We start from the raw sequence: 110603 nt of genomic DNA, 5'->3' as shown, positions 1-110603 counted from the left end.
CCATCTCCTCGTCGAGTGACTCGACGCGGTCGATTGTTTCGTCGGCTCGCGTCTCGATGTCGTTCATCACATCGATGGCCTCAGAAGCACGCTCGCTGCCGGTTTCGCCGATATCGGCGGCCTCGTCCGACGTGGCCGCAACCTCGTCGGCCTGCGCTGCGACCTCTTCGACCGTTGCGGAGAGGCCCGACATCTCGTCGACCGTCTCCTCGATGTTCTCGTACTGTGTCTCCGCGCCGTCGGCGATCTCCTGGACGGATTCGCTGACCTCTTCGCTGGCGCTCCGGACCTCGGTGGCGCTTGCGGTGATCTGGTCTGCGGAGCCGTCGACGTCGTCGGCAAACTCACGGATACGCATGACTGTCTGGCCGAGCTGGGCGAGCATATCGTTGAACGCGGTGGCGATGTTGGCCATCGCGTCGTTGTCAGTGTCGGTGTCGAGCCGCTGGGTGAGGTCGCCGTCGGCCGCCTTCCGCATCACGGCCGAGAACTCCTCGGCCTGCTGTTCGAGGGTTTCTGCTATCTCTTCTGCCTCTGCCTTGGACTCTTCGGCCTCCTGCTGGGCCTGTTCGAGGTCGCTGATGAACGATTCGAGGTTCCCGTGCATGCTCGATAGCGACGAACCGAGCTGGCCGGGCACGTCCTTGTCGAGCGCCGGGTCGTCGAACGCCTGTCTGGAGAGCGCGTCAGCCTGTGCGGCGACGGTATCGAGATACGTCTTCATCTCGTAGAATGCGTTCTGGACATCGCCGACCTCATCGAGGCGGTCTGACTGCTCGATGTCGGTGTCGAAGTTGCCCACTGCGAGGGCTTCCGCCTGTGTCGAGAGTCGCCTGAGCGACTGCATGATCCCGCGACCGACGAGGACGCCGATGAGTGCGAACCCGGCCAGTGACACACCGATGATGGCGACGAAGCTCCCCTGAATACTGTCGCGGAGGGCGAAGGCGGTCGATTTCGGGGCCTGCTTGATCACGATCCACGGCGTGTCATCGACAGACTCCGCGGCGATCAGGTACGACCCGCTTCTGGCCACGCCGCTATCTTCCGCTGTGAGTGCGGTCAGGTTGGCGGAGACGTTGTACTGGGTGCCGATGGTCGATGCGTCCTCGGCGAACTGGACCGTCCCGTCCTGTCGGACGATCCGTGTCTCACCGCCCTCGATTGAGTTACGGAACTGGGCCGTCCGTGCAGTCACGTTGTGGACCACGACGACCAGTTTGTCGCTTCGGGCGACTGGGCTTGCGAAGGCGATGTACTTCCCTCCCTCATAGGTGTACACTTTCGACATATCGACGGAGTTCGACCCGGTGACCGAGAGGCTCCCGCCCTCCCACTCGAAGTCGCCCGTCTGGAGCGACGTCTCCCGTCGGTCGCTCAGTGACGATTCCTTGATCTCCAGTGTCTCTTCGTTAACGTAGTGGATGGCGTACACTGACTCCGGCTGGTAGAACGCTTGCCGCTGTAACGCGCCACGGATCATCGTCGGGCTTCCCTCCTGAACGTCAGACAGCGTTGAGAGGGTTCGAGCGGCGTTGCGCTGGCTACGGACCCAGTCAGCTGTTGTCGTAGCCGTCTGGACGGCCCCGGTCTGGAGTTCGTTTTCACGCTGTTCTGTCAGCTCGTCTGCAACCGTCCGCTCCGCGGTGACGCTGACGCCCGCAACGAGCAGGGCGATACAGAGAATGATAAGCGCCAACTTCCGGAGATACGTTTGTCGGACGATATCTGGGAGACGTTGTTCAAGTTTCATAGCTACTCCGGCAGGTCTGTGTGAATAACTCAAGCGGCGGTACTAGAAACCACCTGCCCAGTTATCACACCTGATTCCGCGTGTGCGCGATCGATTTCATCGTCTGACGGAGTCCGGCACTGAGAGTCGTGGCCCCTGATAGGTCTTCTGTTCGCTGTACGACTGCGTAGCCGCCCGCTACTCTTTGCAGTACCCCAGTACCTGTAACCGATGGTGTAAGCGAAATATCATTCGGGGGCAATGTCACGGAGAGCGGGGGAGTGTTGTGTTGACCGCCAGACGCGACCGAAACACCCCACTGACAGCTTCTTCCTCATTGCCGTGGCGCTCTCGCCGCGTTATTTACCGTCCTTCTTGCCCCGTCTATGCCACAGAACGCCACACACGCCGACGCTACCGTCTGAGTCCGAAAGAGGAGTCTTAAGTACCTCCGAAAGGTACCAGTGCCTACTATGGCGAACGGCAAGTACGCCGCGCGCAAGCTCAAGAAGGACCGCCAGAAGCACCGGTGGTCCGACACTGACTACGCGCGTCGCGAACGCGGCCTGGGCAAGAAGTCCGACCCGCTCGAGGGTGCGCCCCAGGGACGAGGTATCGTACTGGAGAAAGTCGGCATCGAGGCCAAGCAGCCTAACTCCGCTATCCGGAAGTGTGTCCGCGTCCAGCTCATCAAGAACGGTAAGCAGGTCACCGCGTTCTGTCCCGGTGACGGCGCTATCTCTTTCATTGACGAGCACGACGAGGTCACAATCGCGGGTATCGGCGGGGCGAAGGGCCGCGCGATGGGCGACCTCTCCGGTGTCAACTACAAGGTCGAGAAAGTCAACGGCGTCTCTCTCATTGAACTCGTTCGCGGGAACGCGGAGAAACCGGTCCGATAACCATGAGTGCCGAAGATACACCCGAGGCTGACGCGGCTGAGGAAAGCGAGCCAGAGACGGCCCGTGCGAAGCTGTTCGGCGAGTGGGAGATCACGGAGATCGAGTACTCCGACCCCTCGACCGAGCGCTACATCACTGTCACGCCGATCGCCCACACGATGGGGCGCCACGCGGACAAGCAGTTCAAGAAAAGCGAGATCAGCATCGTCGAGCGGCTCATCAACCGCCTGATGCAGACCGACGAAAATACGGGCAAGAAACAGCTTGCAACATCCATCGTCACTGAGGCGTTCGAACTCGTTCACGAGCGCACCGACGAGAACCCGATTCAGGTGCTCGTCAGTGCGGTCGAGAACAGCGCTCCCCGAGAGGAGACTGTCCGCCTGAAATACGGTGGTATCTCGGTCCCGAAAGCCGTCGATGTCGCGCCACAGCGCCGCGTCGACCAGGCCCTGAAGTTCCTCGCCGAGGGCGTCTACGGTGGCTCGTTCAAGACCACCACGAGTGCCGCCGAGGCGCTCGCACAGCAGCTCATCGGTGCTGCTAACGACGACGTCCAGACCTACGCAGTCAACCAGAAAGAAGAGAAAGAACGCGTCGCGGCTGCCGCTCGCTAATTCGGCTGTCTCCGACATCTTTATTCTTCTATACTTGGCAGAGAAATCTATGCGACAGTCCAGCTGTGACGCCCGTTCCCGCCGCCAGTACCTCGCCGCACTCGGCGGTATCGGGGCGACCGTGCTGGCCGGCTGTCGCGGTGAGTCAGGGACACAGACGGAGTCGTCGGACCTGACACCGACGGCCACAACGACGGCAGGCCCGACACACGCGCTGGACCGCTACGACGTCTCCCTCAGCCATGAGCGCAGCCAGTCGCCCGACACCGACTGGGCGGCTCCGACCACGTCACCGACAGACACGCCGCTCGCCACCGAACCACTCATCGAGAATCTGGAAATCCCATGGGACCTCTCCTTTGCCGCGGACGGAACGCTGTTTCTCACCGAACGTGTTGGTCGTGTCCTCTCGTTTGTGGACGGGAACGTCCGAACAGTCACCGAACCCGCAGCGGTCATCGACGCGGAATCGAGCGACGACGGCTGGTGGGTAACGGGCGGCGAAGGCGGGACGCTCGGCGTCGCCGCACACCCGACGTATCCCGACCCGCCGGTGGTGTACGTTTACTACACGACGATGACCGACGACGAGCGAGTCAACCGGGTCGTCGCGATGGATGTCTCGGCCGAAGACCCGGCCGCCGCGGAGTCCGTCATCGTCGATGGCATTCCCGGAAGCAAGATACACAACGGCGGTCGGCTCACATTCGGCCCCGAAAAGTATCTCTGGATTACGACGGGGGACGCGGGCGACGGCGAACTGGCCGCGGACACCGACTCGCTCGGTGGGAAGGTCCTCCGCGTGACGCCCGCGGGCGACCCCGCACCCGGGAACCCTGATATCGGCGGGGACCCGCGGGTGTTCACCTACGGTCACCGGAACCCACAAGGGCTGGCCTGGCTCCCAGACGGCACCGTCATCGCCTCCGAACACGGTCCGACCGGACGGGACGAACTCAACCGCCTCGTGGCTGGGGGCTACTACGGCTGGCCCGACACCCGCAAGCACGAGGAGTACGCCGACGCCGGCTCCGAGGTCCGCCGGCCGCTCGCAAACACGGGCAACGCCGGCGGCTGGGCACCTTCCGGCTCGCTGTTCTACACCGGCGACGCCGTGCCGTCGCTGCGGAACCGACTGCTCACCGGCGGCCTGAAGGGACAGAAACTCCTCGCAACGACGTTGACACCAGACGGTGCGGACCCGCCGCCGGGCGACGACGCTGAGGTGTATGACGCCGACTGGACCGACGACGCCTACACCGCGACCACGCATTCTCTGCTGGCCGACGAACTCGGTCGGATTCGCCATATTGAGCAGGGGCCTGACGGCGGCCTCTACCTCGTCACGTCGAACCGCGACGGGCGGGCCGGCGACGGCTTCCCGCGGGAGCGCGACGACGTGCTCGCCCGCGTCACGCCGGCCGAGTGACTGGAACGCCGGCCGCGGTCGCGCGTTCCGTGAACCACTGGCTATATTTCGGTTGACGAGAGAGGGAGACCCATGGCAACAGAGCAATCCGTCGACCTCGTCGACGACGAGACTGTGGGCTTGTTCACGAAGGCGGTGCTGCTCGCGGCGCTAACCGCAGCGCTTGCACAGATATCGATCCCGCTTCCGGGGGCGCTGCCGCCGTTCTCGCTGCAGCCCTTCGGAATGTTCTTCGCCGGCCTCCTGCTGGGGCCGCTGTGGGGCGGCGTTGCCCTGCTGTTGTACGTCCTTGTTGGTATCGCCGGCGCACCGGTGTTCTCGAACGCGAACGCGGGGCTGGGCTATGTCATTGCCGGGCAGGGGACCGGCGGCTTCCTCGTCGGCTTCCTCGTCGGTGCGGTCGTCGCCGGCGCTATTGCACACCGGAGCATAGCACCGAAACCGGTCGCTGATCTCTCTGTCCCGGTGCAGGTCGTCGCCCTCACCGCGGCGGTCGCTGTCGTCTACGCTATCGGCGTCCCGTGGCTGGCGGTGGTCACCGGGCTGCCGTTCGCCCGCGCTGCGGCCGTGATGGCTCCGTACATCCCGCTTGACCTCCTGAAGCTCGGTATCGCGGTCGGCGTCGTGCAGGGCGGGTACCTCGCCGGTCGATGATCGAGGTCAGCGACCTGCGCTACCGGTACGGCGATGTCGATGTCCTCGACGGGCTCACGCTGTCGATACCCGACGGTCAGTACTGTCTGCTCGTCGGACCGAACGGGAGCGGCAAGACGACGCTCGTCCGACATTTCAACGCGCTGCTGACGCCCGACGCCGGAGCGGTCACTGTCGACGGGACCGACGTGACGGACGACCCCGTCGTCGCCCGGACGCGTATCGGGATGGTGTTCCAGCATCCCCGCGACCAGTTTGTCGCCGCGACCGTGGCGGCTGACGTGGCCTTCGGCCCGGAGAACCTCGGGCTCGACAGGGAAGAGATTGACCGCCGGGTCGACAGGGCGCTCGACGCTGTCGACCTCGGTGCTGCCGCCGAGAGCCGCATCGACGCTCTCTCGGGCGGCGAGCAGGCCCGCGTCGCTATCGCCGGGGCACTCGCCATGGAACCGGACTATCTTGTGCTCGACGAACCGCTCGTCGGGTTAGACTGGCCGGCCAGAGACTCAGTGCTGGACCACCTTGACGCGCTGGCCGCCGATGGGACGGGTATCATCGTTGTCACGCACGACCTCCGGGACCTATACGAGCGGGCCGACCGCCTCGTCGCGTTACACGAGGGGCGGGTCGTTCTCGATGTGCCGCCAGCCGAAGCGCTCGACAGCCTCCCGGACCTCGGCATCAGAGACCCGCGATGTTGAGCTACCGACCCGGCTCGACGTTTGCGCATCGGCTGGACCCGCGGTCGAAGCTGCTGGTCCAGTTCGGGCTCGCCATCGCCGCGGTCTCGCACCCCACCCTCCCGTGGCTCGTCGGGACGACCGCGTTCGCGCTGTGTACGCTCGCGGCGGCCCAGCTCTCGCCACTGGCCGTCCTGCGCTCGTATCGGGTCGTCCTTCTCGTGTTGGCGCTGGCCCCGTTCATCGCTGGCGTGGCGCTCGGCCCGCCGTGGTTTCGGGTCGACCCGGCGCTGCGCTCGGCGTTGCACGTCGGGCGTATTCTCCCGGTGTTGCTCGTCAGCGCCGCCTACCTCACGTCGACGCCGGTCCGGGACACCCGGGCGGCGGTCCAGCGACTGATTCCCGGCAAGCCCGGCCAGGTTCTCGGCATCGGGATGGCGCTCGTCGTCCGGTTGTTCCCGCTGGTGCTCGCTGACGTGCGGGAAGTCCGGGACGCCATACACGCTCGTGGCGGCGAGGCCCGCCCGTTACGGGACCGCGCTCGGCTGCTCGCTGTCCGGTCGCTGGAACGCACGCTCGACCGCTCGGACCGGCTTTCGGTCGCCCTCCGGGCCCGTTGTTTCGCGTGGAACCCGACGCTTCCGCCGCTTTCCTTCGACCGTCGTGACTACCCGGTGCTCGCCATCGGTATCGCGCTGGCGGTGTCGCCGCTCGCCCCGGTGTAGCGGTTTGATATACGTGCTTTCACTCCACGATATCGACACCGGTAATCTCGAACCGTGCGCCGCCCTCGCTCCCCTCGTCGATGGTCACCGTCCAGTCGTGGGCGTCGGCGATCTCCGCGACGATCCAGAGCCCGAAGCCAGTGCCGTCGTCCGATGTCGAGTAGCCCGTCTCGAACACGCGCGATCGGTTTTCCTCGTCGATACCATCGCCGTCGTCCTCGACGTAGAAGCCGTTCTCAAGCCCTCCGATGGTGACTGTCACGTCATCGCCGCCGTGTTCGACACTGTTGCTAAACAGGTTTTCGAGCAGTTGTTCCAGTCGGCTCCCGTCGGCACGAATGACAGCGTCGGCCTCGACAGTAAGTTCAGCGTCGCCGGTTTCGACGTTGTGCCAGCACTGCTCGGCCGTGTCCGCAAGCGCCACGACGCCGGCATCAACCGACTGCTCGTCGCGTGCGGCCGCGAGCAGGTCGTCAATGAGTGTCCGCATCCGCGCGAGCGCGTCGCTGGCGCTGTCGAGGTGTTCGCTGCTGTCCTCTTGCCGGGCCAGTTCGATTCGGCCCTCGGCGACGGAGAGTGGGTTCCTGAGGTCGTGGCTGACGATGCTAGTGAACTCTTCGAGGCGTTCGTTCGTCTCCTCCAGTTCCTGCTCGCGGCGCTTGCGCTCGGTGATGTCTCGGTCGATACCGATTGCCCGGACCGGCGTCCCGTCGCCGTCGGATTCGACGCGGCCCTTTGCTTCCATCCACCGAATCTCACCCTCACGGACGATTCGGAACTCGGCTTCGTACATGCCGGTCTCGGTTGCCGATTCGATGCGGGCCGCCACGTCCGCCTGGTCCTCTGGGTGGACCATCGGTAGAAACTCGTCCAGCGACTCGATGTCAGTACCATACAGCGTCTCCGACCCGGGGTAGTACGCCAGGTCGCCGGACTCGAACTCGCGGTCCCAGACGACCGCATTGGTGGTTTCTAGCGCGATCTCCATCCGCTCGCGCGCCTCCTCCAGTTCGCGCTCCCGCAGTTTTCGGTCGGTGATGTCCTGGACCGAGCCCCGGAGCTTGACAACGTCGCCGTTCTCGGTGACTGGCTCACACAGCGCGCGGACCCACCGGTAGTTGTCGTCGTCCCCTGTACGCACCTCCATATCGTACCCCTCGGCCGTTTCTATCGCCCGCTGGAACTCCGCCCTGATAGTGTCTCTGTCATCGGTGTGGTACAGGTCGATGATGGATTCGAGGGTCAGTTCGTCGTCCGGAGGCAGTTCGTGTATCCGGTAGAACTCGCGTGTCACTGTCATCGCCGGCGGATCGGTTGTCACGTCTACCTCCCAGCCGCCGACGCTTGCAATCCGTTGTGCCTGGTCGAGGAGCTCCTTCGTCCGCGTAAGCTCCTGCTCGCGTGCTTTTCGGTCGGTGATGTCCCGGCCGATGCCGGCCAGCATCGGATTTCCGTCGGGGTCCTCGACGCGGGTTGCTGTGAACTCGTAGGGAATCCGGTCTCCGGATTTAGTAATAAACGGGACCTCCACGCGGGTGGTGTCTCCCTCGAACACCGATTCGATCGCGGCTAGAACAACATCTCGATGCTCTTCCGGGAAGAAATCGGCTCCGTGGGCCCCGGCTACTTCCGCGGCCGAGTAGCCGGTCACGTTGAGCAGACTCTCGTTCCAGCGCCGGAAGTGGCCGTCGCTGTCGAGGACGTAGAACACGTCGTCGATAGCATCCAGCATGTCGTCGGTGTACTTCTTGTACCGTTCGAGGCGCTCCTCGCGCTGCTGCCGTTCGAGTTCGTAGCTCACCCACTGCGCCGCGAGATGAACGAACGTCTTCTCATCCTCGGTGAAGGGTGTCTCGCGGGGCGATCGGTCGACGAAACAGAGCGTCCCCGAATACGTGTCATAGACACGGACCTCGCCGCTGATGTACGTCTCGAACTCCCAGCGCTCGTATGCCGGGTCGGACACCCAGCCCTCCTCGGACGCTTCTGCGATTGCCATGATGCCCTCTGTGTCGGCCATCTTCCGGTAGTACGACTCCGACAGCGGCGTGACTGTTCCCGGTTTGAGCCGCTCGTCACTCCCGCTCGCATAGCGGATGGTGAACTCGTTGCGGTCAGTATCGTTCGAAGACAGGAACGCGCCGGCGGTCCCGAGGCGCTCCCGGCCCAGGTCCAGAACCGCCTGGATCTTCTCATCGAGGGTAGCGTCGGGGTCGGCGCTGATCTCGTAGAGCGTCCGGAGCGTCTGGTTGTGCTCCGCGAGCTGGTTCTTTGTGGCTTCGAGTTCACGCTCGCGGTTCCGCCGCTCGGTGATATCACGAGCGAAGCCGGCCACGCGAACTATCTCACCGGCGTCGTTGGTGATCGGCTCACCCTGTATCCAGACCCAGCGCTGGTACTCCTCCGCTTCGTTGACGCGGCATTCGACATCGGCCGACTCGCCGTTGGTGAGGCACCGCATCGCGTCTTTCATCCGCTCGCGGTCCTCAGGGTGGATCCCATTCAGGAAGTCGTACGGGTTGTCACGGAGCTTGGTCACTGACCGCCCCCAGATGTCCTCGTAGGCGGAGTTGATAACAAGGACCTCGCTCAAGTCGGCGGTAAACTCCCAGAGGATATCGTTGGTTGCTTCCGTGAGTTCTCGGACGCGGCGCTCTGACTCGGCGGCCTGTCGCTTCGCGCGGTACTCGGAGACCGCGTTTTCGATGCGGTTGGCCAGCAGTTCGTACACCTCGACGCCGAACGACTTCTGCAGATAGTCGGTAACGCCCATCGAGATCGCCTCGCTGGCTACCTCTTCGCTCCCTTTCCCGGTGAACAGAATGAACGGCAGATCTGGGTTCGTCTCCCGAATCGCATCGAGCAGTTCGATGCCGTTCATCCTCGGCATATCGTAGTCGGAGACGACAGCGTCGAACCCGTTTTCCGCGAGTCGGTCGAGTCCGTCCCGTGCGCTGGTCGCGGTTTCGACGGAGATCCGGTCATCCGCGGCCTCTAGGGAATCCGCTGCGACAGCCACGAAGTCGGGGTCGTCGTCGATGTGTAACACCCGAATCCGGTCGCCGACGACATCGGTTTCCCGGCCCGGGTGCCGGCCGCGGAGCGCCTCAGTCATAGTCAACTAGTTCACAGGTCCACGCAAAAACAGTTCTGGCAGTTAGCTCGCGTTCGCGTATGACCGAACCGGCAGCCAATGTCGATGAGACCTTACCGAACGTGTGGTACTGCCGACCGCCGTTGGATCGGTTGCCCGGGACAGGTGGTTTCAATCCGCCGCGCGGCCGCCGCCACCGGCGTATGCGCGAGTCACGTCGACGAGCGCCTTCCGGAACTCGGACTCGTCCGGTTCGGGCGAGAGTGCTGCGAAGTGGCGCTTGAACTCCGCAAGGTCGACTGATTCGGCGTCCTGTGCCGCGGCATGCGCGAGGTCGTACAGCCGGTGGTCTGTCTCGACCAGATTGTGGCGTTCACACAGCGCAAGAGCGAACGCTGCGTTGACGGCCGTGATATCCGGGTCTGCAGCCGGCGTCAGCCGCGCGGCCGGTTCACCCGGCTGTCGAACCCGGGTCGACGATGTCGAGCGGTCCCATGTCGGTGGGTCACCGGGTCGGTCTGCGACGGCAGCCGCGAGACTGGCTTCCAGAAACGGCACCAGCTTGTCTCCGGGCACCACCGGCATCCAGATATCGTCGGCGTAGACGTCTTTCATGTGGTTGGCGATCTGGTAACAGTGCGTGAGTTTTCGCTGTTCGACCGAACGCCCCGCCAGCGCGAGATAGATGGCTTCCCGTGTCGACTGGGTGTGTGACGGATGTCCGCGTTCGTGGTGGTGCATATGCGCGTACTCGTGTAACGCCAGTTCGCGGGCCATTGCGCTCGTGGCGGCTTGGCGGGAGATTGTTAGCCGGTGGGCGTCGTCGCTGTGGCTAACGCGGGTGCGCTCATCGGGGTCCTCTCGGACCCGGACAGTCACTGGTCGTTTCAGGTCGTGTTCCGTCGAGAAGAGGTCCTTCGCTCCGAGAAACGGTTCGGCCGGCCCACCCTGCACGTGCACGTCCATGTGTCACTATGCCACGGGGCGCAGCGCTATTAATGCACGGGTGGGGGCAGCGTTCGCACGCAGCGCTCAGTACTCAAGCCCCGCGAAACCGCGTTCCAGATCGGCCCTGAGGTCTTCGACATCTTCGATACCGACGGAAAGGCGGATGAGCGTATCAGAGATGCCCAGTTCGTCCCGTGCCGCCGGTGAGAGTGGTTCGTGGGTCATCGCCGCCGGAAGTTCCGCCAGGCTCTCGACGCCGCCGAGGCTGACTGCCAGCGTCACCGTCTCTAATGCTTCGAGAAAGCGCTTGGCGTCGGCCATATCTCCGGCCAGTTCGAACGAGAGTACGCCGCCAAAGCCCTGCATCTGCTCGCGAGCCAGTTCATGCTGTGGGTGACTCTCAAGTCCGGGATAGTGGACCGTTTCGACGCGCTCGTGGTCGTCAAGGTACTGCGCGAGGGCCATGGCATTGCTCTCGTGACGAGCCATTCGGACGCCCAGCGTCTTGATTCCTCGCGAGACGAGATAGCTGTCGAACGGGGCGAGCATGTTCCCGAGTGCAATCTGCTGGCGGAACTCCACTCGTTCGGCCACCTCGGGGTCGTCGGTAATCAGCGCGCCGCCGACGGCATCGCTGTGGCCGTTGAGGTACTTCGTTGTGCTGTGGACCACGAGGTCCGCACCGAGCGACAGCGGCTGCTGGAAGTACGGACTCGCGAAGGTGTTGTCGACGCCGACCGTCGCGTCGTAGTCGGCGGCGACGGCCGCAATCGCGTCGATGTCACACAGCTTGATACGCGGGTTCGTCGGGGTCTCGACCCAGACTAACTCCGTTTCCGGCGTCATCGCGGCCGCGACAGCGTCGGCATCAGTCGCGTCGACGAACTCCACGTCAACGCCAAGCTGGTCCCGGAACAGCGTTTCGAACATCCGTCGCGTGCCCGCGTACAGGTCGTCAAATGCAACGACGTGGTCGCCCGGTTCGACCAGTGAGAGCACCGCTGTTGCAACGGCCGCCGTCCCAGAGCTGAAGGCATAGGCCCGTTCCCCGCCTTCGAGCGCGGCCAACTCCTGTTCGAGGCCGTGTCGGGTCGGGTTTGACAGCCGCGAGTAGAGGAACTCTCCGTTACCGGGGTCGATGTCCTCTAGAGACAGGTCCGTGTCGAGGCCGGCCAGTTCGTAGGTCGAAGAGAGGTGTATCGGGAGCGTGACATCCCCCGCTGCTGACGCCGTCTCGGTACCGACTGCGATCGTGTCGAGGTGTGGACGCCGAGTCATACGCTCCCGTCCGCTGGCTGGCGCTAATACCTTTGCAATCATTACTCATCCGTATGCAAATAATTATAATCGCAGAGCATACGCTCCCGACTACCGGCCGAGCGGAATGCCAGACCATGCCACGCGAACGGCCGGATTTCGAGCGGTCACGGCCGTAGTGAAACACTATCCTTTTGACCCTGCTGTTGATAGAAAGCTGTATAATGGGCCGACGTAAGAAAATCGTCCAAGAATGTGAGACACTGATGGACGACCCGGAGCACATCCGGAACATCGCCATCGCTGCTCACGTCGATCACGGAAAGACGACGCTGACGGACAATCTGCTGGCCGGTGCCGGCATGATTTCCGACGACACCGCCGGCGAACAGCTGGCGATGGACACCGAGGAAGACGAACAGGAACGCGGGATCACCATCGACGCGGCCAACGTTTCGATGACCCACGAGTACGAGGACCAGAACCACCTCATCAACCTCATCGACACCCCCGGCCACGTCGACTTCGGTGGCGACGTGACCCGCGCGATGCGTGCCGTCGACGGCGCGCTGGTGGTCGTCGACGCCGTCGAGGGCGCGATGCCACAGACCGAGACGGTGCTCCGGCAGGCGCTCCGCGAGGGCGTCAAGCCGACGCTGTTCATCAACAAGGTCGACCGCCTCATCTCCGAGCTCCAGGAAGGCCCCGAAGAGATGCAGGAGCGCCTGCTCGCGGTCATCCAGGACGTCAACGACCTCATCCGCGGCATGACCGAGGAGATGGACGACATCGAGGACTGGACAGTCTCCGTCGAGGAAGGGACCGTCGGCTTCGGCTCCGCGCTGTACAAGTGGGGTGTCTCGATGCCGTCGATGCAGCGGACCGGCATGGACTTCGGCGAAATCATGGAACTTGAGCGCAACGACAAGCGCCAGGAACTCCACGAGCGTACGCCGCTGTCTGACGTGGTTCTGGACATGGTGTGTGAGCACTTCCCGAACCCCGTCGACGCCCAGCCCCGCCGTGTCCCGCGTATCTGGCGCGGCGACGCCGAGTCCGAACTCGCCGAGGACATGCGGCTGGTCAACGAGGACGGCGAAGTCGTCCTGATGGTCACTGACATCGGTGTCGACCCTCACGCTGGCGAGATTGCCGCCGGCCGTGTCTTCTCCGGCACGCTGGAGAAGGGCCAGGAGCTGTACGTCTCCGGGACCGCGGGCAAGAACCGCATCCAGAGCGTCGGCATCTACATGGGTGGCGAGCGCGAGGAGGTCGAACGCGTTCCCGCTGGTAACATCGCCGCTGTCACGGGGCTCAAGGACGCCATCGCCGGCTCCACGGTCTCCAGCGTCGAGATGACCCCCTTCGAGTCTATCGAGCACATCTCGGAGCCAGTTATCACAAAGTCCGTCGAGGCACAGAACATGGACGACCTGCCGAAGCTCATCGAGACGCTCCAGCAGGTCGCCAAGGAAGACCCGACCATCCAGGTCGAAATTAACGAGGACACCGGCGAGCACCTCATCTCCGGGCAGGGTGAACTCCACCTGGAAGTCATCGGCCAGCGTATCGAGCGCAACCAGGGCATCCCGATCAACACTGGTGAGCCGATTGTCGTCTACCGCGAGGCCCCGCAGGGCGAGAGCCGCGAGGTCGAGGGCATCTCGCCGAACCGCCACAACCGCTTCTACATCTCCGTCGAGCCGCTCGGCGACGATATCGTCGAGACGATCAAGATGGGCGAAGCGTCGATGGACATGCCCGAACTGGAGCGCCGTGAAGCGCTGCAGGAGGCCGGCATGGACAAGGACGACTCCCAGAACATCGAGCACATCCACGGGACCAACATCCTCCTCGACGAGACGAAGGGTATCCAGCACCTCAACGAGACGATGGAGCTCGTCATCGAGGGCCTCGAAGAAGCGCTCGACGACGGCCCGCTCGCGTCCGAGCCGGTCCAGGGCTCCTTGCTCCGTCTCCACGACGCCCGACTCCACGAGGACGCCATCCACCGCGGTCCGGCCCAGGTCATCCCGGCCGTCCGCGAGGCAGTCCACAACGCGCTCATCGACGCGCAGATCAAGCTGCTGGAGCCGATTCAGCAGGTCCGCATCGACGTGCCCAACGACCACATGGGTGCCGCAAGCGGCGAGATTCAGGGCCGACGTGGCCGCGTCGACGACATGTACCAGGAAGGCGACCTGATGGTCGTCGAGGGCGTCGCGCCCGTCGACGAGATGATCGGGTTCTCCTCCGACATCCGCTCGGCCACCGAGGGCCGTGCCTCCTGGAACACCGAGAACGCCGGCTTCCAGGTCCTTGCCGACAACCTCCAGCCTGACAAGATCAGCGAAATCCGAGAGCGCAAGGGCATGAAGCAGGAACTGAACCCGGCTATCGACTACTTCTAGACCACCTTTTTCCACGGGGGGTTCGGGCGCTACGCGCCCTCAACCCCCGCGCAAAAACGTGGGCGAAAAAGGCGCGAATCGCGAAGCGATTCGCAGGAAACCGCGCGCCGTTGGCGCGCGGTATGCCGTCCCGCGCTTTCACCGCCCTTCGTTCTGCTACTGAACTGCGTTCACTCTCCCGCCTGTGCCCGCAGGCGGTCGATTCGGTTCCCCAGCGGCGGCGACTTCGAGAACGGGTTGGCGAACCGTCGCCTCGATGGCTCCATGTCGTGGACGGCGGCGTACCGTTCGAGTGCGTCGGCGACAGCGTCCGGGCCGAGGCGGTCGGCCGCGTAGTCGTCGGCTGCCCGGACGCCGCGGCGCGTGGCCCACAGGCTGCCCAGGGCGAGGCCGAGGCTCACGCCGGCAAGCGGCCACAACGGGCCGATATCGGCCAGCGCCACGAACAGTGGGACCAGTGCGAGCAGCAGGCCGCCGACGACTCGGGCCAGCACTCGGGCCTGCTGTCGCCCGGCCTGGACCGCGAGCAGGGCCGCCGCCGTCTCGTCGTCGAGCGCGTCGAGGAACGTGCTCGTCACGAACAGGCGGCGGTATCCGGGGACGCCGCGGACGGTCGCGTTCGCCGTCCCCTCGCGGTCGGTGTCGAGTATCCGGATGTCACGGACGGTCAGTCCCGTGCGCTCCCCGAGCCGATTCAGCGTCGCTTCGGTCGATTCGTCCGGCGTCCGGACCGACCGAACGACCGGGATAATCCAGGGGGCCGCGGCCTGCAGGGCAACGACGAGCGCGGCGACGACGGCCAGCAGGACGACCGGCGACAGACCGGTTTCCAGCGGCGCGATGACGACCGTCACGAAAACCGACAGCCCGAAGACGTACCGCCCCATCCGGACGAGCGCCCGGCCGGTCGAGAGGTTGATGTCACGGACCCTGCGGACGCCCCGAACGGTCGGCGCATAGGCGGCGAGTCCGATACCGCCGGCGACGAGTAGTTCCGCGAACATCGCCAGCAGTGTTCCGACCGTTCCGCCCCCGCCGCCGACCACTGCGTAGCCGAATCCGAGTAGCCGAAAGAGGACGTACGACAGCAGGGCGAACGGGAGCAGGACCCCGAGGTACAACTGCCGGTACCTGGCGACAGGGTTCGAGAGCCGCTGTACGACTGCGCTACCGAGTGCGCCGAGGGCGAGGCCGGCGATGGCGAGGATGACGGCGAGGACCACCGCCGTACCTACCGCTATCGGAGGTGACTGGAGGGCGTACACGTACGACATGCTTCGCCATCGCGCAAAAAACGTAGCGTTCCCCTGTCAGCACCTGTCACGTCGAGGCCCCACGCTTAGGTCGCCCGGCACCGAACGGCAGGGTATGAGCGACCGGCTGCATCAAATTGTGGACCTCCTCGTCGCTGCTGTCATCGCCGGCACGTCAACGTTCATCTGGAGTTACGTCCTGCCGACGGGGCTGGCACTGACGCTCGCGGGGATGTTCGCGGCGATGTACTACTTCTCTCGCAATCCCTGGGGATCGACCCGCGGCGAGGCGTACAACGAGTGGATCGATGACCTGTATGACCGCTATCTCCCGTGAGACCAAACGAACGGTTTCTTATACGTGCCCCTGCTGAGTCATCCACAATGAGCCGAGACATCCAGGAGGTGAGCGGGCGATGAGCGACTCGACCGACGAGGTACGGTCCTACACAGTTCGGCTGGAACTGGTCGACGAACCGGGCGAACTGCTGCGGGCGCTCGAGCCCATCGCCAACAACGGCGGGAACCTCCTCTCTATCTTCCACGAGCGGGGGAACGTGACCCCGCGGGGCCACATCCCCGTGGAGGTCGACCTGGAGGCGACCCCCGAACGGTTCGACGGGATCGTCGACGCACTCCGGGACGCGGGCATCAACGTCATCCAGGCCGGGGCAGAGCAGTACAGCGAGGCGTTGACGATCATTCTCACCGGCCACCTCGTCAACACTGATCTCTCTGACACGCTCTCGCGGATTCACGAATCCACGGACGCGACCGTAACCGACCTCTCGCTGTCGGCACCGGAGGGCACGGACGATGCTTCCAGTGCTCGCATCCGACTGGCAACAGAGGAAGGGGCGGTCAACGAGACGATGTCCGCTATTCGTGCTGTCGCAAACGAGAAGGGACTCCACGTCATTGAGCCACTCGCTGCGGGAGGTGAGGCATGAGACTCGCCGTCATCGGGGCCGGTGCAGTCGGCTCTGCTGTCGTCGAACTGGCGGCCGACCACGGCCACTCCGTCACTGCCTTCGCTGATTCCAGCAGCGCCGTCATCGACAGCACCGGTATCGACACTGCTGAAGCGCTCGACCGGAAGCGGGCCGACGGCGTCGTTGGAACCGACGCACCTGAGGCCGCGCTCTCGGCCGAGTACGACGTGCTCGTCGAGGCGACGCCGACAACGCTTGGCGACGCTGAGCCGGGATTCGGCCACGTGCGGGCCGCACTCGAACGTGACCGCCACGCCGTGCTGGCGAACAAAGGCCCGGTCGCCGAACGATACGCGGACGTTCGCGCGCTGGAACGGGAAAGCGAGGGGTCCGTGCTGTTTGAGGCCACCGTCGGTGGCGCGATGCCGGTCCTCTCGACTATCAACGACTTCGACCCGAGCCATATCACCGCCGTCCGCGGGGTGCTCAACGGCACCGCGAACTTCATCCTCTCGCGGATGGCGACCGAAGGGCTGGATTACGAACACGTCCTCGCGGAAGCACAGGACCTGGGCGTCGCCGAAGCCGACCCGACCTTTGACGTGGACGGGACCGACGCAGCGCTGAAAGGTGTCATCATCGCGAACGTCCTCGCTGACGACGAGACGGAGTACACGCTCGATGACGCTGCGGTAGAAGGAATTCAGGACATCTCCGGCAGCGCCCTCGAACTCGCCCGGGCGGACGGCCGGACCGTCCGACTCGTCGCCGAGGTCGTCGAGGGGTCTGTCCGTGTCGGCCCGCGACTCGTTCCGGACAACGCGCCGCTTGCCGTCTCCGGGACCCGGAACATCGCCCAACTGGAGACCGAACACGCCGGCCAGCTCAACATCTCTGGTCGCGGTGCCGGCGGCCCAGAGACGGCGAGCGCGGTACTCGCAGATATCGGCCGACTATAACGGGACAGCAAGGTTTCTACCGCAGCCACACCGTTTCTGTATTCACTGTCTGTCACAGCCACCTGTCTGTTTGTCACTCGAAACAACACTATCCTGGCTGTGACTGTCGGTATCAGCGTCTTCCTGACCAAGCTATCGGGTGCCACACTACCATGCCATGTCGTGGCGAATCGCAAGAAAGCGACGGCCTGACGCTTACACGCTTTCGAAATCGTTTTATGAACCACCAGCTAATAAACCCGATACAGCGCCTCTGCGCGTGAGAGATAACAATGAGCGACGAACAACACCAGAACCTGGCCATCATCGGCCACGTCGACCACGGGAAGAGCACGCTCGTCGGCCGACTCCTGTACGAGACAGGGTCGGTACCGGAGCACGTCATCGAACAGCACAAGGAAGAAGCCGAGGAGAAAGGCAAGGGCGGCTTCGAGTTCGCCTACGTCATGGACAACCTCGCCGAAGAGCGTGAGCGTGGTGTCACCATCGACATCGCCCACCAGGAGTTCAGCACCGACGCCTACGACTTCACCATCGTGGATTGTCCCGGGCACCGCGACTTCGTGAAGAACATGATTACCGGCGCGTCCCAGGCCGACAACGCCGTCCTGGTCGTCGCCGCCGACGACGGCGTTCAGCCGCAGACTCAGGAGCACGTGTTCCTGGCCCGCACCCTGGGCATCGGTGAACTCATCGTCGCCGTCAACAAGATGGACCTCGTCGACTACGGCGAGTCCGAGTACAAGCAGGTCGTCGAAGAGGTCAAGGACCTCCTCACCCAGGTCCGCTTCGACTCCGAGAACGCCAAGTTCATTCCGGTCTCCGCGTTCGAAGGCGACAACATCGCCGACGAGTCCGAGCACACGGGCTGGTACGACGGCGAAATCCTGCTCGAAGCGCTCAACGAACTGCCGGCACCGGAGCCGCCGACGGACGCGCCGCTCCGACTGCCGATTCAGGACGTCTACACCATCTCCGGTATCGGTACGGTCCCGGTTGGCCGTGTCGAGACGGGTATCCTGAACACGGGCGACAACGTCAGCTTCCAGCCGTCCGACGTCTCCGGCGAAGTCAAGACCGTCGAGATGCACCACGAGGAAGTCCCGAAGGCCGAGCCCGGTGACAACGTCGGGTTCAACGTCCGCGGCGTCGGCAAGGACGACATCCGACGCGGTGACGTCTGTGGTCCGGCCGACGACCCGCCATCGGTCGCCGAGACCTTCCAGGCCCAGATCGTCGTGATGCAGCACCCGAGCGTCATCACGGAAGGGTACACCCCGGTCTTCCACGCCCACACGGCACAGGTCGCCTGTACTGTCGAATCCATCGACAAGAAGATCGACCCGTCCTCCGGTGAGGTTGCCGAGGAGAACCCCGACTTCATCCAGAACGGGGACGCTGCCGTCGTGACGGTCCGCCCACAGAAGCCGCTCAGCATCGAGCCGTCCTCCGAAATTCCGGAGCTCGGTTCGTTCGCTATCCGCGACATGGGGCAGACCATCGCCGCCGGCAAAGTCCTCAGCGTCAACGAGCGATAACGCATGTCCCAGCAGGCACGCGTTCGGCTCGCGGGCACAAGCCCCGAGGACCTTGACGACATCTGCGCCGACGTGCGGGAGATCGCGAACAAGACCGGCGTCGAACTCTCCGGTCCGGTCCCACTCCCCACCAAGACGCTTGAGGTTCCCACCCGCAAGTCCCCCGATGGTGAGGGGACTGCGACGTGGGAACACTGGGAGATGCGCGTCCACAAGCGGCTCATCGATATCGACGCCGACGAACGGGCACTGCGCCAGCTGATGCGCATCCAGGTTCCCAACGACGTCTCCATCGAGATCGTCCTCGAGGACTGAGCCTCGGGGAAACTGTCGCTTTGCGACAGCGTCGTTGTGTACGCCCGTCCGAACCGCTGGCCGGGACAGTGTGAATCGCTATCGAAGGCCGCTCTCACGCGCAGGGTTTTTATAACTCCGCGTTCGAGTGGCAGACTACGCGGGCTCGTAGATCAGTGGCAGATCGCTTCCTTCGCAAGGAAGAGGCCCCGGGTTCAAATCCCGGCGAGTCCATAGCGTTATTTCGTTCTGGCGAACTATCCCGAAAAGCGTCGGCACCGCCCTTCTATCTGAATCTTACTCGCAGATCCTTCTGCGTATAAACTCGAAATCGAATCGAACCACGAACGGTTACGAATCATCTGGGGTGCAGTCTTGCGATTTTGCGAAGGATTTGGCTGCTTCCCGAGTGGGGGTGGTTTCTCTTGAGTAACCGACTTGTCGAGAACGCAACTATTGAGAAGTCGAACTGCCAGCACTGCGGGGCACACGTTTCGCGTGACTTTCGGCGGACGTTCGGCGATGGCGATGATATCGCTCACCGCTGTCCGGCGTGTGACTGTATGCCTCGTATCTCTCGGGGAACTGCGGCTGGGAAAGAACTCGACTACCCCGATCCGGAAGACCAGCCACAGCGGAATCAGGGCGGTCGAGTGGAAGCCCGGACTGACGGAGGTGAGAGTCTGTGAGTCCACAGTCTTCGCTTTTCGATTACGAACCGGACCTGTCGCCACTGACTGACGCCGAGCGAGAGGTGTACGAGGCTGTGGGCATGGGCCAGTATGGGCCGCGCGAGTACGCCCGGAAGACTGGCCGTTCACCTGGTACTGTGGGCAACCTCCTTGGCCGTGCTCGCGAGAAACTGGAGGTGGTTCCGGCGTGACTGGGTTCGTTCGTGCTTCAGAATTATATGATGTAGAAGCGGGCGAACCCCTTCAGTTCGACTGGACAAACTTCCAACCTCTCGCAAAGAGTCAAGCCGAGGTCGAGCGGGCGGTGGCCGTCGTCGAGACTGACGGGGGGCGATGCGAACGATAGGGCTGGCCCCTCACGAACTCCACGCTAATCTCCTGTTCAATAGCGACGGCCTTGCGCCGTTTTTCGCGCTGGACAGTGAGGTGAAGGCTGGTGAGGGGTCAAAGAGTGGCGAGTTCCTGCAGGATGGCGAGCGGTGGGTCGTTCGACTCTCCTACCAGGACAGCAATATCGTTCACCCCGGCGAGCGGACGCCACAGGGAACGGACTGGCAGCTGCAGAATATGCGCGAGTACCGGTTGAAGATTGCCCGTCATCCGGACGAGGATTCGGTCGGACAGCAGGATTTCGTAGCCCATGTTGCCCCACGCTGGCCCGGGATGCAGGGCGAGCGTGACGACGGGAGCCGTATCGAAATTCCCGTACCGGACGGCTTCGGCGAAGGTGTGAACGTCCGTGTGAAAGGGTCGAATATCGAGTTCCACCGATATCCCGAGCTACTGCAGCGAGCGGCCATCGAGATCGGCGTTACCGGTCGATACTTCGAGGAGCCACATCCCTACAGCAACGTTCAGGACGCCGAGAAGTACGCCCGAGTTCATCGCGACGCCAGTGGGCCGGTCCACGCTCGGGATGGGCCGATTGCGTCGATGGGCCACCTGTTAGAATCCGACCGCCGCGGCTATCGGAAGATCGTCCAGAACGATGACGATGAACGCGGTCGGAACCTGCCAGGATACTACCACACGGCCACACTCGGTCCGAAGCGGATTCGAGAGGCGTTCCCCGACCACCACCTCCCCAAGGAGGTGAAGCACTACTACGCCCGTGAGGCGCTGTCTGTGCCCGACGACCATCCGCTATCCCACCCGAAAGTCGGCTCGTCTCTGCAGGCCTCGCTGCTGGATGATGACGAAACTGTCCGGTGGCGCGACTTGGAGACGCTGGAACGGGAGTTAGACCAGACTGTGCTGTCGGTACTGGCCGATGCGGGTATCGACATCGCACCGTCTGGTTCCGGCCCATTTGTCGAAGATTCGTACTTCGAGCCAGAAGTGAACCACTCCGGCCCCGAGCCGGTGGGCTTGGATCTGACACGGGTCGAGCAGAAGCAAGAGAGTGTCGTCGTGCGGCACCTCTCAGATGGGCTCTCGCCGGTGCAGTGGGAAGCCTTGGAGATGTTGGTGGCAGACGGCGGGCAGGTTGCTCCGTCGGATATAGCGGACGAGTACGGCCGCCATGTTGGGAGTGTCCGGCGAGCGCTCCGAGAGATGGAAGATCTGGTGATATCGGACTATGCCGACGTGTCGCTCCGGTCGGAGTACGTCGCGGAGATGGTTCACGCCGCCGTCGACGAGGCGCGTGAAGCCACTCGCCGTGCTGTCGATACCGCGGCGAAGGCCGCGGAAGCCGCCGAGCGTGGGCTGGAGAACACGATGAGCGCGTTCATCGCATGGGCTGCTCGCCACGGCGTCGATGTGAACGACGCCCGCGAGGCACAGATGACCCTGCGGTTCGGGGAGATCGAGAAGCACGGGAAAGCGATCCGCGAAGGCTTCCGGGTATGGAAAGATGCGGGAATGCCCGAAGAGCGCTACCGGCAGGCCCAGGTCCAGCTCGCAGACGGCTCGCGAGGGACGGCCTGGCGCTGGCTCGCCACCGAGTAGCGGCCCGCCTGCTGAGAGGCATCACTGTCCAGCACCCCGGAAACACCGCTCTTTTTGCCGATTTTCTCCCTGTCCGGCACGGTCGCTGGCGTGATTGAGGCTCGACTGAGCCAATGGCTCGGCCGTCGCCCGAACGGAATCAAACCCGGGGGGTTGTGATTCCGTTTAGAGGTGTGGCTAAGGCCACTTCACCAAAATACACCGCACAGCAATTTCTATGACTGCACTATGATATATTATCTGCTACTAAACTAATTGAAATAAGTAATAATGAAGTACCAGATAATAAGAGCGCAAATAGGTATATCTGAAATCTTTTGTTATTAATATTCCTGTTGTTTTCATATGCATTTTTTAAATCGGTGATCATCGCTGGCAAAGCTGTGCTTTCATTCTCTTGAATATATTCGTTATAATAGTGTCTACTTCCCGGCCTTTGGTATTCATATTGTCTGAGTGCTAAGAGACCCAAACCAGCTGATACTAATGCGAATGCAGCAGCCAATTTAAAGAACAAGGTACTCGTTGATTGTAGTCCAGATCCTAACAGGGCCACAATAGCTCCATCTAGTGCAAAAACTATTCCCAATTTGCTCTCCAGCGTACTTCTTCTATTGATTTCGTCATCAAATCGTCTCCTAGCTTCTTCCAGTATCTCTCTCCGAACTGAACTGTCCACATTTTGATCATCATACAGTTCAATATCTATATCAGCTAAGTCCAACTTTTGGGCTCGAGTCAATGCATACCTGTATAAAAGGAGGCTCAAAACTATAAGAGATACTACAACTGCTAAGGAGATTCCAATCGTAATTAAGCGGGGATTTTGACTGACCTGCGATTGGTTAACTTGTTCACTAAATAGTATATGTGGCTGGATTGATTGCTCTATCATCGCTATCACAAATGTCGAAATTACACCGACGACATGGCTGGTTTTTCGGTGTCGGATTGGAGTGTGAACACCAACATCTCGGCTTGGGTACATCCGGCCACAGTTTCGCTTCAACCCTTTTCCTCACCTCTGGGTTCGATAAATCCATGTCTTTTATTTCAACAGCGGGAGCAGGAGTTGTCCCTGTACCACCAACTATCATTTGTTGTCTACAACAGTGACAAAGAGGTCCACCGCTCATGATTACTAGTGTCAATCAGTGTTAAACAAAATACTTTTTATTAATAATTGACAGAATTCGCAATCTCTCCAACCTGTATTTTAGATTGTAGCGCATTACGATGGTTCCCTCCCCCGTGCCAATTTAATGGTGGAATTCTCGAAGAGTGACGCATTTCCCATTGCAGAACCTCGACACCTCTTCCTCGTATCCGGTAGATGCCGAAAACATACCATCCATCTGCTGAACGAAGTTCTTCATGATAGCTGTCATAGAGTTTGAATGTTCCGGGTTGTCCATTACTGTGCTGATGCATCGCTGATTTGATTTCAACAGGCGTCCCGTCTGGTCGCTTCGCGTCGTGCCAGCTGCATCGATCTAATTCCAGGTTGTATCGCTCGGCAGCTTTGCGCTCGACGAGCGTCCCGTAGTGATTGGCTTTGTGGCTTCGACTCATTCGCGCACCTCGCGTGCGTCATATATAGATACTCCTCCGGGCTGTTGGCGGCCGTTGCCCACGGCTCGCGCGTGCTCGCACCGCGAGCGCACGCCATGGGCCAACAACAGGGCTACGCCGGGGGGTTGGTTGTTGTTGGGTTGCTCGATTCCTGCCGCTGTCATGCGGTTAGCTCCGTCACCTCACCAACTACGTTCCGGTACTTGCCGTCGTCTTGGTACTCGTTCCAGCGCTGTCGGACCCATTCGGCGCTGTACGGCACGAAATCGGCAATTTCGTGGTTTGGTCTGTCCGGTTCCGATTCCTTGGCCGTGATGACCGTGTAGATCGCAAGCTTCCGAGAGAGGTCTTCCGGGTCCACCTCATCACCGTCGTCCTCGCCGCTCGACCAGGACCACGTAGTCGGTTCCTTGTCGTCGTACCGCCAGTCCGTTTCGGGGATGCCCGACACGGAGAAGATTGGGTTAACGCCCTTCCGGTTCCGTACGTCTTCGTAGAAGGTCGCTTCTTTCAGCCCTTCTTTGTGGACACAGACACCGAGTTCTCGAACGAGCGGGTGGACGTCCCGGCCGTCGTGGCCGATGATGATGAGCGACCCGCCGTACTTCCGGATCTTGTACGTGAGCGGCCCGAGCTTGGTCTTCGTTTCGTAGCCGTCCGACCCACTCCCACCCGCGTTGCTGCTGGCCTCGTCGAAGATGAACAGTTTCGGGACCTGCTCGTTGTGCATTGGATCGCCGTCCTGTTTCAGCCACTCGTTCAGCTCGCCGTAGTTCGCCAGCCAGCCGTCACGACGATCTCCGTCCGAGTCGGTCCACTCATCCGTTTCTTCGAGCGTCCGGATGTTCGATGCAACCAGAGCTTCCGAGGGTTGCTGTTCCTTCCAGAGTTGCCCGAGCAGACAGGCGAAGTTCGACTTCCCTGTACCGGGTTCTGCCCATTCGTAGAACATCGGTGCGGGACCAGTCATCTGTGCGCGGAGCTGGTCGATGGCTTTGATTCCTGAGATATCAGCCCGCTGGCCGGCATCTCCGGTGAAGTGCTTGAGTGACTGCATATCGCCGTTCGCCATGGCCTGCCGTGCTGTCTCGGTCCCTTCGATGCGAACGATATCCCGAACGTGAGAGAGGTCTTTAGCCTGTCCGGGCATCTTTTCCGGGCGGTCACACTCCTGCGGGTCGTAGTGGGTTTCGAGGATCGACAGGTAGCGGGATAGCTCCTGGTCGCGGACGATACCTGCGTGCTGATGCACGTCTGATTCTCGCTGTCCGTAGCCGTCCTGATACTCGCGGAACTGTGCAGGCGTGTAGAGGTCGTTACCGTCGTCAGTCATCGTTCAGTCGTGGGTCCTGCGGTTGCTCGTTGGCCTGTTCGTCCTGCCCATAGCCCACAGCGGCGTCCGCCGTGGGGTCGGGGGCGTCGGTGAGGTCGTGGATGGTGGGTGCGTCTTCGGGATCTTCGCCGTCTTCGATGAGGTCGCCGAAGGTCTCTTTCGCTGCTGTCTTCTGAATCATCTGGCCGCGCTCGTTGGCTTCGGCGTCGGCGGTGACGAGCTTCTTTTGCAGCTCGACGCTGCCGCGACTCCACCGGCCACGGATGGCGGCGAGTTCTTCGGCGCGGTCGATGAGCCAGCCGTGGATGTCCTGCATCTGCTTCTTGCTGGTCATCAGCTGCGTGTCCTGACAACCTTCGAGCCAGACGCCCTCGACACGGAGCTGGCCGATGTCTTCCAGGTACTCATACTCCCGGACTGCCCACGCGCTGCCACCGTTAACAGGATAGGGGTCGGGTCCGTCGATCTCTTTCTCGCGCCAGAGTTCGGGCGGGACGTAGTACTTCTCGGTGGTGTCCTCGACAGCGTTGACGTGATGGACTTCGACCCAGTTACGCCTGCGAAGCCAGCGGGCGATCTTCGCCCCGACGAGATAGCAGGGAATCGCCAGTACAAGCCAGCCGACGGCGACGGCGGGAATCCACGTCGGCAAGGTCGGCAGCTGCGGCTGGTAGTAGGCGAACAGGACGGCCGCACCGACGAGCATCCCACCGATGAGTAGCTTGTACTCGGCCAGCAGGTAGACGAGGCGGTCGCGGTTGTTCTGGAAGGTCGGTGCAGGTTTCATGCTACCTCCGGTCGGCCGTTTTCGCCGCGGATGACGTTGTAGCCGGCAACGATCATCCAGATGAACGCGACAGTTGCCCCGGCGAGCCACGCCTGCAACGATGAGAGTGCGCGGAGGATGTCGAGTCCGCCACCGGAGGGCTGTTGGACGATTTCGGCGTACAGGGGTGTGTTTGCCGTGGAAATCGCCACACCGACGTAGCCGTCCTTTTCGGTGACGGGAATTTCGACAGTGGCGGTGTCGTCCGAGCGCATGGCGACGGTGCGGACGGGAATCTTCCCGCCTTCCTGGAAGCGGCCGGCGTCGGAGATCGTCACGGTCTGGACCGCGCTCGACCGGAGGGTGATGCGAGCGATATCCTCGTCCGGCAGGAATTCCGAGCGGACGATCTCAGTCTGTCCGTCGATACGGGTGGTTTCGGTGGCGTTAGCTGTGGGCTGTGGGCCGGGCGTTTCGGCGGGGAGGGTGCCCGCGGACTGTGCGGCGGTCGGGGCGCTGACGCAGCCGAGGCTGACCACGAGCAGCGCGACGAAGAAAATGGAACGCATGGGTGGTTAGTCCTGAAGAACGGCGACAGCGAGCAGCGTGCCGATTACAGCCAGCGCTACGACGGGTGGAACGCTGCCGCCACCGAGCAAGCCACCGCCGGCAGACTGCTGCAGGGCTTTCTCGCGGGCTTCGATTTGTGCCCGGCGGTATGCCAGATCCTCGTACTGCTGTTTCAGTTCGGTGACGTTCGTAGTCTTGTAGGTGGTTTTCTGGATGGTGACATTCTCAGTTGTCTCACCGCTTGTGGTGGTGATTCTGTCGATGGTGAACGTCCCGTCTAACTCTACGATACGGTCACTGGTGACGACGTACTGCGTGCCGCCGATGTTTGCCGTGTCATAGGTCGTGCCGTTCTCGAACTGCCCGCTGGCAGGATTCTCCTGGCTGAACAGCACGCCTTCGTACTGCGTACCGGATTCGGTGGTGATGTTGAAGCTCCCAATCTGGTCGAAGTTTTCCGGGGAGTTCGTTCCGAGTAGAGTGAGCTGTGCGGCAGTCCAGCCCTGGAAATCCTCACCCGCGGACTGCTGGTTAGCCAGCACGTAGGGGTCTACGAGGTCGCTACTGTTGATTTCGCCGCTCTGATAGGCGCTGTAGGTGTTTTCTGCGAGCGTGTCCATGTCGTTCTGGACCTGCGTGTTCTGGTTTTGGATTTCAGACCATGCGCTGTGATACCGCTCGAAATCCATTAGCTTAGTCGGGCCGCCCTGGTTTCCGGGGTCTGAAACCATGAATCCGTCCAGATGGCCGCCATAGGTTTGCCGTACCGATTTCGGGGATTGCGCCGGAGTTGCCCACTCCGGATCACCGTCCATGTTATCCGCATCCTGGGCGCGGTATTCAACGGCTGTAACGGTGATTGAAGTTCCATTGACCGTGGAAACCGATTGTGTTCCGATTGAACTAACACCCACATAATCGTTCGAGTCAAGCCGCGAGACATTGTTATAGATGAAGTCGGACGGCATACTCGGTGGGTTACCTGAGGTCTGTGAGATACCAGATTCGCTCCGGGCAACACTGCGGAGGTACTGGAAGTGTTCAACCTGTATGGTCCATGTGTTAGCCAGATTCCTCTGCTTCACCGCGTAGTAGTCTGAGACTGCTGATTTGGCTTGAGTTTTGGCCGCCGCTTTGCTACTCCCGTTGTTCAGGGCGAGGATATACGCGTTCTTGCCGATAATTCGAGCCTGAGTCTTTGTATCGGACAAGTAGTTTTCCAGAGTGGTCAGCTGGTTGTCCGCTTGCGCTTGGTTGTTCTGCGCTGACTGGTAGATGTCTAATTTCGTCTGCTGAGCGTCTGTACCAGTCGTGTTGATGGTTGTCGAGTCCGGTAGCCCAGTCCGGTCCAGTTGCACAACCTGGGGCATGACGGACTCCCCGATTTGTTCGCTCAGATCATAGGTGAACCCGGGATCTCCACCTGTGTCTCCAAGGAATTTGCCAGAATCTCCCGGAGTCCACGCGGCGGTTGGTCCGCCCTTGCTGAATGACACTGGTCCATCAGCACCCTCAACCTTCACCGTGAAGGATTCATACGCACCTGCGTTCCGGAAGTGTGCACTGTTCTGCGAGCCGCTGACGGTCTTTTTGAGAATCGCCGTGTTGTTGCCAGCGGGCGATTCGTCGGTAATCACCGTGATGGTTGTTTCTGACGATACATCGAAGAGGTCAATCTTGACCTTGTGGGGGCCTGTCTCGAAGGTTTTCGTTACTGGCCCGGAGTCTGTTGCCGTCTCTGTCGACTGTGCCAGCGCAGGACCGGCGGCCCCGATGACGGCGGAACAGACGATGAGCGCGGCGAGCAGGACCGAACGAGCGCGGGTCATTGCTCGTGTCCCCCGTCGGTTTCGACCTGCTCGACGCTGGCGCGAACCTCCTGGTCGTCAGCGCCGGCGGCGGTCTCCTTCTCCCGTGCGTGGTGCGCGGCGATCACGCCGCCGGCGACGACGGTGGGACTCACGACGGGGAGCGGGGAACCGATTTCGGCCGCGGAGATTGTGGAGGCAGAGACGCCGATGACGCTCATAAGCCCATAGCTGAGTATGCGGTCCATCGGATTCACCCCAGGTAGCTGATGACGTAGTAGCCGGCGGCCTCGACGGCGACGACGACGAGACCGATAGCGGCCGAGCCGATCACGATGTCCTGCGCGCCGAGGATGTTCAGACCGGTGAATAGGACGATGACGAGAGTCCCGAGCGCGAGGTAGGTTTCGACAGTAGCCGAGCCCTTGGCGATATCCACGAGGTCGGTGTCGAGCTGGTAGTTCTTGTTGCGGCTCTCGTTGACGCGGTTGGTGGCGTATGCCATCGCCAGGGCGGCGAGCGATAACAGAAACGCGAGGTCGATGCTCGTTCCCTGGACAGAGAAGACAGCTGCCGAGAGGTCGTAGCCGAGCAGACTGATCGAAGCGATACCGTTGGTGACGAACGCGCTGGCGGTGAAAATCACACCGGCCAGAGCGTCTTCGATGTCTATCTTTCCGAACATGGGTTGCACCGGCCGTGAGTACGACCGTATTCCGGCCGTGCAGTCTGCTGGCTAGAAAGCACCGAATCGCGGTATTCCCGGGACTCAGTAAATTTTAGTATCGGGACTGCACCGCCGGTGGCATGGAGATGCGAAAACTCTCTCCGGCAGGCGGCTGTGTGACCGTCTCGATACCGATAGACGATCTTCGTGAGCGCGGTGTCGTCGACGAGGATGGCGAGCTGGTGGGTAACCACTGGGCGAAGGTCGAGAGTCTTGACCAGGACGACGAGGGCGACTACCGATTAGAGTTGGTCAGCCCATGATCCGAGCCCGACCCCACGGGGTTCGACTCAGATGTAACGCTAATCCTCGATGTATGCACCTGTGGGCTGTGGGCCGTGGGCTACGGTGCATAGAATCGGGCCGGTCGGGTTGGGGGGTCGCCCAGATCACGCCGACGGCCCGACCCCAGTTTATGAACAACCACCCTGTCGCTCACTCCAGAACGACGCGAATCAACCCCCGGTACATACACTCGTTTAAACAATGACTCGACGCACCAGTCTAAAGATCACTGACGAACGGCAGCGACTACTGGATAAGGGGAGTGCGATTGTCGCGAGCGATCAGCATGATGACCCGCCGATGTCGGACGTGTTAGATGCGGCACTGACGCACTTGGTCGAGAGTGAGGAGAATCTCAAGAATGCGCGTGAAGAGTTGGACCCCAAGACGATTCAGCAGTTCAACACTAGCGTTCTTGGGTTGCGGTATCGGACGCGTGTAGAGAGTAAGTGGCGATAGTGAATTTCAATTCTATTGAAACTGTAGATTCGATAGAAACAATTTGATGTATATAGTATGTAAACAAAATAATGGGATATACTTAGACATATATGGAATCAGAACAGATACGATCTGTGCTCAGTACGCTTACCAGACTCGTCATTATATGAGAGTTTCAATGAGGCCGAGTCAGATTATGTCTTGAACTCCCATACCGCTTGAGACGAATGTTTGCCCAGTATCTACTAGGTCTTCGGAGTACGTGTTACCGAGAATATCTTCATAAACTACCTCAACTACTAACCTAACCTCCACCTCATCTTGAGCTAAAACTTGACAAATTTCTACGATAGCAGCATTTAGCCCTTGTGAGTGCCTCCCTGGTGACCTTTGATTATCAAGGCCACATACCACATGAGAGACAAGTTCTTGATTTTTCTCACCGGGATATAGACTCGAATTATACGGCTCTCGAGAATCCGTGTACTTGACAGGCGCACTATCGAAAAACGTTTCAATTTCGTCATCAGATACCTTGAGTTCAGAACGAACTCGGAGGTTTGATGCTACGCCATTGCCAAAATTTGATCCAGAAAATGTTATTTTGTTCTGAGGATGTGCCTCCAAGTCCAATACCTCAATGAGTGGCTTCTCCCTCGCTTCATGTTCTGACTGCATCAGTTCCGTTTGGGACTGCATTATGTCAGTCTGATTTGATTGAATCTGAGTCTGTTCTGAGAGGAGACCGGATTGATCTGCTTGGATTTCAGTCTGTTTATCCATGATATCTCGCTGTTGAAGATACACCCATAGAATAGCCCCCGTTAGGAATATGGATACAATTGCATTGATCTCGGTGGCCCATTCTGCAATCCACGAGATCAAGATATCGGCTACAACCATTGGATTCGGAGAGAGCATCCCCGTACCTACCTCTTTTGAATCTACCTCATCTCGCACGGTTTGAGAGAGCCATCGATGACCGACTTACGCTCTCAATTCAACTCAACCTCGATAAATCATAAGCAACTGATGTTTTCAATATAGCCCGACACTCCTGTTTATATCCCATCAGAGAGGATTTTATTGATCACAGATCGTACCCTGGTTGTATGAGTCAACTCTTCGAGGAATTTTCTGAAATACTCCGACGGTTCTATCAGAGTATTCCGTTGATCAGGTTGGGTAAGGAATCTCGGAGCATCCAACACGAGACGAAGCAAGAGGTAGTATGAGAAGCAAACTGAATCAAATACTGATACGTTATGTTGACTGGTGACTCACATGGGAAATAGCGACAACTGATATCTTCAAAAAGCCTAACCCACTGCAATATCTGTTGGTAGTTAATGTCGTTCACCTCGGGAGTCGTGGGCGTTCTTCACGGTGATTTGCGAGATATCTCAGAAGGCCATATCACGAGAAAAGTTGGAGATCGAGCCTTTGATTCGTATATCAATATCGAAGGCGAAGTTCGAGATGTTGCCGATCAAACTGTCGCAATACGGGGAAAAATAGCTTCAGAGGGGGTTTCAGAGAAAAAAACTGTTGAGATCCGGGACGACAATCAAATCAATATCGTAGAAAATAGAGATCCAGGTTGGGACTGGACCGATTTTTGGCTTGTGCCTGGCAGATTCATAGTTGCAGAGAGTACATCAGATAATGGTTTTCCGTTTAGTGCTCTTACAGAGGCGACTGGTGTCCAAATAAATCGTGCCCGCTTCCGACTATCCGATATTGTAGAGAGGCATCCTGGTCAGTGGATGGGTGGTTTCCAAGACAGAGAAGATCGTGTTCGATCTGGGACGCTCTATGGAGATGAAATCGAGAGAGACATCGACATGGGCGAGGCATTTTTGAGTTCAGACAAAAATCAGATCGGACCGAACATCGAATTTGATGGTACTGAGGTAAAGGTTCGAATTACCGAAGACGGTCTTGTACAGGTCGTCGGACCGGGGAATTACGAGCGCGAAAAATATCTGGCTTTCATTGACCAGATGCTTTATGAGTTCATGTATTAGAGCGGCTGAACGTACTTTTGAATCCCTCTCGTAAGGTTTCGAGGGTCCCGGAATGTCATCTCAATTTCATCGCCTCGGACCTTTGCTCTCATTTGGATATCCTCATCTTCAATCTGATCTTCTTCGGTTGGAATATCACCCTTGATCGCACCAGTGAGGAAGGTAGACTCTGGCTGGGCATTATCAAACTGCTCCCTCTGAATTACGCGCAAGATGTCTTCTGAAAGCGTTCTAAACTCATCAAGCGGATCGTTAGACCGGTATCCAAAAGTCATATCTGTGTAAGTAGAAACGGAGACTTCGTACCGCTCACTTGATTCCAACCCCTGTTCAAATGTTGTCTGTGGCTCTATCCGAATCTCAAGGGAAGTCGGGAGTTTCTCTCCGTTGACTCTCAGAATATTTTGCCGATTGTCGATAGCATCAAATGATGCAGCGTCCGAGTAGTCTGCCAACTCCCGGAAGAGATCCATATCCAGATTTTTGTTTGGTTCTTGACCATAGCGGTCAATCCGAGAAAGTTCAACCTGGATCTTTGTGTCAGTAAGATAGTGACGCAGACGGCGAAGGTAGGAACGGTAGCCAAAAAGAGATTTTAGAGCCTTTGCTAACCGTCCAACGGCAAGTTTCGTTAAGAGGCTCTGTAGTGCCGAGGGAATCAATAGCATAGCCCAGTCTGTGCTCCTCTTATAAATTCCATCGTGTTCGATGTCCTGTGAACAGCTTTCTGTATGTACAGTTTGTAGTCTATGACTAAAATGCCAAGGAAAGGGCAAAGTGAATGTGAAAGTATAGTCCGGTAATTCTCTCGGAAGTGTCGCACCAGTTTATATCCCTGTCTGTTCTCACCCTCACCCAAGATGATCGCCGACCCTGCTGTCTTCGATGACGAGCACCTCCCGCGTCGTCTCCTCCATCGAGAAGCCGCCGTTGACCACCTATCCCGTGCATGGGAACCGGCACTTGGTGGCAATCAAGCCCACGACGTACTGATTCACGGCCCACCAGGCGTAGGGAAGACCGCGCTGACTAGACACTCCCTACGGAAGCTCACTGGACACGCCGACGTTCAGACGGCCCACGTTCGTTGTCTCGGGAAAACGACTGCTGGCGTTGTCCGCTCTGTCCTTCACGATCTCCCCGGTAGTGACCCGTCGGTGAACGTCCCTCGCGAGGACCTTTGTATCCAGCTCCAAGAGCGCGTCACCAGTCCGGTGATCGTTGTCCTCGACGAGGCTGACGGTCTCCCATCGACTGATGCACTGGACCGGCTGGTAGATGTCGAGAACCTATCTGTCGTCGTTATCTGCCACGACCCAGATGAGTGGTTATCCAGGCTCGATGGAAGACTCCGGCGGCGGCTGTCGTTCGCGGAGTTTGGTCTGGACCGCTACAGTGTCGACGAGCTGGCGGACATTCTTGAAGCACGGGCTAACCTCGGGCTACCGTCGGAATCGGTCACCCGCGAGCAGTTAGAGACAATAGCTGATGAGGTAGCTGGCGTTGCACGGAATGGGATACAGTCACTCCGACAGGCTGCACTTCGGGCGGAGGAGCTGCAACATGATCGAATCACCGACGAGGATGTGAGCAAGTCGTTCGAGCGGGCGCGACGGCATATCCGTGAGCTGAATCTGGAGTCACTGCCGTTCCATCATCAACTGCTCTACGAACTGATTCGCATGGGCGATGGGCTGGAGGCAGGGGAACTGCACGACCGGTACGATGCCGTCGCTGATCAGGCGTACCGTGGGCGTGAGCAGACTCCGATTTCTGAAAGGGCTCGACGGACAAAACTCTCGAAACTGGTGGAATACGACTTGGTTGAGGTTGAAGGGAATAATCGGCACCGGAGGTATTCTCCTCAGGATAGCGAAATCAACTCTACAATCTCCCTGCCAATGTTGGAGAGATTTGCTTAAATTTGGGAATACGTGGATACAGTCATGCTAAGCTCTGAACCTCACTCACTAACTTAATAATCTCTCCATCAAGTTCTGACTCCTCCATTTGTTTTGCGATCATTTTGCCATGCAGATCTTTTTGGTACGAAGTTATTCCATCTGGATCAGTGTAGTATTCCTCCCACAACTCAGCGAGGATATCAGCGTTCTTTTCTTCTTCAATTTGCTCAATACTTTCTCTAATATTTTCACTACTTTCTCCCAAAGTGCGAGCAATAGCGTCAGGAGCTTGAAGCAGGAGATACTCTATATCGGAATCTTCCCATGCATAGAAATGGTCCGGAGTAGTATGCCACCAAACCTTCTCATCGCTAATATCGTCATCCTCTCTATTAATCTTCTTTTTATATTCTAAAATACGGTCTCTTGGGTTGCTGGTATCGGAATCAATGAGGAAAAGATACGGAATATCAAATGAATATAACAACTTCACTAACGAACGGCCATGAGTCCCGATATTCCCCTCTCCTTCTAATTCTACGATGGTGACTCCTTCTGCAGTAATATCAAAATCAAGTGTTGATGCCCATTCAGATAGAATTAATTTATCAGATAGACCCTCAACAAAAACCACGGCATTTGATTGGAGCAACCCGCTCTTTTCATATCCAAGATCGGTGAGTTCAGATCCGATCTCTCCTGTATCAACTTTCCTCAAAGTCGTTTCCCCTTCTCGTTCTGCTCGAATGATGCTATCTGCATCACTCTGATTGACAAATACGTCTGAGTGCGTAGATATAATAACTTGAGTATCAGTCGAGTCAGCAAGTCTACTAATTATGTTGTATATTTTCTGTTCTGCTCCGGGATGTAAATGCAATTCTGGCTCCTCAATCGTGAGTATACCAGTATTTTCAAAAGATAAGTATATTTGTGATATTAGAGCTAATATCTCTTTTGAGCCAGACGATATCTCAGAGAATGTGAAATAATTCTCAAATTCATGTTCTTCCACGACGACGGTAATTTGGTCGCTATTATTCCTACTCTGATCGTACTTCAAATCTACTCTGGTTACACCTTCCATTACATCAATATAACTTTCACAAATCCTATCAAAGACTTCCTCTCTCTCAGACATACGTAGAGAATTCAGTTTCTGAACCAGGTTCTTTCCGTCGCGACTGAGATTCTGGCCAGTGAATGAGGCACTTCCTATATCGTCGGGTTCGCGGAATGGACTTACAAATTTCCAGCTCTCTATACACTCGTCTGCAATTGAGTGAATTGTACGCTGTGCGGACCCGGACGAAACTCTATTTAGCTCCCCTGTATTTATGAATCCGTCTTTCCAGTTTATTTCTATAGATTTGTTAATGTCTGCCAGTTCACTTGGCTGACCCGATATAGACAAAGTTAGCACTATTTCAGTCAGTACATCCGTTGTCTGTATAACACCCTGATACTCATGACCCATGTCGTCAGCCAGTCGCTCCCTCTCAGACTTGTCCAATTCAAACTTGTATTCAAATATAATGTTACAGTCACCTCTTTTTCCAGTTACCCGACTCTCAAACCACTCATATTGTCGATTAGGGTTATTCCACATCTCTTGAAAATCAATAAAAGCATCTAGAAGGTTCGATTTGCCAGAGTTGTTTTCTCCGATTACAATGTTAAGATCACTCATCCTAACTTGGCCACTGCGTATACTCTTGTAATTCTGAACAGACCAATTAATGAGTTTCATAATATACGGTCTCCTCGTCTTTCTGATATGGTTGTTGGAATATACAAGAAAAACTCTTCTCCCGGAAGTATAGCACCTTTTTAACCCGTTTCTTCCCCTTGGCCCACAGTGTATGGAAGGAACAATCGAAGTCTACACTGGTGAGGAGGTGAACGTTGAACACATCAAAGCACTCGGGAACGGCGGTGCTCGGTTCGACATCACCGCTGGAGACGGCCGGAAGTGGCGCGTCGACGTGGCCCGCGACGGCGACACGGAGATCGTGACGAGCTGGCGCGACGGCAAGTTAGCTGATCTCGAATTGCCAGAGTGGGCTGGTGACGTGACGGCACGACTCGCGAGGGTCTAAGAGAATGTCAGTCGGCGTCTTCGACGAGATCGAGTTCGCTGGCGTCGAGTTCCTCGTCGAGATAGGCAGTGCCCTCTTCGGTGATTCCATAGAGTCCGCGATGGACCTGTTCGAGCAGTCCGTATTCGGCCAGTTCACTACATCGGCTACTGGCGTGTTGTCGGACTGGCCCGCCCTTAGCTTCGATAGCAGACGGCGTGAGGTTCCCATACTCTCGGATGAGTTCGAGGATTCGATCATCAGAGGGAACCATCCAGTCCGCCTGTTTTCGCATGGTATCGGAATCTCGCGTTGCAGGACTCATAGAATCACCGATGACCGGTATTTGACGACGAGAAAACTTGAAGCTACTTACATCCGTCAACCAGCAATTAACAACCGTCAGTAAATTATTTCAATAAGGCGGTTTAATCAGCGCTTGACCTGCCCATCTGGACCTGCAAAGGTCCGGCGTGCTGGAACACGCCGGGTGGGTCGTTTCCCGTTTGAGGCTTAGACGACCCATGAAGTACGAGAGCAAGCGGGCTATTGAAAGTAGCCCAACGAGCAGCGGTATAGCCATTCGACCAGCCTGTGGAGACCGGTACGTCCCGTCTGGAGGTGCGGGTGCGTGAGCGACCGCGTCATCGAAGACGTGGACAAATGCGAAACGGACGGCTGTGAGAATTTCTGCTATCCCGGTGAGTCCCACTGTCTGGGTTGTTACCGGAAGCGAAAGCGGGGGCGAGCATGAGCGAGGATCTGATGGATCTCTCGCCGGAGGAGGGTATCGAGCGGTTCCTCCGACACCGCGAACCGTCCGTCCGCGAGAGTACGATGCGGAACGCGAAGACACGACTTCGGTTCTTCCGCGAGTGGTGCGAGGAGCGAGACATCGAGAACCTGAACAACCTCACCGGCCGTGATCTGGCTGACTTCGTGGCCTGGCGACGGGGTGACATCGCGGCGCTGACCCTCCAGAAACAACTCTCGACGATTCGGGAGGCACTCCGATACTGGGCCGACATCGAGGGCGTTGACGATGGGTTGGCCGAGAAGGTCCATGCCCCCGAGCTGCCCGACGGAGCTGAAAGCCGTGAAGTCCACCTGAGCGCCGACCGGGCACACCGGATACTCGACTTTCTTCACGACTACCGTTACGCGAGCCGGGACCACGTTGTCTTCCTGATCCTGTGGAAGACGGCAATGCGCCGGTCGGCTCTTCGGTCACTGGACGTTGACGACCTTCGTCCCGACGACTACGCGCTGGTACTTGAGCATCGAATCGACGAGGGAACGAAACTCAAGAACGGTGAAGACGGCGAGCGGTGGGTCTATCTCGGCCCAAGCGATTACCAGGTCGTCGACGATTATCTCGACAACCCTGACCGCTACGAGCGGACCGACGACTACGGCCGCAAGCCACTCATCACCTCGCAGCACGGTCGGCCCGCGGGTGATACCATCTACAAGTGGGTGAACAAGCTCACTCAGCCGTGCGTTCTCGGTGGGTGCCCTCACGACGCTGATCCGTCGGATCCGTCGACCTGCGAGGCACTGGGTTCGCGTGCGGCCCACAGTAAGTGCCCGTCTTCCCGGTCACCCCACGGACTCCGCCGTGGCAGTATCACGTATCACCTGAACAGCGACGTGTCTCCGGAGATCGTCAGCGAGCGATGCGACGTATCGCTCGAAGTACTCTACGAGCACTACGACGTGCGGACGAATCAGGAGAAAATGGCGGTTCGAAAGAAACAACTGGAGCGAATCTAACATGAACATTACCAAACACAACCCCCCGTTGTCGTGTAAATTTCAGACTACTACCCGGCGAGTCCATACGCGCTCCGCGCGTTCGGTAATCCACATACTATATTTGCCAGCACAACTCCGACGAGAGTGCAAATTAAGCACTGATTGCTAGTGACCTGAACCCGAACAACGCTGTTCAGAAGAACTGGAACAGCTCGTCACGCTGGGCGTCGTGAAGGTGGTGCCGGACAGCCTCGTTCAGGGGCTCGATGGCGCCGCGCTTCGCAGTTATCGGTGCGATAGTCTCCTGCCACTGTTGCCATGGTGGATGGAGTCCGAGTCGGTCACAGAGCTCGTTCAGGCGCTCATCCTTGTCGTCAACCTTGTCCATTTTGTTGACTGCGACGACCGGTTCGACGCCAATCTCTCGGAGGAAGTGAAACATCTCCACGTCGTGTGGGATTTCGTCGGGGCCGGAATGGCGGTCGATGATGTCGATGACCGATTTGCCGTCGACGACGAGGATACCGACGAGAATCTGTTCGGCATGTCGCTCGACGTACTGGACCACGTCGGTCTTGATTTCTTCGCGGACGTCTTCTGGAACGCCTTTCATGTACCCGAAACCGGGAAGATCGCTGACAACGAAATCGGCGCTGGCCCAGTCGAAGTGGTTGGGTGAACGGGTGACGCCGGGTCGCTGGCCCGTATCGAACGTGTGGCCCGTTATTTCGCGCATCAACGTCGATTTCCCGACGTTTGACCGGCCGACGAGTATCACCTCGGTGTCCCGGTCCGGTCGTGACTCGAACATACCTCGTGTACTCCGTCAGCGGGGAAAAACGCGTTCGTTTTGGGCGGACCGACGGTTCCGGAATTCACAATCGTCCCTTCATCCGTTGCTGAACCTGGACCGGCTGACTAGCTGGCTTTTTGGTGTCAGGGGTCCCACCCGGAGCCGTGCGGCTGGTACAGATACTGATTCCCACAGGGAAGCGCGACGCCGTTCTGGGCGTGTTGGCCGAGGAGGGCATCGATTACGTGCTCACCGAAGAGACGAGTGGGCGGGAGTTCACCGCTGTCGTCACCTTTCCAGTCCCAACCAACGCACTCGAACCAGTTCTCGAAGAGTTGCGGGACGTTGGTATCAACGACGACGGCTACACAGTCGTCGTGGATGCGAACACCGTCATCTCCAGCCAGTTCGACGAGCTAGAGGAGAAGTACGCCGAGGAAGAAGACGAGGACCGCATCGCGCGGGAGGAGCTCACCTCGAAAGCAAACGACCTCGCGCCCTCGATGTCGAACTACGCGCTGATGACGGTCATCAGCGCGATTATTGCGACCGCGGGGTTGCTGCTCGACTCTCCGGCCGTCGTCGTGGGTTCGATGGTCATCGCACCGCTCATCGGCCCGGCGATGACCGCCAACGTCGGCACCGTCGTCGACGACCACGAGATGTTCGCACAGGGGGTCAAACTTCAGGCCATCGGGCTCGGACTCGCCGTGGCAAGCGCGACTGTCTTCGCCCTGCTCGTCCGGCATGCCAACGTCATCCCGCCGCTCGCTGACGTGACCTCTGTCGGGCAGATACGCGAGCGGGTCGCCCCCGACTTCCTCTCGCTGATCGTCGCACTCGGCGCTGGCGCGGCCGGCGTCGTCAGTCTCACCAGCGGCGTCTCGACGGCACTGGTGGGCGTCATGATCGCCGTCGCACTCATTCCACCGGCGGCCACGATCGGCATCGGCATCGCGTGGGGCCAGCCGCTCGTCAGTCTCGGATCTGCCGTATTGCTGCTGGTAAACGTCCTCTCTATCAACCTCGCGGTGCTCGTCGGACTCTGGTATCAGGGGTACCGCCCCGAACACTGGTTTCAGGAGAGCAACGCGCGGTCGGCGACTGTCAAACGAATCGGCGTCCTCGTCGTCTCAATACTCGTCCTGTCAGCGTTTCTGGGCGGTGTGACGCTGGACTCCTACCAGCGAGCGACGACGGAGTCGGACATCCGCGAGGGCATTGAAGCAAGCGTCGACCCGCCGGCGAGTGTCCTGTCGGTCGAAGTCAAGTCGACGAACACCGCGATATTCCAACAGCCGCGCCGCGTCGTCGTCACTGTCGGTCTGCCGCCGGACGCGGAGCAGCCACTGCTTGCCGACCAGCTCGATACTGTGGCTGACAACGCGGCCGGTCGAGACGTTGCGACGGAAGTTCACTACGTCACTGTCGAACGGAACAGCTGACGCTCAAAACCGACTTTGAGCGTTCGACGATATAAATACCGCTGGGTGTGTCGGAGACGGTATGGTATCACGACCACTCGCAATCGCTGGCGTGCTGGCACTGCTCATTACCGGCGGCGTCGGGTTCGCACTCGCGGACACCGGGACCGTCGCGCCGTCGACGAATTCGACCGTGAGCGTCAGCGCCGACGCGACCGTCGAACGCACGCCCGACCGTGCAACTGTCACCGTCGCCGCAGTGGGTCGCGGTGAGACCGCCGAAGCGGCGCGAAACAACCTCAGCGGCGATGCTGACGCTATCGTGTCGGCTCTTGAAGGTGAGGGCGCAGACGTGACTTCCTCGCGGTTCCAGATCCGCCCCGAATACGAGCAGCGTCGAGAAGGACGCGAACAGGTCGGTTACGTGGCGATTCACACTGTCGAAGCGGAAACGAGCAACGTTTCGACTGCCGGGACGCTCATTGATGCCGCAGTCGACGCCGGCGCGGACCGCGTCGAGGGTGTCCGCTACTCACTGAGCGAGGAGACGAGACAGGATGCTCGCGAAGAGGCCCTGACGACCGCCATGGATAACGCCCGGACGGACGCCGAAGTCGTCGCCGCTGCGGAGGATCGATCTGTCGGTGACGCGGTCACGATTCAGACCAGCAACCACGGCCGGCCCGTTGTGTACGCGGAAGCGATGGCCGCCGACGCCGGCGGGCGGACGAGCATCCAGCCCGGCGATGTCACTGTCGACGCCTCTGTCAGTGTCACCTACGAGCTAAACTAAGACGTCTTTCTCGCGACTCCGCTCCCCATTCGGTGCTTTCGAGACCCCTCTCGTTGGGGACCGCAATCCTCGCGGGTCACCGCGCTCCTCGCTCGGAGTCTTCGAGACGCCTCCCGTTGGTTGGCGTCTCGCTATGTCTCGCTACTCGTCAAACGGCAGTTCGAGTTCGTAATCCACCGCGTCAATAGCGGCCTGCAACACGCCGTCGACGTTGTCGCCTTCGGTGACGCTCATGTAGTGGTCGGCCTCTACGTCTGTTGAGAGGTCGCTCTTGTTCGAGATGGTCAGCACGGGCACGTCGAAGCGTGCTTCGATGGCGTTTCGGAGTTCAAGCTGGTCCGCGAGCGGATAGCCACACTCGCCACTTGGGTCGATAAACACGAGGACCGCGTCGGCGAGGTGTTCGAGCGCGCTCACGGCCTGTGACTCGATTTCGTTGCGGTCCTCCGGCGGGCGGTCGAGCAGGCCGGGGGTGTCCACGAGCTGGTAGCGGATGCGCTGGTCTTCGAAGTGGCCGACGCGGATCTGCGTCGTCGTGAACGGATACGAGGCGATCTTGTTGTCGGCCCGCGTGACGCGGTTGACGAACGACGACTTGCCGACGTTGGGGTAGCCGGCGACGACGATGGCCGGCTCGTCCGGGCGGATGTCGGGGATGCCTTTCAGGGCGTTATGGGCGGTCGAGACGGCGGCGAGGTCGTCCTCGACCTCCTCGACCACGTCGGCAATGCGGGCGAAGGCCTGCTTGCGGAGCTTCCGGGCGGTGTCGATGTCGCCGCGGGCGACGCGGCTCTCGTACTCCTGGCGGATCTCGACGACTTTGTCGGCGGCCCACGAGATTTCAGACAGGTGCTGTTTCAGCGCGTCGATACCGGGGTCGTCGTCCGCGGGGTAGGCTTCGCCGACGACAGCGTCGGCGAGTTCGACGTAGAAGGGATCGAGGTCGTCAATCGTCGGCCACGCGGTCACCACGTTCTCCATGTTGTCGGAGGCGATGTTCGACGCCGTCATCAGCATCGATTGCTGGGCTTCGTTCCCGTCCTTGGCCCCGCCGGCGCGTGACGCCCGCGAGAAGGCTTTGTCCACGAGCTCCTCGGCAGTGGGCGTCGTCGGCAGACCCTCGAAGGGATGGCTCATAGGTTCTGTTGACGGCCGGAGCGTAAAAGCGCGTTCAATCGCGCCCAAACTGTTGCGAGTCACGCTTTTCAGCGTCCCGGACACAGTTCTGATATGGCACAGATTGACGCCGGCGAGATTCTCCCCAACGACCACGTCCAGCAGATGGCTGCCGAGGGGCGAGTCACCCAGATGCACCGTGGCCACCAGTACGCTGACGAGGGTGACACCTTCGAGATAGACGGCACCGAATTCGAGGTAACAGACGTAACCCACCGGACACTGGGCGACATGACCGACGAGGACGCACAGCGTGAGGGGTCGGAGGACCTCGACGCGTACAAGGAGCGCATGAAGAAAGTCCACGGCAGTTTCGAGTGGGACGACGACAGCGAGGTCGTCCGGCACCGATTCGCCCCCATCGAGGAGTAGCGCCGCGACGACGACTGAGCGCCTTATTCTCCCGCTATCACGTCGACGCCGGTAAACTCGAAGCGTGCGCCGCCGGTATCGCTCTCAGTGAGTGTGACCGTCCAGTCGTGGGCAGCGGCGATCTGTGATACTATTGAGAGTCCGAACCCGGTGCCGTCAGTCGTCGTCGAGTAGCCGCTTTCGAACACTGTCTCCCGGTCGGATTCGGGAACTCCCGGGCCGTCGTCTGAGACGGCGAACCCGTCCGGAATCTCGGTAACGGTTATGGTTACGGCCGGACTGCCGTGTCTGTCAGCACCCTCAGACTGTAGCTGACTGTCCGTAGCGCTGTGCTCAACGGCGTTTCGGATCAGGTTCTCCAGCAACTGTTTGAGCCGCGTCATGTCTGCCTGTATCTTGCGGTCAGTGTCGACCACCAGCGCCGCGTCACCGGTATCGACGACCTCCCAGCAGTCAGTGACTGCCGTCGCCAGTGCGACCGTTTCCATTTCAGCGACGCTGTCGCCAGTCCGGGCCAGCAACAGCAGGTCGTCTATCAGCGTCTGCATCCGGTCGAGTGCCTGCTCTATCGCAGCGATGTTTTTGTCGTCGTGCTCCTCTTTTACCGCCTCCAGCCGCCCGATAGCGACGTTCAGGGGGTTACGGAGGTCGTGGCTGACGACTGTCGCGAACTGTTCCAGCCGGTCGTTTTGCGTCGACAGTTCCTGCTCGCGGTCACGGAGCTGTCTGTCGCGCTCAACGGCGGCGAGGGCCACCTCCATGTTCGCCGCGAGGATTCGCCCAGCGACGATGTCTGCCTCGTTGAAGGCGTCGACAGTCGCCGACGCGGCGATGAGAATGCCGTGTTTCCCTAGTGGTAGATACAGTTCGCTTCGTATCGGCGTCTCGGGGTTCTGCACGTCCGAATCCAGCCGCACGTCGGGAACTGCGGTTGCCTCACCGCTCTCGTACACCCGCCAGGCGATGCTGTCACTCGGCCTCAACGTCGGAATATCACCGACTAGCTCCCGGGCCGCCGCGGTCGCGGCGACGGGCTCTAACTCTCCATCGTCGTTGATGAGGTGGACAGCATTCGCGTCGAGTCCGATGATATCTGCAGCGGCGTTGACGCCGATGCCGGCGACTTCGTTGCGGACTTCCGCGGCCATCAACTGTCGCGTGGCCTCGTGTAGCGCTTCGAGTCGATGCTCGCGCTCGTCGATATCGCTTCGGTCGCTGATGACCGACACCGTACCGTCTTCGCTGTCCCAGGTCACGTCACACGCTGTGACGCTGGCCCGGATGGTGTTGCCGGCCAGTGTCCGTATCGTCTGCTCGACGTAACCGGCCGTCTGGTCGTCCTTGACAACGTGCTCGACGGTATCGGTCCCGCCGTCCGTCGTCGGCTCGACGAGGCCAGTCAGTGGCCGGCCACAGAGGTCATCGCTGTTGGCCGCGCCGAACAGATCCACCGCCGCCGGGTTCGCGTACACGACAGTGTCGGCCACGCTGATGAGGACCGAATCGCTTGTCGCGTCGAGAATTCGTTTTGTCCGTTCCTGTGCGGCGTCAGCCGTTGCTTTCGCTCTGACGCGCTCGACGGCGTTTCGGATTCGATGTGCGAGGACGGCGTACTGCTGTGACCCGTGCGTTTTTTGAATGTAGTCGGTGACGCCGGCCGTGACTGCCTCGCTTGCGAGTGACTCGCTCCCCTGACTGGTAAATAACAAGAACGGCATATCCGGGTCTCTGGCGCGGACCGTCTCCAGGAACTCTAGCCCGTCGATACCAGGCATGTCGTAGTCACTGACGATGCAGTCCACATCGTGCTCGTCCAGATACGACAGCCCGTCTGTCGCACTCGTGACGCCGGTTGCATCGATCGCTGTGTCCTTGCGTTCGAGATGTGTCGCGATAAGGTCGGCGTACGATGGTTCGTCGTCGACACAGAGGACTGTAACGCCCGACGCCACATGACCCATGGGCTTCGATATGCACCGTATCGGTGTCAATCTGTCGTGCCCTGAACCTGACGAGCGGAATTTACCGTCGCTTCGCCAGCTCCGCCCGCAAGTCGTCGACATCCATCTCCTTCATCGACAGCAGGACGAGCAGGTGATAGACGATGTCGGCTGATTCGTGGGCCAACTCCTCGCGGTCGTCGTCTTTGGCCGCCAGAATGAGTTCGGTCGTCTCTTCACCGAGCTTCTCCAGCACGGCGTTTTCGCCCTTCTCGTGGGTAAACAGCGACGCCGTATAGGAGTCTTCGGGAAGGTTCGCCTTGCGGTCCTCGATGACAGCGAACAGTTCGTCGATAACGTTGACGGTGTCGTCGCTCATAGCCGCTGTTCGGCCAGCGGGGCCTTCAGGCCGTCGCTACGACTCTACGGAGTCGAAAAAGGCCAGGTCGTGAATGCGCGGGTCCTCAGTCAGTTCGGGATGGAACGACGTGCCGACGACCGGCCCGTCACGGACCGCGACCGGGCGGTCGTCCCACGCCGCCAGCACTTCGACGTCCTCGCCCACGTAGTCGATGACCGGTGCGCGGATGAACACCGCCGGGAACGCCTCATCGAGCCCGGTCACGTCAAGTGGCGCTTCGAAGCTGTCTTTCTGTCGCCCGAATGCGTTGCGTTCGACCGAGACGTCGATGACGTTCAGCGTGTCGACGCGGTCGTCCTGTGCGTCGGTCGCGCTGACGATGAGCCCGGCACACGTCGCCAGCACCGGCTTGCCGGCGTCGACGTGTGACTCGATCTCTTCTGCGATGCCCTCTCGGTGGATAAGCCGCGAAATCGTGGTCGATTCCCCGCCCGGTAGCAACAGGACATCGCAGTCCGGGACCAGCCCTGCTTCGCGTATTTCGACGACCTCCGCAGTCCGGTCGTGGGCCGCTGCTGCCCGCTCGATTGCGTCCCCGTGTTCAGAGACATCGCCCTGAACCGCGAGTACACCCGCGCGTAGTGTCATGTCTCCCTGTTGGTGGCCCCGTGCGAAAAGCCTCTCGTCTCCTGCAAGTGTCCGCTCTGGCGGGGACTGTCCTGACTGCACACAGTATCAGGCATACCGCCGCCCGGTGCTCGCTCGGCTATAACCGAACCAAACGGTTAGGTGAGACGGACTGTAGACGTGGCACATGGGAAAGCGACGGCAGGACCCGGTCGAGGTAAACGCGGACGGGTCGGCAGACCTCTATGAGATATCGACTTGGGAGCCCCGGTCGACGCTGGACCGGTTCGCCCACTGGCTCTACCACATCGGCATACGGACGCTGCGGTATCTCGTCGTTATCACAGCTATCGCGATTCTCCTCTTGCAGGTCGCGTTCGGGAGCCTTGGCGCGCTCGGCGACCAGCCGCTGTTTGCCGGCATGGCCATCCTCTCCGCCGTCCCGGCCCTCGGTCTCGCGGCGTACATTTACTACGCCGACGTGACCACGCAGGAACCGTTGACGCTGCTCGTGGGGACGTTCCTCCTTGGCGTGCTGTTCGCCGGCTTCGCGGGCGTGCTCAACGGTATTTTCGGTAGACCGGTCCAGGCTATTGGCTCCGGGTTCGGCCTGGTACCGTTTCTCGGCCAGGTGTTCTTTTTCTTCCTCATCGTCGGCCCTGTCGAGGAGACGGTAAAGCTGCTGGCGGTGCGCCTGTACGCCTTCCGTGACACCCGTTTCGACGCCGTCGTTGACGGCGCGGTGTACGGCGCCATCGCCGGTCTTGGCTTTGCGACCATCGAGAACGCGCTGTACATCACGCAGAACACCGAAATGACCGCCGGGACAGTACAGTTACTCGCCGCTAGCAGCGACATCACTGCGGTCAGAGCGCTCGCGGGGCCGGGCCACGTCATCTACTCGGCCTTCGCCGGCTACTATCTCGGCCTGGCGAAATTCAATCCGGACGATGCCGGCCCCATCGTCCTGAAAGGATTGCTCATCGCTTCGCTCATCCACGCCGTTTACAACACGCTGGCCAGCCCAGTGACGGCCATCGCGGCCACGCTATACAACGTCGACTTCCTCGTCGCGTTCTTCGGCTTCGTCATCGTGTACGACTCCATCTTTGGCCTCCTGTTGCTGAAGAAGATTCACGCGTATCGGCAGGCGTACAACCGCGCGCACGAGGACCCGGACGAGACTACGATTCATCCGGAGCAGACCGAGTTCGACCCCTAAGTAAGCTGTTCGACGTATTTCGCGACCACGTCGACCTCCAGATGGACCGGATCGCCGACGGACTTCTCCGACAGCGTCGTCTCGGCGTACGTCGTCGGAATGATTGCCACGTCGAATTCCTCGGAGCGTCGGTCGGCGACGGTCAGGCTGATGCCGTCGACCGTTATCGACCCTTTCTGAACCAGGTAGTCCCGATGAGCTTCGGGGAGAGAGAAGGTGAACGTCCAGTCTTCCCCCTCCTGTTCGATACCGACGATTTCGGCTGTCGTATCGACGTGGCCCTGCACGATGTGGCCGTCGAACCGCCCGTCGGCGGGCATTGCCCGCTCAAGGTTCACTCGGTCCCCACCGTTGAGGGCATCGAAAAACGTCCGGGCAAGCGTCTCCTGAGCGAGAAACACCTCGAACCACTCGCCGTCGACCGCCTTCTCGACGGTGAGACAGACGCCGCTGACGCTGATCGACTGGCCGTGGTCAAGTCCGTCGAACGGCGCGCCGATTCGCATCCGACGCCCGCCCTCGTCGTCAATAACCGCCTGCACCTCGCCGGTCGTCTCGACGATTCCGGTGAACATATTCCAGATACGTCGCGGCTGGCGGAAAGCACTTCGCTTCTCGGAGACGGAATATAGACTCGGAATCGAGTAATTATTTACATTACTTAGACGGAAGGAATTTATTCACGCCGCTGGTACCGCTGCGTATGGCAGCCACGCCCGACGCTGACCACGATTGGACTGCCCGCCACGCCCGGACCGAGCCGACCGAAACCGGTCGCCTCGTCGAGGTGCCCGACGAACTACTCGGAGACTGGGATCTGCGACACGCCGAGACGAAAGGCCGCAGTTAACGCTGTAGCACTTCGACGCCGACCAGCTCCGCGCCGGTCAGCGCTCGGATGTACGCACCGCCCGCGATAGAGACGTGGCCGAACTCGTCTTCTTCCATCCCGTACATCTCGATGGCTCGTGAGGTGTCGCCGCCGCCGACGACGGAGAAGCAGTCGGTCTCGGCGATGGCTTCGAGCACGCCGGCGGTGCCGACGGAGAACCGCTCGTCCTCGAACATCCCCAGCGCGCCCTTCACGAAGACGGCCTCGGAGTCGCGGATGACCGGCGAGTACTCCATGACCGTCTCGCTGCCAACGTCGAGGTAGGAGACAGTCTTCTCCTCGATGTCGTCGACGGCCTGTTCAGCGCGGTCGCCGTTCTCGTCCTCGTAGGCGAGGTCGACCGCGAGGGTAATCTGGTCGCGGTGGTCGTCGAGCATAGACTCGATTTTCTCGCTGTTTTGCTCCCACTGCTCGTCGTAGAGGTTCGCGTCGTCGATGTCGTAGCCGACCGGACGGCCCGCGGCCCGCAGGAACAGTTCGCCCGCGATGCCGCCAAGCAGGAAGTCGTCGACCGTCTCGTCTAGGTGGGTCATCACGTCGATGACGTCGGTCGCTTTGGTGCCGCCGACGACCATCGTCACCTGCCCGTCGAACTCCTTCTCGGCGATGGCGGTGTTTGCCTCGTACTCGGTCTCCATCACGCGGCCGGCGTAGGCGTCCATCACGAGCGGGAAGCCCACGAGCGAGGCGTGCGAGCGGTGGGCCGCCGAGTAGGCGTCGTTGATGTAGGCGTCGAACTCGTCTTTGAGCGTCTGGACGAACTCCGTCTGGGCCTTCACTTCGGGGTCTTCCTCGGGGAGTTCGTCGTCGCACATCCGCGTGTTTTCGAGGACGAGCACGTCGCCGCTATCGAGGTCGGCGATGTCGTGAATCGCCTGCGGGCCGTAGGTCTCGTCGATGAACTCGACCGGGTGGTCGATGTGGTCGGCGAGGATGTCGGCGTGCTGGGAAAGCGAGACGAAATCGTCGCGGCCCGGGCGGCCCTGGTGGGCCAGCACTGCGACCTCGAACCCGCGGTCGACGAGTTCGCTGATGGTCTCGGCGTGGCGTTCGAACCGCCGGTTGTCCTGTACTTCACCGTCCTCCACCGGTGAATTGAGATCGAGTCGGACGAGGACGCGCTGTCCGTCGTCGAGGTCGTCGAGCGTCTGGAAAGTCATCATTCGAGAGGAAACCTGCCGGCCGCTTAACGGTTTCCGAGTCCGAACAGCGACGGCCTGTTGGGGGGAGCAACGCCGCTACTTGCCTTGCTGCCAGTGTCAAAGTGGGGTCGGAGAGGGGTGGAGACACCTGCGCCGTACACAGCCGACGCCGGGACACGGCGCGCCGGCTGTGAAAACGGGCCTGTGTCGACACACAGAGCCGACCAGGGGTCAGGTGCTGGTTTGGACTCTATGTGTGCCTTATTCTTAGCGAATAATAATTATAAATCTTACCAGCGCCGAAAACCGTTTCCGCGCTTACTCGGTGATGTACTCGGCCACGTCGAGCATCCGGTTCGAGAAGCCGTACTCGTTGTCGTACCAGGTGAGGATCTTCGTCATTCCGGAGACGACGTTCGTCGACTGCAGGTCGACCTGCGTGGAGTACGGGTCCCCGAGGATGTCCGAGGAGACGACGTCGTCGCTCGTGACGCCAAGCACGCCTTCGAGTTCGCCGGCGGCGGCCTCTTCGAAGGCGGCGTTGACGTCGCTCTCCGTCACGTCGTCGTCGAGGTCGACGACGAACTCGGTGATGGAGCCGTTCGGCACCGGGACGCGGATAGCCATCCCGTCGAGTTTCCCCTCAAGTTCGGGCAGAACCTCGGTGGCCGCCTGCGCGGCACCGGTGGAGGTCGGGATGATGTTCTCGGCGGCGGCGCGGCGGCGGCGGGGCTTGCCGTTCGGGCCGTCCATCAGGTTCTGGGAGCCGGTGTAGGCGTGGACCGTGGTCAGCTGGCCGGCGTTGATGCCGAACTCCTCGTCCAGCACTTTCGCCACCGGTGTGATGGAGTTGGTCGTACAGGAGGCGTTCGAGACGACCTTCTCGCCGTCGTACTCGTCGTGGTTGACGCCGTAGACGAGCTGCTTGACCGGCTCGTCGCCCTTCGGCGGCGCGGAGATGAGGACCTTGTCGGCACCCGCATCGAGGTGCTGACTCGCGTCCTCCTTGGTGCGGAAGATGCCGGTCGCTTCGAAGGCCACGTCAACGTCGAGGTCGTCCCACGGGAGCTGTGTGGGGTCGGTTTCGTGGAAGACGCCCGCCTCGAAGTCGGTTCCGTCGACCGTGAGGACGCCGTCGTCGACGCTGGCTCCTTCGAGTTCGCCCATGACGGTGTCGTACTGGGCGAAGTAGTCGATCTCCGAATCGTCCATCACGTCGTTGATGCCGACAATCTCGACGTCGTCGTTGTGTAACGATGCGCGGAATACGTTGCGGCCGATACGGCCGAAGCCGTTGAGGCCGACGCGAACTGGCTCACTCATTGGTGTCTAGAGAGGCAGTCGGTCAGTGTAAAGTGTTTTCGGATTTGTTGTAAATTTGTGTTTGTTTATGCGTGTTCGGGCTCGAATGATTAATAGTGAGGGTGCCATCTCGACTGAGGGTGTCCCCTCGACAGTATCTGTTGGCAGATACTAGATTCGTCCGAAGGCTTTTGAAACGGACGGACGTACTGACCGATAGGAATGAGACGCGATGACAGTGACGACCCGTTCGACGAGTTCTTCCGGGAAATAGAGCGGATGATGGACGAGATGATGGGGGCTGAAGGCGATGTCCACATCGACCGGGACACCGGTGGCGGTGGGGCCGACCTCCACGTCGACGTTCACGAAACCGACGAGGAAATCCGGGTCGTCGCCGACGTTCCGGGTGTCGACAAGGATGCAATCGACCTCAAGTGCGACGGGACTATTCTCACGATCAACGCCGAAAGTCCGGAGCGCGAGTACCACGAACGACTGACTCTCCCGACTCGCGTCGACGAGCACTCCGCCGCCGCGACGTACAACAACGGTATCCTCGAAGTCACCTTCGACCCCGAAGAGGACTCCGCGGACATCGAACTGTAGCGCGCATAGCACACGGTCTGTTTTGTCACGCGAGAACAGCGCACTCGCGTCGCTACTGCGCCGTCGTTTCCCGTATCAATGCCGCGAGTTCGTCCCAGAAGCCGTCCTCGTACTTCGTCGCCGAGTCGATTGTCGGGCGGGCGTTCGTCTCGTTGACCACCGCCCGGTCCGCCGTCACCAGCAGGTCGACGCCGAGGTACGGAATCGCCAGCTCGTCGGCCGCGTCTTCAGCCAGTTCTCGTAGCGCCGCTGGCAGTTCCTGCCCTTCGGCTTCGGCTCCACGGTGGACGTTGTGCTTCCACCGGCCCTGCTCGCGGCTCGCTTCGGGGAGGCGGCGCTCAACCGCGCCGACGTACTCGCCGTCGACGACCATCACGCGGTAGTCTGTGGCGTCGGCGACGTACTCCTGGACGAGAAACGACTGGTCGCCGACCGCGCGATAGTCGTGGACCAGATCGAGGTAGTCGACGATGCCGAGAAACGAATCCAGGTCGTGGGCCTTGGCCACGCCGACGCCGCGGGTCGTCGAGTTCGGCTTCACGACCACGGGGGGGTCGAACCGCTCGAACGCCGCGGTCAGTTCAGCCTCGCTTGTCGGGTTCGACACGACGACAGTCTCGGGGACGGGAACGCCCGCACGGCCGAGTCGCGCCAGCACGTCGGCCTTGTTCCGCGAGCGGAGGATAGCCTCGCGGTCGTTGACCCACGGCACGTCCAGCATGGCGTCGGCGACGGCCCCCTCCATGATTCGGGACGGGTAGACAAAGCCCACGTCGTATTCGCCGAAGGGACGCTCGTCGAGCGCCAGCGTCCGCTCAGCCGTTTCGACGTGGCCCACCTCGATATCCCGGGCCGCGAGCGGTTGCTGCATCCGCTCGAAGGTCTCGGCGTTCGTGGCGACGGCCAGCCTGTGCATAGCGTGCAGTTGTCTTGGAGAAATATAACACGCTCGCAGCTGCTTTCGATACACGCTGACCGCTCCATCACGTAGTGCGCACTGCTCGCTGCTGACCACAGCGCACCGGTGTATAATCGAGGAATAGACACTAATTGAAGAAATTATCAGACAAACACTAAGTATACTGCGGGAAAATATGTCATGCGTGTACAACGATATCCTCTTCCCGACGGACGGGAGCGACGGCGCGGACGAAGCGCTCGCACACGCACTCGAACTGGCGGAGACACACGACTCCACGATCCACGTGCTTTCTGTCGTCGACTCGACGTATCTCGGGAGTGCCGCGGCAGAAGCAACGACCATCGAATCGCTGCAGGAACAGACCGAGCAGGTCATCGACGAAACGGTCGACAATATTGCTGACCACGGTGTGCCCGTCGTCGCCGAGCACCGAATGGGCGATCCGTACGAGGAAATTATCGACTACGCCGAGACTGCCGATATCGATATGATTGTCATGGGAACCCACGGCCGGAGTGGTCTGGACCGGTTTCTGCTGGGGAGCGTCACCGAGAAGGTCGTCCGGACAGCAGACGCACCGGTGTTGACTGTCCGGTTGCCCGACGATACGTAGTAGCATCTGCCAGCAGTACCGGTCGCCTGTGGTGTGCGGAGCGTTTCACAGCTTCCTACCGAGTCACTCGCCGCTGCGACGCTGCCGGAGCACCCACAGCACGAGGAGCGCGCCCTCGACGCGGGCGGCACTGTACACCCACGGGCGGAGGTCTATGTCGTCGGCCTCTGTCGTTGCGAGCCCCATCCAGAAGTCGACGACCTTCCGGGGCCGAAGCAGTTCGAGAACGCCGAGAGCCAGGAGTGTGAGTCGGAGTACCATCTGTAGACGTACGCGGGATGGGTGCAAGAGTATTGTGGGTGTCGGTAACTTGGGGCAAGAACGTAGCTACGTTCCATTACTCAGCGGCTGGGATGCCACTCAGCACTTGAGCGGCGCGGAAAACGGAGTCGAGACGGCCGGTCCGCTGTCCGAACGGAGAGCGACCGCCGCTGTCTGATTTACGCGATCAGCAGTTCCTCTCCCCGCTCGACTTTGATGCGGCAAGAGGGCGTGATTTTGTTGTAAGCGCGGCGGAACGCTTCCTTGACGTGTTCCGCGTCTTCGACGTTGCAGTAGGCGGTGAACAGCTGTTCGCCGGCCTGAACGCGGGCGGCGGTACCGACGATCTTCCCGAAGGCGGCACGCATCCCGTCGGAGACACGGTCGGCCCCGGCACCGGTCGCCTGCTTGTTCTCGCGCAGGACCTGGTGTGGGAACTTCCGGAGGGTCATCTTGTAGTCACCATCTTCGCCGAGCTCCTTGATCATGTGGCGGTTGGCCGACAGGCGGGAGGCCTCCAGCGAGCCGTGACGGAGCTGGACTGTCTCCTCGACGATGAGGCTGATCTGGACGGGGTAATCGTCGGCGTCCTTCTGTTTACGGCCCATCTTGTGCTGTGCGATCTTTGACCCGGGAATGCCTGTGATGTATTCGCGTCGGGTGTACGCGGGCTTGTCGATGTCCCGGTACATTGAGGCGGGTTTGTCCGACATAGGTACTCTTGGAGAATACGTCGCCGAGCGGCCCAATAAGGGCTTCGAACCCGCCCGGCGGCGTGTCGCTGTGTCCCACACGCCGGTGAGTGGCCACGAACCGACCGGTGCTGTGGCGACTGGAGTCTCTGTTTGCAGTAGTCTGACAGAGGCCGGTGCTGTTCCGGTAACACCGCTGTCACCGCGTTCTTTTACGCTTCGCGCGCCTACGAACGATACCCATGAATATGCTCGTCGATGGCGAGTGGCGGACCGACGCGTACGAAACCACGAACGAGGACGGGGCCTTCGACCGGCAGGACACCACCTTCCGTGACCGGATCGAAGACGACCCCGACGCGCGGTTCCAGCCCGAGGCCGGCCGGTACCACCTGTACGCCTGCCGCGCCTGCCCGTGGGCGCACCGAATTCTGGTCGCTCGGAAACTGCTGGGGCTGGAAGACGCCATCACCGTCGACTACGTCGACCCGTATCGCGGCGAGGGCGGCTGGCAGTTCACGCCTGAGAAGGCGGGCTGTACGCCGGATACGGTCAACGGATCGGACTATCTCCGCGAGGTCTACGTCGAAGCTGACCCCGACGCGACCTGTCGCGTGACGGTCCCGGTGCTGTGGGACAAACAGGCGGAGACCATCGTCAACAACGAGTCCGAGGAAATTCTCCGGATGCTGGACACCGAGTTCGACGACGTATCCGAGAACGACGTGGACCTCTACCCCGAGGGCTACCAGAACGAGGTCGACCGCATCATCGACGACATCTACGAGCCGATCAACAACGGCGTCTACCGCTGTGGTTTCGCCGACAGCCAGTCAGCCTACGACGAGGCCGTCGAGGAACTGTTCGACGCCCTCGACCACTGGGATGCGGTGCTCGAAGACCAGCGCTTCCTCGCCGGCGACCGCCTGACTGAGGCGGACATCTGCATGTTCACGACGCTCGTGCGCTTCGACGAGGTGTATCACACCCACTTCATGTGCAACCACAGGCTCATCCGCGAGTACGACAACCTCTGGCCGTACCTCCGGGACCTCTACCAGCTCCCCGGCGTCGCCGAGACGGTGAACATGGACCACATCACGGAGCACTACTACACGACCCACCCCGACGTGAGCCCGAAGCGTATCGTCCCGATGGGCCCTGACCCTGATTTCGAGGCCGACCACGACCGCGACGACCTGCCGGGCGACCTCCCCGAGACGCTGTTCCCGACAGCGTAACCGGGTGGTATCGCTGTCAGATATCGAACGCTGAGTCGACGCGGCCTCTTTTATATACCCAGTTCTCACCTGTGGTCAATGAGTCGGGTAGATGGTCGAAACCGGGCCGTGAGCCCGGTGATTGGTGTTGTTATTCTCGTCGGCATTGTTGCAATTCTCGCCGCCACCGTCGGTGTGTTCGCGCTTGGTTTCAACGAGCAGCAACCGACACAAGCTCCGCAGGTCGCTATCGTGGCCGACTACAACGAGCGGACCACTGTCAACGGGGAGTATCTGAACCTCAGCTTCAAAAGCGGGGACACCGTCTACAGGGATAACCTCACCGTCGTCGTCTCCGGTGCCAGGAGTACCGGCGGTAGTGACGTGACGCTGGACTCCGATCCGATACAGGCACAGGCTTCGACGCGGATCACGTCGGGAACAGAGATTACAATCCATCAGGAACAGTTCTCCGGCATCCCGAGCGGAGAACAGTTGGACCTGAACGACGCGACGCTTCGACTCGTCTGGAAGCCCGCAAGCGAACCGGGGTCGGAAACGTACGTCATCTACCGCTGGCCGGACCCGAGCCGGCGCAACTGAGCCGCTCGGAACCCGTCGGCGGGACGATAGCAGTCACTCCGGCAGCGAGAGCGTAACCGCGTCGGTCTCGTAGTCCTCGATGAACGACCCGGGGCCGCCCAGCGAGACGGTCCTATCGTCGATAGCAACGATCAGCGTGTGTTCGATAGGGTAGGAGTTGGTCCCCGGCTCGACGAGCCCCTGTTTCGTCTCGACGACGGTCCCCTCGATGGTGGCGGTGTCGTCGTCGGCCTGCACTGCCCGTACCTCCGCGGAGACCTGCACGCTGTGGCCGGCGCGCAGGTGTAGCGTCGCCTGGAGAACGGCGTGGCGGAAGTCGTGGTAGGTGGCCGGCAACGGGGCCGGGTCGGTGACGGTCACCTCGGTCGCCATCAGCCAGTAGTTCCCGAGGAACGACCCCGACAGCACCGGGACGAGCTGTTGCTGGACGAAGGCGATGGCCCGCTGGTCGGAGTTGGTGCGTGTCACCATTTCTGTCGGGGAGACGAGGCCAAACTGGGCGTCGACAGTCAGCATTATCGGCATCGGCTGGTCCCACGACCGGACTACGGAGGCCAGCCCGCTCGCGTCGTCAGGGTGCAGACCGTCGGCGCTACTGACGACAAGCATGACGAGGACGCCGCGGTCGACGGCCGCGGTCAGTTCCTCAGATATCTCGGGCAGGTACTGCTGTGGAACCGACAGCATAATCTCGCGGTCCGCGTTTCTGATGTACTCCGTGAGCCGCTTGATGACTGTCACCCGCGATTTGATGACATCGAACTGCTGCGGTTCCCGCGCACTCGCCGAGTATCGAGAATCGAGCGCCCCGCTCATCTCTTCGAGCCGGTCGGTCAAGACGTCGATGACTTCCTCTGGCGGCCGGGCGCGGATTGTCGTGGGCACGACGTGGTCGTTGACCTCGACGAACCCGCGGTCTTCGAGCGATTCGCTGATGCTGTAGACGTACCGTTTGGAGACGCCGGTGTCGTCGGCGATTTCGCTGGCCGTGGCCTCGCCGCTGCCGAGGATCGACAGGTACGTGTCGACTTCCTTCTCCGACAGGCCCAGTTGTCCCAGCCTGTCTCTGAGAGTCGAATCGTCCATCTGTTCACATCTGGTACCGGCGGCGGATAACTGTGTTTCGGTGCCCTGTAGCCCGGAGACACCCTCGGAGCGTCGACGGCAGACGTGTCACCGGCTGTCCAGACGCTGCCGTCACAAGGATGAAAAACTATTACACCATATTTTATATCCCTTCCAGTGGTGTCTCTCTCCAATGACGCTCCGGACGGCACTCAACGACTTCAAGCGGACGCGGGACCGTCGCCACCAGTTCCCGGGCGAGTTCCGCTCTACGACGGGCATGTTCTCTGGACTCGATGGCCGGTTGGTGCATGTCGACAGCGATGGCTCGCTGCGGGACTACTCCTATCCGCTGTGTGGGCTCACTGGCATCGACCGCTCGCGGTTCGGCGTCGAGACGGACTCGACGACGTGGTTCGGTCCCGACGCCGACCAGCGGTACTGCGGCGACGCCGGCGTCGTCGAGACGGTCCACAACTGTGGCGACTGGGCCGTCGTCCAGACGGACTGCACCATCGAGCAGGCCCACGTCACCCGATTCGAGCTTCGCGGCGACGCGCCTGCTGCCGTGTCGTTGCGGGCGTTCGTCGATTTCGCACCGGACGGGCGGAACGGCCAGCAGAGCCTGCTGATGCACGGAGACGCTGTCGAGGCATACCACCGCTCTGAACACGACTTCATCGGCGTCTCTACCGAACTCGACACTGCTGTGGGCCAGATTCCCGAACGGTTCCCCGAACTCGTCGACGACGACCCCGTCTCGTTCCCCCGGGCCACCGGGGCGCGGCGGTACGAAGACACGACGCTGACCGGCGGCGTCCTGCTGTCCGCGCCGTTCGTCGACGGCGGCGTCACGCTGGCGACGCTGCTGACGGATACGGCCGACACCGACCGCGACGCAGCGCTATCAACCATCGACCAGCTGGTGAGCGACCACTACACCTCGGAGACGGTGCTCGAAGCAGGCCAAGCACAGCGGCGGTGGAGCGTCCCCGCGGAGACGCCGAGCCACGAAAGCATCGTGGCCGACCTCCGCGTCCTCTCGCTGCTTTCGGCCGCGAACGGTGCCAGAATCGCTGCGCCCGACTTCGACCCGTACTACGTCACTTCTGGGGGCTACGGCTACACGTGGTTCCGCGATGACGCCGAGATCGCGGCGTTCCTGCTCGAAGCCGACGGGACGTTCGACCTCGGGCTCGATTCGTGGCACCAGCGCTCCGCCGAATTCTACTGTCGCACCCAGCAACCGGACGGGAGTTGGCCCCACCGCGTCTGGCCCGGCGACGAAACGCTCGCGCCGGGCTGGGCGAACGCCCGGCTCGAAAGCGGCTCGGACGCGGACTACCAGGCCGACCAGACCGCGAGCGTCACCACCTTCCTCGCGGCGTACCTCCGGACCGGCGACCCGGCCGACCCGGAGCGCATCGAAGCCACGCTCGGGCGCGCCGTCGAGAGCATCGACGACACGCTGGCCGACGACGGCCTCCCTATCGCTTGCCAGAACGCCTGGGAGAACATGCAGGGCCGGTTCACGCACACTGCCGCGACCTTCCTGCACGCCTATGCGGCGGTCGCCCGCGCACCTGTTTCCACCGCGCTCCGGGACCACGCCCGATCCCAGGCCGAGACGGTACTGTCTGCACTTGACGCTTTGTGGACCGGCGACCGCTACGCCCTCCGCGAGCATGACGGGACCATTGACGACCGACTGGACTCTGCGACGCTGGCCCTCCCAGCGGCCTGTCGCGCCGCCGCCCAGACGGTCGACCTGCCGGCAGAGACCCGCGACCGGCTCTGTACCCACGTCGAGACGACACTCGACGGGCTGGAACGGGACACCGGCGATATCCGCGGCCTCGTGCGTTTCGAGGGCGACGACTGGCGACGCGGCTCGCAGGACCGCGAGAAAGTCTGGACCGTCTCGACGGCGTGGGGCGCAAACAGTGCCGCACAGCTGGGGACCCTCTTGCGTGACGCTGACGACAGCCGAGCGACGGCGGCCTACGCCCGGTCCCGGGACCTGCTGGCAGAGATTCTTCCCGGTGGCTCGCTCGTTCAGTCCAGCGGGTACCTCCCCGAGCAACTGTTCGACGACGGGACGCCGGACTGTGGCACGCCGCTTGGCTGGCCCCACGCGCTCCGGCTGGCAACTGTGGCCCACCTCGCTGACGCCGGGGAACTCACCGCCGAGCCGCTGAGCGTCCGCGAGTAAAGCACCGCGTCACTGGGCGCTCGCGAGGCCCCGCGTTACGCGGACCGCGCTGCTTGACGTTCGAAAACGCAGCGGATGGCCGTAGGGACTCTATAGCTAGCCGAAAACAGCGACTACGTCTGACCGTGGATCACTGGCTATCGCCCTACTGCGGCGCTGCAACGGGCGTGTCCTCGCCGGCTGTGACTGCCTCGCCTGTCTCCGGGTCGAACAGATGGACGGCGGATTCGTCGAACGACACCTGCACGCGGTCGCCGATGGCCGGCTCCACGTCAGTGCTGACTCTGGCGATGAAATCCGGTGCGCCGTCGCCCTCGAATCCGGTCTTCGATTCGCCCAGATCGAGATAGAGGTAATTGTCGCTGCCGATGGGTTCGAGCACGTCGACCGTCGCCGGGACGGCGTCCTGATCGCCACCATTGCTGACCGAAACGTGTTCCGGGCGGATACCAAGCGTGTACGACCCCTGCTGAATATCACCGACGGAACCGGCGCGGCCGCCCGTGAGGTCATAGGAGAAGTCATCGTGTGCGCCGGTGAGCCGCACGCCGCTCCCGAGCGGCTCTGCGGTCACATCGAGGAAATTCATCGAGGGTGAGCCGACGAAGCCGCCGACGAACTGGTTCGTCGGGTTCTCGTACACCGTCTTCGGGCGACCGGCCTGCTGGAGTTTCCCGTCGTTGAGGATGACGATGCGGTCGCCCATCGTCATCGCTTCTTCTTGGTCGTGGGTGACGTAGACGGCCGTAATCCCGAGCTCCTCTTGCAGCCGCTGGATCTCCGTCCGCATCGTCGTCCGGAGCTTCGCGTCGAGGTTGCTGAGTGGCTCGTCGAAGAGGAACACGTCCGGCTCACGGACGATGGCGCGCCCGAGCGCGACACGCTGTTTCTGCCCCCCGGAGAGCTGGTCCGGCGTGTCATCCAGCAGGTCGCCGATACCCATCATCTCGGCCGTTTCGGTGACTCGCTCTTGCCGTTCGGCCTTCGAGAGGTCCGTACTCATCCGGAGACCGAACGCCATGTTCTGCCGGATGGACTTGTGCGGGTACAGTGCGTAGTTCTGGAACACCATCGCCACGTCACGCTTGCGGGCGTGGACGTCGGTCACGTCTTCGTCGCCGATGCGGATACGGCCGCTCGTCGGCCGTTCGAGGCCGGCAATCATCCGCAGTGTCGTTGACTTCCCACACCCCGAGGGGCCGACGACCGTTACGAACTCCCCATCGTCGATGGACAGATCGATGTCGTCGACTGCCACGATGGAGCCACCGTCGAACTCCTTGCGGAGACCGTCTAGTTCGAGACTCGCCATTACACAGAGTCTCACACCCATCGCTAATAAGTTTGATGGGATTTTTCATAGAAGTTCTAGCAGAGTCGGTTCGGTTGTGGAACCGAGCGCTGTCAGCGCTCTCTCGTCGCCGGTACCACGACGACATCTCCGACCGCAATCGTCCCGTCGCTACCGACCGGCGTGCCGCTGAGGAGGTCAGTGTCCCCGACTGCGCTATCAAGTGAGACGCTCGCCGTGCCGTCGCCGAAGTGCAGAACGATCACCAGCGTCTCATCACCGTCGGTGCGCTCGTACGCGACGACTCCGTCCGAAGCGCCTGTTTCAACCGTGTGGGGAACCGGATGCACCCCGGGCGCGCGGAGTGCGGCGTGGTCCGCTCGCAGCGCGACCAGTCGCCGGTGGAAGTCGGTCAGCGCGCTGTCGCCGTCGTGCCACCGCATCGTCCCGCGCTGTTGTTCGACGCCGCGCTCCTGCCCGGCGTATATCATCGGCGTTCCTGGGAGCGTGAACGTGGCCCCGACGGCCGCCCGAAGCGGTGCGGCCCCGCACTCGTCGATATAGCGGTCTTCGTCGTGGTTGTCGACGTAGCGCATGTGGCCGGCGCGGTCGGGGTAGCCGTGCTCGGCCGTCGCGTCAAGCGCTTCGAACAGCGCCGACGCCGGCTCCTCGCCGGTCCCGATATCGCGCAGCGTGTCGAACAGGTCCGTGTCGTAATGCACGTCGAACTCGTTCTCGGCGAAGGCGGCGTCTCGCGGGACTGTCTCGTCGAGCAGCAGGAACTCGGGGTCGTCGGCTTTCACCCGCTCGCGGACCTCCTTCCAGAACCCGTGTGGCACGCCCCAGGCAACGTCACAGCGAAAGCCGTCGACCACGTCGCGCCATTCGTCTACCACGTCGAGCATCCAGCGCCGGACGTCGAGCGAGTCGTAGTTGAGGTTCGGAATCCGCGTCCAGTTGAAGTAGTAGCCCGGCGCGTCCTCGCCCGCCCAGTCGACATCCGAGACGTCGCGCTCGGCCGGGACGCGCTCGTAGTAGTCGGCGTACTCGGGGACGCCAGTCCGGTGGAGCTGGAAGGCCGGATGGTCCCGCGAGGTGTGGTTGATGACTAAATCGAAGACGACCCGGATTCCCGCGTCGTGGAGCCGGTCGACCAGCGACTCGAACTCCTCGCGCGTTCCCAGGTCTGTCGCAGTATCGAAGAAGTCCGTAATGTGGTAGCCGTGTCGAGTCGGACTGGCCTGAACGGGGGTGAGCCAGACCACGTCGACGCCAAGTGACTCGATATAGGGGACCCGCCGCTCGATGGCCTCGAAGGTCGTGTCGACGGTTTCGCCGGCGAACGACCGGACGAATATCTCGTAGATGGTGGCATCGCCGGCCCAGGCCGGCGGGTCTGCCGGCCGCGAGACGGACACCGTCGCGCCTGTGTCCGCGCTCTCGTTTTCCCTGCCGTGTTCCACGACCAGCGTATCAGCGACGCTGTGGCGCTCGGCGACGGCAACCGCGTGAACGCGGGCCGTTTCGGGTAGTGCGTCCCGTGGCACCCGGAGTTCGTCGCCGTGGATGCTCACAGCCGACTCTTCCAGCGCGTCTCGGCCGTCGAGGTAAAACTCTACCGCGGGCTCGCTCCCTGACGGGGCCGCGTGAGTATCCGCCGAGACAACGAGGGACCCGTCTTCTGTCGCACTGGTGAGCTCGATCCGGGGTCGACCGGGGCCTTCGACGGTGACCTCGTCGGTCGCGGTCGACTCGAAGGACCCGTCGAAACTGAAAATGGCGTGGTGGGTCCCGGGCGGCAGGTCCGCCTCGAGGACCCACTCGTCACCGTCCCGCTCGGCCCAGTGTGTCCCCATCGTGAAGTCGTTGAACTTCCCGATGACGACGGCGCGGTCGGCGACGGCGATGTCCTCGCCGTCGAAGTCGTCTTCGGTGACGCTGAACCGGATGGTCTCGGTGACGGCCGGGAACGCTCGGATGATTTGCTCATGTGTACTATCTGTGGTGGTTAGCTCGGCTCGATAGACACCTGAGGTATCCGGCTCGAGGTGACAGACTGGGCCGCCGTCAAGCGTCGCCGTACTCGCCGCTGGCCGCTCGAGTAACCGCCACTCGGCGGCCATGCCGGGGTCGGGCCGGCGCGGGGCCAGTTCGACAGATTCGCCGACGGTGGCGAACCGCGGCGGGCCTGGATGGTGCATACGCCTACGGTACGGGGTCGGTACTGTGAGTGTTACGCTTCTGGTCCAATTTTAGAAAAAATATCACTTCACTACTTCTGAGAAGCGGACTTACTGAAACCGACACACAGCGAGGTACATCTGTGCTGTCTCTCTGAATCTGTCATCATTGTCTCCTTCTATTTCCGAATGATTTAAGTTATGAAGGACTATTTCATCCCATATCTATCCATGACAATGGAACGACGGACGGTGCTCAAACGGATCGGCGGTGTCGGGGCGGCTACAGCCCTTGCTGGCTGTAGTGTGCAAGAGCAGGGCAGTGGCGGCTCGGACGGCGAAACGGCTTCCGGCGGCTCGGACGACGGGGCAAGCGATGGGAGTCAGCAGTCCGGCGGGACCGCGACGGCGTGGTACCAGCTTCAGGACTCGGAGATTCCTGCACGCAAGGACGCGATGCAGACGTTCGCGAGCGAGACAGAGTTCGGCGTCGATGGGTCGGATATCTCCAACATGGAAAAGAAGACCACGAGCGCTATTCCGGCCGGACAGGGGCCGGAGATATTCGAGTGGGCACACGACTGGGTCGGCGACTACTACCAGCGGGAGTTCGTCGTTGACCAGTCCGACGAACTCTCCGTGAGTCTCGACCAGTTCACCGACGCCGCAGCCTCTGCCGTCCAGTTCGACGACGCCGTCGTCGGCCTCCCGCACTCGGCGGAGACGGTGACGCTCATCTACAACACCGATATCGTCGCTGAACCACCTGAAACTATTGACGACATGGTAGCGGCAATGGAGGAGTACCACGACCCGAGCAGCAGCCAGTACGGGCTCGCCGCGCCGTTCGACCCGTACTTCACGAGCGGGTGGATCCAGGCCTTCGGCGGCTACTACTTCGACCCGGAGCAGGACCCGGCGCTCGGGCTGGATGCCGACGAAGCTATCGAGGGGCTTCAGTTCGCTCTCGATACCCTCCGTCCGTACATGCCCGACGACCCGAACTACGAACCGCAGGCCGCGACGTTCTCGGAGGGCAACGCCGCCTTCGCAGTCAACGGGCCGTGGTACCTGGCGACGCTGAACCAGAGCGACGTGAACTACGAAGTGGCGACGTTCCCAGAGATCGACGGCGGCGAGGTGACGCCGTACACCGGTATCTCGATGTGGTACTTCGCGGACGCAATGAGCGAGGGCGGAGCCGATGCCACGGCCGCCCGGAACTTCGTCGAGTGGTTCGCTACCAACGAGGACCACGCCACGCGCCTCGCTCAAGAACAGGGCGCGATTCCGGTGCTCGACAGCCTCGTCGGCAGTGACGATCTTCCTGACCACGTCCAGACGTACTCCCAGACCGTCAGTCAGGGCGTCCCGATGCCGACCGACCCGCGCATGAACAAGGTGTGGTCGCCGCTCGAGAACGCCCTCATCGAAGCGTTCAACGGCGACGCGAGCGCCGAGGACGCACTGACGACCGCCGCCGAAGAAATCCGCAGCAACTGGGAGTAAGAACTGCCCATGAGTACCGTTTCACGAGCGGCGGACCGGATCGAATCGGTCCCGTTTCTGACGCGGGACGACGCGTCGTTACTGCTAGTACTTCCGGGGCTGTTTGTCTTCTCGGCGTTCATGCTGTTCCCGGTCCTCTACCTGCTGGGGATCTCCTTTACGAACGCAGAGCCGGCCAACCTGTTCGCCGGCGAGGGCGTCGTCGCCGTGCTCACGTTCGGCGACGCGCTGTTCGTCGGGCTAGAGAACTACGCCGACGTGCTGACCGACGGCCAGTTCTGGAACTCCTTCGGCGTCACCTGGCTGTTCGTCGCCACGAGCGTCACGCTCAAGATCGGGGCGAGCCTGGCTATCGCGCTTATCGTGACCAGTGACCTCGTCCGCGGCAAGCGCGTCCTGCGCTCGCTTATCATCTTCCCGATGGGGCTGCCGCCGATTTTCACCATCACGGTGTGGCGCGGCATCTTCAGCTCCGCCGAGTTCGGACTGATGAATCAGCTACTGACCGCGTTCGGGGCGAGTTCGGTCGCGTGGCTCTCGGGCCGCTGGACCGCCTTCGTCGCGTACAACGTCACGGAGGCGTGGCTGGCGTACCCGTTCATGGTCATCATCACCGTCAGCGCGCTCCAGGACGTACCCGAGGAACTCCACGAGGCGGCCGTCGTCGACGGCGCGGGGTTTCTCGCACGCTTTGCCCACATCACCCTGCCGTCGATTAAGCGGCCCGTCCTGTTCGCGTCGATTCTCACGTCGGCGGCGTCGTTCCAGCAGTTCCTCATCCCGTTCGTGTTTAATCAGGGCGGCCCGGCACGGGCGAACGAACTCATCGTCGTCTACGGGTACCGCGAGGCGCTGTCGTTCCAGCAGTACGGCCGCGGCGCGGCAATCAGCATCATCGCGCTCGCCTTCATCGGCGCGTTCATGTGGCTCAACGTGAAGAAAGGCAAACTCGCAGACGGGGTGAACGACTGATGTTGCTCGGTGCAATCGCCCGGAAGCTCAGCGACGATGTCAAGACGCTCGCCACGATGCCCGCCCGAACAGTTCGAAAGTGGTCCTACACCGTGCAGGCCGTCCGTCGCGGTGAACTGCCCGCTTCGGCAGTTCTGAAGGTCATCCTCTCGACCATCGGCGCGACGCTGGTCGTGCTGGCGCTCCTCTTCCCGATCTACTGGATTCTGATGGCGGCCCTCTCCGGCTCCGGAAGCTCGCTGTACACGTCTGAGAGCTTCTCGCTGGTTCCGTCTAACCCTACGGTCAAACCGTTCATCTGGGTTATCGGCGACCTCATCGTGCCGTCGTACTCGATCTCAGCGGCCATTCCGTTCACCGACCTCGCCTTCGTGTTCCAGACGCCGGGGATCGAACTGCTTGACGCGTCCGACTACGGCGTCGATCGCCCGTCGGATTTCAAGCACTTCCTCTGGAACAGCCTCATGGTGGCGATTCCAACCGTGCTGATCGCGATGTCGCTCATCATTCCAGCGGCCTATGCGCTCTCCCGCCGTGAGTTCCTCTTCCGACGGAAGATTCTGTTCCTCTATGTCCTGATGACACAGGTCGGTGGCGGTCTCGGTGTCGCCCTGCTCATCGGGATGTATGCGCTGTACGTTCAGTTCGGCATCAACGACAGCAAACTGGCGCTTGCGGTGTACTACGCGGCGACCGCCGTGCCGTTCAACACCTGGCTGCTGAAGACCTACATGGACGGCATCCCGGTCTCCTACGAGGAGGCCGCCGTCGTCGACGGCGCGCCGCCGTGGCGCGTGGTGACGGAAGTCATTATCCCGATGTCGACTGCCGGGCTGGCGACGGTGTTCATCTTCGTCTTCCTCACCGGCTGGACGGAGTTCGTCGTCGCCCAGACGCTACTGGGGACGGAGAACTACACCCTGCCGGTCGGTCTGTACGCGATGGTCGACGAGTACTCCATCCCGTGGGCGCGCTTCTCCGCGTTCGCGCTCACCTTCGCCTCGCCGATTATGCTCGCGTACCTGTTCGCCCAGCGTTACATCGAGGGCGGCCTCTCCTTCAGCGGGATGGAGGGGTAGCGGCCACCCCAGTCGTCATCCAGCAGCCCTCGTAGGGCGCTTCGGTCTGCTTTTCGACCGTCCAGCGGTAGCTCGTCGTCGTTCCGTTCGCATTCACGACCGTTACCGGCTGTGACGCGGTGTCGCCGTCGCGGTCGAGCGGCCCGTACCGCACGCCCGTCGCGTTCAGGAGCGGCTCAAACCCGCTCTGGATCGTTCGGACGAAGTTCGAGTACGGTCCCGTCAGGTCCCGGTTCGATGGCGCGGCGAACTGCCAGGTCGTGTTGATACCCTCGTTCGTCGCCGGGTCGTTGTTCTGCAACGCGAGGACCTGGATGTGGACGACCAGCCCAGGCGGTCGCTCGCAGTTCGGCCGCAGTTCGAGGACCCGCGGCTGTGTCACGGCCGATCTGTTGGTGTCGACGGAGACGTTGCCCCAGTACTCCCGCCCGCCCGCCGCCGGTTCTGCCGCTTTCGCGTCCTCTGTTGGCACGTTGGCGGGCGTTATCGTCGCTTTCGACTCCGTCGAGTCGCCACCACCGAAAAACGCACCGCAGCCCGCCAGTGCTACGACCGCGGCAAGTGCGACGAGCGCCAGCGACCGAACGGCTGTCATACCCCTGTATTGGGGTGACGCTCCTTCGATGTTCCGTCGCCGCGTCCGCGCGCTGCTTCGCTTGGCAACGGTCGACGCCGTCAGCCGAGCTGTTCCTCAACCGTGTCCACGTCGGCTGGTTCGTTGACGTTGTGACACCACCCCTCCAGTTCGACCGCCTCGACGCGGTGGCCGGCACTCAGCAACAGGTCGATTGCGTCGGGGAGTTCGTACTCACCCCGCTCGGAGGGACGTATCAGCGCGCAGGCGTGGCCGATAGCCGGTTCGAACACGAAAAAGCCCCGCGCGACTAGCGTTGACGGCGGGTCCGCCGGCTTCTCGACGAGGCCAGTCACCCGTCCTTCCCCGTCCGTTGTGACGACGCCGGTCGACCTAGCCTCGGCCCGGGACACGTCCTCGACCAGTAGCGTAGCGCTGGCGTCGCTCTCGCGGTGGCGGGCGAGCGCGTCGCCGACGTTCGCCCGGCAGACGTTGTCGCCGTTCAACACGACGAAGGTCCCGTCGACGGCGGTCCGGGCCTGTTCGAGCGCGTGGGCCAGCCCCAGCCGTTCCTCCTGTCGGACGTACGCTATCGGCGTGTCCCGGTACTGGTCGCCGTAGCGGGCGACGATGTCGTCGCCGCGGTAGCCGACGACGACGACCAGGCGGTTGACGCCGACCGACAGCAGCGTCTCGAAACAGTGGGTCAGCAGCGGCTGTCCGGCCACCTCGACCAGTCCCTTCGGCTTGTCGGCGGTGAGCGGTCGCATCCGCGTTCCCTCGCCGGCGGCGAGTACGACACCGTCCATGGCCGGCCCCACGCCCGCGCCGGCTAAATGCCTGTGGGCGAGCGGGTTTTGATTCTGGCCCGCCACCGATCCGTATGGCGGAGAAGTGTGATACCTGCGGCCGGTCGGTCAGCGTCGGGGACGCGATTCGCCGGGAGACGTTCGGCGACCTCGATACCGAGCGCTGGCATACTGTCCGGACTGCGGTGCGCGGCTCCGGACGATATTCGTCGGGCCGGACTCGTAGCGGGGAAAGAGACACGTGGCAGCGGCGTGTGAGTCAGACACATGGAAGACGAAGCGTGGCGGTCGGTCGACATCATCAGAGACACTGACGGCGTGCCGCATGTCCTCCAGCAGAAGGTGCTGGTGTTCACAAGCGGCGTCTCCGAGGAGTCGGCTGGCTACACGAAACCGGCGCTGGAACACCGCCTGGTACCACTCAAAGACCTCACGAAATTCGGGCAGACGTGACCCGTTCTCGGGGCCGTCAGCACGTCGACCGATAGCTTAGGTGCGTGACCGGTTGGGCAAGAAACACCTCGGGATACACTTTTGCGCCCGTCGGAACGAGTATCCACAATGGCGGAACCGCTGTACGTCGGCGTTGATCGGAGCGACGAGTCCTGGGTTGCTGTCGCGTTCACTGGCGACGGCTTCGACCACGCGTCGGTGTTCGACAGTATCGGTGCGTGCTGGTCAGCCTATGACGAGCGCGCCCGCCGGATTCTGGTCGGCGTCCCAATCGGACTTGTCGAATCCGGCGAGCCGGACCGCCGGTGTGACGAACTCGCTCGGTCCGTTCTCGGTGCGCGCAGCTCGACCATCCACACACCGCCGGTACGGGAAGCGACGCGAAAACAGCGCTACTCGACGGCCAATCGCGTCCACAAGCGCAAGACCGGGCACGACCTCTCCGAGCGGGCGTTCGAACGCAGCGACAGCCTCGCCCGGGTCGATGAACTCCTGCAGGAACTGCCCGAGGCCGCCGCCGCTATCCGAGAGTCTCACCCAGAGGTCTGTTTCCGGGCGTTCGCCGGCGAGCCGCTCAGTTACTCGAAGCGCACCGCCGGGGGATACGCAGAGCGGATGCGGATTCTCGCCCATTACGACCGCGACGCTGCCCCGACGGTCCAGAAGGCCGCCGAAGCGACTGGTGGCACGGCAGTGGCTATCGACGACGTGCTGGACGCTGTCGTCCTCGCGTACACAGCCGTCCCGGATGACGGAGAACTGTACACGCTCCCGCCCGAACCGCCGCGGGACGCGGCGGGGCTGCCGATGGAGATCGTCTATCGGGCGGCGTCGCCACTGCTCACGTAGTGGCGTGTCTCGCCGAGTGCCGTTGCTCGCCGTGAGTTGTGTGCGTGCCAGCGACACTGCCGTGCGTGCGTACACCGCGACCGCTGACAAGTGATTATAGTGCTAGACTGCAGACAGAACCGGTCTTACAGTCGCGTGAGGTTGGTCGCACGCGGACCCTTGTCCGCCTGCTCGATGTCGAACTCGACTTCCTGCCCCTCTTCGAGGTCAGGGCCGCCGACGTCTTCCATGTGGAAGAAGACGTCTTCGTCCGCATCGTCGGTCTCGATGAAGCCGTAGCCACCAGTGTCGTTGAAGAAGTCGACAGTGCCTGTCGCCATCGTTAGAGCCTCGTGACGTTGTTGGCGCGCGGACCCTTGTCCGCCTGCTCGATGTCGAATTCGAGCTCCTGTCCTTCCTCGAGGTCCGGGCCGCCGATGTCTTCCATGTGGAAGAAGACGTCCTCGTCCGCGTCCTCAGTATCGATGAAACCGTAACCGCCAGTGTCGTTGAAGAAATCAACCGTTCCTTTCGCCATTGCAACCATAGAGATGCCAGCACCACGGATAACAGTGTCGGTACGATACTCTGGTAGGAAACAGAGAAAACCGCCCGCGGTCTGGCGATTAGGGAGTGTGTAATACTGGCACACCACACGCGTCGGCTGATCTCCCGGCTGGCTGTCGACGCTTCGGCGTCGCGCTCGGTCCTATCATTTCACTGATCGAATGGAATTAGCCATTCGAGCACAAGTCGTAACTATGTACCGCGGTGTCCGGGCCCGCCTTGCGCCGTGGCTGCTCGCTGGCTTCGGTCTCGCTTTTACAGGTGTGGCCGTCGTCTGGCACCTCGGTATCGAGACACAGCGCATCGGACAGGTCGGTGGCCCCGTGCTTGCACTGGGCCTTGACGGACTACTGCCGCTGGTGCTGGTGTATGGCAGCTATCGCCTCGTCTCGTCGTCGACACCGGGTGAGCAGATCTGGACCGTTTTCGTCTGGAGCGTCGCTGGCAGTCTCGCAGTCGGGACGGTCATCGGTTTGAGCGTGTTTATCCGTATGATGGAGGGCCGAACGATCGCCGAACCGGTGTTCGTCACCCTGTTGGCGATGGAGACTGGCGCTGTCACGGGACTCATCGCGGGCACGCTCGCGGTCCGGGCCCGTCAGGATGCCAGCCGTGCGACCCGAACCGCGAACACGCTGTCGTTCGTCAACGACCTGCTCCGGCACGATATCGCGAACGGACTGGTCGTTATTGACGGCCGGGGGACAATCATCCGGCGCAACGCCGACTCGGAGACGATTCAAACGGCAGCGGACGCGATTCGTGAACAGGTAACCGAACTCGACAGCCTGGTCGACAACGCCGGGGCTGTCGTCGAGACCCTCGGTCCCGACCCGACCTTCGAACCGACTGACGTTGTCGGAATCGCCGAGGCGGTGATACAGCGAATCGAGCAAACACATCCCATCGCTATCGAGTTTCAAGCATCGGGCAGCGCGATGGCACGCACAAACGAGGCCGCCCGCCCGGTTCTCCGGAATCTCATAGAGAACGCTATCGAACACGGGACGCCAGCGGCCGAACTCTCCGCCGAGGGGACCGCGACGGACGGGGCAGCGCTACAGAGCGAGGCACCGCGAGCGGAGGCCGGCCAGTCGACTGGAGACGAGCGCGATCACCCGTCGGTGTTCGTCGCGATCCGCGAAACTGGCGATGTCGTCGAGATTCACGTGGTCGACGACGGCCCGGGGATTCCCGACGACCGGCGTGACAACATCTTCGACCCGCGAGCGGGCGACACGCACGGCGGTGGGCTCCATCTCGTCGAGACGCTCGTTACCAGCTTCGGCGGCGACATCTACCTCGCCGACTCCGCCAGCGAATTCGACACGGACTTCGCCGACACCGACCTCGACGGCGCGCACTTCGTTGTCGAACTCCCGCGAGCGTGACACAGTACCGCACGACCGACGTTTCTTGATTGTGGGGGGCACAGTGGGGGGTATGTTCCCTCGCTTGCGCGCACAGGGTCCGACCGTACTCATCCCGCTCGCGTGGCTGCTCGTGGGACTTGCGCATCTCGACGCGGTCACTGAGCGGACAGTGCTGGCGTTTCACGTCGTCGCCGCCGTCCTCATCGCTGCGTTCGCCGTTCTTTCGTGGGACGAGATGGTAACTGGCGTCCTCCGTATCTGGCGCGATATTCTGCTCGTTGGACTCCTGCTCACCGTCGGCGGCATCGTCGGTTTCCTCTACTCTCCGCTCCGGGTTCCGTTCCTGACGACGACACTACTGGGGTGGATGGCTGTTCCGGGCGTCGGCCTCTACTACACTGGGAAGCACGTTCCGGCAGGCCAGCGGGCGTACACGGCCGGCGCAGTGCTGAGTGTTCTCGGTGCGGCAGTGTACGCTGGCGCGCTGTTCCCGCCGGCGGAAACCGCGTTGCTCGCCGGCATCGGACTTGCGCTGGTCGGCCAGACGGTCGGCATCGTTCAGGCGGTGCGCCAGCCCGAGGAATCGTCAGGCTAGGGCTGCGTCGAGCTTCTCGACTGGATGCGGCGGCTCCCCGTCACTTTCTGCCCAGTCGTCCAGTTGCGTGCGACAGGACGCGCCGGGCGCGACCACGGTGTCACCGCAGCTGTCGCCTATCTGGTCGAACAGTATCGAGCCGATAGCTTTGCTCATCGAGAAGTGCTCGGTCTCGTAGCCGAAGGAGCCGGCCATGCCACAACAGCCAGAATCCAGCGGGTCCACGTCGTAGCCGGCCCGCCGGAGCACGCCGACGGCGTGGTGGTCCTTCTTCGTCGCCTTCTGGTGGCAGTGGCCGTGGTAGGTCAGCGTCTCGCGCCCAGCGTCCCAGTCGGCCCCCTCGTCCAGCCGGAAGGTGTCGAGGTACTCACAGACGCCGTACGCGTTTTCGGCGAGCACCTCCACGTCCTCCCCCGAGAGCAGGTCTAAATAGTCCGACTGGAACATCACGGCGTCGCTCGGTTCCACCAGCACCACGTCCCAACCCTCCTCGACTGCGGGAACGAGCGCGTCGACGTTGTCCCGCGCAGTGGCTCGGGACTGGTCCAGAAACCCCTTCGAGTGGGCCGGCCGGCCGCTGTCGGTTCGGTCAGCCAACTGGACGTGGACGCCCGCGGCTTCGAGCACGCGAACGGCGGCTTTCCCGACCTCGGGGTGGCTGTAGTTCGTGTACGTGTCAGGGAACAGCAAGGCTTGCCGCTCGGCATCGCCGGCCGGGACCTGCGGGCCGCGGTCGTCGAACCAGTCCTGTAGCGTCCTGCGCTGGAAGCTTGGAAGCGTCCGCTCGGGGGCGATGCCGACCGCCTTTTCGAGGACAGTGCGAGCGCCCGGCACCTTCGTCGCGAGGTTCGACAGCGGCGCGAACGCGCTTCCGAGTCCGGCAAGCGCATCGATGTTGGCGAACACCTTGTCCCGCAGGCTGGAGCCGTGTTTCTGGTGGTGGGCGTGGGTCACCTCGGCTTTGAGCTTCGCCATGTCGACCTCGCTCGGGCAGTCCTTCGCACACCCCTTGCAGCCGATACAGAGGTCGAGCACCTCGTGCATGAATTCCTCGTCGGTGGGATCGTCCGGGAGGTCGCCGCTCATCGCCTGCCGGAGCATGTTCGCCCGGCCCCGCGTCGCGGTAATCTCCTCCTCGGCGGCGCGGTAGGTCGGGCACATCACGCCGCCGGTGGTCTCCTGTGGCCCGCGACAGCCGCCACAGCCGTGACAGAGCTCCACCATCCCCTGCATCCCGTTGTCGTTGTCCCACTCCAGTGCGGGGTCGAAGCCGGCGTCGAACTCGTAGTCGGGAGAAAAGCGGAGGTGCTCGGTCATGTCGACCGTCTGTGCCCGCTCGGGTTTCGCGCCGGACTCGACGGCGCTGGCGTCGACGCCGACGACCTGGCCGGGGTTGAGCAGCCAGTCGGGGTCGAACGCGGACTTGACCTCCCGGAACGTCTCCCAGAGGTCCGGGCCGTAGAGTTTCTTGTTCCACTGCGTGCGGGCGCGGCCGTCGCCGTGCTCGCCCGAGACGCTCCCGCCGTATTTCACGACGAGGTCCGTCACCGCGTCGGCGATGGACTCCATCGTCTCGACGCCCTCGACTGTCTTGGTGTTGATGAGCGGGCGGATGTGGAGCACGCCGGGCCCGGCGTGGGCGTAGAAGGAGGCGAAGGTGTCGTGGGCCTCCAGAATCTCCTGGAAGTCGGCGACGTACTCGGGGAGGTTCTCGGGCGGGATGGCGGTGTCCTCGATGAACGAGCCGTGTTTCTCGTCGGTCGTCCGCGAGAGCAGGATGGGGAGGCCGGACTTGCGCATCTTCCAGAATTTCTCGCGCTTGGCCTCTTCGTGGGCCTCCATGGCGTCGAAGGCCCGCACCGGCGCGTCGACGACGGTCCGGCCCGCCGTCGGGTCGGCGTCGGGGGCGACGCCCTCGGTCCGGTCCGCGAGCAGGTCGGCGACCTTCCGGCGGCCGCTCTCCTCGTCGTCGGCGTAGAACTCCACGATGAGGACCGCCCGGGTCCCGTCGGGCAACATGCCGACCACGTCCTCGAACTCGGCGGTGTCGCGGGCCAGATCGATGAGCACGTCGTCGAGTACCTCGACGGCCGCCGGGTCGTGTTCGAGGATGTCCGAAACGTCTTCCATGGCCTCGATGAGTCCCTCGTAGGCGATCAAGGCCATCGACTTGGTCTCGGGAATCGGCTCCAGGGACACCTCGGCCTCGGTGACGATGGCAAGCGTGCCCTCGCTGCCGGCCAGCAGCGAGGCGACGTTGACGGTCCCGTCCTCGGCGTCTTCGAGGACCCAGTCGAGGTTGTACCCCGAGACGTTGCGCTTCAGGTCCGGGTAGTGGCTCTCGATTTCCTCGCCCTCCTCGGCGAGTATCCGCTCTATTTCGGCGTAAATCCGGGCTTCGAGGTCGCCGTCTGGGTCCGCCCGGTCGCGGAGTTCTTCGCGGCTAATTTTGCCGAAAGTCGTGACAGTGCCGTCCGCGAGGACGACCTCGCACTCCTCGATGTAGGCGTCGGTCTTGCCGTACTGCAGGGAGTGCGCGCCGGTGGAGTTGTTGCCGATAGCGCCCCCGAGCACGCTCTTGTCGCCCCATGCGGGGTCTGGAGCGAACTTCAGCCCGTGGTCGGCCAGTTCCCCGTTCAGATCGCCGAGCTTGATGCCCGGCTGCGCTCGCGCCCGCCGGTCGTCCGGCCGCGTCTCGACGAGTTCGTTCATGTACCGCGAGAAATCCAGCACGACGGCCTCGTTGACGGTCTGGCCGGCGAGGCTCGTCCCGCCGCCCCGGGGAAGAACCGGAATCTCTCGCTGGGCACAGTAGGACATGACCGCGGCTACGTCCTCGGTCGAGCGCGGGTAGACGACGCCGATGGGCAGTACCTCGTAGAGGCTGGCGTCGGTCGCGTACAACTGCCGCGAGTACTCATCGAACCGGACCTCGCCGTCGATACGCGTCTGCAGGTCGTCTACGAGACCGGACCGGGCGACGGTGTCGTTCTGATAGTCGTAGTTCGATACCTCGTCGGCCGAAGGGTCCATCCGGGTGCCGGAATCGGTTGCCATGGTTTGTTTCGTATCCAGCCGCCCGGCCACCGACGGACCGGGTACTCGGCGGTTTGCTCTGGCTGTTCTAGCTGTACGCCTGTCAAAACAGTTCCGCTACGGCCCCCTCTCACGCACACCCGACCCGGTCGAGTGCCGATCCGTTACGGCGCTTCTATATTTCCGTGATAGCATGTGTTACGCAATTGTTAATATAATCACGAGCGTATATAATGTGATTATGACACACAAAGACGACCCCTTCGAGACAATGCTCCGACTCTTTGCACAGACACAACGGGAGATGATGGACGACAGTTTCGGCCGGTGGACAGGGGCCGATTCGGGACGCCGAACGGACAACAGTCCCGAGTACCGCACTGACCGACCGGTTAGCACACACTCGGACGACCACCGCCGACACGGCATCGACACGAACCTCCACGTCGACGAGACCGACGACGGATACGCCGTGATGGTCGACCTCCCGGGCTTCGAGCGGGACGACCTCTCCGTTCGTTTCGACGACGGCGTCCTCACAATCCAGGGTGAGAGCACGGTTGCTGAAGAGACCAGCGCCGGCGCTCGCCGACACAGCCGACGAGTCGCCGAGCGAGTCGCCGTTCCACAGCCGGTCTCAGACGATGCGATCACCGCCACCTACCACAACGGCGTTCTCGAAATAACGCTGCCACGCGCGGCTGACGCCGACGATTCGAACCGAATCGAAATCGAATAGGCCTTTTTCAACAACTCTCTGTCGATAGTAACTGAACGGGCAGTGATATCATCTTTAGTAACCTGTTATCCTGAGCCAGCGATTGTCAATTTGTCATGTGGTTGGCGAGCGCCTCGGATCCGTCGCGTGACTACAGATCGACCGTCACACGAAGTTCGCTGTCAGTTACCGTTCCGATGGCGTCAGCAGCGATCTCGATGTCGTCCTCGTCGGCGTCACCGAACCCGAGTCCCTGCACCCAAGCCTCGGTGAGGTCCGGGTCCGGTTCGACATACGCGACCTGCTCCTTCGGGTCAACCTCGGTTACGATGCCGATCTGTTCTCCCTGTGCGTCCATGAGAAACTTCCCTTCGTCTTCTGTCGATAGTACTGCCATTTCGTCTGACACCACTGGCCGGACCAAGTAATAAACGTCGGTCACGGCGGCACAGTCTCCGTCTCCTTTTGAGCCTGCTGTCAGCCGACATCCGCCCCTGCCGCTAATACCGCGAGAAGTTCTCGTCGGGGTAGACCCCTTCGTCGGTGATATCGACCACGTCCAGCGTCGCCAGCCGACTGAGGCGGTCTGCCGCGTCCCCTTCGTCGACGCCCAGTTCCACCGCCCGTGCCAGCACCTGGCCACGGGTGGGCACGGACTCGATGAAGCCGTCACTGTCTGTCTCTGTCTCCTCTGCGATGATCGCCTTCAGGATGGCCCCGTGTTCCCGCTTCGACGGTGTGGTGCTGTCACCGGTCCAGTCCACACTCAGTGTCCCATCTTCGTTGAGGTGGGAGACGACGAACCCGTCCGGCAGCGCTTCCGTCACCGCCGCCACCAGCGCCGCCCGGTCGAGGCGCGCCTCGAACCGGAAGCGCCTGCCGTCTCTGGACTGCCCAAGGCTCCCGACATTCGTCCCCGCTTTTGCTATCGCCTCCGAAACCGCGTCAGCAAGCCGCTCCTGTACTGACGCCGCGACGGCACCCCGTTCCGCGCTGAGGGCGGTGAGTTCGTCGGTCAGGGTCGCGTGGCGCTCCATCTGCTCGTGTGCTGACTTTTCTGTCATACCCATGCTACTCGTCGCCACGAACGTACCTGTTCCGGCGGCTGAGTCAAGTCAATAGGGCAGCGCGGTAGTCGCTACTTGATCACCTCGTCCAAATCCGCTTGAGAGGGTCGTTACTGCTCACTTAGTTCGTGGAAAAATGCCGCCTCCCGGATTTGAACCGGGGACAGCTCGATCTTCAGTCGAGTGCTCTCCCAGTCTGAGCTAAGGCGGCGTGCACTCCAAGCGATGACGAGGGTAGAAAAAAGCATTTCGAAAGCGGGCGCAGATTATGTGGTATCGACGAGTGGTTCGGCCGCCGATTACGGGAGAAACAGGTCCGCGCTGTCGAACGTCTCGCCACAGTCGTCACATTCGTACTCAGTACCATTGGTCGTTGAGACGTGCCCGCTACAGGCCGGACACGTCGAGCCGTCTATCATGCCACGCACTACCACTACTCCGGATATATGGGTTACGGGCGACTATCAATCGAGATAGAGGGCCTGATATTGGGAGTTGGCGGCTGCGCGTGGGCGCTTGCCCCGCTGGAGTTCAAACTGAGGCCGAAAGCGGCGAGGCGTAGCTGGCTCTACCACAACTGAGCTTGGAATTGAATGCCCCAAGGAACCCAGTTGTTCCGGGGCGTCCTCGTGAGCGAAGCGAACGAGGGCTCGGGAGAGTAGTGCCCTCTCGGTGGAGTCGAACCGACGGAAGACTCACTGCGTTGCGCGCGACTGGCAGGAATCGAATCCACTGAGACCGTCCGCTCCTCACGTCCGTTCGTCGCAGGATGGGTCCGGGCGGATTCGAACCACGGTCACTCCGCGCTGCTTCGTTCCCTGATTCGAACCGTCCAGCCGCATCACACACGCGGCGCTCGTCAATGAGCGCAGCGAGAGGTTCAGTGGGTCCGGGCGGATCCGAACCGAAGGAAGACTCACTGCGTTCGTCTTCCAGGGTTCGAATCACTATCCCCCACACAGACACCGCTGGCTCCTCGTTACACTCGCCGCAGTCGGTGTCAGAAGTGGGTCCGGGCGGATTCGAACCACCGGCCTCGGCCTTGTAAAGGCCACGTCATAACCAACTAGACCACGGACCCGTACTCCACCGTTTTCCATCGGCAGGAATAACGCTTTCTCTCTCAGTCGACAGTGGGCACCGACAGTATTACCCACGGCCTGTCCCTCACACGGAGTATGCAGCGCCCTGCCGTGGTTGTCCTGGGAGCCGTCGGGCTTCTCGTCGCCGCCGCCGTGGTCCTCCAGACCGGGCTCTGGGTCGAGGTGCTGGGAACTGGCGAGTACGAGGAGGGGACAGTGACGGTTCGAGAGGGAGCGACGACGGCGACGACACCGACCGGGACGGACGCTTCGACGCCGGAGACGACCGTCGCGGTACGTGAAGACAACGCTGGGGAACCACTGGGCACGGTCGAGGTTCGCATCGCACAGACGTTCAATCAGCGCTATGTCGGACTGAGCGAGACCGAGTCACTCGGACCGGACGAGGGAATGCTGTTCGTCCACGAGTCCGAGGGGACACACACCTACGTCATGCGGAACATGTCGTTCCCGCTCGATATCATCTTCATCGACGCTAACGGCACTATCACAACGATCCACCACGCGCCGCTCCCGCCGGAGGGCGAACAGTACAGCGCGGAGTATCCGGGCTATGGGAAGTACGTCCTCGAAGTGAACCGCGGGTGGACAAACCGAACCGGCGTCGAGGTCGGCGACCGGGTCGACCTGCCGCCCGAAGCCACGTAGCCCGACGACCTTTTGCGGGTTCGGCCCCTGAATTCGATAATGGATTTCGACGCGGGTTCGGACGACGACGTGTTCGAGGACGCCAGGGAACGCGTCGACCGGCCGATGCTCAGACTGTTCACCGGCTACGGCCGGGGGCAGTTGGGGGCGTTCGTTGTCGGCCTCTGCAGTTCTATCGTGGCCCGGATGCTGGACCTGCTGCCGCCCATCCTCCTCGCGCTGGCTATCGACGCCATCTTCCTCCAAGAGACCGAGTACGGGCTCTTCCTGGTTCCCGACGCCTGGATTCCCAGCGGCCAGGGGCCGCAGTTGTGGCTCACGGCCGGCATCATCGCCGCCTCCTTTGGCCTCGGGGCCGTCTTCCACTGGAGTCGGAACTGGGGCTGGAACAAGTTCGCCCAGCACGTCCAACACGCCGTCCGCACCGACACCTACGAGACGATGCAGCGGCTGAACATGGACTTCTTCGCCGACAAGCAGACCGGCGAGATGATGTCGGTGTTGTCAAACGACGTGAACCGGCTGGAGAAGTTCCTCAACGACGGGCTCAACTCCGCCTCGCGGATGATAATCATGGTCGTCGGCATCGCCACGTACCTGTTCTATATGAACTGGCAGCTGGCGCTGGTCGCGTTGCTCCCGGTGCCGCTTATCGCGGTGTTCACCAAGCGGTTCATCGAGACTATCCAGCCGAAGTACGCCGAGGTGCGGTCGACGGTCGGAAAGCTCAATTCCAGACTGGAAAACAACCTCAGCGGCATCCAGATAATCAAGACCGCCAACACCGAACCCTACGAGGCCGACCGCGTCGAGGACTCCTCGGCGGACTACCTCGACGCCAACTGGGACGCCATCGAGACGCGCATCACCTTCTTCCCCGGCCTCCGACTGGTCTCGGGCATCGGGTTCGTCGTCACGTTCGTCGTCGGCGGGCTGATGGTCACCGGGCAGGCACCCGGCCCGCTGACGGCGCCGCTCTCCCGCGGGCAGTTCGTCGCGTTCATCATTTACACCCAGCGGTTCGTCTGGCCGATGGCGCAGTTCGGACAGATTATCAACATGTACCAGCGGGCCTACGCCTCCGCCGAGCGCGTGTTCGGGCTGATGGACACGCCTGGCCGCCTCGAAGAGGCCGAAGACGCGCCGCCACTCGCCGTGACCGACGGGCGGGTAGAGTACGATGACGTGACCTTCGGCTACGACAGCGACGACCCGGTGCTCTCGGACGTCTCTTTCGAGGCCGAGGGCGGTGAGACGGTCGCGCTCGTCGGCCCGACCGGCGCGGGGAAATCCACCGTTCTGAAGCTCCTGCTCCGGATGTACGACGTGGACGAGGGCGCAGTCCGCATCGACGGGCAGAATGTGCAAGACGTGCAGATACAGAGCATCCGCCGTGCCATCGGCTACGTCAGCCAAGAAACGTTCCTGTTCTATGGCACGGTCCGCGAGAACATCGCCTACGGAAGCTTCGACGCCACCGACGAGGAGATCGTCGCTGCCGCGGAGGCCGCCGAGGCCGACCAGTTCGTTCGCAATCTCCCCGACGGCTACGACACGATGGTCGGCGAGCGCGGCGTCAAGCTCTCGGGCGGCCAGCGCCAGCGCATCGCCATCGCCCGGGCGATGCTGAAAGACCCCGAAATCCTCATTCTCGACGAGGCGACCAGCGACGTGGACACGGAGACGGAGATGCTCATCCAGCGGTCGCTCGACGACCTGACCGCCGACCGGACCACGTTTGCCATCGCTCACCGCCTCTCGACGGTGAAAGACGCCGACACGATTCTCGTCGTTGAGGACGGCCGCATCGTCGAACGGGGGAGCCATGATGAACTGCTTGCCGCCGACGGCCTCTACGCCAACCTCTGGGCAGTCCAGGCCGGCGAAATCGACGAACTTCCCGAAGACTTCGTCGAGCGGGCGATTCAGCGCCGGGCGCGGACGGATGCCGACGACTGAACCGGCGAGGACTCCTTGTCCGAGCCGTCAGTGGTCGGCATTAGCTGATGACTGAAGGGGGAGGACGCTATGTTCGAGCCGTTTGGCTCTGCTGACATCTTATTCTTCAGATGTGGCGCGGCCGACAGCTGGTCGCCGGAAATCAATGCCCCGAGGAATCAGAGTTCTCTTCTGTCACTCTGTCCTGTCGGTACTTGGCGGTGCTAGCTGACCCACACTCACAGACGACAGCACGCTCCCACAGCTCAGACAGTAGTTCTGCCGCGACCGTCGACTGACCCTCGCGTGACAAACAGATACGAGACGACGAACGAGACTGCAAACAGCGGCGGGAGAGTCAGGGTTTGCGTCATCGGATCTGGCGGCGTGACGAACGCCCCGAGGATGAATGCGAGGAGAACAGCAAGCGAGTAAGCAGTAACTATCCGTTCGCGCCGGTCGGCTGGCTCCGAGCGCGACTCCCAGTCGTGTCGGACGTAGCGGACCCAAACGTAGTAGACCAGCCCAAAACCTGTATACAGGAACAGGAACGTCCAGAGAGTTGAGCCGTTACGTGCGCTGGCCTCTGCACGGGCCCAGTAGCCCAGTGCGATGAGATTTCCAACGTAGATGACGGTCGTAAGCGCCAGAGCAGCGCCGATTAAAGACTGTTCAACGGCGAACGGGGCGGATTGCACAGGTCGCAGTCGTTTTCAGATGCGTATAGGCTTTCGGTGAGAGACGCCTCGCTGGTTCAACAATTCAATAGCAAAGACGCCGATTTCTACCCGGCCGAACGCAAACGATTATTACGTGTCATATTGTAATATTATCACATGTCAACCACGTACCTCGCTAGCATGGGACTAATGGGCGCGTTCGTGGTGGCGGTGGTCGCATGGATCGTTCGCGGGCGTGGCTGGTACCAGTACAGTCCGGGAGCGTCGACGAGCGCCCGGTCCACAGCGGGCGAGCGCGAAGACCGCTTCGAGACGTATGCCGACCAGCCGATGGCCTGGGTAGGCGCGTTCGCGGTGCTGGTCGTCGGCCTTCTCGTCGGTGTCGTCGCCTCTATTTCCGGCCCCGTCGAGGTCCAGTCGATAGCGGGGCTGGCGGTCGCTATCGTCGGGGGTGCGGGCCTCTGTGGATACCTGCTGTTCGGCGTGTACCTCTCGGCGACGCGCCGTGGGCACCCCCGCTCGCTGGCGGTCGCCGAGTCTGCGACGGTCGCGGGCGTCCTCTTCCTCATCGCGGTCAGCTTCCAGCTACTGGCCTGACCCCTTCACAGTATCGAGTACGCCGCTGCACCGGTCAACGCGAGCGCAGCGACGGTGCCGCCGAGGACGAGGTACGTGACGGCCCGAGGTTCCCAGCGCAGGTGCTGGTAGTACGCGGCGACGCCGACGGCCTTGACGACCGACAGTACCATGATGAGCGCGAAGGCGACCCAATAGGCGCTGTCGACGAGGCCGGCGAACTCAACGACAGCCTGCGCGGTCGCGAAGGCGAACAGTACGACGTATATGACGGTGTAGCCTTTCCAGTCCATGGTTATAGGATGTAAAACAGCGGGAACAGGAACAGCCAGACGATGTCGACGAAGTGCCAGTACAGCCCGAAGTACTCGATGGCCCTGTCGTCGCCCTGGTAGGCCCCGTTCCAGGCCCTGACGACCATGTACGCACAGATGATGAGCCCGATTGTGACGTGGGCTCCGTGCAGTCCAGTCGTCAGATAGAACGTCGACGACGCGATGTTCGTCGAGAGGGTCCACCCGTTCGGGAACGCTTCGCTGTGGATGTGGAACAGGTGCTGCCACTCCAGCCCCTTGTTGATGAGGAAGCCGACGCCCAGCGCGAACGTCCCGACGAGGGCGGCGACGGTCCCGCGCTTGCTCTCCCGCTCGGCGGCGACCATCGCCAGCACGACGAGGAAACTCGACGTGAGCAACAGGTACGTGTTGATGAGGCCGGGCATCGTCACGTGCTCGGCGGGGATGAGGTCGTGGTGCCAGGCCGTCCAGCCGTAGGCGACCCGGACGAAGGCGTAGGAGCCGATAAAGGCCCCGAAGAGGACGATGTCGCTCGCCAGGAACGTCCACATCCCGAGCTTCATCTTCTCGACTGACGAGAAGGGCCACCGTTCGGCGATGGCCATCTCCGGCGCGTGGAACGGCTCGCGGGTCATCCCGACGAGCGAGCCGAACGTCACGAGGCCGCCGATAGCTGCCATCGACAGGTACACCATGCTCCCCGTCCGCACGCCCGAGAGGCCGAGGAACGTGACGAACCCGCCGAGGCTGACGAGGAACGGCCAGAAGCTCGCGTGGCTGGCGTGTTCCTCGCCGGCGGTCTCGTGGGCCGGCTCCATCGCGGTGGCCGTCGCCGCGGCTCTGGCCGTCACGGCCCCGCCGTCCGTTGCGGTCCCGCCGTCGGTCGCCGCGTGGCCGTGGGCCGCAGCCCCGGGCGCACTCTCGGTCCGCTCGGCCACCGTCTCGTCGTCGAGGAACTCCAGTTTCCCGGTGGCGTAGCTGGGGACGCCCGGGAAGTTCTCCAGCGGCGGCGGCGACGACACCGCCCACTCGGCGGAGGTGGCGTACTCCCAGGGGCTCGGGCCGGCGTCCTCCCCGCGCCAGAGACTCACGAAGAGGTTGTAGAACATGAGGAGGAAGCTCGCGCCCAGCACGAACCCGCCGACGGTCGCCATCGAGTGCCATATCTGCAGGCCCTCGGGGTAGACGAACACCCGCCGCGGAGTCTCCCAGGCGATGAACATCGGGAAGTACAGCAGATTGAACCCGAGGAAGTAGACGCCGAACTGTATCTTCCCCAGGCGCTCGTTGTACATCTTCCCGGTTATCTTCGGGTACCAGTAGTACAGGCCGCCAAAGAGGGCGGTCGCGCCCGCGACCATCACGTAGTGGAAGTGCGCGACGACCCAGTAGGTCCCGCGGAACTGGTAGTCCAGCACGATAGCCCCGAGGAAGACGCCCGTGATACCACCGATGATGAACAGGATGAGCGCGCCCAGCGAGAACAGGAACGGTGTCGTGAACCGGACCCGCCCCTTCGCCATCGTGTAGATGAGCGAGAACACCATCAGGTCGAACGGCAGGGAGATGCCGATGGTGGTCGCCATGAAGATGGTCTTGATGGGGAGGTTGATGCCGGTCAGGAACATGTGGTGCATCCAGACGACGAAACTCTGGATCGCCACCAGCACCATCGAGATGATGAACCACTTCCGGCCGACGAGTCGTCGGCCTGTGAAGGTCTGGAAGCACTCAGCCATCACGCCCAGCGCGGGGAAGAAGACGATGTACACCTCCGGATGGCCGAAGAACCAGAACAGGTGCGCCCACAAAAGCGACGCGCCGGGGTTGTCCGCGTCGGTCGCCATCGTCGTCCCGTCGATGGAGTACTGGAAGTAGGTCGTCCCGAGGATGTGGTCGGAGGCGAGAATCATCAGCGCGGCCAGCAGCGCCGCGAAGGCAAAGAGCATCATCCAGACGGTGAGGTTGATAGACAGCGAGAAGATGGGGATGTCCCGCATCCGCAGGCCCTCGGCGCGCATGCGGTACATCGTCGTCAGGAAGTTCACCGACCCCAGCGTCACGGCGGCAGTGAACATGATGAGCGCGAGCACGACCGAAGTCGCGCCCAGCCCCTCGCCGGGGATGTAGGCCGGCGTGTTCAGCGGGGCGTACATCGTCCAGCCGCCGGCGAAGGTGGTCCCCTGGAAGAAGGAGACGCCCATCAGGATACCCGAGAACAGGTACAGCCAGTACGACAGGGCGTTCAGGCGTGGGAAGGCGAGGTCGTCCGCGCCGATTTGCAGCGGGACGAGGTAGTTGGCGAACCCGAAGGCGAACGGCGAGATGAACCAGAACACCATCAGCAGGCCGTGGGTCGACACCGCCTGATTGTACCCCATCGACCCCAGCAGGTCAGCACCCGAGGAAAGCAGTTCGAGGCGGAACAGCAGGGCCAACACCCCGCCGAAGACGAGGAAGAACAGCGCGGTGATGAGATACAGAACGCCGATGTCCTTGTGGTTGGTCGTGAGGAACCACCGGCTGACCGACGACTTGGGCGGGAGGCCGTGGTCGTGGCTCACGCGCCGACACCCCCCGCGGTCGCGTCGGGCGCAGTGCCCGCGGTCGGCGTTCCGAGGCTTGCCGACTCAGTCGTCCCGTTCGCCGCCTGGCCCCCGCTCTGTCCGGCGGTCCCGTTATACCAGTCCCCGTACTCGTCCTGGGAAAGCACGACCACCTCCGCCGTCATCAGCGAGTGGCCGCTGCCACACAGTTCGTAGCACTTGGCGGTGTAGGTCCCCGTCTCGTTGGCCGTGAACCAGGCCGAGGTGTACTGGCCCGGCACGGCGTCGGTCTTGACCCGCACCGCCGGTATCCCGAAGTTGTGGAACACGTCCGTCGAGGTCACCCGTAACCTGACCACCCGGTCCTGTGGCACGTAGAGCGTGTTCGTCGTGTGCCCGTTCGGGTAGATGAAGTCCCAGCCGAAGCGGTACCCCTCCACGTCGATTTCCAGCGCCTCCTCCTGGGCCGGGTCGGGACCCTGCTCGATGTACAGCAGCTGCGAGTACGTCCAGGCGATGAGCGAGACGACGATGATGGCGCTGATGCTAAAGGAGTAAAACACCTTCCGACCGCCCGAACCCCCGGTCGGAAGCTCACCCATCTCGGGCCGCTCGACCTTGTCGGCGTACGGGTCCGTTCCGCTTCCGTCGTCGCGGTACTTGAGCGCGTGGTACATGGTATAAGCCACGACGACCACCCCGACAGCCGTCCCCAGTAGCAGGAACACCTCGAATATCTGGTCGAACACTGCGCTTGGTGCCCTGACGTCGCTACCGTGCAAGGGAAACACAATCGCGACAAGTGTTATCATGGGTCCCGGCATTATCTTCATGATTCTTCCCACCCTGTAATAGGTATTGGGGACAGATAGTTGACATATACTCTTCCCCTCGACGTGTGCGAGAACCTTTTTACCCACTGGCATGTTACACCACACCATGGAAGATACGTCATCTGGCGTCGAGGACCCGCCGATCAACGACGACGGTCTCACTGAGGCCGAGGAGTTTGACAGTCTCGCCGGGATTATCGCCGACGGCGTCGTCGGGGCCGCTGGTGGACTAGTCGGGACAGCGATGATGACGGTCGTCTTCCTCATCGCCCAGTCACTGGGCGCGTTCAACCTCGACGACTTTGCCATCCTCACCGAACTCGTGGGTTTGACCGGCTACGTGCCGGAAGTCCTGTTCGGGTTCTTCATTTTCCTCGGCGGCGGCATGTTCCCGTGGCCGCTGCTGTTTGCCTCGCTGAAGGCGTACCTCCCGGGCCAGTCCGACCACGTCAGCGGCGCGTTCTTCGGCGGGGCCATGTGGACTGGGTTTGTCCTCGCCTTCTACACCGGCCAGTCCGGACTCACGCTGGTGCTGTATGCGGTGCTGACGCTGGTCGCGCACGTGGTCTACGGTATCGGCCTCGGCGCGGTGTTCAACTACTTCTCGACCCGCCCGGACTCCATCGTCTGAGTCGCCTCGCTGCTGTGTTCCAGCGAGAGAACGGCGTCGCGACTCCCGCCGTATCGGGCCCGATTACGAGGTGATGCTGGTCGGTCAAAAGTCGCTGGACGACGCGAGTAGCGCGCTGGCTACCGGCGAGAACGTAGCGAGCATACGCCGGAATGTGACTCCCGAACTCAGGCTTCCGCTTCTGCGTCGGCGTCCGCCTCTGTATCCGCCCCGTCGTCGCCCTCGAACTCTTCGAGCGTGCTGCGAAGCTGTGGAATCGTCGCTGTGAGGTCGCCGACCTGCTCGCGAGCGTCGTCGACGTCGTCGATGAGGTCTGCGATAGTCTCAATCTCCTCCGCAAGGTCATCGGCGTCCTCGAAGGCGTCTGCGCGTTCGCCCATCGTGTACCACTTCTTCGCGTCGCGGAGATGGTCCTCGGCATCGCCCACGTCGAGTGCCGTTTTGAGCGAGTTCAGCACACCGAGCGTGTTGTCGGCCTCCACGTCCCAGACAGAATCGGCCTCTGGGAGCGCGTCCCGGGCCTTCGCCAGTGACTCCTCAACATCCGTGCGCATTTCATTGGCCGCCTCGCCGAACAGTTCGTCGTCGTCCAGACTTGACTGACTCATACAGAACGATTGGTGTGGTGATGGGTTAAAAGCCCGCCTGAAAGTGAAAGTGAAACCGCAAGACGTGGCCGTCTGGTCAGTCCTGAAACCGAAAAGGCATTGTGGCTACTCGGCCCGGATGTCCGAGCGCACCTCGGGCATCGGGTCCATGTCGGCGTCGATGTCACCCAGCACAAGCATCGCGTAGTACCGGAGGAACGTCGTCAGCGGGACCTGAATGAGCGCACTGAGGACGATGAAAACCAGCCCGCCCAGCAGGCCAATACCGCCGGCCAAAACGACTCCGATAGTTCCCTGAACGGCGAGATACAGCCCGAACGCGACGAGTCCGACAGGAATCGCGACGATGATGAGTGCGATAATACCGAGAATCGCGCTGACGATACCGACACCGATCTGAAGGACGATGGAGAAAAACAGGTAAGCGAGGTACTGCTTCGGGTGGCTCTTTATTGACCCCCAGAGCCGCGACCACCCGGAGAGAACGCCGTCGTTGTCTGCCGTCATCAGCGGAACGACAAACACCGTGGTGAATCCGAAGACGATACCGTAGGTTATGGCCAGTACTGCGAACACGGCGATGAACAGCCCCGACAGCGCGAGGACACTCGACGCCCCGACGTTTGCGGCATCACCACCGAGCACCAGGAAGAACCCGGCCGCACCGAGCACGAGGGCAACGCCGAGCCAGATAATTCCGAGTACCAGCCGAAACAGGAGCAGCCGTATGCCGTCCCCGACGTGTTCGCTGAAATACTGGCGGACGTGTATCTCGCGGTCGATAAGCGCCTGCGTCAACACGAACTCCATGAAGTTACTCAGGATACCGTATGCGAGCCCCAGCAGGATGAACAGGCCGATAATGGCGAACACGAGAAGTCCGGCCCCGGCGAGTAGCTCGTCCGGCGCGCCGGACGGGACGCCGGGTTCGGAGACCTGTCTCGTGAGGTCCCCCGGCAGGGACAGCACAGCTTCAAGCGGCGCGGTCAGCTGAAACCCGCCTCCCGGGCCGCTGGGGCCGCTTGGCCCGCCGTTCCCACCGAAATCACCGAAGTTGCTGAACGACTGGACGTTGTTCAGCCCGACACCGCCGCCACCGATGAAGAACACGACGAACGCCATTCGGAGCCACGTCCATTTCTCGAACGGGAACAGAAACGACTTCGTCGCGTCGATTGCGTCGTCGATATCGTCGACTGCGTGGAGGGCCATATCGGAAGTCTCACACTCCCCTCTGGTAAAATTTTCGGGGCTGTGTCAGGCATTCTGGCCGCTCGCTGGCTATTTTACTCTTGCACTGCGTCGACCTGCATCAGCGGGTACCCGTCCTCCATCGCCATGCTGGTCTCGACTGTGACCCCCTCGTATTCGATGCGCATCTCGACGTCGATGAACCGCCCGGTGAGTTCCGTGTAGTCCGCACCCCCCTCGGCGATAGCGTCTTCCAGCGCATCCGCTCGGACGCTGACACTGACCGCCTCACAGAACGGCTGATTCTCGATAGCGTCCTCCATCGCCGCCGCGAGCGAGTCGGCGCTGTCCGGGCTGATCGGTGTCCCTGCGAACTGGTGATACAACGACCCGAACTTGACGCCCGCTTCGAAACACGCCTCTTGCGGAGCTGTGGGTTCCATACAATCGGTCCGGCTGGGCGACACAAAAGCGAACCGCAAGCTACCTATTGCGTGCGACGTATCGTCTCATACGAATGGACGACCCGGTTCTGCTCACCGGCGCTGGCGGTGCTGTCGGGGCGGCCATCCTCGAGGGACTCGAGGACGCCTACGAGTGGAAACTCATGTTCCACAGCCCACCCGCCGAGGAGCCCGACCACGAGTACCTCGTCGGGGACGTGTCCAGCGAGGGCGACGTGGCCGCGGCGATGGACGGCGTCGGCGCTGTCATCCATCTGGCCGGCGACCCCCGGCCAGAAGCCCCCTGGGACTCCGTCCTCGAAAACAACATCGACGGCACCCAGAAGATGTACGAGGCCGCTGTCGATGAAGGCGTCGAGAAGTTCGTCTTCGCATCCTCGAACCACGCCGTCGGCTCCTTCGAAACGGATGAGCGCACGCCAGAGATGTATCGCCCGGACGACCAGTACCGCCTCGACGGGACGGAACTCCCCCGCCCCGGAAACCTCTACGGCGTCTCGAAAGCCACCGGCGAGGTGCTGGGCCGCTACTACCATGACCAGTACGGCCTCTCCGTCTGCAACATCCGCATCGGCAACCTCACGCGCGGCCACCCGCCCATCGACTACGAGCGCGGGCAGGCGATGTGGCTCTCCTACCGGGACTGTGCCCACATCCACGACTGCGCGCTTCAGGCTGACTACGAGTACGAGATCGTCTACGGCATCTCCGACAACGACCGGAAGTACTACTCCATCGAGCGCGCCAAGGAAGCCCTCGGATACGACCCGCAGGACAACTCCGCGCACTTCGACGGCGAGGAACGCGTCGCCGAACCGGAGCCGTAGGCATCTCCTACCGCCCCGGTCGCACGCTATCCCGAGCCGTCGAACAGCCCACGCACGTCGTCGTCTTTCTGCTGTTCTAGTTCGACGTGGTCCCGGAGCCGCTGGTAGACGACGGGCCGCTGGTCGCGCTCGCGCACGAACGAGAACAGCATTCCGGTAAACTGCGAGCCGCCGTCGCTGTCGAGTTCGCTCCGCGCACGGTCGACAGCGGCGTCGATGACCGCCTCATCGTACCGGCCCGCTTCCGCAAGCACCTCGGCGGCGATGGCCGTCGCGCCGAAATCCAGCGCGTCGTAGCCAATCGCTTCGCCGTCGTGTGTCAATGTCGGCGGGTCCGCCGCCGCGTGGTGGGGGCCAGCCGCCGCCTCGTCGAGGAAGGTCCGCACGTCCGCCAGCGCCACACCGCGGTACGGGTCGGGCAGGCCGTTGAGGTACTCCGCCGCGCTCTCGGCCAGCCCGCGCGCGCCTGACCAGTTCTCCTCGCTGGCGTGGTGGACGACCGCGGTGAACTGGATGAGACCGTGCAGGAAGCGTTCATCGTCGCCCGAACCGAGGTCCAGCCAGTACTCCTCCCACGCATCGTGTGCGGCGTGGTAGCGCCCTTCGTTGTACACTGCAATGCCGGCACGGAGATGGTCGCGCACAGGGGTGTGTTCGCCTCGTGGCCGGAAAACCACATCGGCGTTTCGACCAGAGCGGGACGCTGTGGCTTCGGGTTCTGGTGTCGGCAGAAACGGCCCGCAGCACTGACCGCTCGCTACGCCCGCGGTGTTGTACTGTAGAGAAACGTCCGGACGGAGTTCCACGCGAGCACCGCGAGCGTGGAGCACGTCCGGTCGTGAACGCAGTGAACGTCCGGACGGAGATTTGAACTCGCCGAGAAATGCTCGCTTCGCTGCGCGTTCCTCGTCTGCTCAGATCTCCGCGTAGAGTTTCGCCGACACCTGTGACTGCTGTCGCTCGCCGTTGGATGTCGGCAAAAACGTCCGGACGGAGATTTGAACTCCGGTCCCTGGCTCCGCAAGCCAAGAGGATAGTCCACTACCCTATCCGGACTCATATCCAGAGAGGGTGGTGCACCTAAAAAGGGTGACGATTCGTGTGCCGTCACGCGACGTGTCGACACACGTCGCTACAACGCTGGTTTGAGCGACCGGGAAGACCTTTCATTCGGGATACATTATGGCAGGTATGAAACGGCGCACCCTCCTGCGATACGGCGGGCTCAACTGCTCGATAGCGCTTGCCGGCTGCTCTGGCGATGCTCCCGGAAGCGGGGAAACACTCACAGAGAGTCCGAGTGATCCTCCGAGTGTGAACGAAACGACATTCAGCGTTACTAGCCGACAGTCTGGGTCACAGGTGAGTTCGGCAACAGTGACTTTCGACGGGGACCGGGTCGTCGTCGAAGGCACTATCTGGGGCGCTGACGGGTGCAAAACGGCCGACCTGACAGATGCTACGTATGATTCCGGCTCGAATGAACTGAGTATCGGCGTTGGACCGACAGAGATGACAGACGCTGGCGATATGTGTACCCAAGCTATTATGGAAATTGACTACCGGGCTACGGTGACGTTTGCGAACGGCCTCCCCGGCACAGTGGTCGTTTCTCACGACACTGGCGACGGCCAGAGTACTGTAACAACAGCAACACGCTAACGGCGACTCGTGTTGCTGTCACTGCGGTGGCAGCTGCTGTCGAGTCAGCCGACAAGGGTTTATATCCTATCCCATGACCACCATCGAACAATGGACGGACGACCACCGAAATCGACCGACAGCGGCCGCTCGCTCGCCCAACGACAACGCTTAAGCGCGCCCCAGCCCAGCGTCCCATAGATAGATGGGTGCGATAGAGGACATTTACGAGGACTTAGAGACGGACGTCCCCGAGGAGGAGTTCCGCGAGGCCGTCGAGGAGAAGGTCGAGCAGATGGGCGGGCTCGCCGACGAGGAGACGGCCGCGATGCTGTTGGCCCACGAGCTTAACGAGAACGAGGTCAACGCCATCGCCGATATCGAACCCGGAATGGACGAGGTCAAATTCCTCGCCAAGGTGATGGCTATCGGCGACCTGAAGACCTTCGAACGCGACGACGAGGACGAAGACGGCCGGGTCATAAACGTTGAGGCCGCCGACGAGAGCGGCAGCGTCAGGCTCGCCTTCTGGGACGGCCAGGCCGTCGATATCGACGAGGGAAAGCTGGAGGTCGGCGACGTACTCCGGGTGAAGGGTCGGCCGAAGGACGGCTACAACGGGCTGGAGGTGTCCGTCGACAAGGCAGAGCCGGACGAGGACGCCACAATCGACGTGGAACCGGGCGCTGGCTCGTCTATCGACGCGCTGACCATGGGGCAGTCCGACGTGACGCTGCGCGGGCTTGTGCTCGATACCGACACGATACGGACCTTTGACCGCGACGACGGCAGCGAGGGCCGCGTCTCGAACCTCACTCTCGGTGACGAGACGGGGCGCATCCGAGTGACGCTGTGGGACGATCGCGCTGACCGTGCCGAGGAACTCGATGCTGGCGCGGCTGTCGAAGTCGTCGACGGCTACGTCCGGGAGCGGGACGGCTCACTCGAACTCCACGTCGGCGACCAGGGGGCCGTCGACGAAGTGGACGACGACGTGACCTTCGAGCCCGACGCCGACCCGATAGCGGAGGTCGAACTTGAGGAGACGGTTGACATCGCTGGCGTCGTCCGCTCGGCCGACCCCAAGCGGACGTTCGACCGCGACGACGGCAGCGAGGGGCAGGTCCGGAACGTCCGCATTCAGGATGCGACAGGTGACATCCGCGTGGCGCTGTGGGGCGACAAGGCGGACAAGGACATCGCGCCGGGCGACGAGGTTCTCGCAGCCGATGTCGAGATTCAGGACGGCTGGCAGGACGACAAGGAAGCGTCGGCGAGCTGGAACTCGACGATTGTCGTGCTCGACGACGGTGCGGACTTGGCGACGGGTGGCGCAGGCGGGGGAGCCAGCGTCGAAACGACCGACGCCGAACACGCCGGTCTGTCAACTTTCGGCGAGGAAGCGGACGATGCTGACGCCAGCAGCAGTGACGAGGCGGCCGCTGTCAGCGCCGACTCCGGCGACACGTCGCCGGACGGCGGCGCACAGAGCGCTGGCCAGCAGGTGGAGTTCACCGGCACCGTCGTCCAGACCGGCGACCCGGTCGTGCTCGACGACGGCGAGCAGACGATGAGCGTCGAAACCGGCGAGCGCGTGCAGTTAGGGCAGGAGATAACCGTCCGTGGCGAACTCCACGATGGCCGCCTCCACGCTGAGGACGTGTTCTGAGTCGGCGAGCGACGCTACGGAAACTCTTAAGACCGCAACACTCCCGGGTTTGGGTATGAGTGTCGAGCTACCGTTCGCACCGGTGGACGCGGTCATTCGGCGGAACGCGGACGGGCTCCGGGTGAGTGCCGACGCTGCGGAGGAACTGGCTCGTCGAATACAGGAGCACGGCGCCTCGTTGGCCGTCACGGCAGCCACGGAGGCCACCACGGACGGTCGAAAGACGCTGATGCCGTCCGACTTCGGTATCGAACAGGTTCCGGAGAAGGACGGTCTCGAACTCCCTGTCGCGCCGGTCGACCGCATCGCTCGGCTCGACATTGCTGACGACTACCGCGTCGCCATGGACGCTCGCGTCGCGCTCGCATCCATCCTCGAAACGTACGCCGACGAAACGGCTGCCGCGGCCGCCACGTTGGCTCGTCACGCTGATCGCCGGACGATCAAGGCAGCTGACGTCGAAACGTACTTCGAACTCGAACAGTACTACTGAATGAACTTCGGTTACCGCGAGGTCTGTCTGGACCACGACACCGGCCCGCGACATCCGGAGAGTCCCGACAGACTTCGAGCGATACGGCGCGCGCTCAAGGAGAATCACGGTGTCGAGTACGTCGCCGCCGATGACGCCGACATCGACCTCGTACGGACGGTCCACGACAGTGATTACATCGCGGAGTTCCGCGAGTTCTGTGACGACGGCGGCGGGAACTGGGACGCCGACACCGTCGCGGTTGAGGAGACGTGGGACGCCGCGCTTGCCTCGGCCGGCCTCGCCGTCTGGGCGGCGGAAGCTGCGCTCGACGGCAACTCCGGTCGTAACACGCCGTTCTCCCTCGGCCGACCGCCTGGCCATCACGCTGTCGGCGACGACGCCATGGGCTTTTGTTTCATCAACAACGCGGCCGTCGCTGCACAGGCCGCCCTCGAAGCCAGCGCCGACCGCGTCGCTATCTTCGACTGGGATGTCCACCACGGGAACGGCACACAGGACATCTTCTACGACCGTTCTGACGTGTTCTACGCCTCGATACACGAGGATGGGCTCTACCCCGGAACCGGCGACATCTCGGAGACCGGCACAGGCGACGCTGACGGCACGAACCTCAACGTAAAGTACAAGCCCGGTGCTGACACCGCCGACTACCTCGCCGCTATCGACGAGTGCATCGCGCCGGCAATCGAGGACTACGACCCCGATCTGTTGCTCATTAGCGCCGGCTTCGACGCACACGAACACGACCCCATCTCACGGATGCGTGTCTCTACGGAGGGGTACGGCGCGATGACCGACCGGATGCGCTCACTCACAGACGCCTGTGACGCCGCGCTGGGAATCATCCTTGAGGGCGGCTACGGCCTTGATACGCTCTCGGACTCGGTCACGACCGTTCACGAGGTCTTTGATGGCTACCAGCCGATGGAACCGGACGACGATGTCAGCGACGACGCCCGCGATGTTCTCGATGACCTCGCCGATCAGGGCTTCGGTGCGAAGTAGGTCGACAAATCGACGCCAAAGCCGTCGGCAAGCGTTGCGATGTCTGAGCCGACCAGTACGTCGTACCCATTCTCAAGTGCTGACTCGATCCGCGGCCCCAGCCCAACGTCGTAGACTGCATCGCTCGACAGGAACCCAGTAGCTGTAGTGAACGCCCGGGGTCGCTCGACGACGTAGCGGCTGCCGTCGATGAAGGGCCCGGCGACCTCGTCGTCGCCGTCGTACTTCTCGAAGAACCCGCTCGCGTGCTCGCGGACGTGCACCGGCGGCCCCTCGTGGCGCTCGACAGCCGGCCGCTGGGCGACGGCGAATTCGAGCAGCAAGACGGCGTCCCGTTCCCGGCGCTCGCCGTCCGGCGCTCCCTCCTCACCGCTGTCGCCCTCGACGAACGCGGCTGACCGCAGGACCTCGAACCCGCGTCGGTCGAGTTCGCTGCAGAGCCCGTCGAGAGACTTCCGGAGCTGTGGCCAGAGTTGGTCGTCGACGACATCTGGGGCCGCGAAGCGAAGTGCGACTGGCGTCGTCGCCCGCTGTGACACCACGGCCTTGATGTCTGCTGCTGTGAACGGGTCCGGCTCGGTCTCGGTGAACAGCGACGCCCGCGGCTCGGCGAGGAGGTCCCGGGCGTAGTGCTGGAGTGTGGCAACGTTCGCGGCCGACAGCACCGCCGCGACGTTGCGGTCCGGGTCCGTCGGGTCGATGACCACCAGCGGGTCGTCGAACGCCTCGGTCCCGTGGCTCTCGGGGTCGAGCCGAACCGGCGGGTGCCAGTCCGCGACTGCCTCGACGAACCCTCGGAAGCCGCCGAACTCGAGCACCAGCAGCTCCGTCAGGTAGCCCGAGAACCCGCGCGTCCGGAGGTCGCTCCCGTAGACCCCGATGCCTTTCAGGAACTGCTTTGCCACCCGCACCTCGCCCGCGCTGTCGTCGTCCAGACGCTCTTGCAGATATCTGGTGTGAAACGGCGTCCGGTCCACCGCGGACTGGATTTCGGTGGCGTCCGCGACCGCATAACAGGGCACCAGGTCGATCGCGTATCCCTCGCGTTCGCCGACGACGTAGGGGTGTTCGGCGTACTCCTCGCGGCCCTCGGGTAGCACCGCGTGCCCGACCGTCAGTCCGTACTCCTCTAGCTGCTCGCGGTCGAGCGACGCCGGGAAGCAGACGAATACGTCTACGTCCCGGTCGCCGGCGGTCCACGTTCCGCGGGCCGTCGACCCGACCTGAATGACTTCGGCATCGACCGGCAAGTCGGCGACCGCCGCCTCGGCGTCGGCTATCACCGCGTCGGCGACCCGCTGTAACTGCGCTCGTTCGTCGTCGGTCGGCGAGACCCGCGCTCGCACGTCCTCGACGACGGCGTCGAACTCCTCGCTCATACCGCCGATTACGCACAAGTGCGTGAAAGCGTGTCGATGCCGGTCGGAAACGAAAGCCCTAATTACCAACTCTGGCAATGACTGAATGCGTTCGCGCCGCCGTAGCTCAGTTGGTAGAGCACCTGGTTGTTACCCAGGTTGTCCCAGGTTCGAGCCCTGGCGGTGGCGTCGTTCTTTCACTCACTAACTGACAAGCGCCGGACGGCTGCTGCCGTCGGCTTTTCGGGTTGCTAGACGGTGAACGCACAAGCGATGCATGACTGTCTCTGTATCGGCCTGCGTGCGTCTCCGAACCCCGCTACTCCAACCCGACAGGCTAAAGATGCGGACTCATCAACACCATTCTGAGGGGCCCTTAGCTTAGTCTGGTTAAAGCGATCGGCTCATAACCGATTGAGCGCTGGTTCAAATCCGGCAGGGCCCATCCAGTTTCTGCCCAAAGCGTATCCGATACGAACCGGCAGCGATAGGTGTGCGAACGGGTGGAGAACAGCAGAATTGGGGTGCGAAGACACCCCCGCTAAATTCTGAGTTCAACAAGCATCTTGTTGGGGGTAGCCGCCGTCTGGCGATTTTGCGATTCGGAGGTGCGGGCGATGAGTAAGGCGTCAGCGCCCACTACGCTGCCCCAGAAGGGCGTGCGGAACCGTTCGCAGTACGCGGACACGCTACACCGACTCGATCCGGACGCTGACGAGCCAACACCCGCCTGTCCCGAAGCCGATTACCGGAGTGACGCGGACTTCACGGAGGTTCCCATTGCCGCGTATCGACCCCACTACAAACTCTGTGGGAACCCGGAGTGCTTCGGAGGTGACTGGCGGTGAGCCCCCAGTCCTCTCTTTTCGACTACGAACCGGACCTGTCGCCGCTGACTGACGCCGAGCGAGAGGTGTACGAGGCTGTGGGCATGGGCCAGTATGGGCCCCGCGAGTACGCCCGCCAGACTGGCCGCTCGCCCGGTACTGTCGGGAATCTACTCCGTCGAGCCCGCGAGAAAGTGGAGGTGACTTCGGCATGACGGGGTTCGTCCGAGCATCCCGGCTGTACGATGTAGACGCGGGTGAACCCCTTCAGTTCGACTGGACAAATCACCAACCTCTCGCACAGAGTCAGGCCGAAGTCGAGCAGGCCGTCGCGGAGATTGAGGCCCGGAGGTAGGGATGTCGCGGCATCTCAAATGCGCCCCTCATGAGGGCGACGTGCGCTTTACGATTGGTGTGCATCCCGATCCCGGCGTCTCGGACTACGGGCTGAAACCCTACTACGCGATGGATTCGCTCATCAAGGAGTGGGGAGACCGGTGGGAGACCGAAGGCAAACCCACGCGGGATATCGAACTCGCGGGTGAGACATGGGCAACCTGTTTCGACTACTCCGAGAGCGGGCTGGATGCCTGGGATAATCCGGAGTTCCAGATCCAGAACGTCCGCGAGTTCCAGTTCTACTTCGTCGCGAAGGATTCGCCCACGTACGAGGGGAAGCGGGCAGATCGGGACAAGCGCGTGAAGGGTGGGACGATAACCGTCCGCCCACGGTGGCCGAATCTCACAGCTGATGGGGAACCTGTCTCTGTGCCCCAGTACGGCGAGCCCTACATCGACGTGCAGGTACAGGCGTCCAACATCCCCCACGAGCGGTATCTGTCGCTCGTGAAGCGCGTGATGGACGCCTACGGGATTGCCGCGCGGTACTTCGACAACCCACACCCGGACAGCCACATCAACGATCTGGCCTACTACGTCCGGTTACACCGCGAAGACAGCGGGCCGCTGTACGCGCCGGATGGACCGATAGCACGCTGTCACACACTCATTCAGGGTGACCGGTCAGGGTATCGTAAGCACGTCGAAGACAACACGAAACTGCCCGGCTACTACGTCACCGCGACGGTCGAAGACGAGAAAGCCGACCAGCTGGTCCGTGGGCATGGGCTGGGGAAGGAACTCAAACACTACTATCCGAACCATCCGGACAACTACGAACCAGATCAGGCGCCGTATCATCCGAAATTCGAGGTGTCCTACCAGACCAGCCGAACCGAGCAGACCGTTCGGTGGGACGACCTCGACGACGCCCGGCGTGAGCTCGAAGAGACGATCTTGAACTGTCTGGACTGGTGTGGGCTGGCGACGAGTGCCGAGAGCAGCGTGTTCGTCGATTTCGATCCGTTCTGGAACATCCGAGATACGACGGAAGCCCGGAAGTTCGTGCAGTGTCCGCTGCCGAAGATCGAAGACGACCAGGAACATCGCGTGATGCAGCTGTGGGGAGACATGACCACTGCCGACCGCGACGTGACGGAACTGCTACTCACCGACGGTGGGAAGGTCTCACCACAGAAGGCAGCCGAGAAGACCGGCTACACGTACCGGACTATTCGGACTGTCATCCAGCGGATGGAGGGGCTGATCGAGCACACCTACGGCGAGATGGAACTGTCCTCGAAGAAGATTCAGCAGGAGCTACTGAAGCGAGTCCGTGCAGCGGGCGAGCGCTTCGAGCAGGAGATCGGGAGCGCTACGATGGAGCTGGCCGACGCGGCCGAAGAGCGTTCCCGGTCACGGTGGGCGCGAATCCGCCGGGAGTATGCAATCACGGAAACCGATGCTGGCGACTGCCGGAAACTGCTGAAGGTGGGTTACACGCCTGCCGACTTCGAGGAAGCACAGACCATCATGCGCGAAATCCAGACGGCCTACACCGAGTGTGTCGAGGAGAATACCTACGGCGTTCACGTCGTCGTGGAAACCGCGGAGACCGGCCGTGAGCGGTTCCGCGATCTCTCGAAAGCCTTCGAGACAGCATACCGCTCCGGCGACTACCTGCGTGAAGCGCGGGCGGCCGAGAAGGGCCGCGAGGGCTTCGACTTCGAGGCGTGGCGGGCGGCCGGCTGCCCGCCAGCTGACGAGTGGCACGGAGGGTAGCGTGCCACCTGCATAGAGGCATCACTGTCCAACACACTGATTTTGCGGCAATACTGTGCTCTTCCCTCCGAAAATCGCGCGTCGCGCGGCTGGGTTCGCTCCCGTTGGTCACGTCACCCAGCCGCGCGACCAGGGGGAACCCGGTGCGCAGGCTTCCGGGTTCCCCTTAGTCGTGTGGCTAAGGCCACATCATCAAAATACACCGCACTTCTATGCTGATAGAGCTACGCTTTCCTGAGCCGAAACTCAGTAACCACCGAGAGGATCATAACAAATATTACACTACCGACAACTCTCAAAGCTCCAAGCTGAGATATTGCTGTTAAACCGATAATGAACGAAATGAGCGCCAAACCTACTAGATTCCATAGGGTAACCCCCATATCAATATATGAGTCAGAATCCATATACTTCACACTATAAGTACCAAATGCAACAAGAAATGAAAAAACAGACACATACCCTTCGACCGGCCCATTTGAATAAATCACAATACTGGTTACAATGATTACCCCGACGGTACCCGTTAATGTACGGAACTTCTTTGGAACCTCTTGAATATGTTTCTGTTTAATAATGCCAACAATAGCGAAGGTTATGAAATATTCAATGAGGAAACCGGACATCACGGACACTGCTGCAGTTATAATACTTTCCAGAAAATCGAAGTCAACCAGATCCTGAGTAATCCCTGCTACGATTACAATTGAGATACCTATCGAAATTTTAACCTCTGTCTCATCTGCATTCTTATACTGGTCTTTAATACATTCAATCATAGATATATTTTATATTATAGAATATATGTTATTAGTATCTATTGGAGTTTGGTATCTATTATGACAGAAACAATTCTATTTTGATTTTGGCTTGTTGAGAATCACGATGTCTTCCACCATCATGCCAATTGAGAGTCGGAAGACGTGACGAGTGACGCATCTCCCACTCTAACACTTCTACACCCTGCCCACGTACTCGATACACACCGAAAACGTACCGTCCATTCTCGGCTCGCAGTCGCTTGTGATACTGGTCGTAGAGCTTGAATGTCCCCGGCTGGCCGTCAGCATGCCGATGCATCGCGGCCTTGATCTCAACAGGCGTTCCGTCTGGTCGCTTCGCGTCGTGCCAGCTGCACCGATCTAGTTCGAGGTCGTATCGCTCGGCGGCTTTGCGCTCGACGAGCGTGCCGTAGTGATTGGCTTTGTGGCTTCGACTCATTCGCGCACCTCGCGTGCATCATATATAGATACTCCTCCGGGCTGTTCGTGGCCGTTGCCCATGGCTCGCGCGTGCTCGCACCGCGAGCGCACGCCATGGGCCAACAACAGGGCTACGCCGGGGGGTTGGTTGTTGTTGGGTTGCTCGAATCCTCTCGCTGTCATGCGGTTAGTTCCGTTACCTCACCAACCACGTTTCGGTGCTCACCGTCGTCCTGATACTCGTTCCAGCGTTGTCGGACCCATTCGGCGCTGTACGGCACGAAATCGGCGATTTCGTGGTTTGGTCTGTCCGGTTCAGATTCCTTGGCCGTGATGACCGTGTAGATCGCAAGCTTTCGAGAGAGGGCTTCTGGGTCCACCTCGTCGCCATCGTCTTCCCCGCTTGACCACGACCATGTGGTCGGTTCCTTGTCGTCGTAGCGCCAGTCCGTTTCGGGGATACCCGACACGGAGAAGATCGGGTTGACGCCCTTCCGGTTCCGCACGTCCTCGTAGAAGGTCGCTTCTTTCAGCCCCTCCTTGTGGACACAGACACCGAGTTCCCGAACCAGCGGATGCACGTCCCGGCCGTCGTGGCCGATGATGATGAGCGAACCACCGTACTTCCGGATCTTGTAGGTGAGTGGCCCGAGTTTCGTCTTCGTCTCGTAGCCGTCCGACCCACTCCCGCCCGCGTTGCTGCTGGCCTCGTCGAAGATGAACAGTTTCGGGACCTGCTCGTTGTGCATGGGATCGCCGTCCTGTTTCAGCCACTCGTTCAGCTCGCCGTAGTTGGCGAGCCAGCCGTCACGACGATCTCCGTCCGAGTCGGTCCACTCGTCGGTTTCTTCGAGTGTGCGAATGTTCGATGCAACCAGAGCTTCCGAGGGCTGCTGTTCCTTCCAGAGTTGCCCCAGCAAACAGGCGAAGTTCGACTTGCCTGTACCGGGTTCCGCCCACTCGTAGAACATCGGCGCGGGACCGGTCATCTGTGCCCGGAGCTGGTCGATAGCCTTGATACCGGAGATATCGGCCCGCTGGCCGGCGTCTCCGGTGAAGTGCTTGAGCGACTGCATATCACCGTTCGCCATGGCCCGCCTTGCTGTTTCAGTGCCTTCGATGCGGACGATCTCCCGAACGTGCGAGAGGTCCTTTGCCTGACCGGGCATCTTCTCTGGCTGGTCGCAGTGCCGCGGATCGTAGTGGGTTTCGAGGATAGAGAGATAGCGTGATAGCTTCTCATCGCGGACGATTCCGGCGTGCTGGTGAACCTCATCGGGATCGCGTTGGCCGTAGCCGTCCTGATACTCGCGGAATTGTGCGGGCGTATAGAGGTCGCTATCGTCAGTCATCGTTTAGTCGTGGGTCCTGCGGTTGCTCGTTGGCCGGTTCGTCCTGCCCATAGCCCACAGCGGCGTCTGCTGTTGGGTCGGGAGCGTCGGTGAGGTCGTGGATAGTCGGTGCGTCTTCGGGATTCTCGCCGTCTTCGATGAGGTCGCCGAAGGTCTCCTTGGCCGCCGTCTTCTGGATCATCTGGCCGCGCTCGTTGGCTTCGGCGTCAGCGGTGACGAGTTTCTTTTGCAGCTCGACGCTGCCGCGACTCCACCGGCCACGGATAGCCGCCAATTCCTCGGCACGGTCGATGAGCCAGCCGTGAATATCCTGCATCTGCTTCTTGCTGGTCATCAGTTGGGTGTCCTGACAGCCTTCGAGCCAGACGCCCTCGACGCGGAGCTGGCCGATGTCTTCCAGATACTCGTACTCGCGGACGGCCCACGCACTGCCGCCGTTGACAGGGTATGGATCCGGGCCGTCGATTTCTTTCTCACGCCAGAGTTCCGGCGGGACATAGTACTTCTCGGTGGTGTCCTCGACGGCGTTGACGTGGTGGACTTCGACCCAGTTACGCCTGCGAAGCCAGCGGGCGATCTTCGCCCCGACGAGATAGCAGGGAATCGCCAGTACAAGCCAGCCGACGGCGATGGCGGGAATCCACGTCGGCAAGGTCGGCAGCTGCGGCTGGTAGTAGGCGAACAGCACGGCCGCACCGGCGAGCATCCCACCGATGAGTAGCTTGTACTCGGCAAGCAGGTAGACAAGCCGGTCACGGTTGTTCTGGAAGGTCGGTGCGGGCTTCATGCTACCTCCGGCCGGCCGTTTTCGCCGCGAATGACGTTGTAGCCGGCGACGATCATCCAGATGAACGCGACAGTCGCCCCGGCGAGCCACGCCTGCAACGACGACAGCGCGCGCAGGATGTCGAGCCCACCACCGGAGGGCTGTTGGACGATTTCGGCGTACAGTGGAGTGTTCGCCGTGGAAATCGCCACACCCACATAGCCGTCCTTCTCGGTGACGGGAATCTCGATAGTGGCGGTATCATCCGAGCGCAGGGCGACCGTGCGGACGGGGATCTTCCCGCCTTCCTGGAAGCGGCCGGCGTCGGAGATCGTCACGGTCTGGACTGCGCTCGACCGGAGGGTGATGCGAGCGATACCCTTGTCCGGTAGATACTCCGAACCGACGATCTCGGTCTGTGCGTCAATGCGTGTGGCTTCGGTGGCGTTTCCTGTGGGCTGTGGGCCGGATGTTTCAGCAGGGAGGTTGCCCGCGGACTGTGCGGCGGTCGGAGCGCTGACGCAGCCAAGGCTGACCACGAGCAGCGCGACGAAGAAAATGGAACGCATGGGTGGTTAGTCCTGAAGCACGACGATACCGAGCAGTGTGCCGATCACAGCCAGCGCCACGACGGGCGGAACACTGCCACCACCGAGCAAACCACTGCCAGCAGACTGTTTCAAGGCTTTCTCACGAGCTTCGATCTGTGCCCGCTTGTAGGCGAGGTCCTCGTACTGCTGTTTGAGTTCGGTGACGTTCGAGGTTTCGTAGGTGGTTTTCTGAATTGTGACGTTCCGGACGGTCTGGCCGTCCGTTGTGGTGATATCGTCCACCGTGAAGTTACTCTCCAGTTCCACGATGCGGTCACTGGTGACGACGTACTGCGTGCCACCAATCTGGTTCGGGTTGTACGTGTTGTTCGCCTCGAACTGTCCGCTGGCAGGGTTCTCTTGAGAGAACAGCACGCCTTCGTACTGCGTGCCGGATTCGGTGGTGATGTTGAAGCTCCCGATTTGGTCGAAGTTTTCCGGGGAGTTCTGTCCCATCAGGGTGAGTTGTGCGGCGGTCCAGCCTTGGAAGTCGTCTCCGGCGGACTGCTGGTTTGCCAGTACATAGGGATCGACGAGGTCGCTATTGTTGATATCGCCGGCCTGATAGGCGCTATAGGTGTTTTCCGCCAGCGTGTCCATCTCGTTCTGGATCTGCGTATTCTGTGATTCTATTTCGGCCCATTTGGTGCTGTAGTCCTCGAAATTGATGATTTCGAGGTTGTTGTAATTATCATTCGGAGCCGTGACTCTGAGTCCTTGGGCATATTTTGACCCATCACTGGCTTTTGTGTGGTTAACCCGCCCAGTGGCCGGACCAACGTGAGTAGTGGCAGGAGTGACACCATCGTAGAACTCCCGGTGTTCCACGTATATGGTCCGATACTCGGTTGTTTCGCCATTTACAAGCGAGATGGTTTCTGTTTGGGAACCGGACGGGTCGTAGATAATATAGGCATCTCGCCCGCCTCCGCCGACCCCCTTCACACCGAGGTCGGGGGCGGTGCTTGCGTCAGGACGTGGCGGCGCAGTTAAACCGCTCTCACTTTCCATAATATCTGCAAGATATTCGGCGTTTGTGGCCTGTTGAGTCCACTCAGCCGCCAAGTTTTCCTGCTTCGTGGCGTAGTAGTCTGCCACGGCAGACTTCGCTTCGGTTTTGGCCGCTGCTTTGCTACTCCCGTTGTTGAGGGCCTTGATATAGGCGTTCTTGCCGATGATGCGGGCCTGAGTCTTTGTATCTGACAGGTAGTTGTCCAGCGTCGTGTGGTAGTTGTCTGCCTGCTGTTTGCTGTTCTGAGCGGACTGGTACGCATCAATATGCGTTTGCTGTGCATCTGTGCCGGTCGTGTTGACGGTTGTACTACCGGGCTGTGCCGTACAGTCAAGATTATCGACGCCGGAGACCATGTTACCGATTCGGTCGGATGTGTCGCAGGTCAAATCAGAGTCGCCACCGGTAGTCCCGACGACGGTCCGAACGAGATTTACGCCGCCGAGAAGCCCGCTCTTGGAGTCGAACGTCGGTTCGCCGCCAGAGTAGTCAGAGACGGTGACGTTCACCGATTCATACGCGCCGTCGTTGAAGAACAGCAATTGATTTTCTTTGAGGTTCGCGGTGTTGTACGTTTCGCGGGCTAACACGGTCGTCCCGGTGGACGGGCCGCCCTGCGTGGTGTACTTGACGGTGAACTCCGTGCCGCCGTCGAGATTGCTGGTGTCAACAATCAGTGTCGTTGGGGAGCCTGTGTACTCGTAGGTGACTGGCCCGCTGTCGGTGGCTGTCTGTGCCAGCGCGGGACCGGCGGCCCCGACGACGGCGGAACAGACGATGAGCGCGGCGAGCAGGACCGAGCGGGCACGGGTCACTGCTGACGCCCCCCGTCGGCTTCGACCTGCTCGACGCTGGCGCGAACCTCTTGGTCGTCAGCGCCGGCGGCGGTGTCCTTCTGCTGTGCGTGGTGCGCGGCGATCACGCCGCCGGCGACGACGGTGGGACTGACGACGGGGAGCGGGGAGCCGATGACAGCCGCGGCAATTGTGGACCCAGAGATACCGATGACGCCCATAAGCCCATAGCTGAGTATGCGGTCCATCGGATTCACCCCAGGTAGCTGATGACGTAGTAACCGGCGGCCTCGACGGCAACGACGACAAGGCCGATAGCAGCCGAACCAACCACGATATCCTGCGCGCCGAGGATGTTTAGCCCAGTGAATAGGACGATGACAAGCGTCCCGAGCGCGAGGTAGGTTTCGACGGTGGCCGACCCCTTAGCGATGTCCACGATATCGGTGTCGAGCTGGTAGTTCTTGTTACGACTCTCGTTCACGCGGTTGGTGGCATACGCCATCGCCAGGGCGGCAAGCGACAGCAGAAACGCGAGATCGATGCTCGTGCCCTGGACGGTGAATACAGAGGCGGCGAGGTCGTAACCGAGCAGACTGATTGAGGCGATACCGTTGGTGACGAACGCGCTGGCGGTGAAAATCACACCGGCCAGGGCGTCTTCGATGTCTATCTTTCCGAACATAGGGTACCGTCCGCTTTGAGCGGACGAGAGAGTGGCCGACGTGTTCCGGAAAAAGTCAGGTGGAACGTTTTGTTCACTGAACGAGAATATAGAATCTTTCAAGAATTGACAGGAACAGTAAGAAAACGATTGCAAAGAGGAGGAGAAAAGCAGCAATTGCTGCTCCATAAGAAAATGAAAGAAGAATCAATTCGACTGGATCTCCACTTGTAAACTCAAATAACATTGACACCTGTAGATTTTGACTTTGTAATAAATATCCAGAAAACAGTGTAGAGAGGAAGAGCGATACAACTGGAATCGTTATAAGATATAAGCTGGCTTTAATAAATTCTACTGCGCTGGCGTTATGCATATCTGTATTGCTATCTATCATCCACGACGTTTTTTCGAACAGTAATATTGTTATCGGAGTGCCCAATAGGAATGACATTATCCTCAGAATATACAAGAATGAGCTAATATAATTCGACGCAATCCCTATAATAGATATCAGTAGGATAGAGAACGGAACTATGAACATAATAAACTCCACATTCCGCCACTGTGGGAGTAATATGTGATCCAGAAAATTGACCAAAAACCCATATTTATTGTTAGCTTTCTTCAATAGTGCGTAAGATACGAGTAAAAATAGAGTTAGAGACGCAGCAAATCCGGTTTTCTCAGGCCAAGAGCTACCCTCTCTCACCGATAGCCTTAGGAGATATATCGACAGAGCAGCGAATACGCCTAGAACCGCAAAAAGAGAGCGGGAGTTTTCAAAAAAATCGCCTATTTCAAAGTCATCAAACTGTTCATCCTCTTGCTCTTCATCAGGAATACTTTCATCATAATCAACGTTTCCAGTAATAGCCATATACCTAATCTTATGTTATCTGTGAAATATCCTTCCGACGCTTGTGGCTTATTCCACGGGGTTGCAGCTCGAAGATCGTGCTCGACGCGATATGCACACGAGCGGGAACTGGCCGTGTGCATACTCGCAACCAATCGGGTGGGAACGTTGATGTGATCGTGCCGCGATGGGCATGGGCCGCAGCGGTCTTTATCAGTAATCGGGCTTCGAGTTAGTCGAGAATACCTGTCTTTTGACCTCGTGTTCACGAGCAGGCTGTATGCGAATCCGTGAAGACGGTAAGCACGCGCATCGCACGGACACCATTGAGCAGGCTGCTGAGTTTTGGGACTGCAACAAGACGAAAGCACTCATGCGATCTGCGGAGTTTTCATGGCGGATTGACGACGGAATACGGACGGTTTTGAGTCGAGACGATCTAACTGTCCGGCAAAAGTTAGAGATTGCCGATACCTTGCATGTCCCCAATATCTACGAGGTCAACATCAAGGAGACAGTTGAGATTAGAAAGTGAGCAGCTACTTGGGCTCGTTTAATTTGGCAACCTGTTCTGATATAGCACGAGCGACAGCAGCCTCTCCTTGCGGAAATGACCACGAGCGGTCAGGAAGATCACCAGCTCGACGAACAGTCGCAGATACTTCACCACTTGTTCGAGTTTGAGCAAAATAGAAGATAGCGGCTGCGATGACAAGCAGTGTGACCCCTGAAATGAGGGAGAAGCCAGTGCTGTCCGTTATTCCAAATATAAGTCCGAATATACCGAGAGTGGCTAATATTCCAGCGAGAACCCACTCACCAATCGGATTTTCAGTATCTTCACTGCGTCCATATTCTGTACCGACGACATAATCGCTGGTCAATAGAACGCTCGTAAGGGAGGTATCTTGACCACGATCATCTTGATGATGTTCTAACTCGATAACTCGACGATCAGTGACTGCAACAGTCTGCCGATCACTAGTGTGCGCATCAATTAATTGCTCACCACTCGGAATGTGGGGTTCAAGTACCCGACTTTCTGATTCAGAGACGGCTCCCATCATCTGATTTGGAATGGGGAGATGTCTTGTAAATAGCCCCGAACTCACCTGTCGATATTATTAGTCGTGAATTGAAATTAATGATGGATCTGCGCCTCAGACCATTACCGACTGACGCGGACATTCTGAATGTGGGACTGTATGAGCTGTCAGGCTCATGTTGATACTGCCGTGCAAGATACAGAGGATGAGTTCAGCGGACGATTTTCTGCGGGCGACGTACTGGTCAGTCCTGCTTCTGAATCATTCCTAAGTGGATCAGGAGTCCCAATATGCCCAAGAATCCCAGCAAGATACCGCGTAGTTGCGGATTCTTGAGCCCTCGTTTCTCTGCATCTGAGTAGACATAGTACCCGACGGTGGGCCAGAAAATGAGCAAGTAGAGCCCAGCGCGGATGAGGAGGTCATTGTACGCGGTCAGCAAATCCATCAGAGACTCACCGCCGTCTTCATGGGAACCATATTCGATTGTTCTTTCCTGTTGAAAAGTAGTTTTGGAGGAATCGGACTATTGAGGCCGTGACCGACTCGCGTGCTGTATTCCTCAGGACTGCTGAAACATATCACCGGCTGAAGGTTTTGGCGAGGCCTATCAAATCCACTCTGTTCACAATACCCTTCTAGCTGATGGGCGCGGCTGATTACTGGCATCTAACCGTCCTTCCAGATACCGTAGCCCATACCCCGTGATATCGTAGTTCTGGAACTGACGAGTCAGCGGTTCGATCATCTGTGCGTACGTAAGCATCCGGCAGCGTTCACGCACACGGCCCACAGAGGCACGGAGCGATACCTTCTCGGCAATGTATTGCGGTGATGACCAGCCTTCGTCTTTCAGTATTTCGAGGATTCGTTCGTCGAGCGGGACCATCCATTTGGCGGGCTTGCGTGACATGATTCAGGGCAACGTCGTCAGCTGTTGATACCGGGACCGTCAGTAGCGTCAGCTCCATTCTCCTCGTCGGCGGAATTTCCACGGTTGATGTACCGCTCCTTTCCTGCGTCGTACTCTCCGTTCAGATATGCCTCCCCTTCCTCAGTGATTACATACACCCCGTTTGCCAAGGGTTGGAGGAGGTCGTGATCAGCGAGTTTTTTCAGTCTTCGAGAGACTGAGGATTTCGAGATCCGTATCTCATCACGATCTTCCAGTTCTTTCGGCGAGCCGTTTCCTTCCTCGTGGATGATCTCAAGGATTCTGTCGTCCCAAATTGTCATCCACGAGCCAGACTGTCTCATTGGTTGCCCGTATGGGATAGCATCTTGTTTGTACTGGTAATGTTCTACCTATCTCATATAATACTGCTATTGAAACAGCGTTGCATTTATGCAACAGTAGGTACTTGGTAAGTATGCGAAGCACCCGATTCGGTCGAAGATGACTCTCCTTGGTTCGTGACGAACGGGCGGTCTGGTACACCGCCCGAAAAGGTGGCTTCGCGCTCTGTAGGCCATGAGCGAATCCACCATTACGGGGCTACAGCCCCGCACGAACACCGAAGCATCGCAATCGAATAGTTCTGACGACGGCAGTTGCGCCACCTGTCGAGGTGACGCTGACGGGATTGATGCACGGACCCTCAAGCCGATTTGTTCAGACTGTGCGGCCCGCAGCTTTGACGATGGGCGGTCAGTGCGCGGAGGTGAGAAGGCGTGAGTAACGATCTCCAACCACTGGAACCGGGCCGAGCCGTCGATATGTATCTCAAAGCCCGACAGGATGAACTGACCGAATCAACGATCCAGTCACAGGAGTATCGGTTAGAAGCGTTCGAGCAGTTCTGCCGCGAAGAGGGTATTGAGAACCTGAACGACCTTTCGGGCAGGGATCTGTACGCCTATCGTGTCTGGCGGCGTGAAGGAAACGGGAAGGGCCGCGACGAGATCAAGCCCATAACCCTCCGCGGGCAGCTGGCCACGGTCCGTTCGTTCCTCCGATTCGCTGCTGAGGTAGATGCGGTTCCCGAGGATCTTCGGACGAAGGTCCCGCTGCCGACCATCAGCAACGCTGGTGAGGTGAGTGCATCTACGCTCGACCCCGAGCGCGCCGATGTGATTCTCGACTACCTCCAGATGTACAAGTACGCATCACGAATCCATGTTATCGCCCTGTTGTTGTGGCACACTGGAGCCCGTATGGGTGCGATTCGTGGGCTGGATATCGATGACTGCGAACTCGAACAGGACAATCCGGGTATCCAGTTTGTCCATCGCCCACAGACCGATACGCCGTTGAAGAACGGGGAGAAGGGTCAGCGCTGGAACGCTATCAGTGACCACGTCGCCAACGTTTTGCAGGACTACATCGACGGGCCGCGTGAACCGGTCTTCGATGAACACGGGCGTCGGCCGCTCGTTACGACTTCGCAGGGTCGTGCTTCCACGTCGACGTTCCGGACGACGATGTACAGAGTTACCCGGCCATGCTGGCGGGGAGCGGAATGCCCGCACGACCGCGATCCGGAGGAGTGCGAAGCTACGTCGAATCGGAAGGCTTCGACGTGTCCATCCGCTCGGTCACCACACGACGTTCGGAGTGGCAGAGTCACTGCGTATCGACGTGAGGATGTTCCGCGCCGTGTGGTGTCGGACCGACTGAACGCGAGCGACCAGATTCTCGACAAGCATTACGACCGGCGTGGCGAGCGTGAGAAGTCAGAACAGCGCCGCGATTACCTCCCTGAGGTGTAACAATGATTCACCGACTTACTTTTAGTAACCACATGACGGAACCGCGAAACCGGCAGGGCCCATCTCTGTTGTCTCGAAGTCGCGTATAAGAGAGCTCTGCTGAATCGAATGGTGCTATCGCTCCGGGACCGCTCTCGCTCGCGGTTCGCTGCTCACTCATCAACAACCACGACCTTGACCTGCTGGACGCCGCCAATCGCCCGGAGTTGGTTGGCTAACTCCGTGATTGTGTCGCCCGCGCCCTCGACGACTAGCGTTTCCATACAGGTGTCGTGGGAGAGATGGATGTGCTGCACGGAGGTGATGATGTCGGCCATCTCGTGTTGGACGGTCTGGAGTTCGTCAGCGATGCCCGAGACGTGGTGGTCGTGGACGATGACAATGGTTCCGTGGTGGTGTTGTTCATCACCGGATTCCCATTCGTAGGTCGCAAAGAAGTCACGTAGCGAGTCGCGTATCGCCTCCGACCGGCTCGCGTATTCCCACTCGTCGACGATGCCGTCGAGTCGTTCGACCATCGACGATGGAAGTGTCAGGCTGATCCGGTCGAGATCCTCACTCATGTGTGCCGATAGGGACGGGCCCGCATATGGGTATCCGGGCTTCGGTAATACTCACCCGCCGGCAGTAATACTGCCCGATGAAAAAGTATTATTACCGGGCCGGAACCAGACTTGGGTAGCATGCATATTCCTGACGGATATATCGATCTGCCGCTTGCACTGCTGTTCGGTGCGCTTGCGGTCGTCGTTCTGAGCGTCGCTGCAAAGCGCGTCAACGGTGAGATACCTGACACTCGTGCACCGTTGCTCGGCGTCGTCGCGGCGAGCATTTTCGCCGCACAGATGCTCGACTGGCCGATTCCGGGCGGTACCAGCGCCCACTTTGTCGGGGGCGCGTTCGCGGCGATTCTCCTCGGTCCGCATCTGGGCGCACTCTGTGTCGCGACTGTCGTCACGATTCAGGCGCTCGTCTTCGGCGACGGCGGCATCGTGGTGCTCGGCGCGAACGTGTTCAACATGGCTATCGTCGAGGTGTACGTCGGCTATGCCATCTATCGTCTGCTCGTCCCGTACGGTGAATTTCGCGCTGCCTTCGTCGCGGGGTGGCTGGGAATTACGGCCGGCGCGCTGACCGCCGCGCTCCAGCTTGGTCTCTCCTCGGCGTTCCAGTACCAGTTGTTAACGACACTGTCGATAATGGGCGTCGGGCATCTCGTGCTGGGGCTGATTGAGGGTGCCATCACCGCCTCGGTGTACCGGTACCTCGCTCGCGCTCGCCCTGACCTCCGGCCCAACGCCGCACCGGAGGTGAGCGCGTGATGGTACCGGACTACCCCGACTGGCTACCCCGTGCGCTCGCCGCGCTACTGGTCCTGACCCTGCTCGCGCCGGTGTTTGGGTGGGCGGCTGGCCAGGTTGGCTACGCCGAACCGCTGGAAAATGCCGCCGAGGCGACCGGCGCGACAGAACACGCCACCGCCGTCGGGACGGCGCTGTTTCCGGACTACGGCGTCCCCGGCCTCGGCGGCGCGACTGGGACGTTCGTATCGGCTGTCGTCGGGACCGCGCTGACGCTCCTCCTCGGTGCCGCTATCGGACGCGTACTCGGAACGGACGTCGACGGACGGCAATAGCGCATGTCCGGCAGGGACCTGCTCGACCGGACGGTCACAGCGATTGCGGCCAGCGCCCAGTGGTTCCTGCTTGCTGAGGACCTGCCGGATCGAGACGGGTTCCTCCAGGCCGTTACGCCGACTGTCAAGCTCGTCGGTATTGCGACGCTCGTCGCGCTTACCGTGACACAGCAGGCGCTGGCAGTCGTCAGCGCGCTCGCGCTCCTCGCCACAGCACTTGCGGCCATTTCTCGGGTGCCTATCCGTACTTTTCTGGGTCGTCTGACCGGTCCACCGGTGTTCGCGTTCGTTGTCGTCGCCCCGCAAGCGTTCTTGATGCATGGCCCCTCGCTGGGGTCGCTTCCCCTCTCGGCCGCTGGCGTCGACTATGTGCTCACGTTCGCCGTCCGCGTAACTGCGTGTGTCGGCTTTCTGTCCGTGCTGCTGTTGACGACTCGCTTCGCCGACCTGCTGGCGGCGTTTCGCCGGCTTCGGGTCCCGACGATCGTCGTTTCGCTGCTCGGAATCACGTATCGCTATCTCCTCCTCTTTTTTGCCGAACTCGAACGCATGGTTCGGGCTCGACGGAGCCGAACCATCGCCGAGCCGAGCCTCCGCCGGAACTGGCGCGATTCGGGGCACTTCGTGGGCTCGTTTCTCGTCCGGAGCCTGGAACGCGGCGAGCGGGTCCAGCGGGCCGCCCGCGCCCGCGGCGGCACTGGCCCGACGCCGGCACAGCCCCGGAAACCGCTCGGGCGGGCCGACCTCACCTTCGGTTTGATCGTTGCACTCGCTGTCGCGGTGGTGGTTGTCGCGTGACTGCTATCGAAGCCACCGACCTCTGCTACGCCTACCCTGACGGAACGCTGGCCGTCGACGGCGTCGACGCATCCATCGAGCGCGGCGAGCGTGTGGCACTGCTCGGTCCAAACGGGGCTGGCAAGTCGACGCTGCTGGAACTGCTGGGCGGTCTGGTCGACCCTGACGGCGGGCAGGTGCGGTACTTCGGGGAGACGACCGACGCCGACACTGTCCGCAGTCGCCTCAGTGTCCTCACGCAGAATCCTGCCGATTACCTGTTCAATCCGACCGTCCGGGAGGACCTCGCCTACGGGCCGGCACAGCTCGACTGCGACCGTGCGGAAGTCGACCGCCGCGTCCGGCGAGTCGCGGACCGGCTTGCCCTCGATGGCCTCCTGTCGAAGCCGCCGTTCCGACTTAGCGGGGGTGAACAGCGCCGCGCCGCTCTTGCAAGCGCGCTCACCGTCGAGCCGGACGTGCTGTTGCTCGATGAGCCGGTGAGCAACGTCGACGCCGCGAACCGGAGAACGATTCTCGGCCTGCTCGACGAACTCGCGGCCGATGGCGTCACGCTCGTCGTCTCGACGCCGGACACCGAACTCGTCCCGCACGTCGCGGACCGGGTTCTGTTGCTCGACGATACCGGCGCGGTTGCCGCGAGGGGGACGACCAGACAGATCCTGACCGACACAGAGTTACTTCGGGACTGTGACCTGCGTCCGCCACAGGTCGTCAGACTGTTCGAGGGCCGAACAGAGAACGTGCCGCTGACCGTCGACGGGGCTGCCGAACGGCTGGACACGGACGGTCCGGATACCGTGGAGTGATAGTCCGGGTCCGGGGACGGACCTCTACCCGGCCGCTGTCATTCCGAGGCGAGCAGGCGGCCGTGCACGTCGATTTCGCCGTTCCGGATCCGGGTGCTGCTGATTCGCGTGCCGTCTTCGGCGACGACGAACGGCGGCGTGTGGATTTCCAGCGGGTGGAGCCCCGCGTCTCGCCGCTGTTGGTTGAGTTCGTAGGCGCGGCGCTGTGCCTTCGCCTCCGGCGAGGCGACGAGCGCATCCACGTCCGCCCGTGTCGCGGCCGGTCCCTGCGTGTCGTCTAACC

Annotated in this window: 118 protein-coding genes and 6 tRNA genes (2 of these 124 only partly in view); 61 read left to right on the top strand and 63 right to left on the bottom strand. The window is 61.3% G+C overall.

The features are described from left to right. On the bottom strand, window positions 1-1753 hold the 5' portion of the coding sequence (locus DVK00_RS05210; protein WP_121535660.1) for a methyl-accepting chemotaxis protein. 635 nt of this gene lie to the left of the window's left edge; only the first 1753 of its 2388 coding nucleotides appear in the window; the start codon lies at window positions 1751-1753; its stop codon lies beyond the left edge, outside the window. Between the two features lie 452 nt (window positions 1754-2205). Between DVK00_RS05210 and DVK00_RS05205 the strand changes: the two genes are divergently transcribed. From DVK00_RS05205 to DVK00_RS05180, 6 genes are all read left to right on the top strand, one after another. Next, window positions 2206-2634, top strand: a complete 429-nt coding sequence (locus tag DVK00_RS05205; RefSeq protein WP_004515440.1) for a 30S ribosomal protein S12 — start codon at window positions 2206-2208, stop codon at window positions 2632-2634. A gap of 2 nt (window positions 2635-2636) precedes the next feature. Beyond that, the gene (locus tag DVK00_RS05200) at window positions 2637-3251 is read left to right on the top strand and encodes a 30S ribosomal protein S7 (RefSeq protein WP_101351171.1); all 615 of its coding nucleotides are present in this window, start codon (window positions 2637-2639) and stop codon (window positions 3249-3251) included. 49 nt (window positions 3252-3300) lie between these two features. Further along, window positions 3301-4680 (top strand): PQQ-dependent sugar dehydrogenase, encoded by a 1380-nt coding sequence (locus DVK00_RS05195; protein ID WP_121577374.1) that lies wholly within the window; start codon window positions 3301-3303, stop codon window positions 4678-4680. Window positions 4681-4752: 72 nt separating this feature from the next. Next, window positions 4753-5334 carry a biotin transporter BioY gene (locus DVK00_RS05190; RefSeq protein WP_101351169.1) on the top strand — a complete coding sequence of 194 codons (582 nt, stop codon included), beginning with the start codon at window positions 4753-4755 and terminating at the stop codon, window positions 5332-5334. After that, the gene (locus tag DVK00_RS05185) at window positions 5331-6035 is read left to right on the top strand and encodes an energy-coupling factor ABC transporter ATP-binding protein (RefSeq protein WP_101351168.1); all 705 of its coding nucleotides are present in this window, start codon (window positions 5331-5333) and stop codon (window positions 6033-6035) included. The genes DVK00_RS05190 and DVK00_RS05185 overlap by 4 nt, the downstream gene beginning before the upstream one ends. Beyond that, window positions 6029-6739, top strand: a complete 711-nt coding sequence (locus DVK00_RS05180) for an energy-coupling factor transporter transmembrane protein EcfT (RefSeq protein ID WP_121577373.1) — start codon at window positions 6029-6031, stop codon at window positions 6737-6739. Before DVK00_RS05185 ends, DVK00_RS05180 begins: the two co-directional genes overlap by 7 nt. A 19-nt stretch (window positions 6740-6758) precedes the next feature. Here the strand turns inward: DVK00_RS05180 and DVK00_RS05175 are convergent, their stop codons facing one another. The 3 genes from DVK00_RS05175 to DVK00_RS05165 all read right to left on the bottom strand — a co-directional run bounded on the left by DVK00_RS05175 (window position 6759) and on the right by DVK00_RS05165 (window position 12059). Beyond that, a complete protein-coding gene (locus DVK00_RS05175; protein ID WP_121577372.1) occupies window positions 6759-9854 on the bottom strand; it encodes a PAS domain S-box protein in 3096 nt (1031 codons plus the stop codon). Window positions 9855-10004: 150 nt separating this feature from the next. After that, window positions 10005-10799, bottom strand: coding sequence for a DUF5781 family protein (locus tag DVK00_RS05170; RefSeq protein WP_101351165.1), 795 nt, complete (start codon window positions 10797-10799; stop codon window positions 10005-10007). Window positions 10800-10865: 66 nt separating this feature from the next. Then, window positions 10866-12059 (bottom strand): PLP-dependent aspartate aminotransferase family protein, encoded by a 1194-nt coding sequence (locus tag DVK00_RS05165; protein ID WP_121577371.1) that lies wholly within the window; start codon window positions 12057-12059, stop codon window positions 10866-10868. 203 nt (window positions 12060-12262) lie between these two features. On the opposite strand from DVK00_RS05165, the gene DVK00_RS05160 reads away from it, so the two are divergent. Further along, window positions 12263-14449: an elongation factor EF-2 gene (locus DVK00_RS05160; protein ID WP_101351163.1), complete on the top strand. Its 2187-nt coding sequence runs from the start codon at window positions 12263-12265 to the stop codon at window positions 14447-14449. Window positions 14450-14619: 170 nt separating this feature from the next. Here DVK00_RS05160 and DVK00_RS05155 read toward each other — a convergent pair whose 3' ends face one another. After that, window positions 14620-15723 carry a peptidase gene (locus DVK00_RS05155; RefSeq protein ID WP_394345570.1) on the bottom strand — a complete coding sequence of 368 codons (1104 nt, stop codon included), beginning with the start codon at window positions 15721-15723 and terminating at the stop codon, window positions 14620-14622. 94 nt (window positions 15724-15817) lie between these two features. On the opposite strand from DVK00_RS05155, the gene DVK00_RS05150 reads away from it, so the two are divergent. The 9 genes from DVK00_RS05150 to DVK00_RS05110 all read left to right on the top strand — a co-directional run bounded on the left by DVK00_RS05150 (window position 15818) and on the right by DVK00_RS05110 (window position 22067). Then, complete coding sequence (locus DVK00_RS05150; protein WP_101351162.1) at window positions 15818-16039, top strand: hypothetical protein; 222 nt, start codon at window positions 15818-15820, stop codon at window positions 16037-16039. Between the two features lie 79 nt (window positions 16040-16118). Then, window positions 16119-16652, top strand: coding sequence for an amino acid-binding protein (locus tag DVK00_RS05145; RefSeq protein ID WP_101351161.1), 534 nt, complete (start codon window positions 16119-16121; stop codon window positions 16650-16652). Then, on the top strand, window positions 16649-17593 hold the full coding sequence (locus DVK00_RS05140; protein ID WP_101351160.1) for a homoserine dehydrogenase: 945 nt from the start codon (window positions 16649-16651) through the stop codon (window positions 17591-17593). Before DVK00_RS05145 ends, DVK00_RS05140 begins: the two co-directional genes overlap by 4 nt. Window positions 17594-17865: 272 nt before the next feature. After that, entirely contained in the window at window positions 17866-19131 is a 1266-nt protein-coding gene (gene tuf, locus DVK00_RS05135) for a translation elongation factor EF-1 subunit alpha (protein WP_101351159.1), read from the top strand. Between the two features lie 3 nt (window positions 19132-19134). Then, window positions 19135-19446, top strand: coding sequence for a 30S ribosomal protein S10 (rpsJ, locus tag DVK00_RS05130; RefSeq protein ID WP_004515425.1), 312 nt, complete (start codon window positions 19135-19137; stop codon window positions 19444-19446). A 141-nt stretch (window positions 19447-19587) separates the two neighbouring features. After that, window positions 19588-19659: transfer RNA gene (locus DVK00_RS05125), tRNA-Ala, on the top strand. Window positions 19660-19850: 191 nt separating this feature from the next. Beyond that, window positions 19851-20114 (top strand): hypothetical protein, encoded by a 264-nt coding sequence (locus DVK00_RS05120; protein WP_004590698.1) that lies wholly within the window; start codon window positions 19851-19853, stop codon window positions 20112-20114. After that, window positions 20111-20308 carry a sigma factor-like helix-turn-helix DNA-binding protein gene (locus DVK00_RS05115; RefSeq protein ID WP_004590699.1) on the top strand — a complete coding sequence of 66 codons (198 nt, stop codon included), beginning with the start codon at window positions 20111-20113 and terminating at the stop codon, window positions 20306-20308. Before DVK00_RS05120 ends, DVK00_RS05115 begins: the two co-directional genes overlap by 4 nt. A gap of 142 nt (window positions 20309-20450) precedes the next feature. After that, window positions 20451-22067 carry a MarR family transcriptional regulator gene (locus DVK00_RS05110; RefSeq protein WP_121577370.1) on the top strand — a complete coding sequence of 539 codons (1617 nt, stop codon included), beginning with the start codon at window positions 20451-20453 and terminating at the stop codon, window positions 22065-22067. 226 nt (window positions 22068-22293) lie between these two features. On the opposite strand, the gene DVK00_RS21160 is transcribed toward DVK00_RS05110, so the two are convergent. From DVK00_RS21160 to DVK00_RS05075, 8 genes are all read right to left on the bottom strand, one after another. After that, window positions 22294-22962 carry a hypothetical protein gene (locus DVK00_RS21160; protein ID WP_147435873.1) on the bottom strand — a complete coding sequence of 223 codons (669 nt, stop codon included), beginning with the start codon at window positions 22960-22962 and terminating at the stop codon, window positions 22294-22296. 281 nt (window positions 22963-23243) lie between these two features. After that, entirely contained in the window at window positions 23244-23639 is a 396-nt protein-coding gene (locus DVK00_RS22445; protein WP_121577369.1) for a hypothetical protein, read from the bottom strand. A 160-nt stretch (window positions 23640-23799) separates the two neighbouring features. Next, entirely contained in the window at window positions 23800-24972 is a 1173-nt protein-coding gene (locus tag DVK00_RS05100; protein WP_121577368.1) for a hypothetical protein, read from the bottom strand. Continuing rightward, entirely contained in the window at window positions 24965-25759 is a 795-nt protein-coding gene (locus tag DVK00_RS05095) for a hypothetical protein (protein ID WP_121577367.1), read from the bottom strand. The genes DVK00_RS05100 and DVK00_RS05095 overlap by 8 nt, the downstream gene beginning before the upstream one ends. Continuing rightward, entirely contained in the window at window positions 25756-26307 is a 552-nt protein-coding gene (locus DVK00_RS05090; RefSeq protein WP_121577366.1) for a hypothetical protein, read from the bottom strand. The genes DVK00_RS05095 and DVK00_RS05090 overlap by 4 nt, the downstream gene beginning before the upstream one ends. Window positions 26308-26313: 6 nt before the next feature. Further along, window positions 26314-28137, bottom strand: a complete 1824-nt coding sequence (locus DVK00_RS05085; RefSeq protein WP_121577365.1) for a hypothetical protein — start codon at window positions 28135-28137, stop codon at window positions 26314-26316. Continuing rightward, window positions 28134-28364, bottom strand: a complete 231-nt coding sequence (locus tag DVK00_RS05080; RefSeq protein ID WP_121577364.1) for a hypothetical protein — start codon at window positions 28362-28364, stop codon at window positions 28134-28136. The genes DVK00_RS05085 and DVK00_RS05080 overlap by 4 nt, the downstream gene beginning before the upstream one ends. A 5-nt stretch (window positions 28365-28369) precedes the next feature. Further along, a complete protein-coding gene (locus DVK00_RS05075; protein WP_121577363.1) occupies window positions 28370-28801 on the bottom strand; it encodes a hypothetical protein in 432 nt (143 codons plus the stop codon). Window positions 28802-28923: 122 nt separating this feature from the next. Here DVK00_RS05075 and DVK00_RS05070 point away from each other — a divergent pair, with 122 nt between their 5' ends. After that, window positions 28924-29106, top strand: a complete 183-nt coding sequence (locus tag DVK00_RS05070) for a hypothetical protein (RefSeq protein WP_005537171.1) — start codon at window positions 28924-28926, stop codon at window positions 29104-29106. Window positions 29107-29329: 223 nt separating this feature from the next. After that, a complete protein-coding gene (locus tag DVK00_RS05065) occupies window positions 29330-29587 on the top strand; it encodes a hypothetical protein (protein WP_121577362.1) in 258 nt (85 codons plus the stop codon). Window positions 29588-29758: 171 nt separating this feature from the next. Here the strand turns inward: DVK00_RS05065 and DVK00_RS05060 are convergent, their stop codons facing one another. Next, window positions 29759-30529, bottom strand: coding sequence for a hypothetical protein (locus DVK00_RS05060; protein ID WP_147435872.1), 771 nt, complete (start codon window positions 30527-30529; stop codon window positions 29759-29761). Between the two features lie 389 nt (window positions 30530-30918). On the opposite strand from DVK00_RS05060, the gene DVK00_RS21155 reads away from it, so the two are divergent. Further along, the gene (locus DVK00_RS21155; RefSeq protein ID WP_147435871.1) at window positions 30919-31596 is read left to right on the top strand and encodes a hypothetical protein; all 678 of its coding nucleotides are present in this window, start codon (window positions 30919-30921) and stop codon (window positions 31594-31596) included. On the opposite strand, the gene DVK00_RS05050 is transcribed toward DVK00_RS21155, so the two are convergent. Continuing rightward, window positions 31593-32069, bottom strand: coding sequence for a hypothetical protein (locus DVK00_RS05050; RefSeq protein WP_147435870.1), 477 nt, complete (start codon window positions 32067-32069; stop codon window positions 31593-31595). The genes DVK00_RS21155 and DVK00_RS05050 overlap by 4 nt on opposite strands. 387 nt (window positions 32070-32456) lie before the next feature. On the opposite strand from DVK00_RS05050, the gene DVK00_RS05045 reads away from it, so the two are divergent. Then, window positions 32457-33518 (top strand): Cdc6/Cdc18 family protein, encoded by a 1062-nt coding sequence (locus DVK00_RS05045; protein WP_121577358.1) that lies wholly within the window; start codon window positions 32457-32459, stop codon window positions 33516-33518. A 22-nt stretch (window positions 33519-33540) separates the two neighbouring features. Here DVK00_RS05045 and DVK00_RS05040 read toward each other — a convergent pair whose 3' ends face one another. After that, window positions 33541-35250, bottom strand: a complete 1710-nt coding sequence (locus DVK00_RS05040; RefSeq protein ID WP_121577357.1) for an ATP-dependent endonuclease — start codon at window positions 35248-35250, stop codon at window positions 33541-33543. 112 nt (window positions 35251-35362) lie between these two features. Between DVK00_RS05040 and DVK00_RS05035 the strand changes: the two genes are divergently transcribed. Then, window positions 35363-35599, top strand: a complete 237-nt coding sequence (locus DVK00_RS05035; protein WP_121577356.1) for a hypothetical protein — start codon at window positions 35363-35365, stop codon at window positions 35597-35599. Window positions 35600-35606: 7 nt separating this feature from the next. On the opposite strand, the gene DVK00_RS05030 is transcribed toward DVK00_RS05035, so the two are convergent. After that, window positions 35607-35873, bottom strand: a complete 267-nt coding sequence (locus tag DVK00_RS05030; protein ID WP_199719743.1) for a PhiH1 repressor — start codon at window positions 35871-35873, stop codon at window positions 35607-35609. A 455-nt stretch (window positions 35874-36328) separates the two neighbouring features. Here DVK00_RS05030 and DVK00_RS05025 point away from each other — a divergent pair, with 455 nt between their 5' ends. Then, window positions 36329-37351, top strand: a complete 1023-nt coding sequence (locus DVK00_RS05025) for a site-specific integrase (protein ID WP_121577354.1) — start codon at window positions 36329-36331, stop codon at window positions 37349-37351. Window positions 37352-37526: 175 nt separating this feature from the next. Here the strand turns inward: DVK00_RS05025 and engB are convergent, their stop codons facing one another. Further along, window positions 37527-38144, bottom strand: a complete 618-nt coding sequence (gene engB / locus DVK00_RS05020) for a GTP-binding protein EngB (protein ID WP_121511800.1) — start codon at window positions 38142-38144, stop codon at window positions 37527-37529. 146 nt (window positions 38145-38290) lie between these two features. On the opposite strand from engB, the gene DVK00_RS05015 reads away from it, so the two are divergent. Both DVK00_RS05015 and DVK00_RS05010 read left to right on the top strand, forming a co-directional pair. Next, window positions 38291-39571, top strand: a complete 1281-nt coding sequence (locus tag DVK00_RS05015) for a TIGR00341 family protein (protein WP_101351140.1) — start codon at window positions 38291-38293, stop codon at window positions 39569-39571. 61 nt (window positions 39572-39632) lie between these two features. Then, window positions 39633-40343 carry an SIMPL domain-containing protein gene (locus tag DVK00_RS05010; RefSeq protein WP_101351139.1) on the top strand — a complete coding sequence of 237 codons (711 nt, stop codon included), beginning with the start codon at window positions 39633-39635 and terminating at the stop codon, window positions 40341-40343. Between the two features lie 141 nt (window positions 40344-40484). Here DVK00_RS05010 and DVK00_RS05005 read toward each other — a convergent pair whose 3' ends face one another. Beyond that, window positions 40485-41480, bottom strand: coding sequence for a GTPase (locus DVK00_RS05005; RefSeq protein WP_101351138.1), 996 nt, complete (start codon window positions 41478-41480; stop codon window positions 40485-40487). Window positions 41481-41573: 93 nt separating this feature from the next. Between DVK00_RS05005 and DVK00_RS05000 the strand changes: the two genes are divergently transcribed. Then, window positions 41574-41891: an ASCH domain-containing protein gene (locus DVK00_RS05000; RefSeq protein ID WP_121511798.1), complete on the top strand. Its 318-nt coding sequence runs from the start codon at window positions 41574-41576 to the stop codon at window positions 41889-41891. Window positions 41892-41914: 23 nt separating this feature from the next. Here DVK00_RS05000 and DVK00_RS04995 read toward each other — a convergent pair whose 3' ends face one another. The 3 genes from DVK00_RS04995 to pdxT all read right to left on the bottom strand — a co-directional run bounded on the left by DVK00_RS04995 (window position 41915) and on the right by pdxT (window position 44840). Next, entirely contained in the window at window positions 41915-43852 is a 1938-nt protein-coding gene (locus DVK00_RS04995) for a response regulator (protein ID WP_121577353.1), read from the bottom strand. Window positions 43853-43913: 61 nt separating this feature from the next. Continuing rightward, on the bottom strand, window positions 43914-44210 hold the full coding sequence (hisE, locus tag DVK00_RS04990) for a phosphoribosyl-ATP diphosphatase (protein ID WP_101351135.1): 297 nt from the start codon (window positions 44208-44210) through the stop codon (window positions 43914-43916). A gap of 36 nt (window positions 44211-44246) precedes the next feature. Then, window positions 44247-44840 carry a pyridoxal 5'-phosphate synthase glutaminase subunit PdxT gene (pdxT, locus tag DVK00_RS04985; RefSeq protein ID WP_101351134.1) on the bottom strand — a complete coding sequence of 198 codons (594 nt, stop codon included), beginning with the start codon at window positions 44838-44840 and terminating at the stop codon, window positions 44247-44249. A 166-nt stretch (window positions 44841-45006) separates the two neighbouring features. Here pdxT and DVK00_RS04980 point away from each other — a divergent pair, with 166 nt between their 5' ends. After that, entirely contained in the window at window positions 45007-46041 is a 1035-nt protein-coding gene (locus DVK00_RS04980) for a PrsW family intramembrane metalloprotease (RefSeq protein WP_101351133.1), read from the top strand. Here DVK00_RS04980 and DVK00_RS04975 read toward each other — a convergent pair. Continuing rightward, window positions 46038-46616 carry a riboflavin synthase gene (locus tag DVK00_RS04975; RefSeq protein ID WP_101351132.1) on the bottom strand — a complete coding sequence of 193 codons (579 nt, stop codon included), beginning with the start codon at window positions 46614-46616 and terminating at the stop codon, window positions 46038-46040. The two genes, DVK00_RS04980 and DVK00_RS04975, sit on opposite strands and share 4 nt — an antisense overlap. A gap of 128 nt (window positions 46617-46744) precedes the next feature. Between DVK00_RS04975 and DVK00_RS21590 the strand changes: the two genes are divergently transcribed. Further along, entirely contained in the window at window positions 46745-46891 is a 147-nt protein-coding gene (locus tag DVK00_RS21590; protein ID WP_199722313.1) for a hypothetical protein, read from the top strand. Here the strand turns inward: DVK00_RS21590 and DVK00_RS04970 are convergent. Then, a complete protein-coding gene (locus tag DVK00_RS04970) occupies window positions 46888-48093 on the bottom strand; it encodes a phosphoglycerate kinase (RefSeq protein ID WP_198560192.1) in 1206 nt (401 codons plus the stop codon). The genes DVK00_RS21590 and DVK00_RS04970 overlap by 4 nt on opposite strands. A 300-nt stretch (window positions 48094-48393) precedes the next feature. Next, the gene (gap, locus tag DVK00_RS04965) at window positions 48394-49398 is read right to left on the bottom strand and encodes a type I glyceraldehyde-3-phosphate dehydrogenase (protein ID WP_121577352.1); all 1005 of its coding nucleotides are present in this window, start codon (window positions 49396-49398) and stop codon (window positions 48394-48396) included. 201 nt (window positions 49399-49599) lie between these two features. Here gap and DVK00_RS04960 point away from each other — a divergent pair, with 201 nt between their 5' ends. Next, on the top strand, window positions 49600-49986 hold the full coding sequence (locus tag DVK00_RS04960) for an Hsp20/alpha crystallin family protein (protein ID WP_121535642.1): 387 nt from the start codon (window positions 49600-49602) through the stop codon (window positions 49984-49986). Window positions 49987-50038: 52 nt separating this feature from the next. Here DVK00_RS04960 and DVK00_RS04955 read toward each other — a convergent pair whose 3' ends face one another. Next, on the bottom strand, window positions 50039-50902 hold the full coding sequence (locus DVK00_RS04955) for a RimK family alpha-L-glutamate ligase (protein ID WP_121577351.1): 864 nt from the start codon (window positions 50900-50902) through the stop codon (window positions 50039-50041). Between the two features lie 187 nt (window positions 50903-51089). Between DVK00_RS04955 and DVK00_RS04950 the strand changes: the two genes are divergently transcribed. Next, on the top strand, window positions 51090-51521 hold the full coding sequence (locus DVK00_RS04950; RefSeq protein WP_101351128.1) for a universal stress protein: 432 nt from the start codon (window positions 51090-51092) through the stop codon (window positions 51519-51521). Between the two features lie 63 nt (window positions 51522-51584). On the opposite strand, the gene DVK00_RS04945 is transcribed toward DVK00_RS04950, so the two are convergent. Continuing rightward, window positions 51585-51782: a hypothetical protein gene (locus DVK00_RS04945; protein ID WP_101351127.1), complete on the bottom strand. Its 198-nt coding sequence runs from the start codon at window positions 51780-51782 to the stop codon at window positions 51585-51587. Between the two features lie 179 nt (window positions 51783-51961). After that, complete coding sequence (locus tag DVK00_RS04940) at window positions 51962-52495, bottom strand: 50S ribosomal protein L16 (RefSeq protein WP_101351126.1); 534 nt, start codon at window positions 52493-52495, stop codon at window positions 51962-51964. A gap of 221 nt (window positions 52496-52716) precedes the next feature. Here DVK00_RS04940 and DVK00_RS04935 point away from each other — a divergent pair, with 221 nt between their 5' ends. Then, window positions 52717-53715 carry a glutathione S-transferase family protein gene (locus DVK00_RS04935; RefSeq protein WP_121511792.1) on the top strand — a complete coding sequence of 333 codons (999 nt, stop codon included), beginning with the start codon at window positions 52717-52719 and terminating at the stop codon, window positions 53713-53715. 108 nt (window positions 53716-53823) lie between these two features. Then, window positions 53824-54297: a type IV pilin gene (locus tag DVK00_RS04930; protein ID WP_101351485.1), complete on the top strand. Its 474-nt coding sequence runs from the start codon at window positions 53824-53826 to the stop codon at window positions 54295-54297. 33 nt (window positions 54298-54330) lie between these two features. On the opposite strand, the gene DVK00_RS04925 is transcribed toward DVK00_RS04930, so the two are convergent. Then, window positions 54331-55383, bottom strand: coding sequence for a TrmB family transcriptional regulator (locus DVK00_RS04925; RefSeq protein WP_101351124.1), 1053 nt, complete (start codon window positions 55381-55383; stop codon window positions 54331-54333). Window positions 55384-55555: 172 nt separating this feature from the next. Here DVK00_RS04925 and DVK00_RS04920 point away from each other — a divergent pair, with 172 nt between their 5' ends. After that, window positions 55556-57574 carry a glycoside hydrolase family 15 protein gene (locus DVK00_RS04920; protein ID WP_101351123.1) on the top strand — a complete coding sequence of 673 codons (2019 nt, stop codon included), beginning with the start codon at window positions 55556-55558 and terminating at the stop codon, window positions 57572-57574. 145 nt (window positions 57575-57719) lie between these two features. Here DVK00_RS04920 and DVK00_RS04915 read toward each other — a convergent pair whose 3' ends face one another. Both DVK00_RS04915 and DVK00_RS04910 read right to left on the bottom strand, forming a co-directional pair. Continuing rightward, on the bottom strand, window positions 57720-58886 hold the full coding sequence (locus DVK00_RS04915; RefSeq protein WP_101351122.1) for an ABC transporter ATP-binding protein: 1167 nt from the start codon (window positions 58884-58886) through the stop codon (window positions 57720-57722). Window positions 58887-58978: 92 nt separating this feature from the next. After that, entirely contained in the window at window positions 58979-61066 is a 2088-nt protein-coding gene (locus tag DVK00_RS04910) for an alpha-amylase family glycosyl hydrolase (RefSeq protein ID WP_121577350.1), read from the bottom strand. Window positions 61067-61276: 210 nt separating this feature from the next. Here DVK00_RS04910 and DVK00_RS04905 point away from each other — a divergent pair, with 210 nt between their 5' ends. The 3 genes from DVK00_RS04905 to DVK00_RS04895 are packed head-to-tail and all read left to right on the top strand — an operon-like array spanning window position 61277 to window position 64605. After that, window positions 61277-62554 carry an extracellular solute-binding protein gene (locus tag DVK00_RS04905; RefSeq protein WP_198560191.1) on the top strand — a complete coding sequence of 426 codons (1278 nt, stop codon included), beginning with the start codon at window positions 61277-61279 and terminating at the stop codon, window positions 62552-62554. Between the two features lie 9 nt (window positions 62555-62563). Continuing rightward, a complete protein-coding gene (locus DVK00_RS04900; protein ID WP_101351119.1) occupies window positions 62564-63526 on the top strand; it encodes a carbohydrate ABC transporter permease in 963 nt (320 codons plus the stop codon). Continuing rightward, entirely contained in the window at window positions 63526-64605 is a 1080-nt protein-coding gene (locus tag DVK00_RS04895; protein ID WP_101351118.1) for a sugar ABC transporter permease, read from the top strand. The genes DVK00_RS04900 and DVK00_RS04895 overlap by 1 nt, the downstream gene beginning before the upstream one ends. Here DVK00_RS04895 and DVK00_RS04890 read toward each other — a convergent pair. Beyond that, entirely contained in the window at window positions 64586-65200 is a 615-nt protein-coding gene (locus DVK00_RS04890) for a DUF4864 domain-containing protein (protein WP_121535627.1), read from the bottom strand. The two genes, DVK00_RS04895 and DVK00_RS04890, sit on opposite strands and share 20 nt — an antisense overlap. Window positions 65201-65280: 80 nt before the next feature. Next, the gene (locus DVK00_RS04885) at window positions 65281-65988 is read right to left on the bottom strand and encodes a sugar phosphate nucleotidyltransferase (RefSeq protein WP_101351116.1); all 708 of its coding nucleotides are present in this window, start codon (window positions 65986-65988) and stop codon (window positions 65281-65283) included. 267 nt (window positions 65989-66255) lie between these two features. On the opposite strand from DVK00_RS04885, the gene DVK00_RS04880 reads away from it, so the two are divergent. Further along, window positions 66256-66441 (top strand): hypothetical protein, encoded by a 186-nt coding sequence (locus DVK00_RS04880; protein ID WP_101351115.1) that lies wholly within the window; start codon window positions 66256-66258, stop codon window positions 66439-66441. A gap of 108 nt (window positions 66442-66549) precedes the next feature. Continuing rightward, window positions 66550-67290, top strand: a complete 741-nt coding sequence (locus tag DVK00_RS04875) for a DUF429 domain-containing protein (RefSeq protein WP_121511782.1) — start codon at window positions 66550-66552, stop codon at window positions 67288-67290. Between the two features lie 125 nt (window positions 67291-67415). Here the strand turns inward: DVK00_RS04875 and DVK00_RS04870 are convergent, their stop codons facing one another. Together DVK00_RS04870 and DVK00_RS04865 are read right to left on the bottom strand one after the other, a co-directional pair. Next, complete coding sequence (locus DVK00_RS04870; protein WP_053967073.1) at window positions 67416-67610, bottom strand: cold-shock protein; 195 nt, start codon at window positions 67608-67610, stop codon at window positions 67416-67418. A 2-nt stretch (window positions 67611-67612) separates the two neighbouring features. After that, a complete protein-coding gene (locus tag DVK00_RS04865) occupies window positions 67613-67807 on the bottom strand; it encodes a cold-shock protein (RefSeq protein ID WP_004515390.1) in 195 nt (64 codons plus the stop codon). A gap of 223 nt (window positions 67808-68030) precedes the next feature. On the opposite strand from DVK00_RS04865, the gene DVK00_RS04860 reads away from it, so the two are divergent. Continuing rightward, window positions 68031-69227, top strand: a complete 1197-nt coding sequence (locus DVK00_RS04860) for an ATP-binding protein (RefSeq protein WP_230458903.1) — start codon at window positions 68031-68033, stop codon at window positions 69225-69227. 52 nt (window positions 69228-69279) lie between these two features. Then, on the top strand, window positions 69280-69804 hold the full coding sequence (locus DVK00_RS04855) for a hypothetical protein (RefSeq protein ID WP_064288667.1): 525 nt from the start codon (window positions 69280-69282) through the stop codon (window positions 69802-69804). On the opposite strand, the gene DVK00_RS04850 is transcribed toward DVK00_RS04855, so the two are convergent. Beyond that, window positions 69796-72861, bottom strand: coding sequence for an FAD-binding and (Fe-S)-binding domain-containing protein (locus tag DVK00_RS04850; RefSeq protein WP_121577349.1), 3066 nt, complete (start codon window positions 72859-72861; stop codon window positions 69796-69798). The two genes, DVK00_RS04855 and DVK00_RS04850, sit on opposite strands and share 9 nt — an antisense overlap. Before the next feature lie 220 nt (window positions 72862-73081). On the opposite strand from DVK00_RS04850, the gene DVK00_RS04845 reads away from it, so the two are divergent. Continuing rightward, the gene (locus DVK00_RS04845) at window positions 73082-73579 is read left to right on the top strand and encodes an Hsp20/alpha crystallin family protein (RefSeq protein WP_121577348.1); all 498 of its coding nucleotides are present in this window, start codon (window positions 73082-73084) and stop codon (window positions 73577-73579) included. A gap of 130 nt (window positions 73580-73709) precedes the next feature. Here DVK00_RS04845 and DVK00_RS04840 read toward each other — a convergent pair whose 3' ends face one another. From DVK00_RS04840 to DVK00_RS04825, 4 genes are all read right to left on the bottom strand, one after another. Further along, entirely contained in the window at window positions 73710-73955 is a 246-nt protein-coding gene (locus DVK00_RS04840; protein WP_121511778.1) for a hypothetical protein, read from the bottom strand. Window positions 73956-74058: 103 nt separating this feature from the next. Beyond that, window positions 74059-74628, bottom strand: a complete 570-nt coding sequence (locus DVK00_RS04835) for a hypothetical protein (RefSeq protein ID WP_121577347.1) — start codon at window positions 74626-74628, stop codon at window positions 74059-74061. A gap of 134 nt (window positions 74629-74762) precedes the next feature. Then, a tRNA-Phe gene (locus DVK00_RS04830) sits at window positions 74763-74836 on the bottom strand. Window positions 74837-75632: 796 nt separating this feature from the next. After that, a tRNA-Val gene (locus DVK00_RS04825) sits at window positions 75633-75706 on the bottom strand. Between the two features lie 97 nt (window positions 75707-75803). Between DVK00_RS04825 and DVK00_RS04820 the strand changes: the two genes are divergently transcribed. Both DVK00_RS04820 and DVK00_RS04815 read left to right on the top strand, forming a co-directional pair. Further along, complete coding sequence (locus tag DVK00_RS04820) at window positions 75804-76376, top strand: DUF192 domain-containing protein (RefSeq protein WP_101351108.1); 573 nt, start codon at window positions 75804-75806, stop codon at window positions 76374-76376. A gap of 39 nt (window positions 76377-76415) precedes the next feature. Continuing rightward, window positions 76416-78335, top strand: a complete 1920-nt coding sequence (locus DVK00_RS04815) for an ABC transporter ATP-binding protein (RefSeq protein WP_121511765.1) — start codon at window positions 76416-76418, stop codon at window positions 78333-78335. 245 nt (window positions 78336-78580) lie between these two features. Here the strand turns inward: DVK00_RS04815 and DVK00_RS04810 are convergent, their stop codons facing one another. Next, window positions 78581-79012, bottom strand: a complete 432-nt coding sequence (locus tag DVK00_RS04810) for a hypothetical protein (RefSeq protein ID WP_199722443.1) — start codon at window positions 79010-79012, stop codon at window positions 78581-78583. Window positions 79013-79150: 138 nt separating this feature from the next. On the opposite strand from DVK00_RS04810, the gene DVK00_RS04805 reads away from it, so the two are divergent. Next, the gene (locus tag DVK00_RS04805) at window positions 79151-79591 is read left to right on the top strand and encodes a hypothetical protein (protein ID WP_121535606.1); all 441 of its coding nucleotides are present in this window, start codon (window positions 79151-79153) and stop codon (window positions 79589-79591) included. A gap of 5 nt (window positions 79592-79596) precedes the next feature. Here the strand turns inward: DVK00_RS04805 and DVK00_RS04800 are convergent, their stop codons facing one another. Genes DVK00_RS04800 through coxB form a run of 3 tightly spaced genes read right to left on the bottom strand, consistent with a single transcriptional unit; the run spans window position 79597 to window position 83236 of the window. Continuing rightward, a complete protein-coding gene (locus tag DVK00_RS04800; protein ID WP_101351105.1) occupies window positions 79597-79863 on the bottom strand; it encodes a cytochrome C oxidase subunit IV family protein in 267 nt (88 codons plus the stop codon). Window positions 79864-79865: 2 nt separating this feature from the next. Then, complete coding sequence (locus DVK00_RS04795) at window positions 79866-82430, bottom strand: cbb3-type cytochrome c oxidase subunit I (protein WP_121577346.1); 2565 nt, start codon at window positions 82428-82430, stop codon at window positions 79866-79868. Continuing rightward, a complete protein-coding gene (gene coxB, locus DVK00_RS04790; protein WP_394345569.1) occupies window positions 82427-83236 on the bottom strand; it encodes a cytochrome c oxidase subunit II in 810 nt (269 codons plus the stop codon). The genes DVK00_RS04795 and coxB overlap by 4 nt, the downstream gene beginning before the upstream one ends. Window positions 83237-83351: 115 nt before the next feature. Between coxB and DVK00_RS04785 the strand changes: the two genes are divergently transcribed. Continuing rightward, on the top strand, window positions 83352-83876 hold the full coding sequence (locus DVK00_RS04785; RefSeq protein WP_101351102.1) for a DUF6789 family protein: 525 nt from the start codon (window positions 83352-83354) through the stop codon (window positions 83874-83876). Window positions 83877-84043: 167 nt separating this feature from the next. Here the strand turns inward: DVK00_RS04785 and DVK00_RS04780 are convergent, their stop codons facing one another. From DVK00_RS04780 to DVK00_RS04770, 3 genes are all read right to left on the bottom strand, one after another. Further along, on the bottom strand, window positions 84044-84484 hold the full coding sequence (locus tag DVK00_RS04780; RefSeq protein WP_121535597.1) for a DUF5790 family protein: 441 nt from the start codon (window positions 84482-84484) through the stop codon (window positions 84044-84046). 105 nt (window positions 84485-84589) lie between these two features. Continuing rightward, window positions 84590-85696 carry a hypothetical protein gene (locus tag DVK00_RS04775; protein WP_121535594.1) on the bottom strand — a complete coding sequence of 369 codons (1107 nt, stop codon included), beginning with the start codon at window positions 85694-85696 and terminating at the stop codon, window positions 84590-84592. A 74-nt stretch (window positions 85697-85770) separates the two neighbouring features. Beyond that, the gene (locus DVK00_RS04770; protein ID WP_121535591.1) at window positions 85771-86118 is read right to left on the bottom strand and encodes a dihydroneopterin aldolase family protein; all 348 of its coding nucleotides are present in this window, start codon (window positions 86116-86118) and stop codon (window positions 85771-85773) included. 74 nt (window positions 86119-86192) lie between these two features. On the opposite strand from DVK00_RS04770, the gene azf reads away from it, so the two are divergent. Continuing rightward, a complete protein-coding gene (gene azf / locus DVK00_RS04765) occupies window positions 86193-86966 on the top strand; it encodes an NAD-dependent glucose-6-phosphate dehydrogenase Azf (protein ID WP_101351098.1) in 774 nt (257 codons plus the stop codon). A 26-nt stretch (window positions 86967-86992) separates the two neighbouring features. On the opposite strand, the gene DVK00_RS04760 is transcribed toward azf, so the two are convergent. Further along, complete coding sequence (locus DVK00_RS04760; RefSeq protein ID WP_101351097.1) at window positions 86993-87610, bottom strand: DUF309 domain-containing protein; 618 nt, start codon at window positions 87608-87610, stop codon at window positions 86993-86995. A 339-nt stretch (window positions 87611-87949) separates the two neighbouring features. Then, window positions 87950-88022, bottom strand: a tRNA-Arg gene (locus tag DVK00_RS04755). Between the two features lie 135 nt (window positions 88023-88157). Between DVK00_RS04755 and DVK00_RS04750 the strand changes: the two genes are divergently transcribed. The 4 genes from DVK00_RS04750 to DVK00_RS04735 all read left to right on the top strand — a co-directional run bounded on the left by DVK00_RS04750 (window position 88158) and on the right by DVK00_RS04735 (window position 91777). Next, a complete protein-coding gene (locus DVK00_RS04750; RefSeq protein ID WP_233560756.1) occupies window positions 88158-88628 on the top strand; it encodes a hypothetical protein in 471 nt (156 codons plus the stop codon). A gap of 184 nt (window positions 88629-88812) precedes the next feature. After that, window positions 88813-90276 (top strand): single-stranded DNA binding protein, encoded by a 1464-nt coding sequence (locus tag DVK00_RS04745; RefSeq protein WP_121577344.1) that lies wholly within the window; start codon window positions 88813-88815, stop codon window positions 90274-90276. Between the two features lie 55 nt (window positions 90277-90331). Next, on the top strand, window positions 90332-90769 hold the full coding sequence (locus tag DVK00_RS04740) for a histone (RefSeq protein WP_101351093.1): 438 nt from the start codon (window positions 90332-90334) through the stop codon (window positions 90767-90769). After that, entirely contained in the window at window positions 90770-91777 is a 1008-nt protein-coding gene (locus DVK00_RS04735; protein WP_101351092.1) for a histone deacetylase, read from the top strand. Here the strand turns inward: DVK00_RS04735 and cca are convergent. Continuing rightward, a complete protein-coding gene (gene cca / locus DVK00_RS04730) occupies window positions 91756-93156 on the bottom strand; it encodes a CCA tRNA nucleotidyltransferase (protein WP_101351091.1) in 1401 nt (466 codons plus the stop codon). The two genes, DVK00_RS04735 and cca, sit on opposite strands and share 22 nt — an antisense overlap. A 95-nt stretch (window positions 93157-93251) precedes the next feature. On the opposite strand from cca, the gene DVK00_RS04725 reads away from it, so the two are divergent. From DVK00_RS04725 to DVK00_RS04705, 6 genes are all read left to right on the top strand, one after another. Further along, a tRNA-Asn gene (locus DVK00_RS04725) sits at window positions 93252-93324 on the top strand. 181 nt (window positions 93325-93505) lie between these two features. Further along, window positions 93506-93580: transfer RNA gene (locus DVK00_RS04720), tRNA-Ile, on the top strand. Window positions 93581-93752: 172 nt separating this feature from the next. Continuing rightward, window positions 93753-93983, top strand: coding sequence for a hypothetical protein (locus tag DVK00_RS04715; protein ID WP_121577343.1), 231 nt, complete (start codon window positions 93753-93755; stop codon window positions 93981-93983). Next, window positions 93980-94177, top strand: a complete 198-nt coding sequence (locus tag DVK00_RS04710) for a sigma factor-like helix-turn-helix DNA-binding protein (protein WP_049938980.1) — start codon at window positions 93980-93982, stop codon at window positions 94175-94177. Before DVK00_RS04715 ends, DVK00_RS04710 begins: the two co-directional genes overlap by 4 nt. Then, window positions 94174-94317 (top strand): hypothetical protein, encoded by a 144-nt coding sequence (locus tag DVK00_RS21585; RefSeq protein ID WP_199722442.1) that lies wholly within the window; start codon window positions 94174-94176, stop codon window positions 94315-94317. Before DVK00_RS04710 ends, DVK00_RS21585 begins: the two co-directional genes overlap by 4 nt. Before the next feature lie 2 nt (window positions 94318-94319). Further along, window positions 94320-96083 (top strand): MarR family transcriptional regulator, encoded by a 1764-nt coding sequence (locus tag DVK00_RS04705; RefSeq protein ID WP_233560755.1) that lies wholly within the window; start codon window positions 94320-94322, stop codon window positions 96081-96083. Between the two features lie 224 nt (window positions 96084-96307). Here DVK00_RS04705 and DVK00_RS04700 read toward each other — a convergent pair whose 3' ends face one another. The 9 genes from DVK00_RS04700 to DVK00_RS04660 all read right to left on the bottom strand — a co-directional run bounded on the left by DVK00_RS04700 (window position 96308) and on the right by DVK00_RS04660 (window position 103343). Continuing rightward, window positions 96308-96862, bottom strand: a complete 555-nt coding sequence (locus tag DVK00_RS04700; RefSeq protein ID WP_121577342.1) for a hypothetical protein — start codon at window positions 96860-96862, stop codon at window positions 96308-96310. 58 nt (window positions 96863-96920) lie between these two features. Beyond that, a complete protein-coding gene (locus DVK00_RS22440; RefSeq protein WP_121577341.1) occupies window positions 96921-97304 on the bottom strand; it encodes a hypothetical protein in 384 nt (127 codons plus the stop codon). Window positions 97305-97464: 160 nt separating this feature from the next. Continuing rightward, window positions 97465-98637: a hypothetical protein gene (locus DVK00_RS04690; RefSeq protein WP_121577340.1), complete on the bottom strand. Its 1173-nt coding sequence runs from the start codon at window positions 98635-98637 to the stop codon at window positions 97465-97467. After that, complete coding sequence (locus DVK00_RS04685) at window positions 98630-99424, bottom strand: hypothetical protein (RefSeq protein WP_121577339.1); 795 nt, start codon at window positions 99422-99424, stop codon at window positions 98630-98632. The genes DVK00_RS04690 and DVK00_RS04685 overlap by 8 nt, the downstream gene beginning before the upstream one ends. Next, a complete protein-coding gene (locus DVK00_RS04680) occupies window positions 99421-99972 on the bottom strand; it encodes a hypothetical protein (protein ID WP_121577338.1) in 552 nt (183 codons plus the stop codon). The genes DVK00_RS04685 and DVK00_RS04680 overlap by 4 nt, the downstream gene beginning before the upstream one ends. Window positions 99973-99978: 6 nt before the next feature. Continuing rightward, window positions 99979-101820 (bottom strand): hypothetical protein, encoded by a 1842-nt coding sequence (locus DVK00_RS04675; RefSeq protein WP_121577337.1) that lies wholly within the window; start codon window positions 101818-101820, stop codon window positions 99979-99981. Next, complete coding sequence (locus tag DVK00_RS04670) at window positions 101817-102047, bottom strand: hypothetical protein (protein WP_121577336.1); 231 nt, start codon at window positions 102045-102047, stop codon at window positions 101817-101819. The genes DVK00_RS04675 and DVK00_RS04670 overlap by 4 nt, the downstream gene beginning before the upstream one ends. A gap of 5 nt (window positions 102048-102052) precedes the next feature. Next, window positions 102053-102484, bottom strand: coding sequence for a hypothetical protein (locus DVK00_RS04665; protein WP_121577335.1), 432 nt, complete (start codon window positions 102482-102484; stop codon window positions 102053-102055). A 73-nt stretch (window positions 102485-102557) separates the two neighbouring features. After that, window positions 102558-103343, bottom strand: coding sequence for a hypothetical protein (locus DVK00_RS04660; RefSeq protein WP_121577334.1), 786 nt, complete (start codon window positions 103341-103343; stop codon window positions 102558-102560). A gap of 259 nt (window positions 103344-103602) precedes the next feature. Between DVK00_RS04660 and DVK00_RS04655 the strand changes: the two genes are divergently transcribed. Continuing rightward, the gene (locus DVK00_RS04655; RefSeq protein WP_121577333.1) at window positions 103603-103857 is read left to right on the top strand and encodes a hypothetical protein; all 255 of its coding nucleotides are present in this window, start codon (window positions 103603-103605) and stop codon (window positions 103855-103857) included. A gap of 4 nt (window positions 103858-103861) precedes the next feature. On the opposite strand, the gene DVK00_RS21150 is transcribed toward DVK00_RS04655, so the two are convergent. Both DVK00_RS21150 and DVK00_RS04640 read right to left on the bottom strand, forming a co-directional pair. Next, a complete protein-coding gene (locus tag DVK00_RS21150) occupies window positions 103862-104389 on the bottom strand; it encodes a hypothetical protein (protein ID WP_147435869.1) in 528 nt (175 codons plus the stop codon). A gap of 909 nt (window positions 104390-105298) precedes the next feature. Next, window positions 105299-105625 (bottom strand): PhiH1 repressor, encoded by a 327-nt coding sequence (locus DVK00_RS04640; RefSeq protein ID WP_121577330.1) that lies wholly within the window; start codon window positions 105623-105625, stop codon window positions 105299-105301. 459 nt (window positions 105626-106084) lie between these two features. Here DVK00_RS04640 and DVK00_RS04635 point away from each other — a divergent pair, with 459 nt between their 5' ends. Next, window positions 106085-107077: a site-specific integrase gene (locus DVK00_RS04635; protein ID WP_121577523.1), complete on the top strand. Its 993-nt coding sequence runs from the start codon at window positions 106085-106087 to the stop codon at window positions 107075-107077. Window positions 107078-107229: 152 nt separating this feature from the next. On the opposite strand, the gene nikR is transcribed toward DVK00_RS04635, so the two are convergent. Further along, window positions 107230-107640 (bottom strand): nickel-responsive transcriptional regulator NikR, encoded by a 411-nt coding sequence (nikR, locus tag DVK00_RS04630; protein ID WP_121577329.1) that lies wholly within the window; start codon window positions 107638-107640, stop codon window positions 107230-107232. A gap of 120 nt (window positions 107641-107760) precedes the next feature. Between nikR and DVK00_RS04625 the strand changes: the two genes are divergently transcribed. Genes DVK00_RS04625 through DVK00_RS04610 form a run of 4 tightly spaced genes read left to right on the top strand, consistent with a single transcriptional unit; the run spans window position 107761 to window position 110320 of the window. After that, entirely contained in the window at window positions 107761-108399 is a 639-nt protein-coding gene (locus DVK00_RS04625; protein WP_101351089.1) for an energy-coupling factor ABC transporter permease, read from the top strand. Beyond that, window positions 108399-108713 carry a PDGLE domain-containing protein gene (locus tag DVK00_RS04620; RefSeq protein WP_101351088.1) on the top strand — a complete coding sequence of 105 codons (315 nt, stop codon included), beginning with the start codon at window positions 108399-108401 and terminating at the stop codon, window positions 108711-108713. The genes DVK00_RS04625 and DVK00_RS04620 overlap by 1 nt, the downstream gene beginning before the upstream one ends. Window positions 108714-108716: 3 nt before the next feature. After that, window positions 108717-109511, top strand: coding sequence for a cobalt ECF transporter T component CbiQ (gene cbiQ, locus DVK00_RS04615; RefSeq protein WP_121535582.1), 795 nt, complete (start codon window positions 108717-108719; stop codon window positions 109509-109511). After that, window positions 109508-110320, top strand: a complete 813-nt coding sequence (locus DVK00_RS04610) for an energy-coupling factor ABC transporter ATP-binding protein (RefSeq protein WP_121577328.1) — start codon at window positions 109508-109510, stop codon at window positions 110318-110320. The genes cbiQ and DVK00_RS04610 overlap by 4 nt, the downstream gene beginning before the upstream one ends. A gap of 38 nt (window positions 110321-110358) precedes the next feature. On the opposite strand, the gene DVK00_RS04605 is transcribed toward DVK00_RS04610, so the two are convergent. Next, on the bottom strand, window positions 110359-110603 hold the 3' portion of the coding sequence (locus DVK00_RS04605; RefSeq protein ID WP_101351085.1) for a phosphopantetheine adenylyltransferase. 280 nt of this gene lie beyond the right edge of the window; 245 of the gene's 525 nt are visible here — the last part of the coding sequence; its start codon lies off the right edge, out of view; its stop codon occupies window positions 110359-110361.

The organism is Haloarcula sp. Atlit-47R (assembly GCF_003665985.1).
GTDB classification, from domain to species: domain Archaea; phylum Halobacteriota; class Halobacteria; order Halobacteriales; family Haloarculaceae; genus Haloarcula; species Haloarcula taiwanensis.
The sequence above is the reverse complement of the archived record's forward strand: the minus strand, read 5'-3'. Positions and strand labels throughout refer to the sequence as shown.

Bases quoted from the DNA above. Each gene is read 5' to 3' on its own strand.
- DVK00_RS22440 (WP_121577341.1), bottom strand. From the start codon at position 97,304: ATGAGTCGAAGCCACAAAGCCAATCACTACGGCACGCTCGTCGAGCGC.
- gap (WP_121577352.1), bottom strand. From the start codon at position 49,398: ATGAGTGAGCCAGTTCGCGTCGGCCTCAACGGCTTCGGCCGTATCGGC.
- DVK00_RS04660 (WP_121577334.1), bottom strand. From the start codon at position 103,343: ATGGCTATTACTGGAAACGTTGATTATGATGAAAGTATTCCTGATGAA.
- azf (WP_101351098.1), top strand. From the start codon at position 86,193: ATGGACGACCCGGTTCTGCTCACCGGCGCTGGCGGTGCTGTCGGGGCG.
- DVK00_RS04740 (WP_101351093.1), top strand. From the start codon at position 90,332: ATGAGTGTCGAGCTACCGTTCGCACCGGTGGACGCGGTCATTCGGCGG.
- DVK00_RS04890 (WP_121535627.1), bottom strand. From the start codon at position 65,200: ATGACAGCCGTTCGGTCGCTGGCGCTCGTCGCACTTGCCGCGGTCGTA.
- DVK00_RS04640 (WP_121577330.1), bottom strand. From the start codon at position 105,625: ATGAGACAGTCTGGCTCGTGGATGACAATTTGGGACGACAGAATCCTT.
- DVK00_RS05000 (WP_121511798.1), top strand. From the start codon at position 41,574: ATGGCACAGATTGACGCCGGCGAGATTCTCCCCAACGACCACGTCCAG.
- DVK00_RS05150 (WP_101351162.1), top strand. From the start codon at position 15,818: ATGAGCGACCGGCTGCATCAAATTGTGGACCTCCTCGTCGCTGCTGTC.
- DVK00_RS04955 (WP_121577351.1), bottom strand. From the start codon at position 50,902: ATGCACAGGCTGGCCGTCGCCACGAACGCCGAGACCTTCGAGCGGATG.
- DVK00_RS05155 (WP_394345570.1), bottom strand. From the start codon at position 15,723: ATGTCGTACGTGTACGCCCTCCAGTCACCTCCGATAGCGGTAGGTACG.
- DVK00_RS04910 (WP_121577350.1), bottom strand. From the start codon at position 61,066: ATGCACCATCCAGGCCCGCCGCGGTTCGCCACCGTCGGCGAATCTGTC.
- DVK00_RS05170 (WP_101351165.1), bottom strand. From the start codon at position 10,799: ATGGACGTGCACGTGCAGGGTGGGCCGGCCGAACCGTTTCTCGGAGCG.
- cbiQ (WP_121535582.1), top strand. From the start codon at position 108,717: ATGTCCGGCAGGGACCTGCTCGACCGGACGGTCACAGCGATTGCGGCC.
- DVK00_RS04960 (WP_121535642.1), top strand. From the start codon at position 49,600: ATGAGACGCGATGACAGTGACGACCCGTTCGACGAGTTCTTCCGGGAA.
- DVK00_RS04750 (WP_233560756.1), top strand. From the start codon at position 88,158: ATGAAACGGCGCACCCTCCTGCGATACGGCGGGCTCAACTGCTCGATA.
- DVK00_RS04745 (WP_121577344.1), top strand. From the start codon at position 88,813: ATGGGTGCGATAGAGGACATTTACGAGGACTTAGAGACGGACGTCCCC.
- DVK00_RS04915 (WP_101351122.1), bottom strand. From the start codon at position 58,886: ATGGCGAGTCTCGAACTAGACGGTCTCCGCAAGGAGTTCGACGGTGGC.
- DVK00_RS05200 (WP_101351171.1), top strand. From the start codon at position 2,637: ATGAGTGCCGAAGATACACCCGAGGCTGACGCGGCTGAGGAAAGCGAG.
- nikR (WP_121577329.1), bottom strand. From the start codon at position 107,640: ATGAGTGAGGATCTCGACCGGATCAGCCTGACACTTCCATCGTCGATG.
- DVK00_RS04865 (WP_004515390.1), bottom strand. From the start codon at position 67,807: ATGGCGAAAGGAACGGTTGATTTCTTCAACGACACTGGCGGTTACGGT.
- rpsJ (WP_004515425.1), top strand. From the start codon at position 19,135: ATGTCCCAGCAGGCACGCGTTCGGCTCGCGGGCACAAGCCCCGAGGAC.
- DVK00_RS05165 (WP_121577371.1), bottom strand. From the start codon at position 12,059: ATGACTCGGCGTCCACACCTCGACACGATCGCAGTCGGTACCGAGACG.
- DVK00_RS04855 (WP_064288667.1), top strand. From the start codon at position 69,280: ATGTTCCCTCGCTTGCGCGCACAGGGTCCGACCGTACTCATCCCGCTC.
- DVK00_RS04970 (WP_198560192.1), bottom strand. From the start codon at position 48,093: ATGACTTTCCAGACGCTCGACGACCTCGACGACGGACAGCGCGTCCTC.
- DVK00_RS05100 (WP_121577368.1), bottom strand. From the start codon at position 24,972: ATGACTGACGACGGTAACGACCTCTACACGCCTGCACAGTTCCGCGAG.
- DVK00_RS04655 (WP_121577333.1), top strand. From the start codon at position 103,603: ATGCGAATCCGTGAAGACGGTAAGCACGCGCATCGCACGGACACCATT.
- DVK00_RS22445 (WP_121577369.1), bottom strand. From the start codon at position 23,639: ATGAGTCGAAGCCACAAAGCCAATCACTACGGGACGCTCGTCGAGCGC.
- DVK00_RS04815 (WP_121511765.1), top strand. From the start codon at position 76,416: ATGGATTTCGACGCGGGTTCGGACGACGACGTGTTCGAGGACGCCAGG.
- DVK00_RS05035 (WP_121577356.1), top strand. From the start codon at position 35,363: ATGGAAGGAACAATCGAAGTCTACACTGGTGAGGAGGTGAACGTTGAA.
- DVK00_RS05205 (WP_004515440.1), top strand. From the start codon at position 2,206: ATGGCGAACGGCAAGTACGCCGCGCGCAAGCTCAAGAAGGACCGCCAG.
- DVK00_RS05160 (WP_101351163.1), top strand. From the start codon at position 12,263: ATGGGCCGACGTAAGAAAATCGTCCAAGAATGTGAGACACTGATGGAC.
- DVK00_RS05045 (WP_121577358.1), top strand. From the start codon at position 32,457: ATGATCGCCGACCCTGCTGTCTTCGATGACGAGCACCTCCCGCGTCGT.
- DVK00_RS04885 (WP_101351116.1), bottom strand. From the start codon at position 65,988: ATGGACGGTGTCGTACTCGCCGCCGGCGAGGGAACGCGGATGCGACCG.
- DVK00_RS04880 (WP_101351115.1), top strand. From the start codon at position 66,256: ATGGAAGACGAAGCGTGGCGGTCGGTCGACATCATCAGAGACACTGAC.
- DVK00_RS05030 (WP_199719743.1), bottom strand. From the start codon at position 35,873: ATGCGAAAACAGGCGGACTGGATGGTTCCCTCTGATGATCGAATCCTC.
- DVK00_RS04920 (WP_101351123.1), top strand. From the start codon at position 55,556: ATGACGCTCCGGACGGCACTCAACGACTTCAAGCGGACGCGGGACCGT.
- DVK00_RS04680 (WP_121577338.1), bottom strand. From the start codon at position 99,972: ATGCGTTCCATTTTCTTCGTCGCGCTGCTCGTGGTCAGCCTTGGCTGC.
- DVK00_RS05070 (WP_005537171.1), top strand. From the start codon at position 28,924: ATGGAGATGCGAAAACTCTCTCCGGCAGGCGGCTGTGTGACCGTCTCG.
- DVK00_RS05050 (WP_147435870.1), bottom strand. From the start codon at position 32,069: ATGGATCTCTTCCGGGAGTTGGCAGACTACTCGGACGCTGCATCATTT.
- DVK00_RS04835 (WP_121577347.1), bottom strand. From the start codon at position 74,628: ATGGGTATGACAGAAAAGTCAGCACACGAGCAGATGGAGCGCCACGCG.
- DVK00_RS04800 (WP_101351105.1), bottom strand. From the start codon at position 79,863: ATGGACTGGAAAGGCTACACCGTCATATACGTCGTACTGTTCGCCTTC.
- hisE (WP_101351135.1), bottom strand. From the start codon at position 44,210: ATGAGCGACGACACCGTCAACGTTATCGACGAACTGTTCGCTGTCATC.
- DVK00_RS05180 (WP_121577373.1), top strand. From the start codon at position 6,029: ATGTTGAGCTACCGACCCGGCTCGACGTTTGCGCATCGGCTGGACCCG.
- DVK00_RS05025 (WP_121577354.1), top strand. From the start codon at position 36,329: ATGAGCGAGGATCTGATGGATCTCTCGCCGGAGGAGGGTATCGAGCGG.
- DVK00_RS05090 (WP_121577366.1), bottom strand. From the start codon at position 26,307: ATGCGTTCCATTTTCTTCGTCGCGCTGCTCGTGGTCAGCCTCGGCTGC.
- DVK00_RS04995 (WP_121577353.1), bottom strand. From the start codon at position 43,852: ATGGGTCATGTGGCGTCGGGCGTTACAGTCCTCTGTGTCGACGACGAA.
- DVK00_RS04665 (WP_121577335.1), bottom strand. From the start codon at position 102,484: ATGTTCGGAAAGATAGACATCGAAGACGCCCTGGCCGGTGTGATTTTC.
- DVK00_RS05010 (WP_101351139.1), top strand. From the start codon at position 39,633: ATGGTATCACGACCACTCGCAATCGCTGGCGTGCTGGCACTGCTCATT.
- DVK00_RS05175 (WP_121577372.1), bottom strand. From the start codon at position 9,854: ATGACTGAGGCGCTCCGCGGCCGGCACCCGGGCCGGGAAACCGATGTC.
- pdxT (WP_101351134.1), bottom strand. From the start codon at position 44,840: ATGACACTACGCGCGGGTGTACTCGCGGTTCAGGGCGATGTCTCTGAA.
- engB (WP_121511800.1), bottom strand. From the start codon at position 38,144: ATGTTCGAGTCACGACCGGACCGGGACACCGAGGTGATACTCGTCGGC.
- DVK00_RS21590 (WP_199722313.1), top strand. From the start codon at position 46,745: ATGGCAGCCACGCCCGACGCTGACCACGATTGGACTGCCCGCCACGCC.
- DVK00_RS04945 (WP_101351127.1), bottom strand. From the start codon at position 51,782: ATGGTACTCCGACTCACACTCCTGGCTCTCGGCGTTCTCGAACTGCTT.
- DVK00_RS04905 (WP_198560191.1), top strand. From the start codon at position 61,277: ATGACAATGGAACGACGGACGGTGCTCAAACGGATCGGCGGTGTCGGG.
- DVK00_RS04785 (WP_101351102.1), top strand. From the start codon at position 83,352: ATGGAAGATACGTCATCTGGCGTCGAGGACCCGCCGATCAACGACGAC.
- DVK00_RS04635 (WP_121577523.1), top strand. From the start codon at position 106,085: ATGTATCTCAAAGCCCGACAGGATGAACTGACCGAATCAACGATCCAG.
- DVK00_RS05145 (WP_101351161.1), top strand. From the start codon at position 16,119: ATGAGCGACTCGACCGACGAGGTACGGTCCTACACAGTTCGGCTGGAA.
- DVK00_RS05065 (WP_121577362.1), top strand. From the start codon at position 29,330: ATGACTCGACGCACCAGTCTAAAGATCACTGACGAACGGCAGCGACTA.
- DVK00_RS21585 (WP_199722442.1), top strand. From the start codon at position 94,174: ATGACGGGGTTCGTCCGAGCATCCCGGCTGTACGATGTAGACGCGGGT.
- DVK00_RS04735 (WP_101351092.1), top strand. From the start codon at position 90,770: ATGAACTTCGGTTACCGCGAGGTCTGTCTGGACCACGACACCGGCCCG.
- DVK00_RS05080 (WP_121577364.1), bottom strand. From the start codon at position 28,364: ATGGACCGCATACTCAGCTATGGGCTTATGAGCGTCATCGGCGTCTCT.
- DVK00_RS05085 (WP_121577365.1), bottom strand. From the start codon at position 28,137: ATGACCCGCGCTCGTTCGGTCCTGCTCGCCGCGCTCATCGTCTGTTCC.
- DVK00_RS04620 (WP_101351088.1), top strand. From the start codon at position 108,399: ATGGTACCGGACTACCCCGACTGGCTACCCCGTGCGCTCGCCGCGCTA.
- DVK00_RS05110 (WP_121577370.1), top strand. From the start codon at position 20,451: ATGCGAACGATAGGGCTGGCCCCTCACGAACTCCACGCTAATCTCCTG.
- DVK00_RS04940 (WP_101351126.1), bottom strand. From the start codon at position 52,495: ATGTCGGACAAACCCGCCTCAATGTACCGGGACATCGACAAGCCCGCG.
- DVK00_RS05190 (WP_101351169.1), top strand. From the start codon at position 4,753: ATGGCAACAGAGCAATCCGTCGACCTCGTCGACGACGAGACTGTGGGC.
- DVK00_RS04875 (WP_121511782.1), top strand. From the start codon at position 66,550: ATGGCGGAACCGCTGTACGTCGGCGTTGATCGGAGCGACGAGTCCTGG.
- DVK00_RS04845 (WP_121577348.1), top strand. From the start codon at position 73,082: ATGACACACAAAGACGACCCCTTCGAGACAATGCTCCGACTCTTTGCA.
- DVK00_RS05040 (WP_121577357.1), bottom strand. From the start codon at position 35,250: ATGAAACTCATTAATTGGTCTGTTCAGAATTACAAGAGTATACGCAGT.
- coxB (WP_394345569.1), bottom strand. From the start codon at position 83,236: ATGCCGGGACCCATGATAACACTTGTCGCGATTGTGTTTCCCTTGCAC.
- DVK00_RS04770 (WP_121535591.1), bottom strand. From the start codon at position 86,118: ATGGAACCCACAGCTCCGCAAGAGGCGTGTTTCGAAGCGGGCGTCAAG.
- DVK00_RS04870 (WP_053967073.1), bottom strand. From the start codon at position 67,610: ATGGCGACAGGCACTGTCGACTTCTTCAACGACACTGGTGGCTACGGC.
- DVK00_RS04715 (WP_121577343.1), top strand. From the start codon at position 93,753: ATGAGTAAGGCGTCAGCGCCCACTACGCTGCCCCAGAAGGGCGTGCGG.
- tuf (WP_101351159.1), top strand. From the start codon at position 17,866: ATGAGCGACGAACAACACCAGAACCTGGCCATCATCGGCCACGTCGAC.
- DVK00_RS04980 (WP_101351133.1), top strand. From the start codon at position 45,007: ATGGGAAAGCGACGGCAGGACCCGGTCGAGGTAAACGCGGACGGGTCG.
- DVK00_RS04860 (WP_230458903.1), top strand. From the start codon at position 68,031: ATGTACCGCGGTGTCCGGGCCCGCCTTGCGCCGTGGCTGCTCGCTGGC.
- DVK00_RS04925 (WP_101351124.1), bottom strand. From the start codon at position 55,383: ATGGACGATTCGACTCTCAGAGACAGGCTGGGACAACTGGGCCTGTCG.
- DVK00_RS21155 (WP_147435871.1), top strand. From the start codon at position 30,919: ATGTCGTTCACCTCGGGAGTCGTGGGCGTTCTTCACGGTGATTTGCGA.
- DVK00_RS04820 (WP_101351108.1), top strand. From the start codon at position 75,804: ATGCAGCGCCCTGCCGTGGTTGTCCTGGGAGCCGTCGGGCTTCTCGTC.
- DVK00_RS05140 (WP_101351160.1), top strand. From the start codon at position 16,649: ATGAGACTCGCCGTCATCGGGGCCGGTGCAGTCGGCTCTGCTGTCGTC.
- DVK00_RS05075 (WP_121577363.1), bottom strand. From the start codon at position 28,801: ATGTTCGGAAAGATAGACATCGAAGACGCTCTGGCCGGTGTGATTTTC.
- DVK00_RS05005 (WP_101351138.1), bottom strand. From the start codon at position 41,480: ATGAGCCATCCCTTCGAGGGTCTGCCGACGACGCCCACTGCCGAGGAG.
- DVK00_RS04895 (WP_101351118.1), top strand. From the start codon at position 63,526: ATGTTGCTCGGTGCAATCGCCCGGAAGCTCAGCGACGATGTCAAGACG.
- DVK00_RS04625 (WP_101351089.1), top strand. From the start codon at position 107,761: ATGCATATTCCTGACGGATATATCGATCTGCCGCTTGCACTGCTGTTC.
- DVK00_RS04900 (WP_101351119.1), top strand. From the start codon at position 62,564: ATGAGTACCGTTTCACGAGCGGCGGACCGGATCGAATCGGTCCCGTTT.
- DVK00_RS04935 (WP_121511792.1), top strand. From the start codon at position 52,717: ATGAATATGCTCGTCGATGGCGAGTGGCGGACCGACGCGTACGAAACC.
- DVK00_RS04690 (WP_121577340.1), bottom strand. From the start codon at position 98,637: ATGACTGACGATAGCGACCTCTATACGCCCGCACAATTCCGCGAGTAT.
- DVK00_RS04775 (WP_121535594.1), bottom strand. From the start codon at position 85,696: ATGGCCCTCCACGCAGTCGACGATATCGACGACGCAATCGACGCGACG.
- DVK00_RS04700 (WP_121577342.1), bottom strand. From the start codon at position 96,862: ATGATTGAATGTATTAAAGACCAGTATAAGAATGCAGATGAGACAGAG.
- DVK00_RS21150 (WP_147435869.1), bottom strand. From the start codon at position 104,389: ATGATGGGAGCCGTCTCTGAATCAGAAAGTCGGGTACTTGAACCCCAC.
- DVK00_RS04670 (WP_121577336.1), bottom strand. From the start codon at position 102,047: ATGGACCGCATACTCAGCTATGGGCTTATGGGCGTCATCGGTATCTCT.
- DVK00_RS04850 (WP_121577349.1), bottom strand. From the start codon at position 72,861: ATGGCAACCGATTCCGGCACCCGGATGGACCCTTCGGCCGACGAGGTA.
- DVK00_RS04840 (WP_121511778.1), bottom strand. From the start codon at position 73,955: ATGGCAGTACTATCGACAGAAGACGAAGGGAAGTTTCTCATGGACGCA.
- DVK00_RS05185 (WP_101351168.1), top strand. From the start codon at position 5,331: ATGATCGAGGTCAGCGACCTGCGCTACCGGTACGGCGATGTCGATGTC.
- DVK00_RS05195 (WP_121577374.1), top strand. From the start codon at position 3,301: ATGCGACAGTCCAGCTGTGACGCCCGTTCCCGCCGCCAGTACCTCGCC.
- DVK00_RS04975 (WP_101351132.1), bottom strand. From the start codon at position 46,616: ATGTTCACCGGAATCGTCGAGACGACCGGCGAGGTGCAGGCGGTTATT.
- DVK00_RS21160 (WP_147435873.1), bottom strand. From the start codon at position 22,962: ATGATAGAGCAATCAATCCAGCCACATATACTATTTAGTGAACAAGTT.
- DVK00_RS05095 (WP_121577367.1), bottom strand. From the start codon at position 25,759: ATGAAACCTGCACCGACCTTCCAGAACAACCGCGACCGCCTCGTCTAC.
- cca (WP_101351091.1), bottom strand. From the start codon at position 93,156: ATGAGCGAGGAGTTCGACGCCGTCGTCGAGGACGTGCGAGCGCGGGTC.
- DVK00_RS04685 (WP_121577339.1), bottom strand. From the start codon at position 99,424: ATGAAGCCCGCACCGACCTTCCAGAACAACCGTGACCGGCTTGTCTAC.
- DVK00_RS04705 (WP_233560755.1), top strand. From the start codon at position 94,320: ATGTCGCGGCATCTCAAATGCGCCCCTCATGAGGGCGACGTGCGCTTT.
- DVK00_RS04805 (WP_121535606.1), top strand. From the start codon at position 79,151: ATGTCAACCACGTACCTCGCTAGCATGGGACTAATGGGCGCGTTCGTG.
- DVK00_RS04780 (WP_121535597.1), bottom strand. From the start codon at position 84,484: ATGAGTCAGTCAAGTCTGGACGACGACGAACTGTTCGGCGAGGCGGCC.